Consider the following 115,343-nt stretch of genomic DNA (forward strand, 5'->3'; position numbering starts at 1 on the left):
GATCCTTGTTATTTAGGTAGAGCTAATGGCGAGTATGAAGCTCCTCGCGATCTTTTAAGAAAGCTTGAGGTAGAATTAATAGAGATGAAGTCTTGTAAATCTAAAGGTCTTTGTTGTGGTGCTGGAGGAGCACAGATGTTCAAAGATGCTGAAAAAGGAGATAAGGAAGTTAACATACTTAGAACAGAACAAGCAGTTGATACAAAACCTGAGATCATTGCTGCTGGATGTCCTTTTTGTAACACCATGATGTCAGACGGAGTTAAAAATAAAGAAAAGCAGGACGAAATTGAAGTTTTAGATGTTGTAGAAATGATTGCAAATGCAGATGATTTATAAAAAGGTATGGTAGTAGATTTTAAAGAGTTACCAAGTTCTTCAAGAGTTTGGGTTTTTCAAACAAATAGAGGCTTTGGTGAAGATGAATTAAACGAAATAAAGCCTAAAATTAATGACTTTCTTGAGCGATGGACTGTTCATGGCCAATCTCTACAGGCGGGTTATGAGATAAGGTATAATAGATTTATTGTTTTGGGTTTAGATGAGTCACAAGCTAGTGCTAGCGGTTGCTCTATAGATGCTTCTGTTCATTTTATACAAAGCCTTGAAAAAGAATACAACGTTGATTTACTCGATAAGATGAACGTAAGTTTTAAAAACGGTGAGTTTGTTGCTTACAAACAACTCATCGACTTTAAAAAAATGGTGAAACAAAAAGCAGTATCACCAACTACTATTGTTTTCAACAATTTAGTGAATACAAAATCAGAGTATGAAGAATTCTGGGAAGTGCCTATGACTGAAAGCTGGCATAGCCGTCTATTATAGATAACATATGAGTTTACAAATCAATTTTAAAGTCATCATTATGATGGCTTTTTTATCATGTTACAGTCTTTTTTCTCAAAGCAGTTTATTTGCAGAAGATCTTATTGCTCAAAGGCAATGGGTAGATTCCATATATTCTAATCTATCTCTTGAAGAGAAAATCGGTCAGCTATTTATGATTGACGTTTTTACAAGCAAGTCTGATACTGAACTTGAAAGTCTTGAAAGCTTAATAAAATCTAATCATATTGGAGGTGTCATATTTTCTAAAGGAAATCCTTATCGCCAAGCTCAACTCACCAATAAAATACAAACAGAAAATAAGATCCCCTTACTCATCGGTATGGATGCAGAATGGGGCTTGGCTATGAGGCTAGATTCTACTTATGCTTTCCCTTGGAATATGACCCTTGGAGCTATACAAGACACCTCTATAGTGAGAAAAGTAGGACAGCAAATAGGAAAGCATAGCAAAAGACTCGGTGTTCATATCAATTTTGCTCCGGTGGCAGATATAAACACAAATCCTAATAATCCAATTATTGGTAACCGCTCTTTTGGTGAAACCAAAGACATTGTCATTTCCCATTCGCTTGCCTTGATGCAGGGGATGCATGAGGCAGGAATATTGTCAAGTGCAAAACATTTTCCTGGTCATGGTGATACAGAGCAGGACTCACACAAAACACTGCCGAGTATTAATTTTTCAGAAAAGCGAATTAGAGATATTGAATTAAAGCCATTTCAAGCATTGATAGATGAAGGAGTGAGTAGTGTAATGGTAGCTCATCTCAATATACCAAGTCTTGAAAGCCAAAAGAATCTTCCTTCTTCGTTATCTCCTAAAATTGTTTCAGACTTATTGAAAGGAGAGCTTGGCTTCAATGGACTTATAATTACAGATGCTTTAAACATGAAAGGGGTAAGTAATAGTAGTTCTACTCTTGGGGAAGTAGATTTAGAAGCCTTTAAAGCAGGAAGTGATATTTTATTGATTCCTGAAGATGTTCCCAAGTCTATTAGTATTATAAAAGAAGCAATCTTAAAAGGAGAGATAACAAACAAAAGACTTGCCGCTTCGGTTAAGAAGATATTATATGCTAAATATAAAGTGGGTTTACATTCATTTAAACCGATAGAAACCGCTCAGTTAACAGCAGAATTAAATTCAGAAGAGAATGACGCTATTTATCAAGAGGCCATACAAAACGCAACGACGGTCATAAAAAACGATCTTGGCATTCTTCCAATTAATGATATAGAGCAACAAACCTTCGCTTATGTAGCTCTTGGAGATGCTTCTGGAGATGAGTTTTTTGAAACGATGAATCAATACGCTAGAGTGGATAAAATTGATGTTACCAAAAACAAGATAGACTTGAATCAATTTTCTGATTACGACCAAATAATTATTGGGTTTCATAAATCTGATGCTAATCCTTGGGCGGATTATAAATTTTCACCTTTTGAAATTGAGTTGATAAAATCTATTTCTCAAGACTATAAAACAATTTTAGTCAACTTTACAAGACCTTATAGCTTATTACAATTGAAGAATTATATCAATATTGATGCAATTGTTCAAGCTTATCAAAATAGTATAATCGCTCAACAGGTCGTAGGTCAGCAATTATTTGGTGGCATTGATTTCAAGGGCAAACTCCCTGTTAGTATAACTTCAGCATTTCCAGTAGGAACGGGTTATAAATTGAAGTCAAACGGCAGACTTGGCTATGACCATCCCCAAAACCAAGGCTTTAATTCTGAATTAGTTTCAAAAATCGATTCTTTAGCAGCCTATACGTTAGAACAAGAAATGACACCTGGTATGCAAATTTTAATCGCACGTAAAGGAAAGGTGGTCTACAATAAAAATTTTGGATATCACACTTATGACAAAGAAATAAAGGTTCAAGAAGATGATGTCTACGATTTAGCTTCTCTTACAAAGATATTAGCCACTTTGCCAATTTTGATGACTTTAGAAGAAAGCAACAAGATCGATTTGAAGTCTAAGTTATATGAACTTTTGCCAGAACTTGCTGCTTCCAATAAAGCTGACATGAGCGTTTTAGAAATGCTATCCCACTATGCAAAACTCCAAGCTTGGATTCCTTTTTACAAAAAGACCTTAGAGGATAAGTCAAAATACTATGCTACAGAATTTTCAAAAAAATTCAGTGTAAAAGTTGCCCAAAACATGTATTTAAGGACGGATTATCAAGATTCTATCTATGCAAGAATTGTTGAAAGTGATTTGAGAGATTCATTGGAATATAAGTATTCTGATCTTCCTTATTATTTTTTAAAGAAATATATTGAAAAACAGTCTGATTCCTCATTAGATAAAATAGCTGAAAATTATTTCTATAAGCCAATGCGGTTATCTCATTTGAAATTTTATCCACTAAATTATTTTGAAAAAAATAAAATTGTTCCTACTGAGTTTGACACAGAGTGGAGAAATGAATTAATCCATGGTAGAGTCCATGATCAAGGTGCCGCGATGCTTGGAGGAGTAGGAGGACATGCTGGTTTATTTGGTAACGCAACTGATGTTGCAAAGTTTATGCAACTTTATCTCAACGAAGGGAGTTATGGTGGTAAGCGTTTTTTTAATGCTGAAACCATGAATAAATTCAACACTTGTTATTATTGTGAGAAGGATGTGAGAAGAGGCGTAGGTTTTGATAAACCACAATTGGATGAGATTGGTCCAACTTGTGGATGCTTATCGATGTCTAGCTTCGGTCATTCTGGATTTACAGGTACTTATGCTTGGGCAGATCCTGAGGAAGAAATTATTTATGTTTTTTTATCTAACAGGATTCATCCCGTTTCGTCCAATACTAAACTTATAGATGAAGACATTCGAACCAAAATACAGGGCATTATTTATGAAAGCCTATCCAAATTAAATTGATATTAGTTTAAGAGTAAATTCAAATTGTAACTTCTACTTTTGAAGTCATAAAATATATAGATGAAAATAGCTATAGTATGTTATCCAACCTTCGGGGGTAGTGGAGTAGTTGCTACCGAATTAGGTATTTCTTTATCCAAACGAGGCCACGAAATTCATTTCGTAACTTATAAACAGCCAGTGAGACTTGAATATCTAAGTCACAATATCCGTTATCATGAGGTTCTAGTTCCCGAATATCCTTTGTTTCATTACCAGCCATACGAATTGGCATTATCCAGTAAACTCGTTACTGTAGTGAAAAATTATAAAATTGATGTTTTGCATGTTCATTATGCTATTCCTCATGCTTATGCTGGATTTATGGCACAGCAAATGCTGGCAGAAGATGGCATTAGCCTTCCTATGATGACCACCTTACACGGTACAGATATAACTTTAGTGGGAAGTCACTCTTTTTATAAACCTGCAGTTAACTTCAGTATCAATAGAAGTGATGTTGTCACTTCAGTGTCCGAAAGCTTGAAAAAAGACACACTTGCCATTTTTGATATTAAAAAAGATATTAAAGTAGTTCCAAACTTTATAGATATATCAAATCTCAGCCAAAGTTTTGATGACTGTCAAAGAGAGTTATTTGCCAATGAAGATGAGAAAGTGATTACCCACGTAAGTAATCTCAGGCAAGTGAAACGCATCGATCACGTTATTCAAATATTTCATAAAATCCAATCTAGTATTAAGTCAAAGCTTATTATTATAGGTGATGGTCCAGAGCGGGAAATGGCTTCAAATTTAGCTAGTGAGTTAAGCATTAGAGATAGAGTAATGTTTCTTGGAAAAAGTAATGAGGTTGAAAAAATACTATGCTATTCAGATTTATTTCTATTGCCTTCAGAAAAAGAAAGTTTTGGTCTTGCAGCACTTGAAGCTATGGCTCATGGAGTTCCCGTTATTTCTTCTAATGCAGGTGGACTTTCTGAGGTAAATATTGATGGAGTTTCTGGCTACATGAGCAATGTTGGTGATGTTGAAAATATGGCATTAAACGGTATTAAAATACTTTTCAATGAAAACACTTTAGAGCAATTTAAAAAAGGAGCTAGATCTACTGCTGAAAAGTTTGATGTGAAAGAGATTGTTAGCCAATATGAAGATTTGTACAAGCAAATGATTTAATCCCTTGGATCACGAATATCTAGTGCCTCAGATCTGAATTTGTTTTTCCCAAAGTCCATAGTCCGTATAGGGAACAGTATGTTGATATTTTGTTCGTTATAAGCCTCTTTAATTGCCAAAATAGCACTATGTTGAGTCTTATAAACATCTGATTGATTTGTAACATCGGTCCAGAATCTTATGACATAATTGATAGAACTGTTGCCAAATTCAGTGTAGAAAAATTGAATACTTTCTCCAGAACGTTGTTCAAATTTTGATTTAATAGCATTTTCTGTAATTTCCTGAACTCTTGGTAAATCACTTTCATAGCCTACTCAACTGCTTAAAATAATTCTACTTCGTGGAGTGTGCCTGAAGTTTTTAAAGGGAGAATCTATGATTTTTGAATTGGGTATTACTACCAAATTATAATCTACAGATTGAATAGTGACACTTCTAAGATTGATATCTACGACAAATCCGCTATACTCATTTGTTTCTATCCAATCACCAATTTGCAATTTGGGAATAAAATTAATAATTACACCTGCAAAGGTGTTCTGTAATTTGTCTTGAAGTACAAAACATACAGCATAACGACCCCTGCTGCCCCCAGTATTGTGGTAATAACAGAATTGAGGTTTTTAATATTCCAAGCGCTAAGAATAAGCCTAATACTATAATGGCAATCTTAAAAACCTTGACAAAAACAGTTCTTATAGAATCTTGTGCACTGCTTTTTTTGAATATTTTATACCAAATTAAATTTATAATGTCATACAAATAAATTGAATTATACTACGATGTAGCTCAGCACAGGTTTTTTGTTTGATTGAAATAAAAAAAAATAGCATAGCCTTAGCTAAGGAAAATTTTTTTAAAAAAATTACGCGAAAATAAACGATTTATTGCGACATTCTAGGTTTAATTTGGTGTTATATACTAGTTTACTAGAATATTTAGTGAAAATGACAAAAAGAATAAGAACAAGTGCGGCAAATACAAAATGGGGTAGATTCATTATCAATGAATCTACCCCATTTTAAACTTTAGTTGTCAATTCAGATCACACTTTCCGCGTATTTTTTACAACATCTGAATCTTGAATTAATGACCTGATTTAGGCGTGCTGCTTTTCTTCTATCTTCATAATCCAAGCATCTAGCATCCAACTTGTTTTTTCAAGTTGTCTTATATAAGCTCCTATCAAATCAATAGTTCCTTCATCATCATTTTTAGTCGCAGAATCTACCACATTTCTCATTTGGTTGATAATTGTACTATGGTCCTCAAGTAAAACACTTACCATTTCATGATCTTGAATATTTGAAGAAGTTTCCTTCAAATTCGATAAGTTCAGATAATCTGTAAAATTACTTTTAGGTTTAAATCTTAATGTCAATATACGTTCTGCAATTTCATCTATTTTCACTTTGGCTCCATTGTACATATCTTCAAATTGAACATGAAGATCAAAAAAATTCTGACCGATTACATTCCAGTGAAAATTTCTCAATTTTTGGTAATACATGTGATAGTCTGCCAACACTATATTGAGTTCCTTTATTGTGTCTTTAGTTTTAGATTCATCTAAAACTAAGTAACTCATAAATTAAATTTTAATTTTCAAATTAATATTTATTTACGCATTTCTTTTTTCGCCTAGTTTCATACTCCAAGCATCTAGCATCCAACTTGTTTTTTCTAATTCTCTAATGTAAGCACCAATTAGATCTATAGTCCCTTCATCTCCATTAGCATCTGCTACTTCTGTAGTTTTCCTCATTTGTTTAATGATGGTTCCATGATCATCAAGAAGATTGGTTACCATTTCCTTATCTGTTATATCGGAAGATGACTCTTTGATATTGGATAGCTTGAGATAAGTAGTCAAATTACTTTCCGGTTGAAATCTTAATGTTAGTATACGTTCAGCAATTTCATCTATCTTTAACTTAGCATCGTCGTACATTTCTTCAAACTGTTCGTGTAAATCAAAGAAATTTTGCCCAACTATATTCCAATGGTAGTTTCTTAATTTTTGGTAGTATAATTGATAATCAGATAAAAGAATGTTCAATTCTCCTACAGTTTCTTTAGTTTTAGATTTATCTAAATTTAAGTAATTCATAGTTTATTTAATTTTCAATTTATTCAACATTTTTTTGAAACCTTTTCACTTGTAAAGCCTTATCCATTTACTTGCATGTCCTCATGACCATCAGCTGTTGTTATGGCATAAAGTATAGAATTTTCGCAAGAACTACTAATGCTTTCAAATCTGAAATAGTTGTCAACTTCTTTAATTGGATAAGTTTTCTTTCCTTTTATATCCTCAAGCATAACTAGTATCTATTAAAACATTCATGATTTGTGTAAGTGTATTTCACTTTCAATACTAATCATGTTTTTTTGTTAAAAGTAAAGATAATTCAGAGTCATTTAAAAATAAAGCAATCGTTTTATCAAGACACAGCTATTAGTTTTTCTTATTGTTGTCTTTGATATAATAGAATAAACCCAAAGGAAAACTTAACAATAAAAATACAAATTGTCTAGTGATAATTCCATAAAGAGTTATGATAGCAGCTATAACATATATCCAAGTTGTCTTTGTAATTTTCATAGCGTCAACAATAATACTATCTAATATAGGTGATAAGAATAAAAAGAGCTTCTTTTATAAAGAAGCTCTTTTTATGTAGATCTAGGATTCCTTATCTGCTGTTTTTTGGACTTGGATAACTAACTCGTTTTTTTCTTTATCTAGATCCATATATAGGGTGTCACCTTCAGTTATAGAAGAATTGATAATCTTCTCTGCTAAGGCATCTTCAATATATTTTTGGATGGCTCTATTCAAAGGTCTTGCTCCATACTGTCTATCGAATCCTTTATCAGCTATATAATCTTTAGCCTCTTCACTTAATGAAAATTGATATCCAACATCATTAATTCGCTCAAAAAGTATTTTCAATTCAATATTGATAATTTTTTTGATATCGTCTTTTTCTAAAGCGTTAAAGATAACTACATCATCAACACGGTTTAAGAATTCTGGAGCAAAAGCTTTTTTTAGTGCTCCTTCAATTACCTTTTTAGTATTATCATCTTCTTGTTGTTGTTGTGATTTTGTTCCAAATCCAACTCCAGTTCCAAAGTCTTTAAGCTTTCTAGCCCCTACATTGGAAGTCATAATAATAATGGTATTTCTAAAATCTACTTTACGACCTAAACTGTCTGTTAAATGACCATCATCCAACACTTGTAGAAGTAGGTTAAAGACATCAGGATGTGCTTTTTCAACTTCATCCAATAGAATAACTGCATAGGGTTTTCTTCTTACCTTTTCTGTAAGTTGTCCGCCTTCTTCATAGCCCACGTATCCAGGAGGTGCTCCTATAAGTCTTGAAACTGCAAATTTTTCCATGTATTCACTCATGTCAAGTCTAATAAGTGCATCGTCGTTATCAAACAATTCCCTAGCAAGAACTTTAGCCAGTTGAGTTTTACCTACACCTGTTTGGCCTAGAAATATAAAGGAACCAATAGGTCTGTTGGGATCTTTCAATCCTGCGCGGTTACGCTGTATAGCTTTTACTATTTTTGTTACAGCCTCACTCTGTCCAACGACTTTATTTTTAATTGTTTCTGGTAATTCAGCTAATTTATTACCTTCAGTTCTAGCAATACGATTTACCGGAATACCAGTCATCATAGAAACCACGTCGGCGATATGATTTTCTGTCACTGTTTCTTTATTCTCTTTAGAATTTTTTTCCCAGTCTTCTTGAGCTATCTGCAATTCATTTTCAATCCTTTTCTCGTCGTCTCTTAGTTTAGCAGCTTCTTCGTATTTCTGTTTTTTGACTACAGAATTTTTTTCTTCGCGAATTTCTTCTAGCTCTTTTTCAAGCTTTAAAATCCGTTTCGGAACATTGATATTTGTAATATGGACACGACTTCCTGCTTCATCTAATGCATCTATAGCTTTATCTGGCAGGAATCTATCTGTCATATATCTATTGGTGAGAGTCACACAAGATTTTATAGCTTCGTCTGTATAAATGACATTGTGGTGATCTTCATATTTATCCTTGATATTATTAAGAATTTCTACCGTTTCATCCACAGATGTAGGCTCTACGATTATCTTCTGAAATCTTCTTTCTAAAGCACCATCTTTTTCAATATGCTGTCTGTACTCATCTAGAGTTGTAGCTCCTATACAATGAATTTCTCCCCTTGCTAAAGCAGGTTTAAACATATTACTTGCATCAAGACTTCCTGTAGCTCCACCAGCGCCGACTATAGTATGAATCTCATCTATGAAAAGAATGATGTCCTCGTTCTTTTCTAACTCATTCATTACAGCTTTCATTCTTTCTTCGAATTGACCTCTGTATTTAGTCCCTGCTACTAAACTTGCAAGGTCTAAGGTCACCACTCTCTTATCGTAGAGGATTCTAGAGACTTTCCTTTGTATAATTCTAAGGGCTAAACCTTCTGCAATGGCACTTTTACCAACACCTGGTTCACCTATAAGAAGTGGATTGTTTTTCTTTCTTCTGCTTAATATTTGAGAAACTCTCTCTATTTCCTTTTCACGTCCTACAACAGGGTCTAATTTTCCCTCTTGGGCCATTTCTGTTAGGTCACGCCCAAAATTATCTAATACTGGTGTTTTAGATTTTTTAGTAGATTTACCTTTGTTATTACCGTTTCCACCCAATGACTCTTTCCCTGAGTCTCCAGCAGCAGCATCATCTTGGAATGCATCTGAAGGTGTGTCTAAATAATCACCATCCTGAGTAATCATCGCTTTAAATTCTTCTTTAACGTTATCATAATCTACTTTTAATTTATTTAGAAGCTTAGTTGTTGGATCATTTTCATTTCTAAGAATGCACAATAGCAAATGCGCAGTATTGATAGAAGAACTTTGAAAAAGTTTAGCCTCAAGAAACGTAGTTTTAAGAGCTCTTTCTGCTTGCCTAGTTAAGTGTAAATTCTTTTTTTCCTGAGATATATCTGCATTGGTATGATCTGAAGGATTTAAAATTTCAACTTTTCTTCTCAGCAGTTCCAAATCAATATTCATAGCATCCAATATATTTATAGCTTTTCCGCTACCATCACGAAGTAAACCAAGCATTAAATGTTCGGTTCCTATAAAATCGTGTCCCAAACGTAAAGCTTCTTCCTTACTGTAGGCTATTACTTCTTTCACTTTTGGTGAGAAATTATCATCCATAGTCTTTATGTTTATTAGACGTTTATTCAAAAATAATACCTTATTACCGATATATGCCATCTCAATAGTGAAAATCTTATTAAATGTCCTTTTAAAAAAAAGATGTAATTCAACTTTTATAGTCTTTAAGGATATAATAGGTTTTGTATATTTGCTCATTATTATACAAGACTAAGTTTTGTATAAATAGAATATTATCATTAATTAAAACAGTTTTAAATGGCAAACGGTGAGCAGCTAATACCCATAAATATTGAGGATGAAATGAAAACAGCTTACATCGATTATTCGATGTCTGTTATTGTTTCTAGAGCACTTCCAGATGTGAGAGATGGGCTGAAACCCGTACATAGAAGAGTCTTATTTGGCATGCAAGAGCTAGGTATATTTTCTAATAAATCTCACAAAAAATCTGCGAGAATCGTTGGTGAAGTTTTAGGTAAGTATCACCCACATGGCGATACCTCAGTTTACGATGCCATGGTAAGGATGGCGCAAGAATGGAGCATGCGTTATCAACTTGTAGATGGTCAAGGTAACTTTGGTTCTGTAGATGGTGATAGCCCAGCTGCTATGCGTTATACAGAAGCTAGAATGAAGAAAATCAGCGAAGAGATGTTGGCTGATATCGATAAAGAGACCGTTGATTTTGTATTCAATTTTGATGATACCATAGAGGAGCCTACAGTTCTGCCAACCAGAGTGCCTAATCTCCTAGTAAACGGAGCAAGTGGTATTGCTGTAGGTATGGCTACTAACATGGCGCCACACAATTTATCTGAAGTAATTAACGGTGTTAATGCTTACATAAATAATAGAGATATTGAGATTGAAGAGCTCATGACTCATATTAAAGCCCCCGATTTTCCAACTGGTGGAATTATATATGGCTATGAAGGTGTTAGAGATGCCTTTATGACAGGGAGAGGAAGAGTTGTCATGCGAGCTAAGTCTTCAGTTGAAGAAGTTAATGGAAGAGAATGTATAATAATTACTGAAATTCCTTACCAAGTCAATAAAGCAGATATGATTAAAAAAACTGCTGATTTGGTTAACGATAAAAAAATAGAAGGAATATCCTTAATCAGAGACGAGTCGGACAGAAATGGAATGCGTATCGTTTATATCTTGAAAAAAGATTCACTTCCTAATGTTGTTCTAAATACACTTTTTAAACACACGGCATTACAATCTACTTTTAGTGTCAATAATATAGCATTAGTAAAAGGAAGGCCACAAATGCTTAATTTAAAAGACATCATCTATAATTTTGTTGAGCATAGACATGAAGTAGTCATCAGAAGAACCAAATATTTGCTTAGAAAAGCAGAGGAGCGGGCTCATATTCTGGAGGGTCTAATTATAGCTTCAGACAATATTGATGAAGTTATTTCTTTGATTCGAGGTTCTCAAAATGCTGAAGAAGCTAGAGAAAAATTAGTAGAGCGTTTCCAACTCAGTGAAATACAAGTGAAAGCCATCGTTGAGATGCGATTGAGACAACTTACTGGACTTGAGCAAGATAAGTTAAGATTTGAGTATGACGAATTAATGATAACCATTGAAGATTTAAAAGATATTTTATCCAGTGAGGATCGTAGAATGGAAATCATCCAAACTGAGCTTCTTGAAATAAAAGAAAAGTATGGTGATGATCGTCGATCGGAAATCAACATGGTTGGTGGAGATTTTAGTATGGAAGACATGATCCCTAATGAAAGTGTTGTTCTTACCATATCGCATGCTGGGTACATTAAAAGAACACCTTTAAAGGAATACAAAATACAAAATAGAGGTGGAGTAGGTCAAAAAGCATCTACAACACGTGATGAAGATTTCTTGGAATACATATTTTCTGGAACAAATCACCAATATATTCTTTTCTTCACCCAAAAAGGAAAATGTTTTTGGATGCGAGTTTTTGAAATTCCTGAAGGAAGTAAGACCAGTAAAGGTAGAGCTATTCAAAACCTTATGAATCTCGATCCAGATGATAGGATAAATGCTTTCATTTTGGTTGAGAATCTTTCAAATGAAGATTATATCAACAACCATTATGTATTGATGGTGACTAAGAAAGGTCAAGTTAAAAAAACTATCTTGGAGCAATATTCAAGACCTAGAATAAACGGGATAAATGCTATATCCGTTAGAGATGGAGATGAATTATTATCTGCAGTACTAACGGACGGTGAAAATCAGGTTATGTTAGGCTTAAGAAGTGGTAAAGCTCTTCGCTTTGAAGAAAAACACATTAGACCAATGGGTAGAGGAGCCGCAGGAGTTAAAGGCATAACCTTAGCTTCAGAAAAAGATGAAGTTATAGGTATGATCTGTGTTAAAAATCCACAAGAGGAAACTGTTTTAGTTGTTTCTGAAAAAGGATATGGTAAGCGAACCTTTATTGACGATGTAGATGGAGAGCCGGTTTACAGAATTACTAACAGAGGAGGTAAAGGTGTGAAAACTATTTCTATCTCTGAAAAAACAGGACAGTTAGTAGCTATGAAGACTGTACATGACGAAGATGATTTAATGATTATTAAGAAATCTGGAGTTGCCATACGTATGTCGGTTTCAGATATAAGAACAATGGGTAGATCTACTCAAGGTGTTAGACTTATTTCCTTAAAAGGAGATGATGAAATAGCCGCAGTTGCAAAAATCATAAATGAAGATGAAGATGAAACTGAAATCAATGATGATTTGGATGTTACAAACGGAGAAACTACTGAAGAATAATATTAAAACTTAACACTAAATAGATGAATACAATGAAAAAGTCAATTTTAGCATTAGCCTTAATAGGTGCAACAAGCTTGAGCTTTTCACAAAGAGGTGAAATAAGAGATGCTGAAAGCGCAGTAGAAGATAATAATTTTAAAGAAGCCCTTGCTCAGTTAGATATAGCAAAACCTTTATTAGCTGATGAGAAAGACAAATGGGTAATACGTTATCATTTAACAAAAGCTAAAACTCATGGTAACTTAGCTGAAAAAAAGTCTGGTGATGACTTGATTTCAGATATGGATATCGCTTTACAGTCTTTAGAGTCTGTATTATCTATGGAGAGTGAAAATGAAGAAGCTTTAGCTTATCAAAATAAATTGAGACAAACGATGGTTCAAACAGCTATTGATGGTCAAAACAATGGGGATTTTGATATCGCTGAAAAGCTGCTCTACAAAACTTATGAATTGGACAGAAATGATACGGTGATGCTCTACTACGCTGCGTCTGCTGCTGTAAATGGTAAAATTTATGACAAAGCTTTAGACCACTACCAAAAACTTTTGGATATAGGGTTTAATGGTGCAACAGAGCAGTTTGTTGCTACAAACATAGAATCAGGTGAAGAAGAAATTTTTGAATCTAAAAATATGAGAGATATCGCTATTAAAACTAGTGAATTTAAAAATCCTAGCAAAAAAATGACCCCTGCTTTAACTGGTGAAATTGCTAAAAACATCACTCTTATTTATATCCAAGAAGATCAACCTGATAAAGCTTTAAGCGCAATTAAGAAGGCTAAAGAAGAAAATCCAGAGGACATGAGTCTTTTACAGGCTGAAGCTGATCTTTATTATAGAATTGGTAAAATCGACAAGTATGACGAAGTGATGAAACAGGTTGTGAAAATGGATCCTGAAAACCCTTTACTTTATTATAACCTTGGTGTAGCATCAGAACAACTAGGAGATAAAAAATCTGCCAAGGAATATTATTTACAGACTATTGAACTAGATCCTGAAATGGTAAATGCCTATATTAATTTGGCTGCTCTTACTTTGAGTAAAGAAAAAGATATTGTTGAAGAAATGAATAGTTTAGGAAATTCTAGAGCTGACAATAAAAAATATCAAGAATTAAATAAACAGAAAAAACAATTTTATAAAGATGCTTTACCTTATTTAGAAAAAGCATCAGAATTGAATCCGAAAAACATGGATGCATTAAAAACAAAATTGAATATTTATTATCAGCTTGAAATGTCTGATAAGGCAAAGGTATTACAAGAAAAAATCAACTCTTTACAAGAATAATAGTTTACATATTTTTTTTAAATAATAAGCTGAGCGTTTCCAAACGCTCAGCTTATTTGTTTAACAATTTATCAAATAGAATTAATGTGAAGACATCTTTTCCTTCTTTTTCTGGAGCTGCCTTTTTACATCATCAATTGTGTTGGTAATGGCAACTTCAAATCCTTTTTCATTAGAGGATGCAAATAAATTTTGTCCAGGAGCACTTAATTTGATTTCGCAAATCATACCTGTTTTAGGACTAGATGTGTTTTCTGTTTTGAAAAAAACTTCAGATCTCACAATCCAGTCATACCTATCCTGAAGTTTTTCGAGTTTTTTAGTTACTAACTCTTCTAGCCGTTCACTTGCCGTAACGTGTACGTAATTAAAATTGATGTCCATAATTTTTAATTTTAATAATCTATTATTCACTTTTATTACAAAGAGTATAAGCTTTGTAAATGGAGTTATTCATTTAAATAATTTCCTTACATAAATTTAATAAATAAAATATGCAATGCTTATTTTTTTCAAAATTTTAATTCAAATATTTAATATTTAACTTTAAGTTCTTTACATGTGTTATTATTTGTTTAAAAGTTTGGATTTAATAACCAGTCTTGCGAATCCAAATCTTATCTTTTGTTTACGCAAAAGTCTATAGTATTCATAGTATTTTAGCATAATTAAATATCTGAAATTTTCAATTCATAATGCAAGCCTCCTACTTACAAGACTTATCAAAATCAATTGAAGGAGAACTTTATCTGGATGACCTTCATCAAATCATTTATGCAACTGATGCGTCTGTGTATAGGGAACTACCTCTTGCTGTCTGTTATCCTAAAAACGAAAATGATTTAAAAAAAATTATAAAGTTTTCCGCCCTCTACAATATATCATTAACTCCAAGAGCCGCAGGAACCTCCTTAGCGGGGCAGTGCGTTACAGATGGAATGGTGGTGGATTTAAGTAAGTATTTTACGTCTCAACTTAATTTTGATAAGATCACTAAAAGCATAAGGCTACAACCAGGGATTGTAAGAGATAGTTTGAATAAATTCCTATCTAGTCATGACTTATTCTTCGGTCCAAATACGTCAACTAGTAACCGTTGCAATGTTGGTGGTATGTTTGGTAATAATTCCTCTGGGACGACTTCAATAAGATACGGCGTGACCAGAGATAAAATGATATCTTCTAAGGGGTTTTTATCTGATGGTAGTTATATCGAAGTTAAAACTCTTAATAAAAATGAATTTCAGAACAAGTTAAAATTAGAGTCTTTAGAGGGCTCAATTTATAGGTATTTCAATGAGTTGTTTCAAAGGCCAGATATTGAAAATATTATTGAAAATGGATTTCCTAAATCTTCCATACATAGAAGAAATACCGGTTACGCGATAGACGAGTTATACAATTCATCCTTTTTTAACAAGGAGTCTATTGATGAATTTAACCTTAATAAACTTTTATGTGGAAGTGAGGGTACTTTGTTTATAGCTACAGAAATGGAGCTTCAATTAGACCATGTTGCTCCTAGACATTCAGCGATGATTGCCGCACATTTTAGTAGTATTTCAGAGTGCTTGGAGTCGGTAGAGCTTACGCTATCTCATCATTTGTTTACTTGTGAGATGATGGACAAAACGATCTTAGACTGTACCAAAGAAAGTATGAAATACAAGGATCATCGTTTTTTTATTGAACAAGATCCCGAGGCGATTTTAATGTTAGAGTTAAAATCGAATTCTCTTAGTGACCTAGAACTTCAAGTTCGAAATTTACTCGATGATATAAAATTGAAAACTAAAGCTTATGCTTCACCAGTCTTAAAAAATGGCGAAATAGAGTTAGCTACAGAGTTGAGAAAGGCGGGTCTTGGTCTTCTAGGTAATCTTATAGGAGATGGTAAAGCTATAGCTTGTATTGAAGACACGTCAGTGGCTATTCCAGACTTACCACATTACATAGCAGATTTTACAAAAATAATGAAATCATACAATCAGAAAGCTGTGTATTATGCCCATGCTGGTGCTGGGGAGCTTCACTTACGACCTATTCTAAATCTGAAAACATCCAAAGGAGTTAAAGAGTTTAAAAATATTTCTGAAGATGTCGCTAACCTTGTAAGGTCCTATAAAGGAGCCTTAAGTGGTGAACACGGAGACGGAAGAGTTAGGGCGCCTTTTACAAGACAAGTTGTCGGAGAGGAATGTTATGCAGTTTTCAATGAGATTAAACATCTATTTGATCCTCAAAATCTGTTTAATCCAGGAAAAATAGTCAACCCAAAACCTATTGATTCAGATTTACGGTATGAGGTGAATAGAGTAGAGCCTGAGATTTCTACAAAAATGGATTTCTCTAAAAGTATGGGAATCCTTCGAGCAGCAGAACAGTGCAACGGGAGTGGAGATTGTAGAAAATCTCATGAGTTTGAAGGAGGAATGTGCCCAAGTTACCAAGCTACTCGTAATGAGAAAGATACCACTAGAGCAAGAGCCAATATGCTCCGTGAGGTTTTGACAAATGGCCACGAAAGTAAAAATCCTTTTGACAATGAAAATCTTAAAGAAATTTTTGATTTGTGTATTAGTTGCAAAGCTTGTAAAAACGAATGTCCAAGTAATGTGGATGTTGGTGCTTTCAAAACTGAATTTCAGTATCAATATCAAAAAGCCAATGGTGTAAAACTTCGTACCATGGTCTTTGCAAAAAATAACACCATCAATACTTTAGCCTCTAAAATAGCCCCGCTTTATAATTGGTTAAACACTAATAAATTGATAGCCCCTGTCATTAAAGAAATTGCTGGTGTTGCTAAAGAAAGAAGTCTACCTACTTTATACTCTACATCCTTAAAGCGAAAAATAAAAAATGGAAAAATCTCACTTTCTCCTAAAGGAAAACCAAAACAATCTATTTATCTATTTATAGATGAATTTACAAACTATCTAGATGTCACTATTGGAGAGGATGCTGTTCAGCTTTTGGTGAAATTGGGCTATGAAGTCAAAATTATAGATCACCCTGAAAGTGGAAGGAGTTATTTCTCAAAAGGCTTATTGGATGAAGCTCAAAAATTCGTGGATGCTAATGTCGAGATTTTTAAAGATATAATTTCTGAAGATCTCCCGTTGTTAGGTATTGAACCTTCAACAATCTTAAGTTTTAGAGACGAGTATTTAAAGTTGGCTTCAGATAAATCTTCAGCACATGAGCTGTCCAAGAATGTTTTTCTTATTGAAGAATTTTTAAATGCTGAAATTCAAAAAGGGAATTTGACTTCCAAGCAATTTTCTAGTGAAAAACAAGATATAAAAATTCATAGCCATTGTTATCAAAAAGCCCTATCTAGCCAAATTCATACGTTCAATCTTCTAAATCTACCTGAAAATTTTAAAGTTACTTTAATACCTTCAGGGTGTTGCGGAATGGCAGGAAGTTTTGGTTACGAAAAGGAGCATTATCAAGTGAGCCAATCTATAGGAGAACTTGTTTTGTTTCCAGCAGTTAGAAAATCAAAAGAGGCTATTATTTGTGCAAATGGAACCAGTTGTAGACATCAAATAAAAGATGGTACTCAAAAAGAGGCTTTACATCCAGTGACTATTTTAAATAAATTTGTCTTAGAAGTTTAAATCTATCGAAGAGTCTATCAGATTTTGATTGGACTGTATAGACACATCTGGAATTTCAAAATTCAACTGTTCTGGGATGTCTTCAAAAGTAATATCTGTGCTGACATCACTTTTAATTAAACCGATATCTTTTGCGTAGTAATTAGTTATCGTGGAGGCGTTCTGCTCTTGAAGAATCGTAAAATCAGAAAAGACAATAAAAACACTCGCCGATAAATTAAGGTTAATTTTTGAGCTATATACGTCTGAATAAGTCTGACCGTTTACAGTCATATTATCCATAAAACCAGCATGAGTAAAATTGATTTCATACTCAAGGCTTACTGGAAAACCATTTATGTTTCTTTCAACTTCGCCTAAAGAAGAATAAAGAACGTCTCCTTGAATTAAGGCTGCGTCGTAAAGAATAACTCCTAATAAAGGTATTGTAAAGTTTGGAAGTTCATCATTGAGAAATACTGAATATTCTCCATCAAAAATGATGGTTTGCTCACCATTCTGTTTAAAGACTTCTCCTGAACTAAGAATAGTGGTAAAAACCCCAGAAAAATTAGTGACCGTTTTGGTGAAACTAAAGCGTTGTGGATTTTGAGCATTGACCCCAGAAATACTTAAGTTTTCACGACCTGTTATGGTATTCGAATTTTCTCTAGAGGTGTTCTCATAAGTCCAAGAATTATCTAAAGCTAGGGGGAAATAATTTGAGTCTGATAAGAGGATGTTTTCATCCTCGCTTGCACAAGAGTAACAAAACAAAAGGAAAATAAGTCCTAGATAAACGCTTGCTTTTTTCATAAAATGAACATTTTGTGCAATTTAGGTATTTTTCATGACTAAACTTCTTTGTCATTGATAACAATAGAGGGACTTGTGCGATTTTCATCACTAGTTTTTATTTCTTTTTTCCCTAAATCAGAATAGTGGAAGAGTTTCCAGCGGTTATCATGAAATTCTAGGGCAGTTAAGTTTTCAACCCAATCGCCAGAATTTAAATACAGGCAAGTTCCTTTTTTGTTAACTTTTCTGGATATTTGTGGCTGATGTATGTGTCCGCAAATCACATAGTGGTAACCGTTTTCTATAGCCAAATCTGTTACAGTTTTTTCAAAATCATCAATAAATTTCACTGCTTTTTTGACGGAGTTTTTAATTTTTTTGGATAGTGAATACTTTTCTTTACCAAACTTTAAAAGCCAAAAGTTTAAAAATCTATTGCCTAATATGAGTAAGTCGTACCCCCAGCCTCCAAGCTTTGCAATCCACTTTGCATTTTGAATAAAAATATCGAACACATCACCATGAAAAAATCAAGCCTCTTTACCGTTAAGAGTCAAGGTTAGTTTGTCAACAAGTTTAATATTTCCGATTTCAAGAGTGCTTAGTTTTCTCAGCATCTCATCATGATTACCTGTAATATATGTAATCTCTGTTCCTGTCATTGAGAATTCAATTAAAGTTTTGATGATTTCTAAATGAGATTTTGGAAAGCAATTTTTTCTGAATTGCCAAATATCGATGATATCACCGTTTAGAATGATTTTTTTGGGCTGGATTGAATTCAGATAGATTAATAATTCATCAGCATGGCATCCAAAGGTGCCTAAATGAATATCGGATAAAACCATTAAGTTGACTTTTCTTTTCAAAATGAGAAGTTTTACTCAAAGTAAGCGAGAACATATTACCAATAGGTAAATTGTATATTATGAAAGGTTGATGTAAAGATTATTAACTGATATAAACGGTTAACATAAAATTTACCTCCTTCAAGACAGAATACTGATTTTAATGGTAATCTGTTTAGATTGTTTTTTGATTATTGATGAAAACGATTACATTTGTTTAAAACCACATATGGCATCAAATAGCTTCGGAAATTTTCTTAAACTTACAACCTTTGGTGAATCTCACGGAGTCTCCATTGGTGGAATTCTAGATGGAGTTCCTCCAGGGATCCAATTGGATTTAGAGAAAATTCAGAAAGATTTGGATAGAAGAAAACCTGGCCAATCTGCAATAGTCACTCAACGTAAAGAGTCTGATATCGTCCACTTTAAGTCAGGGATTTTTGAAGGGTTAACCACGGGATTACCAATTGGATTCGAAATTCATAATACAGATAACAAATCAAAAGATTACGGTCATATAAAAGATGTGTATAGACCAAATCACTCCGATTATACTTACGATCAAAAATACGGCCAAAGAGATTATAGAGGCGGAGGAAGATCTAGCGCGAGGGAAACTGCTTCTTGGGTTGTTGCTGGTGCTATAGCTAAACAAATTCTGAATGATGTCCATTTCACGGCTTATACTCACGCTGTAGGAGATTTAGAATTGCAGAGTGAAGATAGTGTTGACTTTGATGTTATCGAAAAGAATCCTGTTAGATGTCCTAATGTAATGAGGGCTATTGAAATGGAAGATTATATTAAAAAAATAAGAAAAGAGGGAGATACTATTGGCGGTATAGTGAAATGTGTCATCTCCAATGTTCCTAAAAACCTAGGCGACCCTATCTTTGAAAAACTTCACGCCAATTTAGGAAAAGCTATGATGACTATTAATGCTGTAAAAGGATTTGATTATGGTTCTGGTTTTGAAGGCGTTTCGATGAAAGGGAGTGAACATAATGATTTGTTCAATGTAGATGGAACAACGAAAACCAATCATAGTGGTGGCATACAGGGTGGTATTTCCAATGGGATGAATATCAATTTTAGAGTAGCTTTTAAACCTGTGGCTACCCTTATGCAAAAGCAAAAAACAATAAACAAAAACGCTCAAGAAGTAGAAATGCAAGGCAAAGGTCGTCATGATCCATGCGTAGTTCCTAGAGCTATTCCTGTTGTTGAGGCTATGTCGGCTTTAGTTTTGGCAGACGCCTTTTTACAAAATAAATCTCTTAATTAATTTAAATGAAAAAATTAGAATTACACTGGCAAATCCTTATTGGTATGGGATTGGGAATTGCTTTCGCATACATTTTATCTTTTTTTAGCTGGGGAAGCGATTTTATCACCGATTGGATTAAGCCATTTGGTAGTATGTTCATCAATGCACTTAAACTTATTGCAGTTCCCTTGATTTTAGCGTCTCTTATCAAAGGAGTATCTGATTTAAAGGATATTTCAAGCCTTTCACAAATGGGCCTAAGAACTATTCTTACGTATTTAGCGACTACAGTTATTGCGGTTAGCATTGGTCTTGCTATCGTTAATATATTCGAGCCTGGTAAGAGCATAGAAAGTGAAACCCGAGAAGAACTCGTGCAGAGTTATGGGGGTGATGCAGAATTAACCAGACAAAATGCACAAAAGCAAAAGGATTCTGGACCTTTGCAAGCTTTAGAAGACTTGGTGCCAGATAATATATTTGGAGCAGCATCTAGCAATTCTAATATGCTACAAGTTATTTTCTTTGCTATCTTTTTTGGTATTGGCATGATTTTAATACCAGAAAAAAAATCTAGGCCCATCAAAGAATTTTTTGATTCCTTAAATGAGGTTATATTGAAAATGATAGATCTTATCATGTTAGCAGCACCTTACGGTGTTTTTGCATTATTAGCAGCGTTGGTCGTTGAAGCACCAAGCGCAGATCTCTTTATTGCTTTGGCATTCTACGGCTTGTGTGTCGTGTGTGGGCTAATTATTATGATTGGAGTTTATGCGTTAATTGTAGGCATCTTCACCAAAAAATCACCGCGTTTCTTTCTCAATGGTATCTCACCAGCTCAACTCTTGGCCTTTTCTACAAGTTCTAGTGCTGCAACTTTACCTGTAACAATGGAAAGAGTGGAGGAGCATCTCGGGGTACATCCTCAGGTTTCCAGTTTCGTATTACCCATAGGTGCAACTATTAACATGGATGGAACTAGTCTATATCAGGCAGTAGCAGCGGTATTTATCGCTCAAGCGTTTGGTATGGAACTGAGTTTTGTTGCTCAGCTTGGGATTATTGCTACTGCAACTTTAGCCTCAATAGGTTCTGCTGCAGTACCAGGAGCAGGAATGGTTATGCTTGTTATAGTTCTTGGTCAAGCGGGAATACCTGAAGCTGGTCTTGCTCTTATTTTTGCTGTAGACAGACCATTAGACATGTTAAGGACTTCTGTAAATGTAACCGGTGACGCTGCTGTAGCTATGTTAGTGGCAAAATCACAAAACAAATTAGGCGATCCAAAAGTGAAAAACTGGGATGATAAGTACACAAAAGAAATAGATTTAGAAAAATAGATTTTAGGAAATCATTATCAAACTAAAAAGGCAGCTATATAGCTGCCTTTTTAGTTTGATAATGATTTTGTTACTATTTGAAATAACTGAAATCTTCCCCACTTTTAATTTCAAGTAAAGAGTTATAAATTAATTTGATGACATTCTCAACGTCAGATTTATGTACCATCTCTACGGTGGTATGCATATATCTTAATGGTAAAGAGATAAGCGCAGAAGCTACACCGCCATTGCTATAAGCAAACGCATCAGTATCTGTACCTGTCATTCGGCTTGCAGCTAAACGTTGAAAGGGAATATTGTGTTTCTCTGCAGTATCGATAAGAAGCTCTCTCAGTTTGTTTTGTACTGCAGGAGCATAACTTATAACAGGACCTGCCCCAATCTTAGTGAAACCTTCTTTTTTCTTTTCTATCATTGGCGTAGTCGTGTCGTGACAAACGTCAGTAACGATAGCTACATTAGGCTTTATAGTTTGGGCTATCATTTCAGCTCCTCGTAAGCCAATTTCTTCTTGAACAGAGTTAGTAATATATAATCCAAATGGTAGCACTACATTGTTTTCCTTTAGCATTCTAGCTACTTCAGCAATCATAAAACCACCCATTCTATTATCTAAACCTCTACACACAAACTTATCTCCATTCAGAATGAAAAATTCGTCTGGATAGGTAATAACACAACCAACGTGGACTCCAAGCTTTTCAACCTCTTCTTTAGTATCACAACCAACATCTATACAAATGTTATCAGATTTTGGGGATTGCTCGTTCGATTTATCTCTGGTGTGTATGGCTGGCCATCCAAAAACCCCTTTTACAATGCCTTTTTTGGTATGGATGTTTACCCGCTTGGAAGTTGCTATTTGATGATCGCTGCCTCCATTTCTGATCACATAAATTAAACCTTCATCAGTGATATAATTGACGTACCAGGATATTTCATCGGCATGACCTTCTATAACCACCTTAAAATCAGCGTCAGGATTTATAATACCAACGGCTGTTCCGTAGGTATCTGTAATGAATTCATCTACGTAAGGTTTTAGATAGTCCATCCAAAGCTTTTGACCCTCCGATTCATAACCAGTTGGAGCGGCATTATTTAAATACTTTTCTAAAAATTTTAGTGAATTATCGTTCATATCTATTCTTTTTGTTGTGCGAATTTAATAAAGTATTGAGATATAGTTGAAAATGAATCCTTAATTTTGGAACAATTTTAGAGGTTAATACTATAAATTACTTTATTTTGAAATTAGCTATAGCTTTTTTTCTGTTAGCAAGTGTTTCAGTTAGTGCTCAGGAGGCAAAATATCAAGAGACATCAAATTGCTCCAATCAACGATACCTAATTATAGGTCATGACGCCTCTTGGGTAAGTGAAGTCGAGTTAGAAGAAGTAATGATATATCCTAAACTTAAATTTAAAAGTCGAGACGATTTTAGAGATTACCTCATATTAAAACGCAAAACTAAAAAGGTATGGCCTTATGTAAAGCTAGCTTCAGAACGTTTTGAAACTTTAAACAAACGCTTATCGAGCATTGACTCCAAACCTTCAAAAAGACGATATACCAGAGTTATTCAAAGGTATGTAGAAGAGGAGTTTACAGAAGAATTAAAAAAGCTAACAAAAACTGAAGGTCAAATCTTAGTTAAATTAATTCATCGCCAAACTGGTGTAACCACCTTCGATTTGGTAAAAGACCTCCGTTCTGGATGGCGAGCCTTTTGGTATAATACCACCGCTAGTTTGTTTAATATTTCTTTAAAGGAAGAATTTAATCCTTCAGAAATTAAAGAAGACTTTTATATTGAAGATATTTTACAAAGAGAATTTCAAACTGAGCATCTTGAAAGACAATCTCCTAAGTTTGAAATTAATCTTATGGACTTAATGGAAAAATGGCAAAAAGAATCTGGTTTGATCGCTCCTTCTGCCATAAGATCCAATCAGTATTAAATCAATGTTGATTTAAACCAAAATCTGCATAAGCATCCATACCATGTTCGTGTATATCTAAACCTTCAACTTCATGTTTAGAAGATACTCTTAAGCCCATAAATTTCTTAATCGGCCATAGGATGATACTAGCGCTAAAGCAACAAAACCCACCAATAGTTAATATAGATACCAACTGTATAAAAAACTGTTCTGTTCCTGCCATATTTCCAAATAGGCCTACCGCCAAAGTTCCCCAGATACCACAACACAAATGAACAGGAATTGCTCCTACAGGATCGTCTATTCTTATAATATCCATTAATTTAACGGCTAGAATAATGATTAGCCCAGCAATGAGTCCTATGGCAATAGATTCTAAGGGCGACATCAAATCTGCACCTGCGGTTATTCCTACAAGTCCTCCTAATATACCATTCATAAACATTGTTACATCAAAATTTTTGAAGACCAAAAAACTACTGATGCAGGCTCCTAAGCCTCCAGACGCAGCGGCTAAACTTGTGGTGACGAGTACGATAGAAGTACTGGCTGGATCTGCAGAAAGTACTGAGCCTCCATTAAATCCAAACCAACCAAACCAGAGTAAAAACACTCCAGATGCAGCTAAAGGAATATTATGGCCTGGAATGGCAAAAATCTTTTTACCCTTAAACTTTCCTATACGGGGGCCTAGGAAAACCACGGCCATGAGGGCCGCCCAACCCCCTACAGAATGCACCAATGTAGACCCTGCAAAATCATAAAACCCAAAATCACTTAAAAATCCACCTCCCCAAAGCCAAGATCCACTAATAGGGTATATAAAACCTACGTAAATAATTGAAAATACCATAAAGGCACCAATTTTAATACGTTCTGCGACAGCACCAGAAACTATAGTTGCTGCTGTCGCAGCAAACATTCCTTGAAATAAAAAATCTGTCCAATATGTATAGCCTGCATCCGCATAATCTGCGGTTAGACCATTGTCTGGCAGATGCAATCCAACTTCACTTAGACTAAACCATCCATTAAAGTCTCCTGGATACATGATGTTGAAGCCCACTATATAATAGAGAACTAGTCCAGAGCAAATGATAAAAAAGTTTTTGAATAAAATATTAATGGTGTTTTTTTGGCGAGTTAAGCCAATCTCTAAAAGAGAAAAACCTAGGTGCATTAAAAAAACCAAAGCGATGCAAAGCATCATCCATATATTATTTGCAGTAAATAGAGCGTTTTCCATAGTTTTTATTTAGTTGCTTGAGTTCCACGTTCGCCTGTTCTTATCCTTATGCACTCTTCAATATTGGAAATGAATATTTTTCCATCTCCAACATCTCCAGTTTTAGCCTTTTCAATTAAGGTTTCTACGGTTTTGTCAACAAAATCATCAGATACAATAACCACTAAGTATCGTCTTTGAATATCACTTGTGCTATAAGAAATCCCCCTATATAAGTGACCTTGTTTTTCGTTTCCTACACCCGTGACGTCCCAATAACTAAAGAAATTCACCTCTATTTGATGGAGTGCTTCTTTAACTTCATCAAAACGAGACTTTCTAATAATCGCCTCTATTTTTTTCATATCCCCTAAAATTTAGATGTAAATATAGTTACTCTAATACTTATTGAGTTAAAAAATTTAGTGACGAGTGTCTTGATAGAGATTTATCAATGGCCCTTAACTATTCAAGCTTGACATTATAGTTCTTTAAAATTTCATTGTATTCTTCCCTAATAAAATTAAAATTTTTGAAGGTCTCATCGTGTTGTTTCCTATTTTCCATTCTTTTGATATTTTTGATAAAACGCCTGTAATCATCTTCAGCGCTTAATCTAAGGCCTGGAACTTCAATAGATTTACCATGATCATCTTTAGCTACCATGGTAAAATAGGAGGAATTACAATGTTTTTTGGCCCCGTTTTGTATATTCTCAGATTCTACACGAATTCCAACAACCATCGACGTCCTCCCAACGTAATTTACCGAGGATTTTAGGGTAAGAAGCTCTCCAACCTCCACAGGGTTCAAAAAGTCTACACGGTCTACACTTGCCGTGACACAATAATTTTCGGAGTGCTTGGCTGCGCATGCAAAAGCAACTTGGTCTAGAAGTGATAGAATAAATCCACCATGAATCTTTCCTCCAAAATTTGAATGGGAGGGTAACATGAGTTGTGATAAGACTACCTCAGAATCTGAAGGATGTTTGAATTTTTTAGTCATAGCTTAGTTTTATTGAGTATCTGTCCATTTTGAGTTTAGGACTTTTTTGGAAGTAACGCCCATCTCTTTTAATGACGTTACATCTTTTATCAAATTTTGTTTTCCAGTCAATTTTTTCATGGCTTTATCGTAAGTAGATTTAGTAGAATCAATCCGATTTCCAACCTCATCTAAGCCTTCAATTAAATTAACAAATTTATCATATAAATCACCAGCATGTTTAGCGATTTGCACAGCATTTTGTTGTTGTTTTTCATTGCTCCAAACCATGTCTACAGTTCTTAATGTAGAGAGTAAAGTAGTAGGACTTACCATCAAAATATTATCTTGGAAAGCGGAGTAAAAGAAATTTGAATTTTCACTTTGCGCAAGGAATAAAGCAGGTTCAATGGGGACAAACATCAAAATGAAATCTGGTGTAGAATTTCCGCCAAGCAGCTCATAGTTTTTATCTTTTAGGCCTTTAAGGTGAGTTTCCATAGATTTCACGTGCGCTTTTAAATGTCCAGCTTTTTCTTGCTCATCGTCAGAATTGATGTACCGTTCGTAGGCTTTTAAACTCACCTTAGAATCTATGATCATTTTCTTTTCATTGGGTAAATACACCACAACATCAGGCAATTTGCTTAAGCCATTTTCATCCTTAAAGTGCTGTTGTACTTGGTATTCACGCCCTTTTGTCAGTCCAGATTTTTCCAAAACTTTTTCCAAAATCATTTCACCCCAGTTACCTTGTGTTTTACTACTTCCTTTTAGAGCATTAGTCAAATTATTAGCCTCTTCTGAAATTTTTAAATTCTGTTCGTTGAGATATTTCAGTTGTTGTTCAAGTTGAATATGACCTTTCAAAAAATCAGAATTCGTCTTTTCAATTTTGGTCTCAAAAGATGTCAACTTCTCTTTTAAGGGGTCTAAAATATGAGCTATATTTTTTTGATTTTGGAGGGTGAACTTTTCAGATTTTTGTTCTAAAATTCGCTGGGCGAGGTTTTCAAATTCTTCACTAAACTTTTTTTGAAGGGCTTGCATTTCAGATTTTTGCTCCCTCCATTTGCTAACCAAGCCTTCCAATTCAGTCTCCTTTCTAGTGAGTTTATTCTGAATTTGGAAACGTTCATTTTCTTCACTTTTCAATTCAGCTCTAAGTTTTTCGTTAGCGGTTATGAACTCGTCTTTTGATTTTTGCTCTCGTCGAACGGACTCTTCATATAGTGACTGAAAGTGGGATGATTTGGTTTGCCAAGTAGCAATCGTAGATTTATCCATCAGCTTTGCCAACAAAAAGCCTAAAGCCAGAGCAAACAAGCCAAGAAATATATAAGGTGCGTATTCCATAGAGATATTTTTTCAAAGATATAAAGAGAATCTTCACTATAAACCAATTTTTGGTTTGGGGTCTACTTAGATTTCTTAACCTTTGAAAGGTCAAGTAAATTAAAAGGGTTAATGCCCAGCCCACTTACAGATTTTGACCTAAAACGAATGACTTCATCATAATAGAGTGGAATCATTGGAGCTTTTTCTACTAAGATAGAATCCATCTGTGAGTAAAGTTTATATCTGATTGTGTCTTCTGTTACCTTCAAAGCTTCTTCGTAGAGTCTGTCGTAAGTGTCATTCTTAAAATGGGTATAATTGGGACCGTTGGGTGAAAAGTTATCACTGTAGAATAAGGATAAGTAATTGATAGCATCTGGATAATCTGCAATCCAGCTAGCTCTAAAATTATCCAATTGTCCTGCAGAGCGTTTTTGACGAATGGTGGAAGGTGGCATCACATCTATGTCTACTTGAACCCCAATTTTTTGAACCTCTTTTTGAATAAATTCCACCAAATCTATATAGGAGGGATTGGTGCTTATTATCAATTTTGGTGAGATGATTCCTGTTTCTTTCTTGAACTTCTCTATAAGAGCTTTTGCCTTTTTAGGTTGGTAAGAATAGCCCTTTACAGTGGTCTGTCCAGCCAATCCTTCTGGAATAAAACCTTTATGTGCGGGGATTCCAATATTGTTTCTTAGATACTTGATCATTTTATCTCGATCAAACGCATAATTGATTGCTTTTCTAAAGTCTTGAGATTGAATCTCTGTTGAAGGGGAATCTAAGTAAAACCCCAAATATTCTGTGTTTAGGTAGGGGCTTTTATCCATATTCACACGAGCTTCAAATTTCGAACTTAACTTTCCGCCGGTGGTGATAAGTTCATCTTTATAGGAAGGGTCTAAGCCGCTTAAAAAATCAAGCTTACCTTGTATAAAGGCTAAAAACTCACTTTGCTTATCTGGTAAAAAGGTGATAGAAATGGCCTCCAAATAGGGCAAAGTATTGCCTTTAACATCTGTTTTAAAATACAATTCATTTTTTCTCAACACCATCTTTTCTCCGATCTCCCAACGTTTAAATTTGAATGGACCTGTTCCAATAGGCGAAGTTTGAAAATCTAAGTTTTGCATTTCTCTTGGAATCACTGAGCAAAATTTTGAGGATAATAAGCCTAGAAATCCAGGGAATCGGTGTTCTAACTCAATTTCAATCAAATCATCAGTTTTCGCTTCAATGCGTTTTACATTAGACATAACCCAACTTCCAGGTGAAGCAACCTTTGGATCTGTGAGCCTTTTGAGACTGTACTCTACATCTTTTGCAGATACATGACGGGTGGAATCTTTTCCGAAGACAGTATGTTTATGAAACAAGACGTCTTGTCTTAGTTTAAAGTAATAGGTTAAGCCATCTTCAGAAACTGTCCAAGAACGGGCAAGATCTCCTTCTATCGAAAGAGTTGAATCTAGTCTTACTAAAGTATTATACATCTGGTGCGCAGGCCAAATGTTCCGTTGGTCTTTAGCAAAAGCTGGATCTAGAGATGTAATATTGGCATGCTCATTATATCTAAAGACTAAGTGATCTCGATTATCTACTTCTGGAGAAGAGCATGAAGCTAGAATTAATAAATTCAACAGAAAAATAAACGAAAGTGATGAAAGGTATTTCAATTTTATAAAATAAATTATAGTTATGATTTTAGCCGACTTTTGCGAAGATAGAAGATTCTACTTATCTCAATGCACTCGTACTTATCAAAACACGTAAAATGTGGACACAAAATTTAATTCATAAATTCTAGATTGGTCATTGAATTTTTCTGAAACCTAAACCATTGCCAAGAACTTTGTAGATGAAGGCTATAAAAGAGTTGAGTTTAAGGAACATCGTGACGCGTTAACTATGCTTAATTTAAACCAGAAGAGTTCGCCGATGTAAATAAAGTAGATTTGGTCTTATATCAAATTGGATCTATAATGTAGCCATACATCGTTTTACCGATACGAATTCGGCACAGGCTTTTTTCACCTTCTTTTTATCAAAAATAATTACCATAGCTAAGGCTATGCTGATTACTTTTTAATTTCAATCAATCAAAAAACATGTGCTGAGCTACGTCGTAGTATAATTCAATTTATTTATACGGCATTATAAATATAATCTGGTCTTAGAGGTGACATTAAAATCTAAAGTTAACGACTTTATAACAGATTTGATAAACAAAGATTTTGGCGAAGTACACCTGATGTGAGATTAACGAAGCAGGCTTAAATGTAAGCTCTTTTTCATATAAGATAGGACAGGAGCTTTTCTATAGGGATCAGATGGCTTATTAAATTTTTTTTCATCGAAAAGTCGATTGCTATTCTTGAATAAGGGAAATTCCATTTTTTGGGATGAGAAGTATTTATAAAGTCTAAATGAAAAGCTAAACTTAGGTTTAGGTCCTTCACCTTCCATTCCATTGCTTAATTTTATAATCAGTAAAATATCTACTCATTAACAAAATAGTATTAACACTAAAACCTCATATTATGGCACATTTACGATTAGGAGATATAGCTCCAGATTTTACTGCTGAAACAACCGAAGGAAACATTTCATTTCATGACTGGTTAGGAGACCAGTGGGGAATTATTTACTCTCACCCAGCAGACTTTACACCTGTATGTACAACCGAACTTGGTCGAACAGCTCAGCTTAAAGATGAGTTTGATAAAAGACATGTAAAAGTTATTGCCTTAAGTGTAGATCCTTTAAAAGATCATCATGAGTGGATCAAAGACATAAACGAGACTCAAAACACCACTGTTAATTTTCCAATTATAGCAGATAGCGATAGAAAAGTAGCAGAGTTATATGATATGATTCATCCAAATGCTTCTGAAAAGGCTACAGTACGTTCCGTATTTATAGTTGGTCCAGACAAAAAAATAAAATTAACATTGACCTATCCAGCCTCTACAGGTAGAAATTTTGATGAATTGTTAAGAGTCATTGATAGCCTTCAATTAACGGCTAATAAAAAGTTAGCAACCCCAGCAGATTGGAAGCCCGGACAGGATGCTATTATTTCTCCATCGGTAAGTGATGAAGAAGCAAAAGAACAATTCCCTAAATATAAAGCTATAAAATCCTATTTGAGAACAACTCCTACTGAAAAATAGGTTCCTTCTTAAAAAAGTAAAAAAGACCCTTGTTGGGAGACTCCAACAAGGGTTTTTATTTTTGATAGAATTTTATCAATAAGACATTATAAAAATGACTCTCTTTCTCTTAATTTGGCATTAAACATCAAGCCCCAAAGATTTAATTTTATTGTACAAAGTGGTTCTGTCTATATTTAATTCCTTAGCAGTTTTACTTTTATTGTACTTATTTTTCTTTAAACACTTAAGAATCATTTCCCTTTCATGATGTTCCTTAACTTCTTTTAAGTCATTTGAGTGAAGCGTCGGATCAACGGGTGTTTCTTTTTTTTCAAAAATAGATTGTGGTAAATGCTTATGTAAAATGCTGCCTTCTTGGCAAAGTAAAGCAGCTCGTTTAAGCAAATTCTTTAATTCTCTTAGATTTCCAGGCCAATCATATGTTTTCAAATCCTCTATAAGTTGAGGGTCTATACCTACTATATCCTTTTCAAGTTCGTCACAAGCTTCAATAATAAAAAATTGAATAAATTCTTCAAAATCCTCTAGTCGCTCTTTAAGAGAAGGAATGTTTAGGGGAAATTCATTTAACCTATGGTATAAATCATTTCTAAATTCATTATCAGAAATTGCAGCAGCTAAATTTTCATTGGTTGCTGCGATAATTCTAACATCAATCTCAATCTCTTTGTCTCCTCCAACAGGTCTTATTTTTCGTTCTTGTAAAACTCGTAGTAGCTTTACTTGAGATTCGTAAGATAGATTTCCAATTTCGTCTAGGAATAAAGTACCGCCATTAGCAAATTCGAATTGGCCTTTTTTATCGCGATCTGCTCCGGTAAAAGCACCTTTTACGTGGCCGAAAAGTTCACTAGAGGCTATGCTTTCTGGCAAAGCTCCACAGTCTATAGCCACAAAAACTTGGTCTTTTCTTTTACTGTGGTTATGGATGAATTTGGCGACGTATTCTTTGCCAGTCCCACTTTCTCCTGTTATCATCACCGACATTTGAGTAGGTGCTACCTGTTTTGCATAAGACCATAGTTCTTGGGCTTGCTCGCTACTTCCTTTAACTACAGAAGTCGAACTAGCTCCTTTAGATAAGCTCTTTTTTATCGATGATCTTCGCTCTTTAGTTGAATCGATTAAAGGAGAATTTAATGCATTTTCAATGACTAATTTAAACTCTTCGGGGATAACGGGTTTGGAAACAAATTCGAAAGCACCTAGTTTAATAGACTTCACAGCAGTTTTAATATCAGAATAATTTGTGATTAAAATTACAGGAATGTTCCAATGTGTTTTAATCTTTTCTATTAATTCTAAGCCATTCATTTTTGGTAATCTGTAATCTGTGATGACTAAGTCGAAAGTTTCTGTTTTTAAGATTTCTAAGGCTTCTTCAGAAGAACTAGAGGTTTCTATGCTATAATCGAATCTCCTTAAATAATTGGAAAGCGTTTTATTAAAAAACGGATCGTCGTCGATTATTAAAATTTTGCTCACAGTATTTTCTTGCTAAAATATTAAATCAAAGTCTATCGAATTGCTTAAATTAAAAAAATAACATTTGATTCTGTATTTCTTTAATTCAAGATTATTCATCGTGTTGAACTCTTCAACTGTATGTCGATATTGTTTGCCGTTTCCCTCAAACCATTAGATTACTGAAAATTAAAGCTTTTGCCATGAATGAGAGTGAGTAGACCACATAGAAATTAAAAATAGAGACTTTGCACAATTTTTGCAACTCATTTTTTGAGTTGATCTATTCAGTTTTAATTAGTTGTGTCCAGAAAAAATATATGAATGCTATGCCGTAAGACATAAAATGCCAAGCATTATGTTTGCGAAAGATTTCATAGATAAGTATACCTTTGATTTTATTGATTAAGGGTATAGATTACCTGACGTAAAAGGCTTAAGGTAAGTAGAATGTTGAATGAAAAACGATAAAAATTTTAAAGGTGTTTCAGTTGTCTTTTAGTTTTAGCTTGGGAAGGGGAAGCCAAAGAATATGGAGCTTAGGACTTTATTAAAAGGCTATTGATTCCTAAAAAGAATTTAAAATTATAAATCAATACGTGTAACAGTATGTTTAAGCTAAAAGGAAAAATGTTATGGCTGTTTGCTCTATTCGCTAGTGGACTCTTGGCGATAGGTTTTTATTTTTATGATAGTCTCAATGCCTTAGGAGATAAGGTAGAAAATACTCTTTCACCCAATAAAAGATCAGATAACCTGAAAAAAATCATGGTAGATCTAAACAAATTGAACAACTTGTATCTGGTAGATTCAGATCGTTTTAACTCTATTAAATCTGATAGTTTAATAGCAAATATTGAAAAGAACGTAGATTCAGTTAAAAACAATATTAAACAAGAGCGTATTCTCAAGGACAGAAATTTGGATACCATTCCGAAACTTTTAAGACAGATTAGAGATGATTACTTTGAGCTACAGAATAAAAAAGAACAAACTCAAGAAGTGTTTATAAATGAACTCAGAAGTCTTGTTAACGATGAGCTTTCTAAAATTGAAGCAAAACCTTCAGATTCTATCACTATCATAAAACAAATTAACTCTGAGATCTACGAAAAGACAGAGCTTAGTCAGCAAGGAGAAGATGAACGAGGTTTTTTTCAACGATTATTTGGTTCTTCAAGACCAGAAAATGATACAGCAATATCTAGAACTAGTTCTAGGGATACCTTGGTAAGACAGTCTATAGATACTGTATTTTCAAGAAATAAAGAAGAAAAAACAACGCTTGATATTCTCCCCGCTATAAAAGAATATCAGCGTCATCGCACTCAACTTTTAAATTCTCTAAAACGTCAAGAACAGGAGATTTTTAGAAAAAATATTGAAGTCAATAATTATGTTGAAAATACCCTAAATGAAATTTTATTTGAAGAATATGAACATTATCAGAACTCTATTAAAAATCTGAAGACAGACTCGATGACTTATTTCTATGAACTAGGATCCATCATTTTTATTTTGATTTTAATAACTATCATTACCATTTTCATCATCTTTAAAGATATCAACCAAAGTATTTTTTATCAAAATAAACTAAAGGCAGACGAAGAGAAAGCAAAACGAGATGCCATAGAAAAACAAAAGTTTTTATCGACTATGAGTCATGAGTTAAGAACTCCTCTAACTTCAATTATAGGGTATTCTGATATGCTAGATGATACGGATGAAAATGTAAAATCGATCAAAGTAGCCTCCAATTATCTTTACCAAATGACCAATGAGATTTTGGACATGGCTAAGATACAAGCCGGAATTATTGACATAGTAACTACTCCTAGTAATCTTTTTAAAGTTTTTGATGACATCAAACTCAGTTTTAATGAGTTAATTAAGAATCAGCAGCTAGATCCTATTTTTAATCTTCCAAAAGAAGATCTATCAGTAAAGGCAGATGCACATAGGCTTCAACAAATCCTTTATAATTTAATGCATAATGCTTTGAAATATACAGAGGATGGATTTATAAAGCTTGAGGTGAGATCTGAAGAAAAAAATGATAAACTTGCTGTATACATAGAGGTTGAGGACTCTGGTATTGGCATGACGGAACAGGAATTAAAAACTGTTTTCCAAGACTATCAGCAAGCGGGAACTCATAAAAACAAAATGAAAGGAACTGGATTGGGACTGGGCATCGTTCAAAAGCTAGTGAATGAGATGGGAGGGAAACTTGATGTGGAAAGCGAACTCTATAAAGGAACGAGTTTTAAGCTGAATTTTGAATTTGAAAAAGTAGAGGATAGTAGCATCGAGAAAAAAAGAAAGGAGTTTAATTTATCTGATAATTCTTTAAAGGGGAAACATATTTTTATTCTGGATGACGATAAATTGATCGCCAGACTTTATGAAAAACTGTTCCAGCCTTATCATCCTAAGTTAATCGTTTTTACTGATGCTAAACTCGGTTTTGAACATCTTTTGGAGCATCATGATTATGATTTATATTTAATAGATTTCAAGATGCCCTTTATGACTGGTTATGAAGTGCTTGAGAATCTCAAAAAAGAAGGTATTATTTTGAAGAATACCTTGGTTTCGACTGCCAATGTCATGTTAGATGAGACTGAAAAAGGGATGCTAGATAGTTTTGATGCTCAGGTTTTTAAACCAGTAAAACGAGGGATTATCTTGGAAAAGGTTGCAAAACTTCTTCATCTTGACGGCACCGAAGAGTTGTGTTCTACATTGGAAATAAATGAGGAGGGGCAGCCCTTCAATTTTAAAGATCTTATGGTGTATGCAAATGATGATGAAGACCTTTTGAAAGACTTGGTGAAGACTTTAGTTGAAGAAAATGATAAAGAACTTTCCAAATTTAGTTTAGCTTTAAGTGCAAAAGATGATAAGGCTTTAGCTGAAATCATCCATAAGTTGTCTTCTCGCTTTGCTCAAGTAAATGCTAAATCGGTTCAAAACCTTAAAACACTTGAGTTAAATTTAAGAGAGGATACTGGCAAGGCGGATCAAAAAACCTTGGTTGACCTTCATCAATATTGGAAGAACATCAATGAAAAGATGCGAGAATTTATTGACAAAAAAGTTTAAAACTATTTTTTTGCACCACCTTTTGAATTGATATTTAGGCTATTTTTAATTGATTTTATATCTCTTAAATGAATAAATTAATAGTGGTGAGCCAACCCGAAAAATGGCCTATTTCAACAGAACATACGTCCATTATTACTTCTCAAGATTATTTAACAAAGCCAGAGTATGCAAATTTAAAAAACGCGAGAGTTTTTAATCTTAGTGATCAATATAGCTATCAATCTAAAGGCTATTACGTCTCCTTACTAGCAGAAGCTCGCGGCCATCTGGCGGTACCTACTATTAATAATCTCGTAGATTTAGGAGAGAAAAAGCTCGTCAAAATTGTTTCAGAAGAATTTGAAGAAGAGATTCAGAAAAGTCTAAAAAACATCAAGTCACAAGAATTTACGCTCAGTATTTATTTTGGTCAAAATGTAGCTCAAAAGTATAAGGCTTTGAGTACTCTTATTTTTAGGCATTTTCAGATTCCGTTTTTAAGAGTAGTTTTCAAACATTCAACCAAATGGAATATAAAGTCTATCAAGGCAATTTCAATTTCAGAAATTCCAAAAGAGCACTTGGAAAGCATGTATTATTTTGCTTCTCAGTATTTTTCCAAAAAAAGATACGATACACCAAAAGCCAATAAGGCAGAATATGATTTAGCAATTTTGGTCCAGCCCAACGATCCTGCTCCACCAAGTAATGCAAAAGCTATTAAGAAATTCACAGACTTGGCAGAAAAAATGAACTTTTACGTGGAAGTCTTAACTCCAAAGGATTTCTACAGACTTTCTTCTTTTGATGCTCTTTTTATTAGACAAAGCACAGAGGTGAATAACGAAGCTTATGCTTTTGCTAGAAAAGCTTTACAAGATGGTTTAGCTATCATTGATTATCCGGATTCAATTTTAAAGTGCTGCAACAAAGTATTTATGGCGGAAGCGCTTCAAAAGAATGGAATTCCAACGCCTAAAACAGTCATCGTTCATAAAGACAATAAGCACGAAGTTCTTAAAATAACAGGCTTGCCTTGTGTTTTGAAATCACCGGACTCTACTTTTTCTTTTGGAGTAAAAAAGGCAAAAAATGAGGACGAGTTTGAAAGTTTGATGACAGAGATGCTGAAAACTTCAGACTTGGTTATTGCACAAGAATTTACCTTTTCAGAATATGACTGGAGAATTGGCATTTTAGATGATAAGCCTTTTTATGCTTGTCGCTATTTTATGGCGAAAGGACACTGGCAAATTTACAATTGGTCTGCCGATAAAAAGGATGATCAAGATGGAAATGCAGACTGTTTTGCCATTGAAGACGTTCCAGAAAAAGTAATGAAAGCTGCTCTAAAATCAGCTAAAATAATGGGCAAAGGTCTTTATGGAATAGATATAAAAGAAGTCGAAGGAAAGGCTTTAGTTATAGAAATAAACGACAATCCCAATATAGATTTTGGAGTGGAAGATGGCCTTTATGGAGATCTTGTTTACAATACAATTCTTACATCTCTAAAAGACCGTCTTAATTCAAAGCAGGAGTTATGAAATACCATCTTTTTGAAGTCTTCGGGATAGAACTAGAATACATGCTTGTAGATAGCTCTACTGGAAGAATTAAACCTGCAGTAGATGAATTGATGAAGCTTAAAACAGGTCAATTGGTGTCTGATGTGGATAATGGAGCTATAGAATGGAGTAACGAATTGGCGGCCCATGTCATTGAACTAAAGACCAATGGACCGACCAAAGATTTGAATCAACTAGATCTCGAGTTCCATAAAAACATCCTTGAGATCAATAAGTTATTGAAACTAAAAGAGATGGTGCTATGGCCAACGGCTTCTCATCCTTTGATGAATCCAGATTTGGAAATGAAGCTCTGGGAGCATTCTTACAGCGACGTATATGCGCTTTATAACAGAATTTTTGATTGCAAAGGTCATGGCTGGTCCAATGTGCAAAGTATGCACATCAACCTCCCTTTTTATGATGATTTGGAATTCGAAAAACTGCATGCCGCAGTAAGACTTATCCTTCCCATTCTTCCAGCTTTAAGCGCAAGTTCTCCGATTTTAGATAGAAAGAATACCGGTTTTAAAGATGCAAGGATGAATATGTATCTGACCAATCAACAACAAATCCCTGAAATGACAGGTAAAGTTATCCCTGAGCAAGTATTTACTCAGCACGATTATCAAATTAAGATTTTCGACCCTATCAATACTGCTATAGCACCTTACGATAAAGAAAATATCTTGGAGCATCATTTTTTAAATTCCAGGGGAGCCATTGCTAGATTTGATAGGAATGCCATCGAAATTCGGGTCTTAGATTTACAGGAATGTCCGTTGGCAGATATTTCTATCAGCTGTTTTATTGTAGAGGTTTTAAAGGAGTTAGTCGATGAAGTACATTCTAGTCTTATTGACCAAAAGTCGTGGCATGAAAATGACTTGTTTGACATTTTAGAAACCACCATATGTCAAGCTGAAGGAGCTACAGTAATCAATGAAAAATACTTAAAGGTACTTGGCATTAATTCGGAGTCTATGCGAGTTAGTTCTATTTGGACTCATTTGTTTGAAAGAGTGAGTCACCGAATGGACAAGCGACACCAAGACGCTATTGGTCTTATTCTTACAAACGGGAGTTTGTCAACGAGAATTTTAGAAGCTATACAAGATGATTATTCTGAGGCCAATATTCTGCGGGTCTATAAACATCTCGAAAATTGTTTATCTACCAATCAACTTTTTCAATCTTGAAACTGGTCTTGACTTGTGAGCATGCAAATAATGCTTTGCCAAAAAAATATAGATCTTATTTTTCCGAATTCAAGCAAAGATTAAAAACACATCAAGGATACGATCTTGGAGCATTCAGTATATTTAAAAACCTCAAACCTTTAGCTACATTTTCATCTTATTATAACTGGAGTCGGCTTTTGATAGAAGTCAATAGATCCCTTCAGCATTCTCAACTTTTTTCTAGTATTTCAAAATCATTTAGTGAAGAAGAAAAGCGAGAACTTATAGAAGACTATTATAGGCCATATCGAGATGGGATTCAGAAGAAAATACATACTTATATTAAAAAGGGAGAGTCTGTGTTGCATCTGTCGGTTCATAGTTTTACACCAGTTTTGGAGGGAGACACAAGAAATACAGAGGTGGGTTTGCTTTATGATCCCAGAAGATCTGAAGAAAAAAGATGGGCGAGGCATTTTAAAAAGGACTTAAATGCCCATTTATCAGATCAACGAATAAGGATGAACTATCCCTATTTAGGCAAAGCAGATGGCTTTACAACTAGTTTAAGGCAGGAGTTTCAAGAACAATATATCGGAATAGAATTAGAATTAAATCAGAAATTATTTGCAAAAGTAGGACATGGTAAGTATCTTGGTAGAGCACTTTATAAATCTCTACAGAAGAACTTAGATTGGTAAAAGGTGAAATTATTTGTGCTTATCTTAGAAATTATAAATATAGTTTAGGCTTGTGAAATAAGATTTAAAATCGTTTTTGTAAATTAGCCGATTATAAAAAGATAAGGTATGAATAAGAATACTGTTTTAGCTTGGGCTACTTTTATTATGATCATTGTAGGTTTAGGACTAATTGCTTTAGGAGCGTTTAGATATAATGAAATTGCAGGATGGGGTTTTGCTTCGGTAGGGATTGGTTTTTTTGCAATAGCTTGGGTATTTAATGCGCTAAAAGGAAGAGTTTAATAAAGAAAAAGATAAATAATGGCAGATGATAAAAAAGTGATATTCTCCATGTCGGGAGTATCCAAAACATATCCAGGTGAAGATAAGCCTGTTTTAAAGAATATATATCTAAGTTTTTTTTACGGTGCAAAAATTGGGATTTTAGGGCTTAATGGTTCTGGAAAATCTACTTTGATGAAAATAATTTCCGGAATCGAAAAAAACTACCGTGGTGATGTTGTCTTTTCCCAAGACTATTCCGTAGGATATCTTGAGCAAGAACCCGAACTGGATCCTGAAAAAACAGTGCTGGAGATTGTAAAAGAAGGAGTTTCTGATGTGGTAGCGATCTTAGATGAATACAACAAAATCAATGATGATTTTGGGTTACCAGAGGTATATGAAAATGCCGAAAAGATGGAAAAATTAATGGATCGTCAAGCAGCACTTCAAGATAAAATTGACGCTACCAATGCTTGGGAACTCGATAATAAGCTTGAAGTAGCTATGGATGCTTTAAGAACACCCGCTTCCGATCAAAAAATCGAAAATCTATCAGGTGGAGAAAAGCGGCGTGTAGCTTTATGTCGTTTACTTCTTCAAGAACCAGATGTTCTTCTTCTCGATGAGCCAACCAACCACTTAGATGCAGAATCTGTGCATTGGCTTGAGCATCATTTGCAACAATACAAGGGAACTGTTATTGCAGTAACTCACGATAGATATTTTCTGGATAATGTAGCAGGTTGGATTTTGGAACTAGATAGAGGAGAAGGGATTCCTTGGAAGGGAAACTATTCGTCTTGGTTAGATCAAAAATCTAAGCGAATGGCTAAAGAAAATAAGCAAGCTAGCAAACGTCAAAAAACATTGGAGCGTGAGCTAGAATGGGTTAAAATGGCTCCAAAAGGAAGACAATCTAAACAAAAAGCTAGATTGAATAATTATGATAAGTTGATGAGTCAAGACCAAGAAAAGCTAGATGAAAAACTTGAAATTTATATTCCTAATGGACCGCGTTTAGGTAACAACGTGATTGATGCCAGTGGAGTAAGCAAAGGGTTTGATGAGAAGTTATTGTACGACAACTTAAATTTCAAACTTCCTCAAGCTGGTATTGTTGGAGTAATTGGCCCTAATGGTGCTGGTAAAACGACTATTTTTAAAATGATAATGGATGAAATTCAACCTGATAAGGGTGAATTTGTAGTTGGTGAGACTGCTAAAATTGCTTACGTAGATCAAGCTCACTCTAATATTGATCCAGATAAATCCATCTGGGAAAACTTTAGTGAAGGACAAGATCTAGTCATGATGGGCGGTAAAAAAGTTAATTCTAGAGCTTATTTAAGTCGTTTTAATTTTAATGGTAGCGAACAAAATAAGAAAGTTAACAAATTGTCTGGTGGAGAACGCAACAGACTTCATTTAGCAATGACGTTGAAAGAAGAAGGTAATGTTTTGCTTTTGGATGAGCCAACCAATGATCTAGATGTTAACACACTTAGAGCCTTGGAAGAAGGTTTAGAAAGCTTTGCAGGGTGTGCTGTAGTTATTTCTCACGACAGATGGTTTCTAGATAGAATTTGTACTCATATTCTTGCTTTTGAAGGGAATTCTGAAGTTTATTTTTTCGAAGGTAGCTTTAGTGAATATGAGGAAAATAAGAAAAAACGTTTGGGCGGTGATTTAATGCCAAAACGAATTAAATATAAAAAATTGGTTAGATAATATTAAGCGATTTTTTTTAATACAAAAGCTCTCTACTATTTTGTAGAGAGCTTTTGTATTAATCATATAGTTATCTGAATTTCAGTTGATAAGGAGAAACTTAATTATCTTTGTAAAAACATGTGATGAACAAAATTACTTTTTTAGTATTCTGTTTATTAAGTCAGTTTATCTTTTCTCAAAAAGTTATAATAAACGAAGTAGATTCTGATACCCCTGGCGTAGATACTCAAGAATTTATAGAGTTGAGAACTCAAGTTGTAGAGTCACCATTGGATGGGTATGTTCTCGTTTTTTTTAATGGTTCCAGTTCTGGAGCAGACTCCAGTTACTTTGCTATGAGTCTTGACGGTTTTGTGACTGACTTTAACGGATTATTTGTAGTAGGTGGACCTGAACTTACTCCAAGTCCTAACTATCGATTGCTTAGAAATTTCATTCAAAATGGAGCAGATGCTGTTGCTGTCTACAAGGGCAGTGTGGAAGATTTTGAAGAAGGAACTCTCGCCACTATAGATAATCTTGTAGACGCCCTAGTTTATGGGACAAGTGATCCAGAAGATCAAAACTTATTAAATCTCCTTTTACAAACCGAACAAATAGACGAGGATGTGAATGGTAATTCGGACTCAGAATCCATGCAAAGAAACTTTGATGGATCTTGGTTTGTCAGCGCACCAACTCCTAGAATACCAAATGATGGAAGTGGAATAACTCCTGTTTTTATAGACGTCACAACAAGTTCCAATCTTGTCAACGAAGGTGATAGCTTTACCATTGATTTTGAAACTTCAGAACCGTTGATGGAGGAGATCATGATTACTTTCAGTTTGATCAACGGAGGGTTTACTGAAGAGGATTATACAGGACAGACCTCTGTCACTCTTTCCGCAGGTACAAACTCAGGTTCTGTAGCTATTAATCTAGTTGATGATGAGGTAGACGAAGGCGATGAGTTTATCTCCATAGCAGTTGATATTCTTGGTGAGCCCTATATTTTGAATAGTAATTTTATTCAAGTTATTGCCATTGATGATGATTTTACTATTGCCGATTGGGGCACTCCTATTCATCCAACTTTCGATAAAGTCGAGCCCACGGGACCATCTGATTATTTCGAAAGCTTGAATGGAGAATCTGGTCCTAATCTAAGTCAGGCTATACAAGATATCATTGCTGAAGAAGGAGTGGTTAAAATTCATACCTATTCAGATATTATTGATATTCTTAAATCTGCTGATCAAAGCCCGATGAATAGCAACGAAGTCTGGTTAGCCTACAGAGAGGAGTCTAGACCCAAATACCTCTATCAACTTAGTTCATCTGGAACTGGATTTTGGAACAGGGAGCATGTTTATCCTAGGTCCAGAGGTGGTTTTTTTAGTATAGAAGACGATGAGATTGCTACAGGAATTAATGAATGGTGGGTGACCAATGCAGATTCCTTAAGACATGCAAATTCTGATGCTCATGGCCTAAGAGCCACAGATGCTAATGAGAATAGTTCAAGAGGTAACCAACATTTTGGAGAATATATAGGACCCGAAGGAACTCTAGGTAGTTTTAGAGGGGACGTAGCACGAGCTGTATTTTATTTATCTATACGCTTTAATGATCTTTCGGTCGTAGATGGTTTTCCAGATAGCACTGGTCAGCTTGGCGATTTGCAAACCTTATTGCAATGGCATCTAGACGATCCAGTGGATGATTTTGAAATGAACAGGAATAATATAGCGTATACTTGGCAAAACAATAGAAATCCCTTTATAGATTATCCAGAGCTAGCAAGTTATCTCTGGGGAAATAATCAAGGAGAAGTTTGGAACCAGTCCCTTTCAGTAACTCAAAACATGACAGAAGAGATGTTGATTTATCCTAATCCTGCTTCAAATTATATTCAGCTTCAAGGAATTTTAAAAGACTCTCTTATTCAAATGTATTCAATGACAGGTAAAAAAGTTTTGGAGACTAAAGTAAACTCTGGAGATCGGATAGCATTGGAGTTGAGTGCTGGTGTTTACCTCGTAAGAGTTATGTGTAATTCCAAAGTGATGACCAAAAAACTTATCATCAATTAATTCATGTTTCTTAATTATTATAAAAAAGCCGTTATGAAGACGATGGCTTTTTTTTATTTTTATGCAAATTTTGAAAATGAAAGCAACTTACTTTAAACATACATTGAATTTCAAACAACCAAGTGGAACCTCAAGAGGAGTTTTGAAAACAAAAGACTCTTGGTTTATCAAATTTGAGGACGATGTTAAGTATGGAATAGGTGAGTGTGGACTTCTAAAAGGATTGAGTATTGATCCTATAGAAGAGTATGAAGCAACTCTTCATTGGGTGTGTGAAAATATCCATTTAGGCTTAGATGTCTTATATCTTAAATTAGCAGATTATCCTTCTATTCAATTTGGTTTAGAAATGGCGTTCAACTCTTTTTCTTCTTCAAACCCTTATGTTCTTTTTCCTTCAGAATTTACCGAAGGAAAAAAGGGAATGGTCATTAACGGATTGATTTGGATGGGCGAGAAGTCTTTTATGAAATCTCAAATTCAAGAGAAAATCAAACAAGGTTTCAGTTGTATTAAGCTTAAAATTGGGGCTATCGACTTTACATCAGAATTAGACTTGTTGAGGTACATCCGAAGTGAATTTTCAGCGTCAGAAGTCGAATTGAGAGTAGATGCTAATGGGGCATTTTCTAAAGATTCTGCTTTAGAAAAATTAAAGCAACTCAGTGAATTTAATTTACATAGTATCGAACAGCCTATTGCCGCAGGACAATGGGAATCTATGGCGGACTTTTGTAGACAAACACCTCTACCAATTGCTTTAGACGAAGAATTAATTGGCCTTAAAGATGTAACAAAAAAGGAAAAAGCTTTACTAACTATACAACCTCAGTTTATTATTTTAAAACCAAGTCTTATTGGTGGCTTTAAAGGCTCACAGGAATGGATAGATTTGGCAAATAAACACCATATAAAATGGTGGATGACTAGCGCCTTAGAAAGCAATATTGGACTAAATGCGATTTCGCAATTTACATTTATGCAACACAATGAAATGCCTCAAGGCTTAGGAACCGGAAGCCTTTATACAAATAATATGCAAAGTCCCTTAACGGTAGAGGGAGAAAAGATCAAGTACAAACCAGAATACCCTTGGGAAAATAAATTCAATTTATGAAAGATTACATCGCATTAGCATCAAAAGGATATCATGAATGGTGGAGATATCTAGTAGGTGCGTTTTTAATATTCATAATTTGGCAAGTGGGGTCAATCCCTTTTTTAGCTGCTGTTACATATAAATTGATGGCAGAAGGAAATGGTATTTCTGAAATTGGTAATTATGAAGTACAAATGGGTACGTTAGACTCCAACCTCACTTTTTTCTTGATGTTGTTTTCTTTTGCTGTTGGTTTTTTTGGAGTTTGGCTTATAGTAAGATTTTTACACAACCAGAAATTTAAAGACCTCTTAACCACCAGAGCTAAATTTGACTGGAAGCGCGTTGCATTCGGGTTTAGCATCGTTGGTTTTTTTATAGTAATTATGACTATTTTGGACTATGTGATTAATCCAGATGACTATTTATGGAACTTTAAATGGGATCAATTTATCATTCTAGCCATCATTGGTATTATAATGGTGCCTATTCAAGCCACTTTTGAAGAGCTTTATTTCAGAGGGTATTTTATGCAAGGTTTAGGCGTTATTTTTAAAAACCGATGGTTGCCTCTTATAGCAACCTCACTGGGGTTTGGACTTCTACATCTTGGAAATCCAGAAGTTGGAAAACTCGGGTATATCATTATGGTAAGTTATATTGGTACGGGTTTTCTTTTGGGAATTATGGCGCTAATGGATGAAGGTTTAGAACTATCAATTGGTTATCACGCCGGGAATAATTTAATTACAGCTTTGCTGGTTACCGCAGACTGGACTGCTTTTCAGACAGAGTCAATTTTGATTTATACGGAAGAACCCATGGTAGGTTTTGATGTCTTTTTTCCAGTTCTTATCGTTTATCCTATTTATTTATTGGTAATGGCTAAAGTTTATAAATGGAAAAACTGGAAATCTAAACTTTTTGGAAAGGTGATTTTGCCTGAATCAACACGATAATGTAAATTTAACATTTTAATATTGATTATTGTATTTATAATATCTAGTATTGGTATGACAAAATAAAACAATGATGGTCAGTACTCCTTTTGCAATACATCCTAATTTCAAAATTAATGGGATTCATTTTGATAGAAATGAATTGTATTCAGTTGCCTATAGTTATGTAAAAGAAGGTGAGGCTTATGAAGAAAAAATTGGAGATTTTTTAATCGATTGGCTTAATGATGATTATGATACAATTAAAGTAAGAACTTCTGGGTCTACTGGAGATCCTAAAGTCTACTTTATAGACAAACAAAAGATGGTTAATAGTGCCTTAGCTACAGGTAAATTCTTCAAAGTAAAAGAGGGCACCAAAGCTTTACTCTGCTTACCTGCAGATTATATTGGTGGCAGAATGATGCTGGTTCGAGCAATGATTTTAGGATGGGATTTGGACATTGTAGAGCCTAAATCCAACCCCCTAGATAATCTTTTTAAAACCTATGATGTCTGTGCTATGACTCCCTTTCAAATGGACTATTCTTTAGGGAGATTGCATTTAATTAAAAAATTAATTGTTGGCGGTGGCACCGTTTCTGAACATCTTATTGGTTTAATCCAAGGTATACCCGCCAAAGTTTTTGAAGTTTATGGGATGACAGAAACCATTTCTCATATTGCAGCCAGAAGGCTAAATCCTAAAAAGGATAATAAAGAAAAGCGTCCTTTTAAAGCTTTACCTAATGTAAGTATTTCAAAAAACGAGGATAATTGTCTTATTATAAAAGCACCAAAAATTTTAGAAGAAGAGCTTCAGACGAACGACATCGTTGAGGTTTTAACTTTTAAAAAATTCTATTGGAAAGGAAGGTTGGATAACATCATCAATTCTGGGGGCGTTAAAATATTTCCAGAATCTGTTGAAGAAAAACTTCAAAAACGTATTACTCAACGTTTTTTTATAGCTGGTTTAGCAGATGATTCTTTAGGTGAACAAGTGGTTTTGTTTGTAGAAGCTCCCCAAAACGAAAAGTTCTTAAGCGATTTAAAAGAGGTCGTCAAAAAACTAAAGACATTTGATAAATATGAAAGGCCTAAAAATGTTTATCTCATAGAAAAGTTTGAAGAAACTCCTTCTGGTAAAATTCATCGTCAAAAGACCTTAAAAAAATTGATGGGGTAAATGCCCATTTTATTTGACTTGGATAATAGTTATATAGTATCCATATTTATTGATGGCCAAATCTCCAAGATCTTCCAATTCTACTTCAATCTTTTTCCAATTGTTGTCTATAACTGCTCTTGATAATTGACCTTCTTCAACATTCTGAAAATCAATAGGCATTTTAAAATTTTCAACATCTGTTTTCCAACGTAGATATAGTGTTTTATTCTTATCAAATTTAAGTTGCAATTCAGGAATAGAACTGTATTTGAGGTATTGGTCGAAAATAGGTTTGAGATTAAGTTCGGTCCTGCTGTTGTAGAAATTGATAACATCGTTTGCTTGGATGGTTTGATACTTAAACGTTTTATGAAATTCTTTTAACAGACTCCACCATTTTTCATCGTTATCAATGACGCTTCTCAGTGTATTGAGCATATTAGCTCCTTTGTAGTACATATCTCCAGAACCTTCATGATTTACTCCATATTTACCTATTATAGGCCTATCGTTCGCTATAATATCTCTAAGGCCGTATAAATACCTTATCGCTTCTTTTTTACCAAACTCACATTCAACAAAAACAGATTCTGCATAGGCTGTAAAGCTTTCATGTATCCACATATCCGCTATATCTGCTGCAGAGACGCTATTTCCAAACCACTCGTGAGCAGATTCGTGGATGATAATAAAGTCCCATTTAAGACCAATTCCAGTTTTGGAGAGGTCAGTGCCCAAATACCCATTTTGGTAGCCATTTCCATAAGCTACAGCACTTTGATGTTCCATCCCTAAATAAGGAGTTTCCACTAGTTTGAAGCCGTCCTTTTGAAATGGATAGTCTCCAAATTTTTCATAAAAACAATCCATCATAGGGTGAACTTGTTGGAACTGTTGCTTTGCTTTGTCCAAATTTTCTTTTAGAACATAATAATCTAAAGACAACTCGTTATACTGGTCTTTAAAATGAACATAATCAGCAATATTCAACGTGATATTATAGTTGTTAATAGGGTGTTCTACTCTCCAGTGCCACTGTGTATAACCATCTTCTATGGCTGTTTCAGCAATTAATCTTCCGTTGGAAACATTCATAAGTCCATTGGGAACACTCACTTTTATATCAACAGACTCTGGTTCATCGCTTTGGTGGTCTTTATTAGGATACCATAAACTCGCCCCTGTTCCTTGAACAGCTACGCCTATAAAGGGCTTATCATTACTATCTTTAGAAAAAACAAAACCACCATCCCAAGGAGCATTTTTCGCAACCTTTGGATATCCTGAATAATAAAATTTGAGGTTTTGGACAGAATTCTTTTGAAGTGACTTATCGAAATTGATAAAAACCGCATTGAACTCTCTCTCATAATTTAGAGATTTACTTTCAAAAATAACAGAGTCAATCTTCATATTTTGAAATAAATCCAATTGTATGCGCTTGGTCGAAGCTCTGACTTCAAATTCAATTTCATTAAAACCCTGAATATATCTTTTCTCTGGATTTACTTTAATGTCCAAGGTATAAGAGAGTACATCAAAACTTGTGCGTTCTGCGCGTAAACCTCCTCTTAAAGTATCTGCTCTGCTAAATAGTTCTTGATCAGCATTCACTATTTGTGAGTGCATTGTTAAGGGGAAACAGAAGATGAAAAGGAAAATGTATATTCGTTTCATAAGAAATTTAATATCAGATTTATTACAATAATACTATGAAAAAAATTACTTTTATTCTGCTATCCTTTGCATTTTTATCCTGTGGAAGCGATAGTCAACTCGTCGATGGTAAAGTCACAACTCAAACTGACGAACCTTTGGAAAATGTCTTGGTACAGGTTATGGGTACCGATCTAAATTCCAAAACAAATTCTAATGGCTCTTTTAGAATAAATACCAAAAATAGGGGAGACGAGCTTATTTTTACGCATCCCACTTATGAGATGCTCAGATTAACAATAGACGAAAATCAAGAGGTTATTCAAGCTAAACTCATAAAAAAGAATAGCCCAGAGCTAGAGAAATAAATCTATTTTCCCCTGATGCACCATTGAAAGCAACGGCATCTGTAAATCCAAAATTATACCTAGCATCTACACGAAGTCCAGAACCCAAGCTCAAACCCAGTCCAACGGCTCCAGAAATGTCTACCTTTTCTGATCCTAAGATATCTTTCTCGTTTAAAAGATAGCTAAATTGTGGACCAAACTGTATATTAAAAATTCTTAAAAAGTGCAATTTGGCGAGAACAGGAACCAAAACGTAGTCCGTTTCAATATCATTTTGATTAAAACGACCCCCTTGTTGAGAAAAAAGAACTTCTGCCTGAAGTCCTAGGGTGTTGAACCGAGCTCCAACAAAAACACCTCCTGTAAAGCCTAATCTTCCGTCAGAATCTAGATTTGATATAGATGCATAATTAACACCTCCTTTTATTCCCAAATCTAAACTTTGAGCACTAAGCTGAAATGAACAAAAGAAAACAAATACTAGGACAACACTTTTTATAACATTTTTCATAATTAAAAGTTTTTATAACAACGGTTTTAAATTTAGTTTAGTTTAACAAAGCAGATAAAATTGTATCCAACTCATCTGTACTTAAATTAATTTCAATAATTCTACCTTTCTCATCGATTAGATAATATTGAGGGAGATGAATAATCCCCATATCAGAAGACATTTTACCTGTAAATCCTTTTTCAATCCTATAGGACTCCCAAGGCAAAGAGTCCTCCATAACCGAAGATGTCCAATCCTGTTGATTAGTATCTAAAGATATGCTTATAATTTCAAAGTTCTTAAAATTATATTTTTCATAGATTTCCTTCAATTTATTGTTCTGAAGTCTGCATTTTTCACACCAACTGTTCCAAAATTGAATTAGAGTATACTGAGCTAAATGGGATTTGAATTCAACTGCTTTAGAGTCTATAGATATTAATTCATAGTTAGGAATTTCATTTCCTATCTGAAAAACTTTTCGTTTGTTTTGGTAATTTTCTAAAATAGCGACATCATTTGGGTTCAGCTCATCAACATCCAAGTTAGAATATAAGCCTCTAATGTCATTAAATAATAAATTTTGCTCCATTGCTATTTGTGAAAGTACCTTTCCTAAATAGTCATGATTTGGATACTTTTTAATTAAACTGTCCATCTTTGAGTAGAGAGCATCTCTGCTTTTCTTGGATTTGGAAAAAGATTTGAAATAGGTTTCTATTTCTTTTTTTAGAGTTGGAGTTTTACCTCCGCTCACTTGCTTAGTTTCGTAGAGCTTAAAATTTTGTCCGTCTATGGTTTCTTCATCAATAAGAATGTCAAAAAGAAGTGTATCGTTTTCTAAATAAAAAACATCTGAGGTAGAGATCGAATCAAATTTGAATTGAAAGGCCTTAGGAGAAGATACTTCTCCTATAAGCTGAAAGCTATTATTAATCACTTTAGCACTGTCTAGAGCACCATCAAAACGGATATAAATGTAGTCTTCAAAATCCCCATTGATACTCCCTTGAACTAAAAAAGTTTGTTTATTGCTGGTTTTTTTTAGAGGTTGCATACAGCCAATTAAAGCTAACGCAAAACCGAGGTAAAGTATATTTTTATTCATAATAGCAAAAATACTATAAAAAAAAGGTTGCTGAGAACTCACCAACCTTTAAAATAAATGAATTATAAATCTATTTAGTCAAAATCGTTAATGTGTTCACTTAAGTCGTAAACTTTAGCTTTTGGCAAGATAGATTCTATAATACTACTTCCCGTAGCACTTCTATACCCCCCAGCACAATGGACCATAATAGGTTTATCTGTAGGAATATTTTTAGCCGAAGCTCTCAATTCGTTAAGAGGGTAATTCTTGGCAGAATCAAATTTTTGAGAGTCTTGAAACTCGTTTACATTCCGGATATCAATAATGGTATAGTGATCTGGATGTTGTTTAAAATCTGTGTAATCTAAATCAATAGAAGACCTGAAACTTGCCTGGCCAAGCGTTAAGACCGCTTTTACTTGGGATTCGTATCCTATTTTAGCAATTCTAGATAGAATTTCATCGTAATCTGAAATAGAGTCTAATACTAGGTAGAATTGTTCGTTAGGTTGAATTATTGCTCCAATCCAAGTTTCAATTTTATCATTTTCAGACCTGGCCATTATATTGAAACTTTTTGCCAAATGGTTGGCTTTATAAACTGCTTGGGGACGAGTATCTATGACTGGTGCGTCTGCATCAAAAGATTCCACGTTCAGGTGAACAGGAATATCAGAAATAGACTTCCTAAATACAGCAGCCCCTGTTTTATTGATATCTACATTATGCCCAAAGTAAGAAGGAATAAATGGTTGTCCATCTAAGATTTCACTTACAAACTCTTCTTCGGTTTGCTTTTGAAAAGCCCAGTTACCTATACGCTCATTACCTAATGTACTTGTGGTATCTGAACTCATGTTTTTACCACATAAACTTCCAGCTCCATGGGCAGGATAGACCCATACATTATCGGATAGGTGATTGTATTTGGTAGTCATTGTTTTATACATAGCCTGCGCCAGTTCTTTTCGCTTTGCAGTCATATTTCCTGCTTTTTCTCTTAAATCTGGTCGGCCTACATCCCCAATAAAGAGAGTGTCTCCTGTAAAAATAGCTTCTTTAGTAGTGGCTTTGTCCACAGCATGAACTGTTATTCCATCTGGAGAATGTCCTGGCGTGTGGATACATTTAAAAGTGATGCCATTCATTTTAAGTTCTTCACCTTCATCAAAACTTTGGTGAGGATAATCTGCCCCCACCAATTTACTCACATAAATCGCAGCACCAGTTTCTTGATGTATTTGCAGGTGACTACTCACAAAATCAGCATGAGGATGCGTCTCAAAGACAGCAACTATTTTTGCTTTTTGCTCTTCTGCATAGTCATAATAAGCTTGTGGATCTCGCGCGGGATCTACAAGTGCCATTTTTCCATCGCTTATAATAGCGTAAGATAAATGTGATAAGGGTTTGTCGTTATATTGTTTAATGGTCATAGCTGCTTTTTTAAATTATTGATTTAATTTTCCAGTAGCACAACTTATAAAAGACTTAGCTTTATTAAAATAAGTATTAGTCTCTCCCATTATAGGGTATCCTAAAACTTTCAGCTTTTCTTTGACTTGGCCTACTGTAGATCGATTGTTGAAATTATAAGAAATCCTGTCGTTTTCAACATCTATTTCTAGTTGAGAAACATCTTCTAAAGTTTGTAAATTTTTTGTAATTGTATGGGCACAGCCACCGCATTTCAAATTCTGGATTACCACTGTAGTTGTCATGATTTTATCTAATTTTTTAATTTTAATCTCTTCATAATAAATTCAATAGTAAACATTTCTATTTTAAATATATTGAATAGTATTTTAAAAGACTCACTAAATTTTAAACAAATAAACAGCATCTAAACAAAAAAGACAGTAACAAAAGTTACTCACTATCCAATGTTTAATAATTTAATAGAATTCCTGTTAAGTTTGATTTTGTTGATCTTTTCTAGTTGTTTTAAAAGTCTTGAAATAACAACACGACTTGTATGTAGGTCGTAGGCAATATCTTGGTGGGTTATTTTAATCTCTGAATCAACATAGTATTTGGATTTGTTTCTAAGATAGTCTAACAAACGCTCATCCATTCTTTTAAAGGCTATATTATCTATGGTTTCAAGAACCTCCATTAAACGTTCATGGTAGCTATTAAAAATAAAGTTTCTCCAAGATTTGTATTTTCCCAACCATTCTTCCATCTTTTCAATAGGAATCATCAATAAATCCGAATCGGTTTCTGCTACAGCTTTTATTTCACTAATGGCAGAACCAGTACAGCAAGAGAGAGTCATAGCACAGGTTTCTCCTTTTTCTAAAAAATATAGCATAAGTTCAAAACCATCTTTGTCTTCACGCATCACTTTTATAACACCGTCTAGTAATAATGGCATAGCCTTCATGTACTGTCCAGGGCGAATCAATTCTCCTCCAGCTTCGATAGATTTTATAATTCCAACCTCATTGATTTCTTGAATCAACTTCTCCTCAAATATATGTCCGTAGTTCCTTTTTACTTGATCTGTCATACTTCTTAATGTATTTTTGCTAAAATATAATTATTGAAACTTTTATTAATGGCTTATTATAAAATTTTTAAACCATACGGCATGTTAAGTCAATTTGTTTATAACCAAAAGCGACGCAAAAATAAGAGATTATTAGGTGAGCTTAGCGATTTTCCTGAAGGAATAATGTCGGTGGGTCGATTGGATCAAGACTCTGAAGGTTTATTGTTTTTGACAACAGATGGTAAATTTAGCCATCATATTACTTCCTCTGGAATGGAAAAGGAATATTGGGTGCAGGTGGATGGTATAGCAAAAAAAGAGCATGTTGAAAAATTGTCTAAAGGCTTAAAGATTAGTATCTATGGTAAACCTTACCAGACATTGGCTTGTCAAGTTAAACTGATGGAACCACCTCAAGATTTACCAAAACGCGCTAAAGATATTCGAAATGAAAACGATCATGGAGTAACCTCTTGGTTGTCTATCACGCTTACTGAAGGTAAATTTAGACAAGTAAGAAAAATGACTGCCAAAATTGGTCTTCCAACTCTTAGACTAGTTCGCTATCGAATAGGAGAGCAAACCATTGAACAAATGCAAGCAGAAGAAGTGATCGAAATGCACCCATAATTTACCACCAGACCACAAAACATTTAAACGTGTTTTCCTTTTCGTCTTTTCTAAGCAGCATGGGAGATTGGTTTTGCTCCACCAAGTAATGAAGCTGTATTAAAATTTTGGAATAAGAGCGCCAAAGGGTATGCTGACTTTCATCTGTAAACCAATTGATTTTTTTGGGTATATAAAATTTATGATCTTTCCAGGGCTTGTCTAAAAATTCATCCAAGGTATAATAATAGCCAGAAATGCAACTGAGATTCGTCTTATGGAACCTTACATGACTATTTTCGGGTAGAAACAATATGGCTTTAAAGCAAAGTTTTTGCTGAATTTTCCATGGGTCTAATTCAAGCTTATGCAAAGTGGCTTCAGCATCTGGATGGTATAATAATGGAAATTGTTTAGTTTTTAATTTCTCTGCCTTATCGATAAATCGGTCGCGTCTATTAGGACCTATCCAGCAAAAATCTGGATCTTCGTGAAGGCCATCATCAAATAAATAAATCTTATTCACTAATTCTATATGGACAACTTTACCAGTGTCATTATCAAAACAGATAAAATCGAACTCGCCAAGAGTTGTTTTGTCTTTTATGATTTGAAGACTATAAGCGATCTCTCTATAGCGTCTGGACTGTTTCAGATATAATTGAAAAAATACTTCAGCGCGCTTTCCTAAAAAGCTGAAGGCTCTAGCCTTTTCAAAAGGAAAATTTCCTAAGGGTGTAGCCTTTGGATTTAGAATGGGTTGCATTGCAAGGATCTTTGTCTCTGGAAGTTGATTTACCATCAATCCAGTTTTCAAAAATCCTTGGTATTGCTTTAGAATTTGTGAATCCGAATCTTTACTATCCAAGCTCTAGGGCTATTTTTATCATGTTATTAAATGTTGATTCTCGTTCTTGTGCTGTACTTTGTTCTCCAGTAATCAAAGAATCAGAGATGGTTAAAATAGCTAATGCATCGACGTTGTGTTTGGCGGCGATAGAATATAAGCCAGCGGCTTCCATCTCCACACAAAGTACGTTGTAGGCAGCCCATTTTTCATAATCCAAAGGATCGTCCGTATAGAAAAAGTCTGATGACAAAACATTTCCTGCTTTAAATGAGATTTTTTGATCTCTAGCAGTCTTTATCGCTTTATCAAATAAATTAAAACTTGCGGTTGGAGCAAAATCTCCACCATTAAACCGATTTCTATTTAAAGAAGACGAACTAGACGCCGCCATAGCAATAATAACATCTCCCATTTTCACGTCCTGTTTTATGGCTCCAGCACTTCCTACACGTATGAGGTTTTTTACTCCAAATTCCGAAATTAATTCATGGGCATAAATACTTATAGACGGAATACCCATACCAGTTCCTTGTACTGAAATTTTACGACCCTTATAAGTACCAGTATACCCAAGCATCCCCCTAACTTCGTTATAACAACTGATATTTTCTAGATAAGTTTCTGCAATCCATTTTGCCCTTAAAGGGTCACCAGGTAGGAGTATCGTTTCTGCGATCTCTCCTTTTTTGGCATTAATATGTACACTCATTTTTTTGATTTTTAGTAATTAGTGGATGAAGACGTTCCTTCTACTATAGCAATTCCTGAAGAAGCTCCAATTCGTGTTACACCTATATTTATGTAGTGTTGAGCGGTTTTAGAATCCCTAATGCCTCCAGACGCTTTAATCTGAACTCGACTTGAGATGTTTTCCTTCATGATTTGGACAGCCTTTAGCGTAGCCCCATGACTGCCAAATCCAGTAGAAGTCTTCACAAAGTCAGCGCCTGCTTGTTCAGCTATCAGGCAAGCTTCAGCAATTTCTTCATCTGTAAGATTGCAGATCTCTAAGATCACTTTTAAGATATGAGTTCCTATACAATTTTTGACAGCTTGTATATCGTTTTCAACATATTGAAATTCTTTACTCTTCAACTGCCCTTGATGGAGAACCATATCAATTTCTGAGGCACCATCCTTAATGGCTTGTTTGGCTTCTTCAACTTTAGATTTTGTAGAGGTCGCTCCTAGGGGGAATCCTACAACGGTGCACACTTTAACGTCGGACTTTTCTAAGATCTTTGCGGCGGCACTCACATAACTTGAGTTGATGCAGACCGTTGCAAACTTATAAGCAATGGCTTCTTCACATAACTTATGAATTTGTGCTAAAGTGGCTTCAGCATGCAATAAGGTATGGTCTATATAGGTGTTTATCATAAATGAAAAATTTGAGTAAAGGTAAGAGAATGAATTTATTTTAATAAACAGAAGTGCCTGATAATATAACTTTAAACCAAGTTTGCAGTATTCAAAATATAGTGTACTTTTGCACCCATTAAATTAAAATGTAAAATTATGAATCATTATGAAACTGTTTTCATCTTGAATCCCGTTTTATCTGAAGACCAGATAAAGGAAACAGTGAAGAAATACGAAGATTTTCTTGTTTCTGAAGGTGCCAAGATGGTGAACAAAGAAGATTGGGGGCTAAAAAAATTAGCGTACCCAATTCAACACAAAAAGAGTGGATTTTACCACATGTTTGAGTACGAGGTAGTAGGACCTACTATCGAGCCTTTAGAAGTCATGTTTAGACGAGACGAGCGTATGATGCGTTATCTAACTGTTAAGCTAGATAAACATGCTATCGATTGGGCTAAAGAACGAGTTAAACGAATTAAAACCGGCGCGTAATTATGGCAACAATTGAAGAACAATCAAAAGGAAAAAACGATGGTGAGATTAGGTATCTTACCCCGTTAGATATTGAAACAAAAAGTAAAACGCGTTTTTGTCGTTTTAAAAGAGCAGGTATTAAGTATGTAGATTACAAAAATGCCGACTTCTTGATGGAATTTGTAAACGAACAGGGTAAAATTTTACCAAGACGTTTAACAGGTACATCTTTAAAATACCAAAGAAAGGTTTCTCAAGCTATCAAACGTTCGCGTCATTTAGCTTTGATGCCATATGTAGGTGATTTATTAAAATAAAAAGGCAGAAAAATGGAAATTATACTAAAAAAAGACGTTGACAATGTTGGTTTTACCGACGATCTTGTATCTGTGAAAAACGGATACGGACGTAACTTTTTAATTCCTCAAGGTGTTGCTGTATTAGCGACTCCTTCTGCGAAAAAAGTGTTGGCAGAAAATATAAAGCAGCGCGCTTATAAAGAGAAAAAAGTTATTGATGAGGCTAAAACTCGTGCTAACAAAGCAAAAGAGCTTGACCTTAAAATCACTTCAAAAACTGGAGCTGGAGATAAACTGTTTGGTAGTATTACTACTTCAGACCTTAAAGATTACCTAGCGAAACACGAAGTAGATATCGATAAGAAATTCATTACTATTCTTGGTGGAAACATTAAGCGTTTAGGTCAATATGACGCTAAACTAAGATTCCACAGAGATGTTATATTAGATTTTTCATTCGAAGTAATCACTGAAAGCTAATGTTTTTAAAAAGATTCTAATAAAAAAAGCTGACTCCCAAACGAGTCAGCTTTTTTTATTTCCATAACTTAAATTTCAAACACAATTTACAATGAAGAAAAATTACTTTTTAATTATTTTATTTTTAATCGGTTTTGCAAGTACTGCTCAAGTGACGACCTCTACCATGTCAGGTTTAGTAAAAGACGATACTGGCCTTACGCTTCCCGGAGCAAACATCGTTGCTACTCATGTTCCCACAGGATCTGTATACGGAGCAATGACCAATCTCGATGGAAGATTTAGAATCAATAACATGAGAATAGGTGGGCCTTATACAGTGGCTATTTCTTATGTTGGTTTTGAAACTAGGATCTTAGAAAATATCAACCTTGATCTTGGCGAAACTTTCAATATTGAAGCGACCTTACTTATTTCTTCTAATGCCTTAGATGAAGTCACCATTACCGTATCTGAAAATCCTACGTTCTCAAGTCAAAGAACTGGAGCTGCAACTCAAGTCACTAGTAGAGATTTAAAAGGCCTGCCTACCATTTCCAGATCAGCTCAAGATTTCACAAGGCTAGAGCCTACAGCAAGTGGAAACTCTTTTGGAGGTAGAAATGATCAATTCAACAATTTCACGTTAGATGGAGCTGTTTTCAATAATCCTTTCGGATTGGATTCACCAACTCCTGGTGGTCAAACAGGCGCTCAGCCTGTCTCCTTAGATGCTATTGAGCAAATAAAGGTAACCACAGCACCTTATGATGTTACACTTTCTGGTTTTACAGGAGCTTCTGTGAACGCAGTGACAAAGAGTGGTGATAATACCTTTAAAGGAACGGTATATTCTTTTTTTAGAAATGAAAATTTAACCGGTGGTAAAATTGAAGGTCAGGACGTTCCCAAGGCAGATCTAGAGCAACTACAATATGGTGTGAGTATTGGAGGGCCAATTGTTGAAAATAAATTATTTTTCTTTGCCAATTTTGAAAAAGATGATCGTACTGATCTTGGATCTCCATTTTCTCCAAATAGAGGTACAGGAGCTATTAATGAGTCTAGAGTTTTAGCTTCAGATATGATTGCGGTTTCTCAAGCTTTGTCAGATTTAGGCTACGATACAGGACGTTTTGAGAACTTTAATTTCAATTCAGAATCTACCAAGGGAATTATTAAATTGGATTGGAATATCAATCAAAATCACAAAGCTGCTTTTATCTATAATTTCTTAAAAGCATCAAAAGATACTCCAGCCAATAGAACAGCTTTAGGCTTTAGAGGTCCTAGTCCTTCGGTTATTCAATTTGAGAATTCAGCCTATGAAATCAATAATAACCTCGATTCTTTTCAATTTGAATTGAATTCAACGTTTGGGAATGTTTCTAATAAATTTCAAGCCGGTTATACTTATTTTGATGACTTTAGAAGTCCATTTTCCACTCCAGCACCTCCTATTACCATACAAGATGGGAACGGATCCAACTACATCATTGCTGGACACGAACCTTTTTCTATCAATAATGAATTGCAACAAAAGGTTTTTCAAGTGACCAATAATGTCAATATTTTTGTGGGGGACCACTCCATAACTATTGGTGGATCTTTCGAAAGATTTGAATTTGATAACTCCTTTAATTTAGGGGGCTATGATAATTTCGGTAATCCTAATGGATATTATGGAACATTTCTAGGAGGAGAATATCCTTCGGTCAATGCATTTCTAACAGATGCGAGTGCAGGAGCTCAAAGTGCAATTGCTCAAAATCTAGCTTTTGCTCAATCCACTTTCGATTCTAGAAATGCCAATGGAGTTGGAAACGACGGAGGTTGGAGACTCTCTGAAACCAATGTAGGTCAGCTGTCTTTTTATGCTCAAGATGAATGGAGTATGACCGACAATTTCAAGCTCACTTTTGGTTTGCGTTTAGACAAACCCTTATATTTTGACACCGATGAGAAGATTCAAGAATATATAGATATCGATAATGGCGCTTCAGTGGATCCAACAACGGTCTATTTTGATCCTGAAACCAATGCAGAAACGACTTTAAATTCAACTCAATTACCTACAGATCAATTCTTAATATCTCCTAGAATGGGTTTCAACTGGGATGTTAGAAATGATAAAACCCTTCAAATCCGTGGTGGAACAGGAGTGTTCACTGGTAGATTACCTTTTGTTTGGATCGGTAATCAAGTAAGTGGAGCCGATCAGGGATTTTTCCAAATCGTAGATCCAGATTTTAAATTTCCACAAGTTTGGAGAACTAATATTGGATTAGATTATAAATTTGAAAATGGACTTATTGCAAGTACAGATATTTCTTATACGGAAGACATCAATGCTGCACATGTTCAAAACTGGGGACTCAAAGAGCCAACAGGAACTTTGGAAGGCGTAGACAGCAGAGCTATCTATAGAGCAGCAGATAAGGGCGAAAATGATGCGTATGTCTTTACAAATTCCAATAAAGGACGCATTTTTAATGCAGTAGGAACTTTGAAAAAGTATTTTGATAATGGTCTCTATGTTAGCACATCTTATAGCTATTTGAATGCTAAAGATGTAAACTCTATAGAAGCTGAAATTACAGGAGATGCTTTTACCTTTAACCCAACAGTAGGAAATGCTAATAATGATGCGTTAGGCTTTTCTAAATATGGAGATACGCATAGGTTTATAGCTGTTATTTCCAAAAATTGGCAATACGGGAAGAGTAATCAATGGGAAACAACAGTATCTAGTTTTATAGAGTATGCTCAAGGTGGACGTTATAATTTTACCTACGGAGGAGATATTAATAATGATGGGTCAGATAGAAATGATTTGCTTTATATCCCTACGGTTCAGGAGTTAGATCAAATGACTTTTTCTGGTCTTGGACAAGCTGAGGCTTTTAATACTCTTATTGAAAATAACGATTATATGAGTGATAATAGAGGAAGTTATTTTGGACGTTATGGTGCTAAAGCCCCATGGAGAAGTACAGTGGATATTAAAATACTTCAAGATTATAATTTTAAAGTTAACGATACAAAATTCAACACAATCCAGATAAGTCTTGACATTTTGAACTTTGGAAATTTATTGAATTCAGATTGGGGTGTCGTTCAAGAACCATTTAATCAACAGCCTATAGGGGTGGTTGTGGATCCTGCGACCAATGAACCTGTATATACTTACAATGAGAATAGAGTAGATACCTTTGCCGTTAACACAAGTTTACTCTCTAGATGGAGAATGCAAGTTGGGTTGCGTTACATTTTTTAAAATAAAACAATGAACAAAAGGAAGATCGGTAGACCAACTACCGATCTTTTTTTATTTTTGCAATTATGAAATACGAAAGACTTACACAGGAACAGCTTAAGGAAATGAACAAAGAATTTATTAATTTCTTGGCAAGCCAATCTATCACCAATGAAGAATGGGAGGATATCAAAACCAACAAACCGCAGGTGGCAGAAGATGAATTGGATGTATTTAGCGATTTGGTTTGGGAAGGGGTGTTGAACAACGTTAACTACCTAGAACATTTCTCTCCACAGCAGTTGTTTCTTTTTGAATTTACAGATCAGCATATAGATCTTATAGGCATTAAAATTCAAAACGAAACTGTCGATATCAATACTAAACAAGGTTTCCAATGGCTTAGGGATAACTTATTGAATGAGGATGTACATATCTACACGTCTAGAAAAGCTTTAAGTGAGGACAGAAATAAGGATATTTTTGCACTGATTAAACAAGGAGCACACATTACCAAAGGCAAACTTTATCACTATTTTAGTGGTATGGTTGAAAAGTAACTATATTTTAGCTTTTTTATAATTTTTAGAACAACACATGGCAAGCAAGGCTTCAATACCAAAAGGGACTCGTGATTTTTCTCCACTTGAAGTGAGCAGAAGACACTATATTATCTCTGCAATTGAAAAGCATTTTAAAACCTTTGGCTTTCAACCTATAGAAACTCCAACATTCGAGAATTCTGAAACCTTGATGGGAAAATATGGTGATGAAGGAGATCGTCTTATTTTTAAGATATTGAATTCTGGGGACTTTTTAAGAAAATTAAATTCAGATGTTTATAGTTCTCAAGATAGCCTGAAACTATCGACTCAAATCTCAGAAAAGGCCCTTAAGTACGACCTTACTGTTCCCTTTGCACGGTATGTGGTACAACACCAAAACGAAATCGACTTTCCGTTTAAACGCTATCAAATTCAATCTGTATTTAGAGCAGATCGACCTCAGAAAGGAAGATTTAGAGAGTTTTTACAATGCGATGCCGATGTAATTGGGAGTGATAGTCTATGGCAAGAAGTGGAATTTATTCAGCTTTATGATGCTGTATTTTCAAGTTTAGGCTTAGAAGGGGTGACTATTAAAATGAATAACAGAAAAATCCTTTCAGGACTAGCAGAAGTCATTGAAGAAAGTGACAAATTGGTAGATTTTACGGTAGCTCTTGACAAGTTGGATAAAATAGGGGAGGAGGGCGTGAAAAAGGAAATGCTTGACAAAGGAATTTCTGAAAACGCTCTTAAAAACATTCAGCCTATTTTTAGCCTTGAAGGTGATTTTTCAACAAGGATTAAGCTTTTAAAATCTTTACTTTCTAATTCTGAAGTAGGGCAAAAGGGAATTCAAGAACTTGAATTTATAGAAAAGGCCCTTCAGTCCCTGCCTCTCAAGATGGCTAAATTGGACTTGGATGTGACTTTAGCTCGCGGACTCAATTACTACACGGGAGCTATTTTTGAAATTTCTGCCCCAGAAAAGGTCAAAATGGGATCGATAGGTGGCGGTGGAAGATACGACGATCTCACCGGTATTTTTGGGCTGAAGAATAAGATGAGTGGAGTAGGAGTTTCATTTGGACTAGATAGGATTTATCTAGTCTTGGAGGAGTTGGATTTATTTCCAAAGGCTATAGAGGAATCAACAAAAGTCTTGTTTATAAACTTTGGTGAAGAAGAAGCTTTGTATGCTTTAAAGGCGGTTAACGCTCTAAGAACTTCTTCTGTAGCGGCTGAATTATATCCCGATGCTGCTAAAATGAAAAAACAAATGACTTATGCTGATAAACGAAATATTCCTTATGTGGTTTTAGCGGGAAGTACTGAAATGGAATCTGAAGTTTATAATTTTAAAGACATGAACTCTGGAGAACAAGAATCATTTAATCTAGAAGAATTAATAAATAAACTATCAAATTAGTAATGATCTTAACTTTTAACGCTTCATTAGATAATTTAAATGTGAATTTATATCTATATTTAATGAAAAATTATGGGATCAACTGATAAATATAACGGCATTAGACCTAAGAAAGATGGAGGAAAAGCTGAAAATGAATTGCATTTAGCTGATATGCATGGTGATGGTGTTCATTTTGATAGAGAACTTTTAGCAAAAGCAAAGCTTAAAGAACAATCTGATAAAGACATAGAAGCTCAAAATAAGAGTAAAAATTAGAACGGTCTCAAGGCCTGTTAACTACAAAGCTTTTTTAGACTCAAAGGTTTAAATTTATTTCTTTTATATCCTATAAAAAACGATGCAGTTTAATCTTTATAGACATGAATAACACTTAAATAGTAAGTTCGATTATATTTAAAACTCTGATTTTAAGTGATTTATTAACAATATGAAGAGTTTATTTAAATGCCTTAAAAGTCCTTTTTTCGAAAAGTTTATATATAAAAAAACCTCACTAATAGTGAGGTTTTTAAATGTAGCGTGGACGAGAATTGAACTCGTGACCTCCGAGTTATGAATCCGACGCTCTAACCAACTGAGCTACCACGCCATTTAAGTTTTGCAAAGATAATATTATCTTTTGCTTTAACAAATTTGATTGTACAATAATTTTAAATAAAGTTTTTATACTTCACGCAATTATCCATATATTGCTTTTCAAAATAAAATTTAGTGCAATGAGTGATAAAGTAAAATACGAGATGGAATTTCCTATACAGGTTTCCCCATCTTTGCTATACCAATATATTTCAACACCTTCTGGATTAAGCGAGTGGTTTGCGGATAATGTGAATTCTAGAGGCGAGTTATTCACATTTATGTGGGAAGGGAGCGAAGAGGAAGCAAAACTTCTCTCTAAAAAAGCAGACGATAGAATCAAATTAAGATGGACTGAAGATGAAGAAGAGAGCTTAAATTATTTCTTTGAAATGAAAATTCAAGTAGATGAGATCACTAAAGACGTCTCTTTGATGATCACAGATTTTGCTGAAGAAGGTGAAGAAGATGAGGGCAAGATGCTTTGGGATAACATGGTATCAGATTTAAAACAAATTCTAGGATCCTCTTAAAATCAAACACGTTATGAAAGTAAGTTTTAATGGTGATCTTTTACCATCTGATGAAGCAACACTAAATCTCAATAACAGAGGTTATAATTATGGCGATAGTCTCTTTGAGACCATGAGAGTGATTAATTCTAAAATTATGTTTTGGGAATCCCATTACTTTAGATTAATGTCGTCTATGAGAATCTTAAGAATGTCTATTCCGATGGACTTTTCCCCAGAATTTCTTGAAGAAAAAATCATAGAGCTTATTAAAGCTAATGATTTAGGGTCTTCACCTGTTCGCGTTAAAATTAATATCCATAGAGAAGCAGGGGGTTATTATACACCCGAAAGAAATTCTATTGGTTATTTTATAAGTGTAAAACCTTTAGATGGTGCTTTTTTTACAATTAGTGATGATCCTTATGAAGTGGAGTTATTCAAAGATCATTATGTGCTTTCTGGGATGCTTTCGACGATTAAGTCTAACAATAAGTTGGTAAATATTTTAGCAGGGATCTATGCTAAAGAAAATGGATTTGATAATTGTTTCTTAATCAATCAAAATAAATCAGTACTTGAAATGACCAATGGTAATGTATTCATTATTAAGGGGAAAGACATAAAAACACCGCCATTATCTGATGGATGTTTGAATGGAATTATCAGAAAACAGCTTATAGAAATACTCAATAAATCTGAAGACTTCACTTTAAAAGAGGAGTCTGTTTCTCCTTTTGAACTTCAAAAGGCAGATGAAATATTCTTTACCAATGCCATACAAGGTATTCAATCGATTACTAAATATAGAAAGAAGACGTATACCAATACAGTGGCTAGAAACCTAGTTGGAAAGCTAAATGCTAAAGCAAGATTGGTAGATATTTAATTGTAATTAGGGTTTTCAGGCGCATTGGACCAAATAAGATAATCTCCACCAAGTTTTTTCATTTTTTCTTGCCAGAATTGACCGTATTTCAATGAGTTGAGAATGTCATTCGCCTTAGTCTCATAGTCTATGACCCAAGTATTCATATCGATTTCAGTTTCTAATTGAGAAGGATCCCAGCCGGAATAGCCCAAGAAGAATTTAATGTTAGCCGAAGTAATTTGTCTAGTATTGATCAATTCTACAATAGTTTCAAATGAGCCTCCCCAGTAAATGCCCTCTTTAATTTCCACGCTTTCTAAAATGAGGTGAGGAACATTATGAATAAAGTATAAATTTTCCTGTTCAACAGGTCCTCCATTAAAAATTTTAAAATTTTCCTCTATTTCAGGAATCAATTCTTCAAGATTAATATCTAGGGGTTTGTTCAGGATAAAGCCTACTACACCTTCAGCATCCAGATGGGCTAAGAGTATAACAGAGCGATTGAAAGTTAAATCGCCAATCGTAGAAGGTTCTGATACTAAAATATCTCCTCGGTGGGGTTGAAGTTTTTCCATAGTGAACGTGTAAGATTTAACAATTTAATTAAAAGTATAAAAATTTATCAATAAAAAAAGACCTTTTGGAAGAAAGGTCTTTAATTTTTGAAGAAATGTAAGTTTTATAACTTTAGTTAACTGCTTTTTGCAAATCAGATCCAGCTTTAAATTTCACTACATTTTTAGCAGCAATTTTAATAGTCTTCCCAGTCTGTGGGTTTCTACCTTCACGAGCAGCTCTTTTAGATACCGACCAAGATCCAAATCCAACTAAAGATACACGATCTCCTTTTTTAAGAGCACCTTCTACATTTTCAAGAAAAGACTCCAATGCTTTTTTAGCTTCTGCTTTTGTAACACCAGCATCTTCTGCCATGGCATCAATTAAATTTGTTTTGTTCATAATTAAAATTTTAGATTTTGTTGATTAAACATCGTATTAACACGTTACAAATTTATATGGAAAATATTACTGTGCAAGAGATTGCGGGTAAAATCCTTGCTGAATAGCCGAAAAATGGGCTTTTTTCTCCTATATCTATAAAATAATCCAAGATTGAAATTGATTTTAACAAAATCGGTAATCACTTTTCCATTCCATTCCGTTGAGCAAGGCCTTCACTTCCATCTTCTTTTTCCCTGGAAATTGGAGTTCTTCAAGGTGTACGTATCCATTTTTTACAGCAACATCAATTGTTTTTATTTCAGTATTTAAGCCTGTTGATCCAATTTCCTTTTGATGGTCTGATATCTCAAAGCTAGCCTTATACACTTTAATCTTTTTTATTTCATCTTCTATAGTAAGTTCAGTCCAAGCCACAGGAAAGGGGGATAAGCCTCTTATAAAGTCAACAATAGCATTCCCGGATTGTTTCCAATCGATTTTGGTATTCTCTTTCGTTAGCTTGGGAGCTGCTTTTAATTCAGAAATATTGGCTTGAGCTTGAGGCTCAACTTTAGCTTGTTCAATGGCCTTGACGGTTTCTATAACGACATCTGCTCCTAGAGTCATCAATTTGTCGTGTAAGGTCTCTACATTGTCTTTTTCAGCTATAGAAATAGACTTAGAGTCAATAATCTTTCCAGTGTCGATTTCTTCATCGATAAAAAATGTAGTGACACCTGTCTTTTTTTCTCCATTAATAATAGCCCAGTTGATTGGTGCAGCACCACGGTACTGAGGAAGTAAAGAGGCATGAAGATTAAAAGTGCCATAATCGGGGAAATCCCAGACCGCTTTTGGGAGCATTCTAAAAGCCACCACTACAATCAAGTTGGGATCTAAGCGTTTTAAATCATCTTGGAAATCTTCAGATTTTAAATTTGTAGGCTGTAAGACTTCCAAATCGTGATGAAGCGCATAAGTCTTCACCGCAGAAGATTTCAATTGCTTACCACGTCCAGCAGGCTTATCTGGTGCAGTGACCACTCCAACAATATTAAAACTGGACGTTTGTAAACGATCTAAAATGCCAACAGCAAATTCTGGCGTTCCCATAAATAGTATTCGTAAGGTTCTCATAGGTTAAAACTATAGGTGTTATTAGATTCTAATGTTATTTTCCCGCTTTCCAGAAGTTGTTGTAACGACTCCAGTAGCGCTTCTTTGGGATATTTGATCTTCAGAGAAAGTTCTTTTGAACTTAAGTTGGACAGCTTTAATTCTTCCAAAATATAACCATTTAAGTCTTGATATTTGGAAGATAATTGTGGATTTCTTTTGGCTTGAACTGCTAAACAAACAGAACATTTTCCGCAAGGCTTGGACTCTTTTTCTCCAAAATACTTCAAAATAAAACCTTGTAAACACAGCGTCTTTTCCTCGATGTATAGCAAAACCATTTCTGCTTTTTGAAGCTTGTTATTTTGATAATCATTTACATACTTTCTTAAAGGATTCAAAGTGTATTTATCTTCACGAGGGAGAATGAAAGTAATGCTCAAATCTTGCTTGATAAATTCCGCTGACAGGATGCCATGTTTTTTTAAAGCTTCAAGTTGGTCATAAACCTCTTTGTCATTATAACCTGTTTTCTTTTTTATGAGTTGCATGTTTAAGGTCAACTCATTGTCAAACACTCCTCCATAGGTTCGTAAAATAGTTCTGATTAACAAGGCAAATCGCGTGTGACTATCTATAAAGTCTATCACGGCCTTACTGGTTACTAAAAATTTCAATTTTGCTTTTTTCTGAAAAGATTTGTCCAAACTGATGACACTTAGTCTGTCTAAAAGATTCAGTGTATTATAGGTTAATACCGTATGTAGCTTATAATGGGAGCAGAACTCGTAAAAATTGAAATCGAAAACTTCATTTTCTCCCTCTCCGTATGCTATTCTGAAGTTGCTCATTAAAGCTTTATAGACATTTTTTATGGCTTCGAAACTAGGGATGGTTTTGATAAACTGATTTTTGAGCCTCTGCTTGTCACTTTCGTTGAACAAGACGATAGCTTTAGCAGGCTTTCCATCCCGACCTGCTCTTCCTGCTTCCTGATAATAACTTTCTAAACTTTCAGGCAGATGGTAATGGATCACTTGTCTTACGTTGGCTTTGTCGATTCCCATTCCAAAAGCATTGGTCGCTATCATAATAGGATAGTCTTCTTTCAACCAGTTCGCTAATTTTTTTTGTTTGTCTGTTTGTGAAATACCACCATGAAAATAAGTCGAGCGGAGTCCCTTCTTATTTAAAAACTCAGATAACTCTACACAGGCAGATCGATTTCTAACATAGACAATGCTGTTTTCTGTGGCGATGTTAAGTTGTGAATACAAGGCATTCATTTTATCTGCCGTAAAATCAGTAAGAAGAGCAATATTAGGTCGCCGAAAACTTTCCAAAATAATCGCAGGGTCTTCAAGCTCAAGTTCTGTGATGATATCTTGTTTAACTTTCTCTGTGGCTGTGGCCGTAAGAGCGATGATGGAAATACTAGGCTGTAACTCCTTCAATAAATGAATTTTTCTGTAAGCAGGTCTAAAATCGTGACCCCATTGTGAAATACAATGTGCTTCATCGACAGCTATAAAATTAACATTCATTTTTCTGATGCGCTCCCTAACCAATTCCTGCTGAAGTCGCTCTGGAGAAAGGTATAGAAATTTATAGTTGCCATAAATGCAATTATCTAGTCTTTGGTCTACCTCGACATGGGACATGCCACTTTTAAGCAGTTGTGCTTTTATTCCTCTAGATTTTAAATTTTCAACTTGATCTTGCATTAAAGCGACCAATGGCGATATCACAATACAAATGCCCGGTTCTACTAGTGCAGGCACCTGAAAACAGATAGACTTTCCTCCACCAGTAGGTAAAAACACACAAGTATCTTTTTGTTCTAAAATAGAATCTACTGCAAGTTCCTGTGAAGGTTTGAACTGATCATATCCCCAATAGGTCTTTAGTATATCTAGAGGAATCGGTTTCATTTGGTTTTTATGCTGTTAAGAATAAAGTTCATGCGCACATGGATTCTGGTTTTGGGTACTTCTATCAAGGGATAGCCTAAGTCTCGATAAGTCTTCACTAGTGAATCTTGTAGACTCTCAGCAAGATCTAAATCTTCAAAACGCTCATTGTCTTGGGTGTAAATATCATTCCAGATGGGAAATAGAAAGACATTGTCATACACATGAGTTTTGTTTGCCTTTTGGAATTCCTTAGGATAATCCTCTTGAAAATGATCCATATAAGCGGTCACATCGGGGATGCCCCTATCCATAAAAACATGACGCGTATCTAGAGTTTCAGCTTCTTCAAATTGCTTTATGCGCCCTTTTAAGAGCATTTCACTAAAGCGCAAAGGGTCGTCCAAAAACAAATGCTCTATCCCTAACTGTCTTGCTTCCAAGGTGACTTCTCTTGATATTTCGGGGAAACAAAAATAACCTAAGTCGGACAGCGCTTCTATAACTGTAGATTTTCCAGTACTTGGGCCACCTATGAGTAAATTTTTGACGGACTTTATTTTCATTGGGGATTTATAAGGCTATGATTTATAAAAACGACGAATAACAGTATATTTGCCTAAAAAATAAAATGACATCCGATAATTCTTCAGATGAATTTTATACAAAGTTGCGAAAAAGACTCAAGAAAACCAGCGATTGGCCTTCTGAGTACTTGTATAAATTCATTGTCCCCTCATCAGATCAAGCTAATTTGGATAAATTGATTTCCATTTTTGATAATCTTGGCGCTGTAATTTCAACTAAACAATCTTCAAAGGGCAAATATACCAGCGTTTCTATAAATGTTACCCTAAAATCTCCAGATATTGTCATTGAAAAATACAAACAAGTCGGGGAGGAGATTGAAAATGTGATCTCCCTTTAAATAGAAATAAAATTAAATGCTTATTTTGCATTAATATTAAAACACACAGACCATTGATAAATTACTTAGAGTATAATTCCGAAAGAAACGAACTAAAGATACCAGAATATGGAAGACATATTCAGAAAATGGTAGAATACGCCAAAACTATCGAAGATGATGAGAAGCGGAACAGGACCGCAAGAGGCATAATAGATGTGATGGGAAATATGAACCCTCACTTAAGAGATGTTCCAGATTTTCAACATAAACTTTGGGATCAACTTTTTATCATCAGCAACTTTGAGTTGGATGTAGAGTCTCCGTTCCCCATGCCTTCTCGAGAAGAGCTATATGCTCGACCAGAACCATTGCCATATCCACAAAACTTTCCTAAATATAGATTTTACGGTAATAACATCAAACGTATGATTGATGAAGCTATTAAAATTGAGGATGGTGAAATGAAAGATGGTTTGATGTTCAACATCGCCAATCACATGAAAAAATGCTATTTGAACTGGAATAAAGATACCGTGTCTGATAAAATTATTTTCGATCATTTAAGGGATTTAAGTGAAGGTCAGCTCGATTTGAAAAGTGACGACGAAGAGCTTAGTGATGCCAATGCTTTGGTCCGCCAAGCCAACAAGCGCTCAAAGCCACAAAAGAAAAACTTCAAGAACAACAACCACAATAGAAAACGCAAATACTAAATGGCAACTTTCCAAATCGAAGGAGGACATCAACTTAAAGGTGAAATCCAACCTCAAGGGGCGAAAAATGAAGCTTTGCAGATTCTTTGTGCTGTCTTATTAACTCCAGATGAAATCAGAATCCATAACATTCCAGATATTAGAGATGTAAGTAAACTCATCGAAATACTTGGAAACTTGGGAGTGAAAATACAGAAATTAGGCAAAGGAAGTTATTCATTTAGGTCGGATGAGCTAAATTTGGATTACTTAGAAAGTAAGAAATTTAAGGACGAAGGTACTAGTTTAAGAGGGTCTATCATGATTGTTGGACCGCTTTTGGGCCGTTTTGGTAAAGGGTATATTCCCAGACCAGGAGGCGATAAAATTGGAAGACGACGTTTAGATACTCACTTTGGTGGGTTTGTAAAACTCGGTGCAAAATTTAGGTACAACAGAGAAGAACGTTTTTATGGGGTAGAGGCCACAAAAGGGTTAAAGGGAGCCGACATGCTTTTGGAGGAAGCTTCGGTCACTGGAACTGCCAATATTTTGATGGCAGCTATTCTTGCTGAAGGTAAAACAAGTATCTACAATGCTGCTTGCGAGCCCTACATCCAGCAATTGTGCAAAATGTTGGTGTCTATGGGCGCAAAAGTTAAAGGCATTGGTTCTAACTTATTAAAAATTGAAGGCGTTGAAAGTTTATCGGGATGTACGCATCGCGTTCTACCAGATATGATTGAAATTGGATCTTGGATCGGTCTGGCTGCGATGACCAAGAGTGAAATCACTATCAAAAATGTGAGCTGGGATAACTTAGGTATTATCCCTGTCACTTTTAAGAAACTAGGAATTCAATTAGAAAAAAGAGGAGACGATATTTATATTCCTGCGCATACAAATGGTTATGAAATCGCTTCATTTATAGATGGGTCCATCATGAACATTAGTGATGCGCCATGGCCAGGATTTACACCAGACTTGCTCAGTATCATTTTGGTAGTAGCCACTCAAGCTAGAGGAAGTGTTTTGATTCATCAAAAAATGTTTGAAAGTCGACTTTTTTTCGTGGATAAATTAATTGATATGGGTGCTAAGATCATACTTTGTGATCCACACCGGGCGACAGTTATAGGTCACGATTTTGAGTCAGAGCTAAAAGCGACAACGATGACTAGCCCAGATATAAGAGCTGGTATTTCCCTTTTAATTGCGGCCTTGTCTGCAAAAGGTACCTCTACTATCCACAATATAGAACAGATTGATCGAGGATATGAAGATATCGATGGGAGGCTAAAAGCTATTGGAGCAAAAATCAACCGATATGACTAGAACAGGCCTTTAACTTATCAAGGTGTTCTGGATGCTGCTTTTTACAAATCTGTCAATTTTCAAAAGGAAGTCCTTCCGCGATGATTCGGCTTATGGAAGCCATGATCACTATTCAATCTAATAGAACGGGTTTCCCAACTGCTTTCCTCGACTTTCTATTCGTAGCCACCCAGCCAAAAGTAAAATTGAATAAGGGTCCATAACCACTAGGGACCCCAAAACCGTCGTAATAGCCAAATCCAAATTCTAAGGTTGTATTAAATCCCTTTTCGTTGGTTCTTTGTAACCCGTACAATAAACCATAAAAAGCAAGCGAGAAATTTTTTTGCCCATCTAAGTTATTGCTAATTTGTAAAGGTTGCCAAAATACACTTCTTGCTGGGGCGATGTAATTAGCAGAATTACCTATTACTTTTTTATTCATATCATAACGTGTTTTAAAATTATGATAATACCTCACTCGAGTGTGCCAGACAAACCCAAAAGTATATCCTTCTTGGTAATAGGCGAGTCCGGGAGAAAAACTATTAGATATGCTAACATTCTTAAACAAGCCTAATTCATATCGTATTCCTGGAACAAAGAAATTAAAGGTGACTTGGTGTCTTTCTAAGTTGGGTGTACCGTCCCAATTTTCAATAAATTGCTGCGCTTTGGACGGTAAACTTAAAAGGAAAAATAATCCTAAAGTGATATGGTATTTTTTATACATGAGTTTTTTATAAAGAGTATTTAAAAGTAAGTGAAATTGAATATGTTTTTAATTTTTTCCATAAAATAGTTCACTCTAATACCAAATTATATTTATAATGCCGTATAAAATCAGTTTCTTTTTCACTTACTAATCGTCATAAAATAGAACCGTAACTATTGCTATGTTTATATTTTTTTTTCTCAACTAAGTAAAAAACCTGTGCTGAGCTACGTCGTAGTATAATTCAAATTTTTAATGCAACATTTAAAAACTAAATTGGTATTAGTCATAAGTCAACCAAATAGTCTGAAGGCCTTTGATGAAAATCATCATCTCCCTGAATGGATTGGATAGTTACAAAGTGCTTTGCTTATAACATGTTAAACTTATTTTGAACAAAACTTCAACTATCCACAAGCACAGCGAGGTAAACCATGTGCATGAGGCAAACAAAACACCAGAAAATTATGGATAGCATAAGTATGAAATAGTTTATCATCTGATTATCAATGTTTTATTCTGACTTAAAATCGCTTATAAGTCTTTATAAAATTGATAAACGTTAATTAATACGGATATATTCCAAATATTCGGAATATATCCTAAATTTGTAAGAAAAGCCTATGTTACATGTGGTCCACTACCACGGGCATCCTGCCCTTGAAATTTTTCCTCCAGATCTATCCAGACATCTGAATTTACCTTTTGTAAACCAAGGTATTAGTGCAGGATTTCCCAGTCCTGCAGATGATTTCTTAGACATCAAAATCGATCTGAATCGGGAGTTTATTAAAAACCCTAACTCCACTTTTTATGCTCGTGTCCGAGGACGAAGTATGGTAGGAGCTGGGCTTAACGATGGAGATCTGCTTATTATCGATAGAAGCCTAGAGCCTAAAGATGATAAAATAGCGGTGTGTTTTGTCGATGGAGAATTCACAGTAAAGCGTATCAAAAAAGAGAAAGACACCGTTTGGCTCATCCCAGAAAACAAAGAGTATCCGCCTATAAAAGTTACAGCCGATAACGAGTTTGTAATTTGGGGTATGGTGACAACTGTAATTAAAAACGTAGAGTAATGTTTGGACTAGTCGATTGCAATAATTTCTACGCGTCTTGTGAGCGTGTGTTCAATCCCAATCTGCGCGATAAGCCTGTGGTTATTTTATCTAACAACGATGGCTGTGTTATCGCGAGAAGCAATGAAGCAAAAGCTTTGGGCATCCCGATGGGCGCTCCCACCTATAAGTTTGAAAAAATATTTAAGCAGCATAATATTCAAGTCTTCTCCTCCAATTATGCGCTTTATGGGGATATGAGTTCACGAGTGATGAACATCTTAAGCAACTTTACCCCAGATGTGGAAATTTATAGTATCGATGAGTCTTTTTTAGAATTTAGCGGTTTTGGTAATTACAATATGCAGGCCTATTGTGAAAAGATAAAATATGTGGTGGAAAAAGGAACGGGAATTCCAATAAGCATAGGCCTTGCGCCAACCAAGGCCTTGAGTAAAGTCGCCAACAGAATTGCCAAAAAATTCCCGGAACAGACCAAAGGTGTGTTTATTATGAAAGATGATGCTGCCAGAATAAAAGCTTTAAAATGGTTGAAGATAGAAGATGTATGGGGTATAGGTCGGCAGCATGCGTTACGGCTAAAAAAACATAACATTCACACCGCTTATGCCTTTTCTGAATTACCAGATGAATGGGTGAGAAAGCAAATGAGTGTGGTAGGCTTGCGCCTTAAGAACGAACTCCAAGGTCGACGGACTCTGGAGCTGGAAACGCCTGCTCATAAAAAAGCTATTGCGACTACGCGGTCTTTCGATAAGCAGTATAAAGAGTTCGACTATATCCAGGAGCGTGTGAGTAGTTTTGCCATCAAATCGGCAGAGAAACTGCGTCGACAGGGGAGTTGCTGCCAGATGATCTATGTGTTTTTAAAAACCAATAAATTCCGGCAGGATCTACCGCAGTATCAAAACAGCATAGTGGTGCAGACAGGCTATCCTACAAATTCTAGTATAGATTTAATCAAGTTTGCCGTGGAAGGACTTAAAAAAATTTATCATCCCGATTATTACTACAAAAAGGCAGGTGTGATTGTTATGGGCTTGGTTCCTGAGGACCAACGTCAGTTGGCTTTTTTTACGGCAGAGAATCCTAAACACAAGCAATTGATGCAAAAAATAGATCGGCTGAATGGTGCTTATGGGACAGGAGCGGTACGTTTTGGAAGTCAAGATTTAGGAAAGGTATGGAAAATGCGCAGAGAGCACTTGTCTCAAGCCTATACGACCAATCTAGGAAGTATTATAGAAGTGAATGTTGGTGATGAGAACAAAAGCTAACGCAAAACCTTCAGTGGTTCCTTCATCTTTGGCAAAAGGCTAGAGGTGAACATAAAAGAATTAAACTAATTGGTGAAGATGTCCAAGTGGAGCAGGTACAAAATCAACCTAAAAAACACATAGATTTCTCTATAAATTTGATATCTCGCATAGGTAGGCAACGCGCAAAAAAACCTTATCTTTGCAAACTTGAAATTTGAAGACTTAATTTTATGAAAGCAGGAATTGTAGGCTTACCCAACGTAGGAAAATCCACTTTATTTAACTCGCTGTCCAATGCGAAAGCGCAAAGCGCTAATTTTCCGTTTTGTACGATAGAACCTAATATTGGCGTGGTGAATGTTCCCGATCCTCGTCTTGAGCAACTGGAATCACTAGTCGATCCAGAACGGGTCGTACCAGCAACGGTAGAGATTGTAGATATTGCAGGTTTGGTAAAAGGCGCGAGTAAAGGCGAAGGTCTAGGCAACCAATTTTTGGGAAACATAAGAGAAACCGATGCGATTTTGCATGTGTTGCGATGTTTTGATGATGATAATATTATACACGTTGATGGGAATATAGATCCTATTCGCGATAAGGAAACCATCGATATCGAATTGCAGCTTAAAGACTTAGAGGCTGTTGATAAAAAGCTAGAAAAAACCAAGCGCGCTGCCAAAACGGGAAACAAAGAGGCACAACGAGAAATGTCCGTTCTAGAGAAATTGAAGACTGGTTTGGAAACTGGCAAGTCGGTGAGGGCTCTAGAAATTTCTGAAGAAGACCGTGAGGATATTGTAAAGCCCATGCAGCTCATTACCGATAAACCTGTGATGTATGTCTGTAATGTTGATGAAGGCTCTGCCGTGAATGGCAATGCGCACGTAGATCGTGTGATGGCATCGGTAACTGACGAAGATGCGGAAGTTTTGGTTCTTGCTGTCGGTATTGAAGCCGATATTGCAGAATTGGAAGACTATGAGGAGCGTAAGCTTTTCCTTGAAGATATTGGTCTAGAAGAAGCAGGTGCTGGAAAATTGATCCGCTCGGCTTATAGATTATTAAATCAACAAACTTATTTTACCGTTGGTAAGAAAGAAGTGAGAGCATGGACAGTAAAAGTAGGAGCAACGGCACCACAAGCGGCTGGAGTGATACACTCAGACTTTGAGCACGGCTTTATTCGAGCAGAGGTTATCAAATTTGATGATTTTGTTCACTTTGGCAGTGAAGCAAAAATAAGAGATGCTGGTAAACTTAGCGTTGAAGGTAAGGAGTACATCGTCAAGGACGGTGATATAATGAATTTTAGATTTAATGTGTAGAACACCACACCCTATAGAGCTAAAGCCCCAGTTCAAATTTTGAACTGGGGCTTTTTTGGGCTTATAAAAGGTTACACTTTCTATTTTTTTTTAGGAAGATGAAAAGATTTTAGACGAAATAATAAGCGAAATCAAATCTTCGAAATCTGAAAAGGTGATTACGAAAAGATTTATAATGAAATATTTACTTTTGAATAGCTTTTAAAACCTTCAAGGTTTGATATACGTTGTGATTAACTTAGTGAGATGATTGTTATTGAAATTTTAAACATTTCATAGCCAACATAAACTTGTTGACGCATACTTCTGAGTTATCTAACTTGATTGAGTTAACGGAATTAAGAAGAAATTGTGTCTTGTTGTATTAAATTTGCTTTAATTGAGCTTTTTTGAGTTAATTCTAAGCTATTGCTTTGTAAGAATCACATCAAAGGTTACTGATAAATCGTAAATTATGGTTGTGTCTCCAGTACCTTTTGTAAACTCGAAGGTACTGGTTACGGTACCACTTAAAACAATTTCTAGTTTATAGTAGGTGTCTGTTATCGTTTCATTTGTTGTGATAACACTTAAGTCAACGCTTTCCTGCAAACTTTCTTTTAGATTATATAACACGTTACCATCTGCAGCTAGATCAATTAAATTGTTAGTTGTAAATTGAAAACCACCAATTTGAGCAGAAACAGGTTCTGATTCATCTAGCCAAGTTCCAATAATCCATTCTGGTGGATTGATAAAGTTACTTTCATTTTGAATGGCTACATCATCATCATCATCGCTACTACAGGAAATAATAGTTAAAAACAGGATTGAAAATGTTATGAGTTTTTTCATTTCTAGAATTATTTAAATATTTATTTTATTTAAGATTTAGTTTTTTAGTCTATTGCCGAGTTAATATTACCCAGATTATAGGTTTTTGTTTTTATGAGTGCTAAAACAAATAGCTTTTTCAATAAGGTCTTATCTTACCGATTACAAGAATAATTAGCTTATTCTAGGCAACTGCCATTTTTTTTGTGTTGGATATTTTCTGCTTCAATCCTCAATTGCAGATATTAGGTTTAAATAAAAATTTGTCGCTTCTTTCTCATCTTTAAAATGAATTTGGTATTTTAATAATCCATTGATATCTTATCAATACGCCAACTATCATCAAATTTTCTAAAAAGTGCAACGCCTTTTCCTTCCTTTACAATAAATCTTTTCACGATGCTATTTACGTTAGAAAACTTCCAAATAATTTGTGCTTCTTTATATCCACTATTATCATTATCTAAAAAATTCTTACTGTTGGCAATACCCTCGATTGAAATTACTATACTTCGAACTGATGTTTTTAATGATAAACTATAATAAGAAACCTGATTAAAGTAGTTAAACCCTTTTGATGTAAGATTTCTATTTTTAATCCAGTATCCTTGATTGATTCCATCACTTATAGGACTGCTATTTATTTTCGGGTTCTAAGCAGTTTCCTGAAATTTTGCATTTTCATTAATTAATTTCACTTTAAATTATCACTTTAAGATTGTTATCACTTTTAATTTGTTTTTGACACAATTAATGTTTCAGATTAATTCATAAAAAATAGCTACGTATTCTACTATCTATTTTAAATTCCACGATATATTTATTTAAAAATTCAAGATTAGTTTACATATTATGTAGCTTTAGTTTAAAAGCATGCCATATACCTAGTTTTTGCAGGTTGATATTTATGATAATTCAGGATTATTTTTATTTCCTGTTGCAGCAGCCATCATCGCCATATTTTGAGCTTGACTTTCTTCCTTTTCTTTTTTATCAATATCTTCAATTTGCAAAGAAATTTTTAAATTATGACTGCTAATTTTTGATGGAATATGAAATAAATCAATTATTGCCCAGATACCAAATCCTCCAAAAGTTACCCAATATAGTATCTGTAATCCCCATTTTCCTAAATAGGCGTAGTGACATCCTAGAAATATCCAACATAAATAAGCTGTTCCTGTCGATTTCATTTTTGACATTAAATAATGTTTGTTCATAATAATTGTTTTTGAGTTTAATTAAATTTCTTACAATGCTTTTACCTTTTCTAAATTCTATCTATATATTTTCATTTATCCATTAAAAAAAGCATAAAAAAACATAACGAGCATTGCAATAGTGGTAAGTAAATGTTTTCTAGTGAAAATCTACTAATTGGGATGTTAATCCTAATGTTAATAAAAACAACTTAACTCAAATTTGTGGTAACTAAATATTTTTTAAAATTTGAAACAAAATATAGCTTCTTAAAAAACATCAATCCAATGGGCAAAAAATAATTGATTTTTAAGGTTATTATTTTATAAGAGGAACTAAAATTTATTAGTAGAATGAAAGCCCAATAAGCTCTTCACTTGTATATAAATATGCAGCAATTGCTTTTTTGTTTTTACGGCCGTTTACGTCACATATTATTTCGTCACTAACAATATCTCCCTTGAAGATACATTCTCCTATTTTCCCTGTGATTTTGAACTTCCCATCTTCTACTAATAAGTTATCTGATGACATTAAAAGGAATTTCATTTTCTTCGCATTAATAAATTGCTCTGGTTTTTTAAATACAATTTTATCTAATTTGCCTTTTTTAGTTATTTCTAACCGCACAAAATTAATTTGTATAGGTTCGTATTTAAAAACAATTCTTACTACTGCTTTTCTAAAGTCTTTTAGTGCTTCATTAAAAGACTCAGCTTCACTCATGTTATTTTTGTAAGTATTGCTTTTTGAATTTAGATTTAAAGGATAATCAAAAGAATATGGACTTGGTTGGTTGTATGTATGTGCCTTTAACTTTACCGACTACTGATATTGAAAATTGATATCCAGTTTATTTAAAGACTAAATCTACATTAGATATTAAAAGCAAATAGTTTGCTTTCATTTTGACTGGCTTCATCATCATCGCTACTACGGGAAATAATAGTTAAAAACAGGATCGAAAGTGTTATGAGTCTTTTCATTTCTAAAACTATTAAAATATTCGTTTTATTTAAGATTTAGTTTTTTAGTCTATTCCTCAGCTAATATTACCCTGATTATAGGTTTTTGTTTTTATGAGTGCTAAAACAAATAGCTTTTTCAATAAGGTCTTATCTTACCGATTACAAGAATAATTAGCTTATTCTAGGCAACTACCATTTTTTTAGTGTTGGATATCTTATTTATTTCCCTGCACCAAATACCAATCCACCCAGGAGTCTAATTGTTGCACTGAATTTGGACGAAGTATGATCTCTCTTTTGTCATCCAATAAATAGATAGTTGGAGTGGCAAATACATGGTAATTTTTCACAATAGAACCTTTCCATTTTTTATAATCACAGATGCTGATAAATGGAAAAACTTTGGCAAAATTTTTAAATATTTTCTCGTCTTCGTCTAATGACACAAAGACCACTTCAACGCCTTGTGCTTTCCATTTTGCATACGATTTTGCTATTTTCGGAAGTTCTTCCACGCATTTGGGGCACCAACTGGCTCCAAATACCACCGCCACGTATTTACTTTTGAGATCTGACAATTTTTTGGGCAAAGCATCTTTATTGTAACCTGGAGCCACAAGGTCTCCGCTTAACTGAATATTAGGTGCCATATTTCCTATTTTCATGGCACGGTAGCTCTCTAGCTGCATGGCAAGGTTATCATCAATGGTGCAGTTTACTTCATTCAATACCTTTATTGCTAAGTATTCCGATGATGTAAACAGGCTGCGTTCCTCCAGCAGTTTAAATAAATACTCTGTAATTCCATTCAGCTTTTGATCATCTGATAAAAGGTTCTTTATCAAATGATCAATAGATTTATTCATTGCAATATAAACTGAATCTAAAGAACGACTGCTGCTTTCTATGAGCCAGAAATGGCTTTTGATGGTTTCTTTGAGCAATCCACTTTTATATAAACGGTCGTCTGTATAATCCAACTCTCGGAATGCTGTAATGGTTTGGGGTATTTCTTTTGTGCGATATTGGGCAATAGTAGACACCGAACTCACCAATTTGCGAAGGGGCAAATAATAACTTACGTAAGAACCTTCGGGTAAACCTGCCAAAAACAAACGGTCTTCACTTATAATGCGTTGTTTTTCATTTGTTATTGCCTGTTTGGTAACCTTATGAACGACAAAAAGCGAATCTTTTCTGTAAATTTTTGAGAGGTAATCCCATGCACTCAAAGTTTGTTCTCTTCGTGGATGTTCTAAGGCGTATTGCTCAAACAGTTTATTTTCGTCACTCTCAACTATTTCAATGCTCTCAGCAAAAGCAAAACTTTCTCCTTTTACCTTTAAACCTTTACCTTTCTCCTTTTTTCCTGATAAAATTACAACAAAGCTTTTATTGTCTTCTGACGAAAGATAAGCCATGCCAAAGTCGGTAGTGCCGAAAGACAACTGAAATTGTCCTTTTCCATTGGCTTGAATGCTGTCAATAAGATAAGTGTCAAAACCCTCAAAACCTACAAGTTTAATTTGTTGCCTGGCAAGGCCAGGAAATGTGCCTGTAATACTGTTTTGTGAATATGCATAAATACAAGTAAACAATAAAATAATAAAAGGTAGTATTTTCTTCATGAAAACCATTTTAAATTTTTCAAAAAAACCATCGCATCTTCATTGTAACATTTGTAGAACAAACCCTCCCTGTAAAGGGTTACAGTTTTCAGGCAGGCCTGTCGAAGTTTTTGTCTATCGGCAAGCCATATGTTAAGTTATTGGCAAAAGTTTATTCTGCTCAATTTTCAATGCAACGACATGATGATCCGCCATTTTTTGGAGAATTACTATTACCAAGTTGACCACTATCAGTTCTAACAAAGAACTTTTGAGAATTTTGTGTGTTTAATTCTCTACTAATATGAAAACTTGCGGATATTCCTAAATTAAAAAATGTACCATTACTTCCATTGCGCCCACCGCTTGGTAATGCATTAAACTCTGTTTCATTAGTCGCATTTTCGTTTGGTGGTTGCCATAATGTGGTTCCAACTTGTTTTAAACTTCCACCTGTAAAATTAACACCATAATTTGCATTCAAATAGTTACCAAGTTCCGCTTTTTCTGCTGAACTTGGTACGTGCCATCCGACTGGACAAATACCCTGTACATTATTGTCAGATACATCGCCTCTTATTACAGCACCAAATGTATATAATGCTCCATAGATGTTTTTATTTGATACATCATCGTTGTACCAACAAAATGAAGTATTAGTATTATCATTTAATTGATTTCCCCAATCTGTATCTGAAGTTACAAGTGTCAGAGGAGTACCATCAGAATATTGAGTTACTTTCAAATTTTCTGCCATCCAAACTTGATTTCCTATTTGAACAGTTTGATAAACATTTCCATCAATATCAGTAACTGTAATACTGCTGTCTGTTGTTGTAAATGACCAAATAGGACTTTCCGCCAAAATATCATTGCTACTGCTTATTGTTTGAACTTTCCAGTAATAGGGTGTTGCCTCTTGTAAGTTGGAGTAATTTAATGTATTTACGTTTGCATCAAGGTTAAATACGGTGTTTGGATTTGAATTTGTATCGAAATATACTTTAAATGTTGCATCAGTTGGCGTGTTGTTTCCTTCTGTAAAAGATAGATTGCCGTTTAGGCTTATATTGGTAGAATTGTCGTTTGGTATTGGATTATACGCAGGTTCTGTAGTGCTAGAACTATTTAATGTTGTAAAACTTATTTCATTACCATAAGCAGTTCCTTCACTATTTGTGGCATAAGCTTTTACGTAGTAAGTTGTGTTTGCCGTTAAACCAGTCATATTACTTGTAAATACACCTGTTCCAGTTCCATCATTTGATGTAATGTCTGCTGTTGTTGGATTTGGTGTTGTACTGTAACAGATACCTTTTACTGTTACGGCATTTCCACCGTCATCTGTAACATTTCCGCCACTTGTGGCAGAGTTTTGTGTTATGCCAGTTATTGAATTTGTTGTAAGTGTAAGTACTGATGGTGAATCGTTAAACTCAAAACTAAAAATAGAACTTTTTGAAATTATTACATCATCATTATTTTTAGCAAATACTTTCCAAAAATAAGTGCCGTTAGCAGGTGTATCTGTTAATGTATAGGTGAGACTACTTGAAGTGCCAACAACATCTAAATTTGTTTCCGAAGTACCCATAAATACCTCATAGGTTACAGGTTCAGAAATAGTAGATGACCATTCAAAAACAATAGGACTGGTATTGAGTACTTCATTATCTAAAGGACTTATATTTTCAAGACTTGATAAATAATAAGTTCCTTGACCAAGTTGTATGTAATCTGAATCCCATAAAGTAGAATCGTAATCTACATCCATAAAAGTGCCCATTACATTTACATTTGCTTCTGCATTTAACTCAAAAAAATACCCATAATCCCAATTGATCTGTGGTAATTCAGTATTTACATTAGCATTAAAACGAAGATTGGAATCTAGAAAAATACCAGCATTCGCTGTATCGTAGGAGGTAAATGCTAAGGTTAGTCCTACTCCTATGTATGGAGATACTGATAATTCGATAGAACCATTAAATGAGTTTTCGGTAGTTATACTTACTGGTGGTGAAGCCTGAATAAGTTGCCATTGGTCATTTGCATTATCATAATTAATGGTAGAGAATGCTGTAATATTTGTTTCGTTTGAAACAGAAACTGCAGCTGTAATATTACCATCTGCACCCATTCTTAGCACTAGGAAAGCATTAACAGCAATTGAGGTTGGCAAACCCAATGTTAAAGGTACTTTTGCTAATTCAAAAGGTTCACTAGAGATATCAAATTCTTGCGTATTGCTCAACGTATTAACTGCTTTGAGCTTTAAGTACATTGATAAATTGAATATTTTTGGAGTAAAAGGTACTGAACTAAAAATAAATATAGAATTATTTTCTTCTATTTCAAATGTGCCATCCCAAATAAGTTGGTCGTTGGTTGTTTCATAGTTACCATCATCGTCATATAATACCGTATTTATTTCAAACGCCTGCAAGTCATCACTGTAAGAAACACTTATTGGTCTTTGTGTAGATTTTAAAGATTTAGATTTATTTACGGGTATAAAATTATCATAATCAATTTCTGCTTTTACATCAATAGATACTTCTTCATAAATTTCATCAAACCTTGCTTGTTTTATTTGAAAAGTAATTACATCACCTTCTTTAGAAATATCTGTAATTTCTCTTGCAAATCCATTAGGTGCATTTTGTGATTTCCCACTAACAAAAAATTGACCAATTTGTAGGTTGTGTATTTTTTCTGTAGTGGTATTTATCACTATTTGGTTTGCAGTTACACTGTTAATATCTTCAGTAATATCTACAATGACTGTGCCTTCTGTTAATTTTGTGAAATTATTTTCATTAATAATTTCGACCTCTTTAATTGGTTCAAGTACTGTCACGTCATCATCCTTCTCACATCCGCTAATAAAAATTAATAACACAAGTAGGTAAAGTAATTTTTTCATAATGTTGAATTTATAGGTGAAGTATTCTAATGACAATATGCTGTTATTTAAAATTTTGAATAACAGCATATCGGTATTTGTAAATTAATTTTTCATTTCATTTTCATTTACCTACTTCAAAATTTAGTTGGCTTTTAGGCTTATTCCCAACGCATTTTATACAATTAAACACAGTTACTTAAAGGTTTAATGTTATTTTTTTGCGTAAATCCTGTTTAAGGATTTAAATGTTCCATTACTGTCAATTATTAGAGTTTCCTTTTCAAATCCATAGTCAATGGTTAGAAAGCCATCTTGACATTCGCAAATATGGGTAGAACTATTTTTATCTCTAGATAAAGTTTTTTTAATTAGTATTATTTTATCCCCTTTTTTTTTGAAATCTCTTACTAAATTTCCTTTTCCAAAATATCCACTTTCAGTATTTGCCCATTTTCCAATAAATTCATCACAGGATTTAGTATTGCTATTTTTACAACTTAGCGTAATTGAGAAGGTAATAAATAATAATATTTTTGTTTTCATTTGGTATTTATTTATTAGTTATTGTCAATAGGAATGAGATTTTAATTGAAACAGATTTTCCATCGTTTTTTACTGGCTCACCTATTATTTGCTTTAATATTATCTTTATGACAAGATTTGAAAATCAGACTTAATTAATATATCTTCAAATTGCTTATCTGAAGTGACATTAAGACTTATTATAATTCAATTACTCCCATTATAGTATATGGATTATTTTTATATTCTATGGTCGTAAAAAGTATAAGATAACTGTCAAATTGAAATAAGTGCTATTAAAGTCTTAGACTTTCTCATTGTAAATTATTTTCAGTTATTTGTATCTAATTACAATACCTGAAATACTTCCAATATCTTCCGTAACATTTATAATTGCATTACCTCCAATTGATGCTGCTTTTTCTTTTAATGCTTGTTGTATTTTATTTTCAGCCCTTTTTATAGCCATATTACTATATTTATCGGCACTTACTCTTCCTATTTCATCATATTCTTTATTGGGTTTTTTGCTTAAAAATATTTCAATAGAATTTGAGTCTGTCTGTTCATATTTCACATCAGAAGTACGCATAACAGAAGAAGTTTTACATGAATTTAGACTTATAATTCCTAGAAATGCAATTAAAAAAAGAATTTTTTTCATAATAATTAGATTTATTTATATTACAACACCTACTTCAAAATTCAGTTGGCTTTTCGGTTTATTCCCAACATTATGTATTTATCAAATAAAATAGTTCTATTTAAGTAACAACGTTCGTATTTATTATGTTATCGATAAAAAAAAAATGATATTCGGATAGATTTTGATGAAAGTTTGTCTTTAAGTCGTGGAAATGGTCTCGAATAATGACTAACGTTTTTAAATATTACGAAAATAAGTTACAGGGTGTTTTGGTTTTTAGCTCTCCTCTTAATTTTGCTTTCGATAACAAAACCTTATCTTAAATAAATTGTGAGATATTATTAACTAGATAATTACCAATAACCGTAGTATTTAATTACCAAAAGTTAAATAATAGCAAACAAACTACAATACCAATTAGGACAACTAGTACAAAAACCAATGAAAATAAAACATTTATGAATGATAAAGAGACACTAATCTTTTTTCAAAGGCCTTGGCGTAAGTTCTTTTTATTCTCAATTCTTGACCCATTATGGAAATTCTTGATCCATTAATTCTACCTTCTAGTATTTCTGGTGAAATATTGACAATATAGCTTTCGTTTATTCTTACAAAGTAAGGTGGAATGTGTTTTAAGAGTTCTTTTAAAGAAGATTTCAAAAAGTAATATTCTTTATCTAGGGTTTTAAACCAGAGGTAGTTCACCCTTAGGTCTTCTAGCTCTTCATCTTCATTTAGATAAGGGGTAACCGTAAAAAAAGCAATTTTCTTATAAGGTACTGGAACTTTGGTTACCGCACCTCTCCCGTACTCTTTTACTTCATCTAAATAACCTACTAAGCCAATAAGTGCATCTTTTTCTGTAGTAAATAAATTGTTTTGTTTTTTATGCAAAACGGTGTGGATTGCTCTTGTAACCTCCTCTATATTTAAGCGAGGTTTAGTTTTTACAATAAATTGTTCGTGATTAGTATGTAAGCCTTTCGCAAAAGTAAAATCATCTTCTAAATCGGTGACGTAAATAAAAGGTATCTTATATTGAGAATGAAGTACTTTTCCTAAATCTATTCCGTCTTTTATACCTTGCAAATCAATATCCAACAACACTATATCTGGAGTATTTTCTTTAATTCTTAGTATAGCTTCATCAAAGGTTTTTGTGTATTTATCAACGGTAAAATTTTGCTTTACAAGCGCTCTTCTCAATCGTTCGTACAATGCTGACTGGTCTTCTACAATAAGTATATGTGCTTTCATATTTATTTAGGAAATTTTATAGTTAAAGCAACCCCATTGTTATTTGTTAATGCAAAGTTGCCATTAAGTTGTTCAGCTAGGAGTTTGATAATGCGAAGACCAAATGATTCTGTAGTTTCAATATCAAAATTTTCAGGTAAACCTTTTCCGTTATCCGAAAGTGCCAATTCGTATGTATTGCCTTTATCGTTTATTTCAATTTTAACTATTCCTGCATTAGTATCAAAAGCGTATTTGTAGGAATTGGTTAAAAATTCGTTGATAATCAAGCCTACGGGAAAGGATTTATCTGCATGTAAATTAAGTTTGCCTTGTATCGACTTTTCGATGCTAATGTTTTCATTTGAAAAGGAGTTAGCAACATTGCTTGATAAAGTGTCAATGTATTTCTTTAGGTTGAGATTTGTTACATCCTCATTTTTGTATAATTGCTGATGCACCTCATTTATACTATTTATCCTGTTTTGTAATTCAGTTAGTTTTTTTGAAAATTTACCATCAGCAAATTCCTCTTTAGCCACTTCTATAAAGGTATCTATTATGGATAAATTGTTTTTTACACGGTGATGCAACTCTTTTTGTAAAGACTCAATTACCTCTTTTTGTTTTTTTGTTTTTTTAAGAGTAAAAAACAATATAATACAAATAATTAATATAATTATTATAGAAATAGATGTCAACAATAAGGTATTTTTTTTAGATTGTATCTCACTTTCATTGAGGTCTTGTTCTGTTTTTGAATTAAAAAATAATTCATCTGCTGCTCTTTTTTGATTTCTCACTTGTAAGCTATCTGTGAAATTTTTATAAAAATTAGTTTTTATGCTATCCTTAAATTTAACCCAGTTTAACAAACTTGTTTTAATAGCATTTTTGTCATTTGATTTAAAAGCAATTTCCTGCTTCAATTTTAAAATTCTTTCTCTAGTTTTACTATCATAATCTTTTATGTTTTCTATATCAATTTTTGCTTGCTCGTAATCTTTATCGCTAAAACTACTAAGAGCTCTCGTGAAATTTTCAACATTAATTGTATCAGATAGTTTTTTGAGAGTTGCTAATTTTTCAATATAAACATCTGTTTCTTGTTTGTTCTGTTGCAATGAATGAGTGTAAATTAAATCCTGAGCAGTAACTCTTTTTAGTAAAATATTATTAGTATATGTGGCGACAGTATGGCTAACAGTTAATAAAGCAATCGCAAAAGGTATTTCACCCTCATTTATAAGCGTTTGGGCAATACCATGTTTAAGTTCAATTTGAAGTTCAGGTATTGTAACTTTATGTATAATCATATGATTGATACCTTCTTTAAAATGGTTTACTGCTTCGTAAGTATCGTAGTGTACATTATATATATTTCCAAGTCCTATGCATGCTAATGCATAGCTCTCGGAAAACGAATTTGCACCACATTTTTTAGCTTTTATAAAATGTTCTATTGATAATGAAAATTTTTCTTGTTTAGCATATATTTTAGCGATTTTATTATGAGACTTACAGATTATTTCCTTATTTGCATAAGAGTATACTGATGCATTTCATTAAAAGAATCTATAGCTTCTTTATAATTTTGAGTAATCATGAATAGTGATCCTTTTAAAAAATTAGCACGTAGAACTAAATCAGAAATAATACTATCAGTTTGGTTTATTTTTTTTGTTTCGGTAAGTATAAAATCTAGAATCTCTTGCCCTTTTTCAGTTTGTTGTAATAAGCGCATGTCGTTAAACCCTACTTCTAAAATACTATCAAGTAGTTTGACTTTTGCATTTGTAGAGGTATTGGATTCAAGCTTGCTGTAAAGAGTTTCAATTTGATTTTGAGAAAATGCAAGTGAAATAAAAAGTATATTGCAACTTATGAAAAACGCATTTTTTTTTGTTATTTGCATAATTATATGGTTAATCTGTTTGACTTGTAATACTGCTACTACAAAAGAAAATGTTAAAACGTATCTAGATAATGAATATAACTATAAATATTTAAATAAAATTGTTCATTTTAAATATAATAAAGAAGATGTCATATATTGTGAAAACCGTATAAAATTAAATGAAAATGTTATTTTTCAGTTTTCTTCTTTTTCTGGAAGTCCTGATGAACGGATTAATCATCCTTATAAAGACCAAAGTAAATTAATAAAGGAGCGAAAAGAATTGTCTACAAATTACGTAGGTTTGATTCTTCGATTTAAAAGTGTAGACTCCCTAGCTTTTAGTTATGGTAGAGAATTTTTTTATGCCTTTTGTTCTTACAAAATAGATTTTCACACTTGTTTTTATGATAATAATTCATTAATCTTACATTTAGAAGACTCAGATTCTATAAAGAAAATACAATTTAAAATGAAAAAAAGTTATTTAAATACCATACGGGTTGAGTCTATTTTGAACCCTCTTATTACATCAAATGAAAATTGATTAATAGCTTTAGCTTCCTATTTAATTTAAAAAAAATTGAGTCCTGTTCCGCAAAGTTTGCAACTTTAAAGTTCTTAAGTAAACTTTCCAACAATTTCAAAATCTCAACCTAAAATTCCAACTTAAAACACCTATTATGTTATAAGCTCCATCCCAGCCAAAAGAGTAAATACTCCCTTGTAAAAATATTTTAAGTCAAAACGCAGCTTTACAGAGGCTTATCCTAAGGCCTACTATAAAGAAGGGTAACTTATAATTAAATTAAGATTATGGTAAATACCAAAGACGGAAGTAGCAGAGCAGCGAACATTATTAAAAATTGAATTAGAGCGAGGACTGCTCTTCAATTTTTAGGCACCTAGGAACAATTATACAATCCAGATCTTAAAGCTGTCAAGTTTGCCCACTTTAAAAAAGAAAGTGAAATTTTAGTCACACCAAATTCGGTATTTTTAAAAATTTAATATCGCAGCGAGTGAATAAAAAAATAACTGCGTTAGAAGTTAAATAATGTGATATATCTATTTTTAATAAAAAAGAGGAAGACTATATTTCTTTAACGGATAGTGCTCGTATTAAAAATAAAGACGATCCAAAGGATGTAGTGATAATTGGTTTGGAAACTGGCAAGTCGGTGAGGGCTTTAGAAATTTCTGAAGAAGATCGTGAGGATATTGTAAAGCCCATGCAGCTCATTACCGATAAGCCTGTGATGTATGTCTGTAATGTTGATGAAGGCTCTGCCGTGAATGGCAATGCGCACGTAGATCGTGTGATGGCATCGGTAACTGACGAAGATGCGGAAGTTTTGGTTCTTGCTGTCGGTATTGAAGCCGATATTGCAGAATTGGAGGACTATGAGGAACGTAAGCTTTTCCTTGAAGATATTGGTTTAGAAGAGGCAGGTGCTGGAAAATTGATTCGCTCGGCTTATAGATTGTTAAATCAACAGACTTATTTTACCGTTGGAAAGAAAGAAGTGATAGCATGGACAGTAAAAGTAGGAGCAACGGCACCACAAACAGCTGGAGTGATACACTCAGACTTTGAGCACGGCTTTATTCGAGCAGAGGTTATCAAATTTGATGATTTTGTGCACTTTGGCAGTGAAGCAAAAATAAGAGATGCTGGTAAACTTAGCGTTGAAGGTAAGGAGTACATCGTGAAAGATGGTGATATTATGAATTTTAGATTTAACGTGTAGAACATCACACCCTATAGAGCTAGAGCCCCAGTTCAAAATTTGAACTGGGGCTTTTTTGGGCTTATAAAAGGTTACCTTTGCAAAAATATTTTTTTATGTCAAAACAGTTTTTAGATTTAGGAATTAATGAGCACTTACAGCGGAGTTTAGTCGACTTGCAGATTTCTGTTCCTACTGAAGTCCAAGAAAAGACCATTCCTGTTGTCCTAAATCAAAACGAAGATCTAGTGGTTTTGTCAAAAACAGGATCAGGAAAAACCGCTGCTTTTGGCTTGCCTTTATTACAATTGATCGATACTGAAAACACCTCTATACAGACGCTTATCTTAGCGCCTACTAGAGAATTAGGTCAACAGATTTATAATAATCTCATCTCTTTTGCTAGTTGGAGTGACCAAATACATATCGCCTCCTTATGTGGTGGTACACCCATAAAACCTCAAATCGAGAACCTAAACAGCACAACCCATCTTGTGGTGGCTACACCTGGGCGATTGCTTGATCTCATAAAACGCGAGGCCATTGATTTAAAGCATTTAAAATATGTTGTATTGGACGAGGCTGATGAAATGTTAAGTGCCCTAAAATTTGAAGTGGATACCATTATAAAAGCCATACCAAAGACCAGAAGAACGCTCTTATTTACGGCGACTATGTCAGGGACGGTTAAACAATTGGTACAGAATTATATGTCGAAAGACCTTGTTACCATAGAAGTGGATACAACCACTCTAGGACATCAGGGGATCGACCATCATTATGTGGTTGTAGAGCCGATTGAAAAGCTAGACGTTTTGCTGCATTTTTTAAATTCTAAAGGGGGTGAGCGTGGTATTATATTTTGTAAAACCAAAGCAGCAGTGAATAAACTCGCTAAGAAATTGGCCATTAATAAATTCTCTTCAGGAGCTATACACGGTAGTTTAACCCAAGGTATTCGGGACCGTATTATGGGTCAATTTAGAGAAGGTCATATCGATATTCTAGTGGCAACCGATTTAGCTGCGCGTGGTATTGATGTTAAGGAAGTGTCCTATGTTGTCAATTATCATTTGCCCGATACTTATGAAGCTTATGTCCATAGAAGTGGGCGTACGGCTAGAGCAGGAGCAAAGGGACTTTCATTAACGATTTTGCAACACGAAGAAATTGCAGAGATTACTGATTTTGAAAATGAATTGGGCATTGTCTTTCATAAATTTAAAAAAGCGGATGCCCAAAGCATAGAAGAAAACAATGCGTTATTATGGGCCAAAAAAATATTTAAAACCAAACCAAATAGAGAGGTTTCCGAAGAGTTTAAAACGAAGATCAAAACGGTATTCCATCATTTAACCAAAGAAGAACTCGTCGATAAAGTACTAGCACATCACTTGGCTCAGTCCAGTACTGAGCACTCAACGTCTGACCGTTCTAAAAAGAAATAAGCATTATGGCAAATCATATAAAATCACAAGAGGATATTTTGCGAAAATTAAATATCCAAGTCTTGAATCCTATGCAGGAGGAAGCGATTCCTTTAATTGAAAACACCACTAATACCATTCTATTATCACCAACAGGAACCGGTAAAACCTTGGCGTTTTCATTGCCTTTATTAACTATTTTAGACCCTGAATCTCCAGATGTCCAAGTCTTAATATTGGTGCCATCAAGAGAATTGGCGATTCAAATTGAGCAAGTGATTCGCACGATGGGATCTGGTTATAAAGTCAATGCGGTGTACGGGGGCAGACCTGTCTCCAAAGACAAAATTGAAATCAAACATAACCCTGCTATTTTAATCGGAACCCCCGGTAGAATCTTAGATCATTTCAATAGTGAGCGTTTTTCTAAGACCAGCATCCAAACTCTAATTTTAGATGAGTTTGATAAATCTTTAGAAGTCGGTTTTGAGGAAGAAATGAAGGCTATTATCAGTCAGTTGCCAAACCTTAACAAACGGGTGTTAACCTCTGCAACACAGAGCCTTTCTATTCCTGGTTTTGTAAGATTGGATAAGCCTAGCATCGTTAACTATTTGAACAAAAAAACACCATCCAAGTTAACCATTAAAACAGTGATTTCTCCAAGTCAGAGTAAGTTAAAAACACTGGTAGATTTAGTACATCATCTTGGCAATGCGCCTGGAATTGTGTTTTGTAATTTAAGAGATAGCATAGATGAAGTAAGTTCTTATTTAAATCGACAAAACATCAGTCATGCCTGTTTTTCCGGGGTGATGGAACAAAAGGATAGAGAACGGGCTTTGATAAAATTCAGAAATGGGAGCTCACAGATCTTAGTGGCTACAGATTTAGCTGCTCGCGGTATCGATATCCCAGAACTGAAATTCATTATTCATTATGAACTCCCACGTCATGAAGAAGAGTTTATACATAGAAATGGGAGAACAGCCAGAGTGAACTCTAAAGGAACAGCTTATATATTAAAATGGGAACGGGAGTCTTTACCTGAATTTATTAAAGATGTGAAAGGTATTGATGTCTCTTCGAAATCGTCACAAAAAATACAGTCGAAGCCCCAATATTGGGAGACTTTGTTTATTTCTGGTGGGCGAAAAGATAAAATTTCCAAAGGGGATATTGCAGGATTGTTCTTCAAACAAGGCGGTCTAAACAAAGATCAATTGGGAAACATCGAGCTTAAGCCAGATTGTGCATTTGTTGCTATCCCGCTAAGTCTAGCTGATGAATTGGTAGAAAAGTTAAGCAATTCACGTCTAAAGAAAAAGAAGGTGAGGATCTCAGTGCTTGAAAGTTAATTCTAAATTAAGAATTAAGAATTTTAAATTGATTTTTAAGCCATAAATAATTTAAGGTGAATAATTTTTAATTATAAATTTTTAATTGATTTTATATAGTAGATAAGTTGAGGTGAATCATTTAAAATGAGTGTGCTATTTCACGAAAAGCAAACAAAGAAAAAAATGCAAAGAAGTGCAAAGGAGAAAATTAACTTTAATTGATTCTTTGTGGCCTTTGCGAAAAACTTAGCGGCCTTTGTGTGAAACTTTTTTAATACGCGACTTCAATTCATTATCAATAAAAAATGATTGGGAATAATGAATTCACTTTAAGCGACTAGTAAGTTAGGGTGGATCACTTAAATCAGTTTACTATTTCACGCAAAGCAAACAAAGAGAAAAACGCAAAGAAGAAATTGTCATTTACTAATATTTTGAGGCCTTTGCGATTAATCTAGCGCTTTTGCGTGGAGTGTTTTTAATATTCGACTTCAATTCATTATTTGTAAAAATAGAATTTAGATTTATACAGTTTAATTTTTGTCCTGTTAAGGTTTAAATATAGTTTTAAAACAAACCCAGAAAAACTTGAACTTCAAATTTGACATCCAGAATTTTGAAAATAGTAACTTTTAAGTTACTTTTGACGTAATGGAAAAAGTCAGGCAAGTAATACAATATAAAAATTATTTCGAGAAGTTTCTACTTGCTCAACCGAAAAAGGTTCAGGACAAAATATTTAAGGTTATTGAAATAATCGAAACCTATCAGCACGTGCCGAAAACATATTTGGCGCCAATGAAAACTGACAAAGGACTATTTGAAGCCCGAATAAAATTAGGCTCAAATATTTGGCGAGTTTTTTGTTTCTTCGACAAAGGTAAGTTAGTTATACTCTTAAACGGGTTTACCAAAAAGACGCAGAAAACACCGAAAAAAGAAATCGACAAAGCAGTCCGATTAATGAAAGAGTATTATGAAGAAAAAAACAAAGGGAATGGAAACTAAAAGTTGGAAAGAAATAAAGAACACAGTTTACGGAAAAAAAGGCACTGAACGTAGAGACGAACTCGATAGAGATTTTGAATCTTTTAAAATTGGTTTACTATTACGAAATGCACGCGAAGAAAAAAATCTTACTCAAGAGCAACTTGGTGAACTAATTGACAAAAAGCGAACTTATATTTCACGCGTGGAAAATAATGGTAGTAATCTGACTTTAAAAACCTTATTTGACATCGTTGAGAAAGGACTTGGTGGAAAAGTAAATATTTCAATCGAAGTCTGATATAAAGTAAGTTTTACAACAATGTAGATTATGAGTAGGGCGATTTAACTTAAATCAGTTTACTATTTCACGCAAAGCAAACAAAGAGAAAAAGCAAAGAAGCGCAAAGGAGAAACTACCATTTTCTTAATATTTTGCTGCCTTAGTGAAATTTATTTAAAAACTGAAATTTGGCTCATTATCAATAAAAAATGATTGGGAATAATGAATTCACTTTAAGTCACTAATGAGTTAGGGTGGATCACTTAAATCAGTTTACTATTTCACGCAAAGTAGACAAAGAGAAAAAGCAAAGGAGCGCAAAGGAGAAACTACCCTTTTCTTAATATTTTGCGGCCTTTGCGGAAAACTTAGCGCTCTTTGCGTGAAGCTTCTTTAATTCGCGACTTCAATTCATTATCAATAAAAATAGAATTTAAATTTATACTGTTTAATTTTGTCCTGTTAAGGACTAAATATAGGATAAACAAGCACTACTTATTTTAAAAGTGCCTTTAGGTACTTTATATGCAATACCTAAAGGCATTGTTGTTAACAGAAGATAGTTTTTACCAACGTTTAGTCCCTAAAGGGACAATTCAAAATAAAAAAAACTTTTCTCAAACGTGGATAGCTTTTTAGAAAACCAAAACTTTTACTGCCTTTGCGAAAAACTTAGCGCCCTTTGTGTGAAACTTTTTTAATTCGTGACTTCAATTCATTATCAATAAAAAAATATTGAGAATAAAGAATTTACTTTAATCCACTAATAAATTAGGGTAAATCATTTAAAATCTGTTTGTTATTTCACGCAAAGCAAACAAAGAGAAAAACGCAAAGAATCTCAAACGAGAAAATTAACTTTAGCTGATTCTTTCCTGCCTTTGAGATTAACTTAGTGCCCTTTGCGTGAAACGTTTTTAGAATTGAACTTCAATTCATCATCAACACTAACAAATTAAAAATTCCTAATTATTCCAACATCGGTTTTAAGACTTCCCAGACTGTATGGGCTACTATTTTATGACCATCAACTGTTGGGTGGATGCCATCACTTTGATTGAGTTCGGCGATACCGCCAACATCTTTTAAGATAAAAGGAATAAAGGCGAGATTATTGGCTTCGGCTAATTCAGAAAACAGCTCTCTGAATTCGGTAGTGTACTTTTGCCCCATGTTCGGTGGCAGTTGCATACCAGCAAGAATAACCTTTGTCTTCGGACTTTTTTCTTTTACAGTTCTTATAATCGCTTGAAGGTTAGACCGCGTTTCAGATAAAGGAACTCCCCGTAAGCCATCATTTGCTCCAAGCTCCAATAGAAAAATATCGATATCTTGATTCAAGACCCAGTCAATTCGGCTTTTACCACCCGCTGTTGTTTCTCCGCTTAAGCCTGAATTAACAACTATATATTTTAAATTCAAAGAATCAATTTTTTCTTGTAATACAGCAGGGAAAGCATCATTGCTATCCTCCAATCCATAGCCAGCTGTAATACTATCTCCAAAGCATAAGATGGTTTCAGTATTATTTTCTGAAGCTTCAGCAAGTTGGGATGGTTTGGTTTGTTGCGTTGCTGTTTCTTCTTGTGTCGTTTTTTTCTTTTTATCACTACCACAACCCAAGATTAAAATCAAGGGAATAATATAACAAAGCCTTATGAGTTTCTGCATAGCGGAAGTTGGTAAGATTAGATTCATTTGTCTATTTTGAGCCTCTGACATAATTGTCATTTTAATTAAAATTATATGCCAAAGATATTGAAGATTACTGGGCTAGAAAAGACTTATTCCAGCGGTCACAAAGAATTAACGGTCTTGCAAAACATCTCTTTTGAGGTTGAAAAAGGACAAACCTTTTCTATTGTGGGACCTTCTGGAAGTGGAAAAACAACCTTACTAGGCTTGTGTGCAGGATTAGATAATCCAAATGCAGGAAGTGTGGAGTTATGTGGTCAGGATTTAAGTCACTTAAACGAAGACCAAAGGGCCCAATTACGGAATAAGGAAGTGGGTTTTATTTTCCAGAACTTTCAACTGCTGCCAACGCTCACTGCTCTTGAGAATGTAAGTGTTCCTCTAGAATTACAAGGAGATAAAGCCGCAGCCAAAAAAAGTATGGTTTTATTGGAAAAAGTGGGTTTAGCTGACCGTTCAGATCATTATCCATCTCAGCTTTCAGGTGGTGAACAGCAACGTGTTGCTTTAGCCAGAGCCTTTGCCAATGCACCTTCTATTTTATTTGCTGATGAACCTACAGGAAACTTAGATGAGGAAACTGGAGAAAAAGTAATCAAACTATTATTCGATTTAAACAAAGAAGCAGGAACGACGCTGGTGATTATTTCGCATGATTTAGAGTTGGCCAACCGAACCCAGCAAATATTGCGTCTGAAAGGCGGACAAGTGTTAACCAATCAACGCACAGAAGTGCTGTAAATTCACACCCCTTTCCTATGAATCAAAATACAAAATGGCTCTTTAAGATGGCATGGCGTGATGCCAAGGCAAGTAGAGTGCGTCTGCTTTTATTTATGGCCTCTATTATCTTAGGTATTGCTGCAGTGGTCTCCATACAACTGTTCAGCATTAATCTTAAAGACAATATACAACTCCAGTCTAAAGCCTTGATGGGTGCCGATTATATTATCGATAGTAGGAAACAACCTACAGAACGTGCTCAAGCGATCATAGACTCCCTAAACCCTGATGCTTCTGAAGTCAACTTTGTGTCGATGATTGCCTTTCCCAAAAGTGGAGGTACCAAACTGGTAAAGGTTCGTGCTTTAAAAGGAGACTTTCCTTTTTACGGTACGATTGATACCGAACCTGCCTCAGCAGCAAGTACTTATCAAGATTCGGGTGGAGCATTGGTTGATGCGACTTTATTACTTCAGTTTGACATCCAACCGGGAGATTCTATAAAAGTAGGAGAACTCACCCTCCCCATTGCAGGCGCTTTAAAGGCTATTCCTGGGACTACGGCAATTTCAACCTCTGTAGCTCCATCAGTAATCATTCCAAATCGGTTTGTAGAAAGCACGGAACTCCTTCAATTTGGCAGTCGCAAGGAATATCAATTCTTTTACAAAGCATCAGATACTTTAAATTTAAGTCAGTTTGAGGAGAAAATAAACCCTATGCTGGAGGCAGAAAATTCAGATTTAGACACGCATACCAGCACTAGCGAACGTTTAGGAAACCGTTATGATAATGTAGGAAAATTTTTATATCTAGCAGCATTTATAGCTTTGCTTTTAGGCTGTGTGGGTATCGCTAGTTCTGTTCATATTTATATCAAAGAAAAACTGAGAGCCATTGCCGTTTTAAAATGTATGGGAGCGTCCAGAAAGCAAAGCTTTCTTATTTTCCTAATTCAAATTGCGGGTATTGGAGTTACTGGTGGCTTGGTGGGTTCGCTTATTGGGGTAGGACTTCAGGTTTTATTTCCCTATATCTTACAAGAGTTTCTTCCGTTTGCGGTTGAAATAAGTATCTCTTTCCAACCCATACTTATTGGTGTTTTTCTAGGGCTGTTTATGTCGGTTTTATTTGCGCTTTTACCATTGCTTAGAACCTGGTATGTATCGCCTTTAGAAGTGTTACGCATTAATGAAAAAGCTTCGCAGGGTCCAAAAAAGGCAAGATTTTTCGTATTCGCTGGGATCCTCATATTTCTGTTTTTATTTTCATTGTGGTTACTCGAGGATATACTTTATGCATTCGGTTTTGTTGGTGCTACGCTAATTACATTTGCTGTTTTAGCTGGGACTGCTTTGCTGAGTATGAAACTCATTAGAACCTATTTCCCAAAACGCTGGGGGTTTATTTCGCGCCAAAGTTTGCTAAATTTATTTAGGCCAAATAATCAGACTGTCGTGTTGGTGGTCGCCATCGGTTTAGGGACATTTTTGATCAGTACCTTATACTTTACCAAAGATATTTTATTGGCAAAAACCGATATTGAGCAATCGGCAGAAACTGCCAATATGATCATTTTAGATTTGCAAACCGATCAGCGTGATGCTGTAGAACAACAACTTATTGAGAATGATTTGCCCACTCTTGATAACATTTCGCTGGTGACTATGCGAATGCAAAAAATTAAAGATCAGCAAGTGAATGAGATACGACAGGATTCGACAAGCCAGATTCGCGGTTGGATTTTAAACCATGAGTTTAGAACTACCTATCGCGACACCTTGATTGATTCAGAAGAAATTATAGAAGGGGAGTGGATCCCAGAGTTAGAGTCTGGAGATCCGGTAAAGATTTCTATTTCAGATAATCTTGCCGAAGATGCAAAGTTAAGAGTTGGCGATGCCGTTGTTTTTAATGTGCAAGGTGTGCTTATGGAAACTACCGTGGGCAGTATTCGTAAAGTAGACTGGGGACAAATTCAGCTTAATTTTAGCATTGTATTTCCCAAGGGTGTCTTAGAGAAAGCTCCACAGTTCAATGTGATTACCACCGCTGTGCCAGATGAGGAAGCTTCAGCAAAATTACAGCGGAATTTGGTGGCCAAATTCCCTAATGTGTCGGTGATAGATTTGCGACAGGTGTACACCATTTTGGAAGATATTCTAGATAAGATTTCTTGGATCATCAATTTTATGGCTTTCTTTAGTATCCTTACGGGCATTATCGTTTTGATAGGTTCTGTACGAACCAGTAAATACCAACGCATTAAAGAAAGTGTCTTACTGCGAACTTTGGGCGCAAAAAACACACAGATCTTAAAAATAACTGCTTTGGAATATCTGTTTTTAGGATTGCTAGGGAGTTTAGTTGGAATTTTGTTGGCTTTAGTGAGTAGCTTCTGTTTAGCGCTACTTGTTTTCAAGGAACCCTTTGTGCCTTCCTTGATTCCCTTTTTAGTCTTTTTACCAGGCATTACCCTTTTGGTTTTAGTGATTGGCTTGAGCAATATTCAAACTGTCTTACGCAGTTCACCTTTGGAGGTTTTGCGAAAAGAAGGTTAGTAGTGGTTTCATTTAAGTACCGTAAACGTTTAACTTTATTGAGATAATATATATGTATGGTTAGTGTATCTGAGAATAAAAATGATTTTGCTTCCCTGCGGTTTATACCCCGTTTTTTAAGTAGAGTCTACCAAACTCACCCTGGTTTATTTATTGGGAATGTATTTTTAAGATTGCTTAAATCCCTTATTCCTATAACTTTACTTTGGGTAGGGAAGGAAATCATAGATGAGGTGATTCTCCGAGTCGATCTGGATACGTCCGATCTAAACAGATTATATTGGTTGATTGGGATAGAATTGCTCTTAGCTATACTAAGTGACGTATTTAATCGGCTTATTTCCCTAACCGATGGACTTTTGGGTGATCTATACTCCAATGCATCGTCGATAGAACTGATTCAAAAAACCGCTAAAGTTGAACTGGCAAGTCTCGAAGATTCGGAGTTCTACGATAAGTTGGAGCGTGCTAGACAGCAAACCTCTAGCCGAGTGTCTTTAATGTCTAACGTCTTGGCACAAATACAAGATATTATCACAATAATATCGTTGGTTTCTGGATTGATTTATTTTTATCCTATTTTGATTGTGTTATTGGTCATCTCTATTATTCCGTCGTTTATTAATGAGCTGAAATATAGCCAGTCTAGTTATTCACTTCAAAAGAGTTGGACTCCTGAACGTCGTGAGCTTGACTATATGCGTATGATTGGTGCGAGTGATGTCACCGCTAAAGAGATCAAGTTGTTTGGTTTGGCTGATTTTATAAGCTCTACGTTTAAACGCATTTCCGATAAATACTACAAAGCCAATAAAAAGCTCTCCATTAAAAAAAGTCTGTGGGGGGGTGTTTTTCATATTTTAGGTGATTTAGCCTACTATGGTGCTTATGTCTTTATTGTTTTAAAAGCAGTTGCTGGCTTGGTAACCATTGGAGACTTAACCTTTTTGGCAGGTTCCTTTAGTCAGCTGCGAAACCAGCTACAAACCGTGTTTTCTCGTTTTTCAAACATCACCCAAAGCGCCATGTATCTCCAGGATTATTTCGAATTTGTGGATATGGACTTTAGTGGTGATAATCCAGAGCAATATCGTGCAGCCCCTTCAGAATTTAACCACAGCATACATTTCGATAATGTGAGCTTTAGCTATCCACAGTCAGAGAAAATGGTATTGTCCTCACTGACGTTTGACTTGAAAAAAGGAGAGAAACTTGCTTTAGTTGGGGAAAATGGAGCAGGAAAGACGACACTAATAAAACTTCTATTGCGTCTTTACGAGCCTACTGGTGGTCAAATTTTAATGGATGGCGTACCGATTCGTGAATATAGAAAAGAAGACTATCAAAAAATGCTGGGAGCGATTTTTCAGGATTTTGTGAAGTATTACTTAACTGCTAAAATCAATATTGCGGTCGGGAACATTGACGAAGAGCATAATATTGATAAAATCAAAGACGCTGCAGTTCAAAGTCTCGCCAACGAGGTGATTGAAAGTTTACCTATGGGTTATGACCAAGGTTTAGGCAGACGTTTTAAGAAAGGAGCAGAGCTCTCTGGTGGTCAATGGCAGAAAATTGCTTTGGCGAGAGCTTATATGTCGGATGCACCCATTATTATTTTGGATGAACCTACTTCTGCCTTGGATGCCCGAGCAGAATCGGAAGTTTTTCAGCGGTTTATTGGCTTGACCAAAGACCGAACTAGCATTATCATTTCCCATCGCTTTTCAACTGTGAGAATGGCAAATCGCATTTTGGTACTTCAAAACGGAAGTATTTTAGAATTGGGAACTCACAAAGAATTATTGGCCAATCCTAAACTTTATGCAGAACTGTTTGAACTTCAAGCAGAGGGGTACAGGGAATAGAGGGATTTCGCTTATTGTAGTGAACTTCGTTGCACTGACCAATTCAACATGATTTTGTACATGCTGAATTTATTTCAGCATCTCACTCAGAGTTTCTCGTTTGCTATCTCACTTATCTGAAAAACTGCGATTTAGCATCAGCGACTCCCAGGTAGCTTAGAGCAACATAGGTTATCCATATGGAGACCCTGAAATAAATTCAGGGTGACAAGTTGTGGTGGCTTGTGGCTGTGAGGCCCTGAAATAAATTCAGAGTGACAATTCAATATGATTTTGTCCTGCTAAATTTATTTCAGCATCTCACTTAAAGTTTCTCGTTTACTAGCTAACCTGTCTGAAGAACTACGATTTAGTATCAGCGCCTCCTGGATAACATGGAGCAACATAGATTAACCCTTTGGAGACCCTGAAATGAATTCAGGGTGACAAATCAACGAGATTTTGTCATGCTGAACTACGTTTCAGCATCTCACGTAGAGTGACTCATATATTTTCCAACTCTCAATCAGGATTCGTTTCAGCATTTTCCGTAACTAACTTTAGATTACTATTTCAAATTTGACATTTACCTATCAACGATAAATTATTTTTCTTAATTTATAGCTCAATATTAATTTTGGAAATTAAAGAAATGCCTAAACGTGCGTATCATAACTATTGGGTTTATATCCTAACCAACAAGCCAAATGGAATTTTATATATTGGTGTAACTGGTGGCATAGACTATAGAATGGAGAGGCACACTACTGGAACAGGAAGTAAATTTACTTCAAAGTATAATCTAAAAATAATGGTATATCTAGAAGAGTTTCAATATATAGAGGATGCTATTGCTAGGGAGAAGCAATTGAAAAGTTGGCATCGGCAATGGAAATTAAATTTAATAGAGAAAGATAATCCTAATTGGAAAGACTTATGGGTTAAATTAGGATAGATTCTCTTACACTATTAAGGATCACAATTCAACCTGATTTTGTCCTGCTGAATTTATTTCAGCATCTTACTTAAAGTTTTTTGTTTGCAATCTAACTTATCTGAAGAACTGCGATTTAGTATCAGCGCCTGGCTAAAGTCGAGCAATTTAGGTTAACCATATTGAGACCCTGAAATGAATTCAGGGTGACAATTCAATATGGTTTTGTCCTGCTGAATTTATTTCAGCATCTCACGTAAAGTTTCTCGTTTACTATCTAACTTATTTGAATAACTAGTTTCAGTATTAGCGTCTGTTTAAATTTGATCAATTTAGGTTAACCATATGGAGACCCTGGAATGACTTCAGGGTAACAAGTTGTGGTGGCTTGTGGCTGTGAGACCCTAAAATGAATTCAGGGTGACAAGTTGTGGTGGCTTGTGGCTGTGAGACCCTGAAATAAATTCAGGGTGATAAGTTGTGGTGGCTTGTGGCTGTGAGACCCTGAAATGAATTCAGAGTGACAAGGTTTGAATTTTGGAGTTGTAAGACCCTGAAATGAATTCAGGGTGACAAGTTGTGGTGGCTTGTGGCTGTGAGACCCTGAAATGAATTCAGAGTGACAAGGTTTGAATTTTGGAGTTGTAAGACCCTGAAATGAATTCAGGGTAACAATTCAACTTGATTTTGTACATGCTGAATTTATTTCAGCATCTCACTTAAAGTTTCTCGTTTGCTATCTAACTTATCCGAAGAACTAGTTTCAGCATCTGCGCCTCATCGATAACATAGAGCAACATAGGTTATCCATATTGAGACCCTGAAATAAATTCAGGGTGACAAGTTGTGGTGGTTTGTGGTTGTGAGACCCTGAAATGAATTCAGGGTGACAATTCAATATGGTTTTGTCCTGCTGAATTTATTTCAGCATCTCATTCAAAGTTTCTCGTTTACTATCTAACTTATTTGAATAACTGGGGTTCAGTATCAGCGCCTTATTAAATTTCAGCAATTCAGTTTAACCATATGGAGACCCTGAAATGAATTCAGGGCGACAAGTTGCAGTGGTTTGTGGCTGTCAGACCCTGAAATAAATTCAGGGTGATAAGTTGTGGTGGCTTGTGGCTGTGAGGCCCTGAAATAAATTCAGGGTGATAAGTTGTGGTGGCTTGTGGCTGTGAGGCCCTGAAATAAATTCAGGGTGATAAGGTTTGGATTTTGGAATTGTGAGACCCTGAAATAAATTCAGGGTGACAATTCAATATGATTTTGTCCTGCTGAATTTATTTCAGCATCTCACTCAGAGTTTCTTGTTTGCAATCTAACTTATCTGAAGAACTCCGTTTCACCTTCTACAGTTTAATTAAAACGATCCTCCGTTCCTCTGTAATAATCCAACACCTTTACGCGCAATAAATAGTCGTACTTGGCATTTGCAAGGTTTACTTTTGCATTGTCTAAATTATTTTTACTGGTGATGTAGTTTAAGAAATTAGAGACCCCATTTTTAAACCTGATGTCGTTTATCCGATAGGATTCTTTATAGGCTTCAACTTGACTTAAAAAGCTATTGTATCTTTTGTAAACTGCTTCCATATCAAAATGAACTTGAGCGATGGCATTCTTAATATCTAAGTGTGTGCGTTCTAATTCTAACAAAGATTCTTCAACTCTAATTTTTTCTAAAGCCATATTATTCTTTGCTCTAAACCCATTGAAAAGCGGCACATTGACGGCAACACCAACTACTGTATTTAAATTATTATCGAGTTGATCCCTAAAATTGATGCTTTGAGCAGCAAAAGAGGTTTGCTCTGACATTACCATTAAATTCTGTCCATCTAAACTTATAAAATCACCTGTTTCAGCAATACTAGTCCCCGTAGAATTGAATAGCTGCGCTGCACTAGAATAATTGGTATTTATTCCTCCAAAAAGAGAAATTTCTGGTGTAAACTGAGATTTAGCGATACTTACTCCTTTTTCTGAAGCTTCAATGCGCAATTCACCTGCTTTAAAGATGGCTAAGTTTTGTATAGCTTGGGTGTATACTTCATCAGCAGATAAGCCATATTCTTCAAAATCTAGTATCAGGCCTTTTGTGTCAAAATGGATAGCTTCATCTACATTCAATAATCGAACTAAATTTAATTTTGCATTATTCAAACTAGACTCAGATACTAAAATGCTGGTTTCATCACTAGCTACTTGCCCTATTATATCTGCATAATCTGCGGGATTTCCAGATTCGTTTTCATAAAAGCCTTCTTGTATGTCAAGCTGTTGCTGAGTCGTTTCTAATCTTACTTTAGTTAATTGTAATACATCTCTGGTATTTAAAACTTGGAGATAGGCTAGGGTGACATTTAAGATTAGATCTTGTTTGGCAGCTTCAATTTCAAGTTCTGAAGCTTTTTTGTTGAGTCGATTTTGTTTAGCTGTATTCAATAATCGAAAGCCATTGAAAATGGTAACATCTAAACTCAATCTCACGTTCGAAAATGTTAATTCTTGAGTTATAAAATCATTGGTAAATGGATCTATACTTCTACCATCATTAACCCCTAAATTAAAATCGCCATTCAGACGAGGTAACAAATTTGCCTTTGATCGTTGATAGTTTACTTTCTCAGAATTGGCTACCAAATTAGTAGATTTCAAATCGAGGTTATTCTTTAAGGCTATAGAAATGCATTCATCTAACGAATAACTTGTATTTGTTTCATTTTGAGTATATCCTGCCAGTCCCATAATATATAGGATAGTGTACAATATGATTTTAGATTTCATAATTTTATGTTTTATTTATTTTGAATGATAAATAGCCTGTATTCAATTGCAGTCTTCGACTTTGACCGAGGTACTGATTATTCATTTTTTAATAGGCTAATGTTTGGTTACGATTGATGTGTTTTGTAAAATGCTGATTTTAACTTATTTTGTCACATCGAGTGTTCCGACTTTTTCGTCGGGATGTATCGAGATGTTTTCTTGTATCCATGAAAGTTCTCAATATACTTTCAATGATTTTTTACTAAAAATCAATTAAACACTTTCTCGTTGACGTAAGTCATAAAATGCTGATCTTAAATTGTTTTGTCCCATCGAGTGGTTTTTGCTTTTGCTCAATCAAAGAGTAGAATTGAAAATTGTATCGAGATGTTCTCTTGCACCCACGAAAGTTCTAGATACAATCTCAATGATTTTTTTACTGATAATTAATCAAACCCTTTCCCATTGACGTATGTCTTAAAATGCTGATCTTAATTTGTTTTGTCTCATCGAGTGTTCCGACTATTTCGTCGGGATGTATCGAGATGTTTTGTTGTTTTAAAAAGAGTTCTCGAATTCATCTAATTCCATTTATTTTTAAGAGACGATTTTTCCATCGAGAAGATTAATTATTCGTGAGCCATAAGCCGCATTGCTTTCGGAATGTGTGGCTTGTATTATGGTGACCCCTTCTTTATTTAATTCTGAAAATAATTTCATAATTTCCTCACTTTGCTTGGAGTTTAAATTTCCTGTTGGCTCATCCGCTAAAATGAGTTTGGGTTCTCCAATTAAAGCTCTTGCAATTCCTACCAATTGTTGCTGGCCACCACTTAATTGACTAGGAAATAAATCTTTCTTCCCAACAATATTGAAGCGGTCTAGCATATCCGCAACCATAGCTTTCCGTTGAGATGACTTTACGCTTTTATAGAGCAAAGGTGTTTCGATATTTTCATATACGGTGAGTTCGTCGATAAGGTGATACGCCTGAAATACAAAACCTATATACTCTTTGTATAGTTTAGATCGGTTTCTCTCTTTCAAACTGTGGACAGGCTCGTCTAAAAAGGTGTAGCTTCCTTCTGTAAAATCATCTAACATTCCAATGCAGTTCAGTAAAGTAGATTTCCCTGAACCTGATGGTCCCATGAGTGAAATGAATTCTCCTTCTTTGACGGTTAGATTAATGTTGTCTAGTAAGGTGACCGTTTTTCTTCCAGAATTTACGGTTCTAAATGCTTCTTCTGTAGTTAATAGTGTATTTTCCATAATATTATTTTTGGTTATTTGTACTCTCCAAAAACGAGGAGACTACAAGTGATTGACTTTAATTAATCGATGCGTTGTACTTTTGAATCTCCAATTCTTATCCCTGTAACTATATCTGCTGTTCCTTTGTAACTCAATTCTGCTTCACCATAGGCGGTGAATTTAATGCGCTCTGAGGCATTGATCAAAAACTTGGCTTCTCCATAAGCTGTGAGTTTTGAAGTGGTATTATTGACTTCAATTAAATCGAAATAAGATTCACCATAAGCGGTTAACTTTTGTTCATAAATACTCCCTTTATGAATAGTTAATTTATTCTCTCCATAGCTATTCACATCTAATTCTTGGATATTGACTTCATTAAAAGTCACTTCAGAATCCCCATATATACTGAGTTTAAATTTTTCAACATCAATTAAACTTTCACAAAGTATTGGTTGCTCACCTCTTATTGAGAGCTCTTCGATGTATTTATAAGTAATGAGAATACTTAGTACTTTACCTTTATAAATAGGGACATTCATTTTTGCTCCATTCTTGTTGGTTTTTTTAGTCTTAGTGGTTTCCTTAGCCCCTTCAAGATAAACTCTCAAATTATCTCCTTTCACTTCGATATTTATTTTATCTTCTGGCTCAGTACTCTTTAGTATTGTTACAGATTCTTCGTCACCTTGCACAAAAGTGGTTTCGATATGTGGACTAATCGTCACTTTACTAAAGGATTCAACCGTCTTTTTTGTCTGAGCCAATACCATTTGACTCGTGCAAATCAAGCTTAGCATTGCAACACGCATTAAATTTTTCATGGTTTTCTTATTTATTATGATTGTTATTTCTGTTTTTGACCCCCCCTTTGGAGCTGTGGGCTTTACTCTGTTTTTAAACTTTTTATCGGGTTGGCAATGGCGGCTTTTATCGCTTGAAAACTTACTGTTAACATGGCAATGCCTAAAGCCAGAATGCCTGCTGTTAAAAATACTGTCCAACTAATTTCAATGCGGTAGGCAAAGTCTCGCAACCAACTCTTCATAAGATATAATGCCAATGGAAAACTGATGACCAATGCTACCAAAACGAGTTTGATAAAGTCTAGCGATAATAACTGAACAATTCCAGCTACACTTGCTCCAAACACTTTTCGGATTCCAATTTCTTTGTTGCGTTGTTCAGACATATATGCAGCTAAACCAAATAATCCTAAACAAGCGACAAGTATTGCCAATATGGAAAAAAGTAAACCTACGTTTGCTGTGCGCTGTTCCTTTTCATAAAGTAATTCTAGATTCTTATCTAAGAAAGTATATTTGAATGCTGTATTTGGTGCAAGCGTTTTAAACGTATTTTCAAATCTTGAAATGGTCTCCGTTAAAATTTCATTTTCAAACCGAACTAATAAATACGATTTTGGCTCACGTTGTGCATTATGAAACGCATACGCTCCAATAGGACTGTGCAATGATGCAAAATTAAAATCGTCTACAACCCCACATATATATGCATTATTACCAAGTTGCATAGCCACCTTTTCACCTATGGCCTCCTCGGGTGATAGACCTAAGAAATCCACGGTGGTTTTATTGACAAGCACTTCAACTAAAGTATCTCCTTGCTGTTTAATTTTAGGCAATAACTGACCCGATACTAAGTTGAGTTGCAAAACATCTGCAATATTTTGTTCAGCTCTGTTGGTTTGTATACCCATGCTTTGTTCTGTACTACGCTTATATATACTTCTTCCACTAACCCCAAGTCCTGGATAGCCTTGAGATCTTGTAACAGCCGAAACGTTTGGTAATTGTTCATAGGCGTTTACTAAAGCTCTACCTGACCCTTCGTTGCGAATTCCAGATGTTGAAATAGCAATGATATTTTCTGGATTATAGCCCAAGCTTATATTCTGAATAAATTCTAATTGTTGATGTATCACGATCACACCAATAATTAAAACCACAGAAGCAGAAAACTGAACAACAACCAAGCCTTTTCTAATCACACTTGCTATGCCGCCCTTATTTGAAGTTGGTTTTATAACTTCTTTTGGTGAAAAACGCGATAAGTATAAGGCAGGATAGGAGCCAGAAAATAAAGTAGTGACTAGCCAAATCAATACCAAAAACCCCAATATTTTAATTGTAAACAAAGAGGAGATCGCTAAATGTTTCCCTGCTAATTCGTTAAAAATAGGTAAGGTTATCACAGCGAAAAGTCCACCTAAGACCATTGCAATGGCTGTAATTAAACCTGTTTCTATATAAAACCGAATAATTATATCTTTTACAGACGCCCCCAGTGTTTTGTTAATTCCAACATCTGTCGCTCTTTTTTGAGAACGTGCTGTTATTAAATTCATGTAATTGATGCAGGCAATGAGTAGGATTAGAAGCGCTAAAGCAGTAAGATTACGAATTTGATTAATGTCTCCATAATTAGTTATATAACTATCTGAATAATTCGAAGAATACAAATGAATACGCTCTAAGGGTTGGAGTGAAAAAGTGTACCAAAGGGCTTCTTTTTCTACATTTTTATTTAAAATATCCTGAATTTTAAGTTCAACATCTCTAATTACAGGAGTTGCTGAATCGAACATCACAAAGGTTTCAAAACTCGCATTATTCCAAGACGGATTCTTTGCAAAGTTTTGCATCATAAAAGGGGCGATCGCATTAAAATTTAATGAACTGTTATCAGAGAAATCTTTAAAGATACCCTTAACCTCAAACGAAGTTGTATTGTCAATAGTTAGTGTTTTTCCTAATGGATTTTCATCACCAAAATACCGTTTAGCCGTGCTTTTTGAAAGCAAAATAGTATTGGGATTGTTCAGGTTTTCTGATCCCGTTCCCTTAAGAATTTCCACATTAAATATATCTAGAATAGAGGCATCAGACCAGAATAACTTATCTTCTATAAACACATCATTATCCGTTTTAATGGAGGCTGATTCTCCAAAGCCGTGATGAAAAAATCGTCCAGATTCAACAATAGTCGGAATAGTTGCTTTAAGCTCTGGAGCTAAGGCTGACGGTACATTTGCCCAAGTCTCCAAATCATCTTCTGTGGTATTAAGAAGCACACGATAAATATGGTCTTTGTTAGCATACATATTATCAAAACTACGCTCCTGTAAAATGAATAAAAACAGCACCAAAGTTGAAGCTAAACCAATAGATAAACCCACTATATTCACTATTGAAAACAACCGATTGGTTTTCAAATTCCGCCAAGCAATTTTTATATAACTGCGTATCATAATAAATGTTTTTTATGCTGAATTTATTTTAATATCTTTTCATTAGTATTTCTATTTAATTTTTTCGCTCCCCTTTTAGAGTTATGGGATTCATTCTGTTTTTAAACTATCTACTGGATTAGCCAAGGCTGCTTTTATAGCTTGAAAACTCACAGTTAATAAAGCGATCAAAATAGCTATGACTCCAGCCACAACAAAAATCCACCAGTCGATTTCTATGCGATACGCATAATCTTGTAACCAATTATCCATTCCATACCAAGCCATAGGAATAGCTATTAAAATTGAAATACCTACAAGCTTTAAAAAGTCTTTGGACAATAATTTCACTAAGCCTGAAACACTTGCACCCAAAACTTTTCGAATTCCAATTTCTTTACTGCGCTGTTCGGCTGTGTAAGCTGCCAAACCAAAAAGACCTAAGCAAGAGATGAGTATGGCTAATAAAGCAAAGAGCTGCGAGAGTTTACCAATAAGCTGTTCACTTTTAAATTTAGCATTGAATGTGTCGTCTACAAAGGTGTATTCAAATGGATAGGCTGGATTATGCTTTTTCAGCACAGCTTCAACTTTAGATAGCAAGGCATTAGTGGTTATTTCAGGGTTCATTTTTAAATACATAAAACTGGCTTCCCCATGATAATTAAAAAATAACACAGGGTCACTTTGCCCGTACATGTCCTCATATAAATAATCTTTCACAACACCAATAACGGTATACGTATCCTCCCATCTTATTACTTTCTTTCCGATCGCACTACCATCGCCCATTAGTTTAGCGAAGGATTCAGTAATTAAAACGCTGGTGCTATCTTTTGCTCTATTTTCACTAAAACCATGACCTTCGGCCAATTCAATTCCTGCGGTTTCTAAAAAATCTGAACTGATATATCTAAAGGAAATCAAAACATCTTCTGTATTTGTGCCTCCCATCCACTCTAATCCTGAACCGTTATTGCCTCCATCTAAAACTCCTGAGTTATTTAAACCGATACTTGTAACAGCCCCAGTATTAATTAAATCTTGTTTTATGACTGAAAATTCCTCAATCATAGTCCCATTGACTTTTAATGAAATTAATTGGTCTTTATCAAAACCCAAATCCCTATTCTTTACATGCTGAATCTGTTGATACACTAAAATAGTACAGATGATAAAAACAATGGAAATCGTAAACTGCCCAACCACAAGGCCCTTTCTAATAAATGTGGCAGAACCATGAGTGGCTTTTAAACCTTTTAGAACCTCAACAGGTTTAAATGCCGATAAATAGAATGCAGGATATAATCCAGCAAAGATTCCACAAAATAGGGTAACACCCAATAGAAATATAATATGTGAAGGTTTTGCAAGCCCTAACAACAAATTTTTCTCAACAAGTAAATTAAACTGAGGTAATAAAACAAACAACACTAGTATACTGACAAGTGTTGCTATAAAAGCAAGCACCAAAGCTTCAGAAATAAATTGGATGATCAATCGAGAACGACCAGAGCCCATCGCTTTTCTCACACCAACTTCATTAGCACGTTTCTCACTCCGCGCCGTAGATAAATTCATAAAATTTATACAGGCGATAAGTAATATTATTAAAGCGATAAAGGAAAATAAACGCACATAAGTAATGCGTCCATCAACCTGTTTACCATTTTCAAAATTATCGCGTAGGTGCCAGTCTTTTATGGAATGTAAAAATGCTTTTGAATTACTATCATCTGTTTTTTTCTCAATTAAACTTCGGACTTGTGCATCTACAGCTGCAAAATCTGCCTCTGGAGATAACTCCAAAAAAGTATCTGCAAAGAAACTACCATATTCTGTCATCCAGTCTTGACCATTACTATAACGTTGAAAAGGGGCAATCCAATTAAAAGGAAAAGTGACATTTTTAGGAAGATTCTCAATAACACCAGTGATCAAATAATTATCAGTATTATTAACTTTTAAAACTTCCCCAAGTGCTTTCACATTTTTACCAAAAAGCTGTTCTGCTGTTTTCTTAGTAATTACTATAGCTTCTGGATTTTTAAATGCCGTTTTCGCATTTCCTTCAATAAATGACAGACTAAATATGTTTATAAAATCTTCATCCACATAACGTCCAGAACTATTGATTGCATTGTCGTCAACAGCAAACAGAAAGTCTCTGTGCTTGGTTCTTGCCGCTCTGATCACTCCAGGAATTTCCGTTTTCATCGCTTCTGCTAATGGTCCTGGAGTCGAATTAAACGTCCTCCATTCACCATCATATTCCTGATGTGTTGGCACATAATAAACTTGATCTTGCTTTGCGAAATCTGAATTAAAACTCACCTCATCTTCCACCCAAAGAAAGATGAAACTCGCACAAGTCATACCAATGGCTAATCCAAAAATATTTAGAAAGCTGTAGCCTTTATTTTTCAATAAAGTTCGGAAGGCTATTTTGATATAATTTAAGATCATAATTGTTCTCTTTAGATGGAATAAGCGTATTCGTTTATATTTTATTCCATGCTTATACTATTTATATGGTGAAGATGATGCCAAAGGACTAAGAATCTATAAATCAATACTTTAAAACTATATTTAATAAATAAAGTGTTCGGTTTTGATACACTTTTTGTACGTAATCGGACACTTTTCAAATCCGTAACTCATCAGTATAAATTTAAAATCTATTTCAGTTGATAATTAACTGAATTTCAATTTTTAAAACGTTTCACTTAAAGAACGCTAAGCCCTTAGCAAGGGCCGCAAAAGGCTAGTGGAAGTTGATTTGTATTTTACAGTTTTTTACTCCCCTTTGGGGCTGGGGGATTCACTCTGTTCTTAAACTGTCTACTGGATTTGCCAAGGCTGCTTTAATGGCTTGAAAACTCACGGTAAGCATGGCGATTAAAAGGGCAACACCACCCGAAATAATAAAAATCCACAAATTGATTTCTATGCGATAGGCATAATCTTGAAGCCAATTTTCCATGGCATACCAAGCTATTGGCACGGCAATTAAAATGGAAATACCAACAAGCCTTAAAAAGTCTTTGGACAATAATTTCACTAAGCCTGAAACACTTGCACCCAAAACTTTTCGAATTCCAATTTCTTTACTGCGCCTTTCCACTGTGTAAGCTGCTAAACCAAAAAGGCCTAAACATGAAATGAGAATGGCTAATAAGGCGAAGAGTTGCGAAAGCTTACTGATAAGCTGTTCGTTTTTAAACCTAGCGTCAAATATGTTATCTACAAAATTATAATCAAAAGGAAATACTGGATTGTGCTTTTTCATAACTGCTTTTATTTTAGAAATAGCTAGAGCCGCAGAAATTTCATCTTCAATTTTAACATATAAAAAATTCCCATAATTGGCATTATTAAAAAATAGTACTGGGTCACTCGTTCCATACATGTCTCCATATAGATAATTCTTAACGACTCCTTTAACTTGATATGCCTTTTCATCGATAGTCACTTTTTTTCCTAATGCGCTACCTTTTCCCATTAAGTCAGCAAATGATTGTGTGATTAAAACATTAGTACTGTCCTGTATCATGATAGTACTAAAATTTCTTCCTTCAACAATCTCCATTCCTATTGTTTGTATGAATTCAGAACTCACATGCCTCAAACTAATCAAAACATCCTCTGTAGGTTCAGCACTATCCCATTTCAGCCCAGTACGGTTGCTACCTCCAGAAAGCACTACAGAATTACATAAAGCTGTATTTTTCACAACTCCAGTATTTATTAAATCTTTCTTGATGACTGAAAATTTTTGAATAACCTTATCATTCGCTCTCATAACGAGTAATTGGTTTTTATCATAGCCTAGATCTCTATTTTTAACATGCTGAATTTGCTGATATACCAAAATAGTAGCTATAATAAATACAATAGACATGGTAAACTGACCAACGACAAGACCTTTTCTAATAAATGTTGCTGAACCTTGAGTGACTTTTAGACCTTTTAAGACTTCTACAGGTTTAAATGCCGATAAATAAAATGCAGGGTAAAGTCCTGCAAAAATGCCACAAACCAAGGTGATTCCGAGTAGGAATAGAATATGCATAGGTTTTGCAAGTCCTAGTGCCAAATCTTTTTCAATAAGTAAGTTAAACTCTGGCAACAAAATAAATAGAAACACAATGCTAATTGAGGTTGCTATAAAGGCAAGAAGTAAAGCTTCTGATATAAATTGAATGATTAATCTAGATCGACCAGAACCCATCGCTTTTCTAACTCCAATTTCATTAGCGCGTTTTTCGCTACGTGCTGTGGATAGATTCATAAAGTTAATGCACGCGATGAGTAATATTATAATAGCTATTATTGAAAATAAACGGACATAAGCAATACGGCCACCAACTACTTTTCCATCTTCAAATTTTGATCTTAGGTGCCAATCTTTCATGGTGTGCAAAAAAGCATAAGTGCCTGTAGGACTATCACCATTCTTTTTTAAAAGAATTTGTCGGACTTTACTATCTGCGATTTCAAAATTTGCCTCGGGAGACAATTCTACAAACGTATCAGCAAAATTATTGTCATATCCCAATATATCATTTTGTCTTTTCGCATATCTTTCAAAAGGGGCTAACCAATTAAATCCAAAAGTGACATTAGCAGGAAGGTTCTCTATTACACCTGTCACCATATAGTCATCTCCATTACTCATCCTTATGGTCTTTCCAAGAACTTTTGTATTTTCCCCATAAAGTAGCACCACCATATCTTCCGTAAGCACTATGGCTTCTTGAGATTTAAATGCATCTTTTGCATTGCCTTCAATAAAAGCTAAACTAAAAATTTCAAAAATATCTTCATCAGCATACTTACCTATACTACCTATATGATCATCTTGTATAGGAAATACCAAATTAGCTCCAATTGTTACTATTGATCTAATTACCTCAGGAATCTCATCTTTAAGTGCCTTAGCCAAGGGCCCTGGTGTTGAATAAAAGGTACGCCATTCACCACTGAAATTATGATTTGTTGGCACATAATATACCTGGTCTTGTTTTTTAAAAGACGTATTAAAACTCACCTCATCTTCCACCCAAAGAAAGATTAAACTTGCACAGGTAATACCAATGGCTAATCCAAAAATATTCAGAAAGCTGTAGGCTTTATTTTTCAATAAAGTTCTAGATGCTATTTTGATATAATTTAAGATCATAATTGTTCTCTTTAGATGGAATAAGCGTATTCGTTTATATTTTATTCCATACTCATACTATTTATATAGTGAAGATGATGCCAAAGGTTTAAATAATTATATATCAATACTTTAAAACTATATTTAACAAATAAAGTGTTCGATTTTGATACACTTTTTGTACATAATCGGACACTTTTAAAATTCGTAGCTCATCGGTATAAATTTAAAATCTATTTCAGTTGATAATTAACTGATTTTCAATTTTAAAAAAGTTTCACTTAAAGAACGCTAAGCCCTTAGCAAAGACCACAAAAGGCTAGTAGAAGTTGATTTGTATATTACAGTTTTTTTACTCCCCTTTGGGGCTGGGGGATTTATTCTGTTTTTAAACTAACTACTGGATTAGCCATAGCGGCTCTAATAGCCTGGAAACTCAATGTTATTAAAGCTATTACTAAGGCTACTAATCCAGTAACTACAAAAACCCCCCAGTGAAGATCTATTCTAAAAGCAAATTCCTGTAGCCACTTATTCATAAACCACCATGCTATAGGTGTTGCTATGACAAAGGCAAGCATCACTAGTTTTACAAAATCCGTAGATAACATTTTAACAATATTAGTTACTGAAGCTCCTAGTACTTTGCGTATGCCAATTTCTTTTGTGCGCTGTTCAGCAATGTAAGTTGCCAATCCAAACAAGCCAAGACAAGCAATAATTATTGCCAACAATGCAAAAACAAGAGCAACGGTCCCAACACGCCTCTCTTGGCGATACATATTTTCAAAAGCTTCATCTAAGAATTCATATTTAAATGGCATTCCTGGAGCAGCAGCCTTGTATTTATTCTCAATGGTAGACAGCAAACCATTAACATCAGCTGTATTAAATCTATAGGCAGTTTCCCAACTATTATTTCCTAATTTTAAACTTAATCCTCCAACATTTTCACGTAGAGATGCAAAATTAAAATTTTCAACCACACCAATAATCGTATAGACTTGAAGGTCACTATTCTTCTTTTCTCTATATATTTTTTTTCCAATAGGGTTTTGAAAACCAGCTAATTTAACAGCCGTCTCATTTAATATTATAGCTGTTGAATCTGAACCAAAATCTCGAGAGAAATTCCGACCTTCACTCATTTTCATCCCTATTGTTTCCACATAAGCATAATCTACGTCCCAATACTGCATGTTAAATCCGTTAGATTCTGTCATGACAGTTTCTGTAGAAAAAATTGTGCTTGAACGCGAAGAACTAGATACTGGTAAAAATCCTGCAAACGAAGCTGATTTCACTGCCGTCAGTTGTTCAATCTCATTTTTCAGAGATTGTCTGGTTTCACGTGATAATCCCGAATTGTTGACCACTAACACTTGTTCTTTATTGAACCCTAAATTTGCAGATTGAATGTGGTTTATTTGTTTATAAATGACTGTTGTACCAACAATTAAAATGATGGATGTTGCAAATTGAAACACCACTAAAAAATTACGTAGGGTATTTCTTTTATGCCCTGTTGATAATGTCCCTTTTAATACTTTAATGGGCTTAAATGAAGACAAGAAGAATGCTGGATATGCACCTGCTAATCCACCAACTATAAATGGAAGCAAAAAGATGAATATTATAAATTTTGGGCTTAATAAAGAAGACATCAACATTTCTTTTCCTGAAATGCCATTAAACCATCCTAAAGAAAGCCATACAAACAACAAACCCACAAAAAGCGCTAAAAAGGCAATTAAGGTTGACTCGGTTAAGAACTGTCCAATTAGAGCTTTCTTTTTAGAACCTAAAACTTTACGAATACCTACTTCTTTTGCTCTACCTGAAGATTTTGCAGTCGTAAGATTCATGAAATTGATGCAAGCAATTAATAATATAAATAATGCAGCAGCAGAAAAAATATAAACATATTGGATATTACCATTTGCACTTAATTCGACTCCTCTTGAAGAATGTAAATGTATATCTGTGAGTGGCATTAAAGCATATTCTATTTTATTTCCATTTGCCTCAAACTCCTCCATACTTTTAATTTGCATGAATTCCGCTGCTTGTGGCAGCAAGTACTTCTCAATAACTTCTTTAAAGTTTTTATTGAATATTTTATAATCTGTTCCTTCTTTTAAGAGCACATACGTATGAAAGTTAGCACTTAAATAATTACCAAAATTATAATCGACATTGGCCATGGAGAAGAAAAAATCAAAATTGAAATGTGAATTTTTTGGTAGGTCTTCTATAACAGCGGTTACTTTATATAATGTTTTGTTATCATCACCGGTCTCTAGCATTTCACCCATAGCAAGTTCTGCGCTCCCAAAATAACGTTTCGCTGCAATTTCTGTTATAACTACGGTGTTGGGTGCCTTAAGTGCCGTTCTCGTATCGCCTATTATTGGCGGTAATGTAAAGACATTAAACAAAGTAGAATCGGCATGTACTACTTTTGATTCGTTAATATATTCATTTCCATTTTTAATTAACTTAGATCCTTGAGAAGCATAAAGTCTCACATAGTCTTCAACTTCTGGATAATCGCTCTTTAGCGTTTCTCCCATAGGATCTGAACTCACAGCCATACTCATTTCTGCACCTGCAAAAATGAAATCCGAATTTACTCGGTAAATGCGATCTGCCTTCTCATGATAGCGATCATAACTTAATTCATCTATCACGAACATGGAAATCATAATAAAGCAACCAATCCCTAAGGATAAGCCAATAATATTAATGGCTGTAAAACCTTTATTCTTTAAAAGGTTTCTCCATGCTATTTTAAAATAATTCTTAATCATGATTTCTATTTTTTAAAAGTTGAATTAAAACTCACCTCATCTTCAAACTAAAGAAAAATTAAGCTAGCGCAAGTAATGTCTTTGGCTAAGCCAAATATGTTTAAGAAGTTATAGCCTTTATGCTTTAATAAAGTCCTGA

The 115,343-nt window shown here is 34.5% G+C and carries 96 protein-coding genes, 1 tRNA gene and 2 pseudogenes (1 of these 99 only partly in view); 48 read left to right on the forward strand and 51 right to left on the reverse strand.

The annotated features are described in order from the left end of the window. The 4 genes in view from P700755_RS16585 to bshA are tightly spaced (at most 60 nt apart) and all read left to right on the forward strand, a layout consistent with a single transcriptional unit that may run on beyond the window. Window positions 1-339, forward strand: the final stretch of a protein-coding gene (locus tag P700755_RS16585) for a (Fe-S)-binding protein (RefSeq protein ID WP_015025782.1). The gene continues 453 nt to the left of window position 1, outside the view; 339 of the gene's 792 nt are visible here — the last part of the coding sequence; its start codon lies beyond the left edge, outside the window; it ends in the stop codon at window positions 337-339. A 6-nt stretch (window positions 340-345) separates the two neighbouring features. Beyond that, complete coding sequence (locus tag P700755_RS16590) at window positions 346-828, forward strand: hypothetical protein (RefSeq protein ID WP_015025783.1); 483 nt, start codon at window positions 346-348, stop codon at window positions 826-828. Window positions 829-835: 7 nt separating this feature from the next. Then, on the forward strand, window positions 836-3,751 hold the full coding sequence (locus P700755_RS16595; RefSeq protein ID WP_015025784.1) for a serine hydrolase domain-containing protein: 2,916 nt from the start codon (window positions 836-838) through the stop codon (window positions 3,749-3,751). 60 nt (window positions 3,752-3,811) lie between these two features. After that, a complete protein-coding gene (gene bshA / locus P700755_RS16600) occupies window positions 3,812-4,930 on the forward strand; it encodes an N-acetyl-alpha-D-glucosaminyl L-malate synthase BshA (protein ID WP_015025785.1) in 1,119 nt (372 codons plus the stop codon). On the opposite strand, the gene P700755_RS21140 is transcribed toward bshA, so the two are convergent. The 6 genes from P700755_RS21140 to P700755_RS16625 all read right to left on the reverse strand — a co-directional run bounded on the left by P700755_RS21140 (window position 4,927) and on the right by P700755_RS16625 (window position 10,166). After that, window positions 4,927-5,211, reverse strand: coding sequence for a mechanosensitive ion channel family protein (locus P700755_RS21140; protein ID WP_342626362.1), 285 nt, complete (start codon window positions 5,209-5,211; stop codon window positions 4,927-4,929). The genes bshA and P700755_RS21140 overlap by 4 nt on opposite strands. A gap of 36 nt (window positions 5,212-5,247) precedes the next feature. Continuing rightward, window positions 5,248-5,433: a mechanosensitive ion channel domain-containing protein gene (locus P700755_RS21145; protein ID WP_342626331.1), complete on the reverse strand. Its 186-nt coding sequence runs from the start codon at window positions 5,431-5,433 to the stop codon at window positions 5,248-5,250. A gap of 599 nt (window positions 5,434-6,032) precedes the next feature. Then, entirely contained in the window at window positions 6,033-6,521 is a 489-nt protein-coding gene (locus tag P700755_RS16610; protein ID WP_015025786.1) for a Dps family protein, read from the reverse strand. A gap of 33 nt (window positions 6,522-6,554) precedes the next feature. Further along, window positions 6,555-7,043 carry a Dps family protein gene (locus tag P700755_RS16615; RefSeq protein WP_015025787.1) on the reverse strand — a complete coding sequence of 163 codons (489 nt, stop codon included), beginning with the start codon at window positions 7,041-7,043 and terminating at the stop codon, window positions 6,555-6,557. Window positions 7,044-7,102: 59 nt separating this feature from the next. Beyond that, a complete protein-coding gene (locus P700755_RS20165; protein WP_157609328.1) occupies window positions 7,103-7,255 on the reverse strand; it encodes a hypothetical protein in 153 nt (50 codons plus the stop codon). Between the two features lie 364 nt (window positions 7,256-7,619). After that, complete coding sequence (locus P700755_RS16625; RefSeq protein WP_041758931.1) at window positions 7,620-10,166, reverse strand: ATP-dependent Clp protease ATP-binding subunit; 2,547 nt, start codon at window positions 10,164-10,166, stop codon at window positions 7,620-7,622. Between the two features lie 219 nt (window positions 10,167-10,385). Between P700755_RS16625 and gyrA the strand changes: the two genes are divergently transcribed. Continuing rightward, on the forward strand, window positions 10,386-12,908 hold the full coding sequence (gene gyrA, locus P700755_RS16630) for a DNA gyrase subunit A (RefSeq protein WP_015025790.1): 2,523 nt from the start codon (window positions 10,386-10,388) through the stop codon (window positions 12,906-12,908). A 32-nt stretch (window positions 12,909-12,940) separates the two neighbouring features. Then, window positions 12,941-14,209 carry a tetratricopeptide repeat protein gene (locus P700755_RS16635; protein WP_041758933.1) on the forward strand — a complete coding sequence of 423 codons (1,269 nt, stop codon included), beginning with the start codon at window positions 12,941-12,943 and terminating at the stop codon, window positions 14,207-14,209. An 81-nt stretch (window positions 14,210-14,290) separates the two neighbouring features. On the opposite strand, the gene hpf is transcribed toward P700755_RS16635, so the two are convergent. Next, on the reverse strand, window positions 14,291-14,593 hold the full coding sequence (gene hpf / locus P700755_RS16640) for a ribosome hibernation-promoting factor, HPF/YfiA family (RefSeq protein ID WP_015025792.1): 303 nt from the start codon (window positions 14,591-14,593) through the stop codon (window positions 14,291-14,293). Between the two features lie 311 nt (window positions 14,594-14,904). Between hpf and P700755_RS16645 the strand changes: the two genes are divergently transcribed. After that, on the forward strand, window positions 14,905-17,835 hold the full coding sequence (locus P700755_RS16645; RefSeq protein ID WP_015025793.1) for an FAD-binding and (Fe-S)-binding domain-containing protein: 2,931 nt from the start codon (window positions 14,905-14,907) through the stop codon (window positions 17,833-17,835). On the opposite strand, the gene P700755_RS16650 is transcribed toward P700755_RS16645, so the two are convergent. Further along, window positions 17,824-18,630: a hypothetical protein gene (locus P700755_RS16650; RefSeq protein WP_015025794.1), complete on the reverse strand. Its 807-nt coding sequence runs from the start codon at window positions 18,628-18,630 to the stop codon at window positions 17,824-17,826. The two genes, P700755_RS16645 and P700755_RS16650, sit on opposite strands and share 12 nt — an antisense overlap. Before the next feature lie 38 nt (window positions 18,631-18,668). Further along, a pseudogene (locus P700755_RS16655) lies at window positions 18,669-19,484 on the reverse strand (UDP-2,3-diacylglucosamine diphosphatase). A 205-nt stretch (window positions 19,485-19,689) separates the two neighbouring features. Here P700755_RS16655 and aroC point away from each other — a divergent pair. Beyond that, window positions 19,690-20,748 (forward strand): chorismate synthase, encoded by a 1,059-nt coding sequence (aroC, locus tag P700755_RS16660; RefSeq protein ID WP_015025795.1) that lies wholly within the window; start codon window positions 19,690-19,692, stop codon window positions 20,746-20,748. Window positions 20,749-20,753: 5 nt separating this feature from the next. Beyond that, window positions 20,754-22,073: a dicarboxylate/amino acid:cation symporter gene (locus tag P700755_RS16665; RefSeq protein ID WP_015025796.1), complete on the forward strand. Its 1,320-nt coding sequence runs from the start codon at window positions 20,754-20,756 to the stop codon at window positions 22,071-22,073. Window positions 22,074-22,146: 73 nt separating this feature from the next. On the opposite strand, the gene P700755_RS16670 is transcribed toward P700755_RS16665, so the two are convergent. Then, the gene (locus P700755_RS16670; protein ID WP_015025797.1) at window positions 22,147-23,217 is read right to left on the reverse strand and encodes a M42 family metallopeptidase; all 1,071 of its coding nucleotides are present in this window, start codon (window positions 23,215-23,217) and stop codon (window positions 22,147-22,149) included. A 107-nt stretch (window positions 23,218-23,324) separates the two neighbouring features. On the opposite strand from P700755_RS16670, the gene P700755_RS16675 reads away from it, so the two are divergent. Further along, complete coding sequence (locus P700755_RS16675) at window positions 23,325-24,038, forward strand: DUF4294 domain-containing protein (RefSeq protein WP_015025798.1); 714 nt, start codon at window positions 23,325-23,327, stop codon at window positions 24,036-24,038. 1 nt (window position 24,039) lies between these two features. Here P700755_RS16675 and P700755_RS16680 read toward each other — a convergent pair whose 3' ends face one another. The 5 genes from P700755_RS16680 to P700755_RS16700 form a co-directional block, all read right to left on the reverse strand. Next, window positions 24,040-25,266, reverse strand: a complete 1,227-nt coding sequence (locus P700755_RS16680; RefSeq protein WP_015025799.1) for an ammonium transporter — start codon at window positions 25,264-25,266, stop codon at window positions 24,040-24,042. Window positions 25,267-25,271: 5 nt separating this feature from the next. Further along, entirely contained in the window at window positions 25,272-25,610 is a 339-nt protein-coding gene (locus P700755_RS16685) for a P-II family nitrogen regulator (protein ID WP_015025800.1), read from the reverse strand. Between the two features lie 100 nt (window positions 25,611-25,710). Further along, the gene (locus P700755_RS16690; RefSeq protein ID WP_015025801.1) at window positions 25,711-26,253 is read right to left on the reverse strand and encodes an acyl-CoA thioesterase; all 543 of its coding nucleotides are present in this window, start codon (window positions 26,251-26,253) and stop codon (window positions 25,711-25,713) included. A gap of 9 nt (window positions 26,254-26,262) precedes the next feature. Further along, on the reverse strand, window positions 26,263-27,588 hold the full coding sequence (locus P700755_RS16695) for a DNA recombination protein RmuC (protein WP_015025802.1): 1,326 nt from the start codon (window positions 27,586-27,588) through the stop codon (window positions 26,263-26,265). Between the two features lie 62 nt (window positions 27,589-27,650). Further along, the gene (locus tag P700755_RS16700) at window positions 27,651-29,252 is read right to left on the reverse strand and encodes an ABC transporter substrate-binding protein (protein WP_015025803.1); all 1,602 of its coding nucleotides are present in this window, start codon (window positions 29,250-29,252) and stop codon (window positions 27,651-27,653) included. Between the two features lie 864 nt (window positions 29,253-30,116). Here P700755_RS16700 and P700755_RS16710 point away from each other — a divergent pair. Then, window positions 30,117-30,749 (forward strand): peroxiredoxin, encoded by a 633-nt coding sequence (locus tag P700755_RS16710; protein WP_015025805.1) that lies wholly within the window; start codon window positions 30,117-30,119, stop codon window positions 30,747-30,749. Window positions 30,750-30,869: 120 nt separating this feature from the next. On the opposite strand, the gene P700755_RS16715 is transcribed toward P700755_RS16710, so the two are convergent. Then, window positions 30,870-32,237 carry a sigma-54-dependent transcriptional regulator gene (locus P700755_RS16715; RefSeq protein WP_015025806.1) on the reverse strand — a complete coding sequence of 456 codons (1,368 nt, stop codon included), beginning with the start codon at window positions 32,235-32,237 and terminating at the stop codon, window positions 30,870-30,872. A 588-nt stretch (window positions 32,238-32,825) separates the two neighbouring features. Here P700755_RS16715 and P700755_RS16720 point away from each other — a divergent pair. From P700755_RS16720 to P700755_RS16760, 10 genes are all read left to right on the forward strand, one after another. Further along, window positions 32,826-35,321 (forward strand): ATP-binding response regulator, encoded by a 2,496-nt coding sequence (locus P700755_RS16720; protein ID WP_015025807.1) that lies wholly within the window; start codon window positions 32,826-32,828, stop codon window positions 35,319-35,321. 68 nt (window positions 35,322-35,389) lie between these two features. Then, on the forward strand, window positions 35,390-36,850 hold the full coding sequence (locus tag P700755_RS16725; RefSeq protein ID WP_015025808.1) for a RimK family alpha-L-glutamate ligase: 1,461 nt from the start codon (window positions 35,390-35,392) through the stop codon (window positions 36,848-36,850). Then, window positions 36,847-38,070 (forward strand): glutamate-cysteine ligase family protein, encoded by a 1,224-nt coding sequence (locus P700755_RS16730; protein ID WP_015025809.1) that lies wholly within the window; start codon window positions 36,847-36,849, stop codon window positions 38,068-38,070. The genes P700755_RS16725 and P700755_RS16730 overlap by 4 nt, the downstream gene beginning before the upstream one ends. A gap of 8 nt (window positions 38,071-38,078) precedes the next feature. Then, window positions 38,079-38,753, forward strand: a complete 675-nt coding sequence (locus P700755_RS16735) for an N-formylglutamate amidohydrolase (RefSeq protein ID WP_281015282.1) — start codon at window positions 38,079-38,081, stop codon at window positions 38,751-38,753. A gap of 108 nt (window positions 38,754-38,861) precedes the next feature. Continuing rightward, window positions 38,862-39,038 carry a CAL67264 family membrane protein gene (locus P700755_RS20325; RefSeq protein WP_003438524.1) on the forward strand — a complete coding sequence of 59 codons (177 nt, stop codon included), beginning with the start codon at window positions 38,862-38,864 and terminating at the stop codon, window positions 39,036-39,038. Between the two features lie 18 nt (window positions 39,039-39,056). Next, window positions 39,057-40,748, forward strand: coding sequence for an energy-dependent translational throttle protein EttA (gene ettA / locus P700755_RS16740; protein ID WP_015025811.1), 1,692 nt, complete (start codon window positions 39,057-39,059; stop codon window positions 40,746-40,748). A gap of 125 nt (window positions 40,749-40,873) precedes the next feature. Beyond that, window positions 40,874-42,826 carry an endonuclease gene (locus P700755_RS16745; RefSeq protein ID WP_015025812.1) on the forward strand — a complete coding sequence of 651 codons (1,953 nt, stop codon included), beginning with the start codon at window positions 40,874-40,876 and terminating at the stop codon, window positions 42,824-42,826. 76 nt (window positions 42,827-42,902) lie between these two features. Next, a complete protein-coding gene (locus P700755_RS16750) occupies window positions 42,903-43,943 on the forward strand; it encodes an o-succinylbenzoate synthase (protein WP_041758478.1) in 1,041 nt (346 codons plus the stop codon). After that, window positions 43,940-44,884 carry a CPBP family intramembrane glutamic endopeptidase gene (locus P700755_RS16755; RefSeq protein WP_015025814.1) on the forward strand — a complete coding sequence of 315 codons (945 nt, stop codon included), beginning with the start codon at window positions 43,940-43,942 and terminating at the stop codon, window positions 44,882-44,884. Before P700755_RS16750 ends, P700755_RS16755 begins: the two co-directional genes overlap by 4 nt. 70 nt (window positions 44,885-44,954) lie before the next feature. Then, window positions 44,955-46,052: an AMP-binding protein gene (locus P700755_RS16760; RefSeq protein ID WP_015025815.1), complete on the forward strand. Its 1,098-nt coding sequence runs from the start codon at window positions 44,955-44,957 to the stop codon at window positions 46,050-46,052. Between the two features lie 9 nt (window positions 46,053-46,061). On the opposite strand, the gene P700755_RS16765 is transcribed toward P700755_RS16760, so the two are convergent. Beyond that, a complete protein-coding gene (locus P700755_RS16765) occupies window positions 46,062-47,711 on the reverse strand; it encodes a M1 family metallopeptidase (RefSeq protein ID WP_015025816.1) in 1,650 nt (549 codons plus the stop codon). A 35-nt stretch (window positions 47,712-47,746) separates the two neighbouring features. Here P700755_RS16765 and P700755_RS16770 point away from each other — a divergent pair, with 35 nt between their 5' ends. Continuing rightward, window positions 47,747-48,058, forward strand: a complete 312-nt coding sequence (locus P700755_RS16770) for a carboxypeptidase-like regulatory domain-containing protein (protein WP_041758480.1) — start codon at window positions 47,747-47,749, stop codon at window positions 48,056-48,058. Here the strand turns inward: P700755_RS16770 and P700755_RS16775 are convergent. The 5 genes from P700755_RS16775 to P700755_RS16795 all read right to left on the reverse strand — a co-directional run bounded on the left by P700755_RS16775 (window position 48,024) and on the right by P700755_RS16795 (window position 52,135). Continuing rightward, on the reverse strand, window positions 48,024-48,551 hold the full coding sequence (locus P700755_RS16775; protein ID WP_015025817.1) for a porin family protein: 528 nt from the start codon (window positions 48,549-48,551) through the stop codon (window positions 48,024-48,026). The two genes, P700755_RS16770 and P700755_RS16775, sit on opposite strands and share 35 nt — an antisense overlap. Before the next feature lie 37 nt (window positions 48,552-48,588). Continuing rightward, window positions 48,589-49,590 (reverse strand): thioredoxin-like domain-containing protein, encoded by a 1,002-nt coding sequence (locus tag P700755_RS16780; protein WP_245535961.1) that lies wholly within the window; start codon window positions 49,588-49,590, stop codon window positions 48,589-48,591. A 125-nt stretch (window positions 49,591-49,715) separates the two neighbouring features. Further along, window positions 49,716-51,059 (reverse strand): MBL fold metallo-hydrolase, encoded by a 1,344-nt coding sequence (locus tag P700755_RS16785; RefSeq protein WP_015025819.1) that lies wholly within the window; start codon window positions 51,057-51,059, stop codon window positions 49,716-49,718. Between the two features lie 15 nt (window positions 51,060-51,074). Further along, window positions 51,075-51,344: a heavy-metal-associated domain-containing protein gene (locus P700755_RS16790; RefSeq protein WP_015025820.1), complete on the reverse strand. Its 270-nt coding sequence runs from the start codon at window positions 51,342-51,344 to the stop codon at window positions 51,075-51,077. Between the two features lie 155 nt (window positions 51,345-51,499). Next, the gene (locus P700755_RS16795; protein ID WP_015025821.1) at window positions 51,500-52,135 is read right to left on the reverse strand and encodes a Crp/Fnr family transcriptional regulator; all 636 of its coding nucleotides are present in this window, start codon (window positions 52,133-52,135) and stop codon (window positions 51,500-51,502) included. Between the two features lie 48 nt (window positions 52,136-52,183). Between P700755_RS16795 and P700755_RS16800 the strand changes: the two genes are divergently transcribed. Continuing rightward, entirely contained in the window at window positions 52,184-52,747 is a 564-nt protein-coding gene (locus P700755_RS16800; RefSeq protein WP_015025822.1) for a pseudouridine synthase, read from the forward strand. 1 nt (window position 52,748) lies between these two features. Here the strand turns inward: P700755_RS16800 and P700755_RS16805 are convergent, their stop codons facing one another. The 3 genes from P700755_RS16805 to deoC are packed head-to-tail and all read right to left on the reverse strand — an operon-like array spanning window position 52,749 to window position 54,956. Continuing rightward, a complete protein-coding gene (locus P700755_RS16805; RefSeq protein WP_015025823.1) occupies window positions 52,749-53,594 on the reverse strand; it encodes a DUF1853 family protein in 846 nt (281 codons plus the stop codon). Then, window positions 53,587-54,285 carry a purine-nucleoside phosphorylase gene (deoD, locus tag P700755_RS16810; protein ID WP_015025824.1) on the reverse strand — a complete coding sequence of 233 codons (699 nt, stop codon included), beginning with the start codon at window positions 54,283-54,285 and terminating at the stop codon, window positions 53,587-53,589. The genes P700755_RS16805 and deoD overlap by 8 nt, the downstream gene beginning before the upstream one ends. Window positions 54,286-54,296: 11 nt before the next feature. Next, entirely contained in the window at window positions 54,297-54,956 is a 660-nt protein-coding gene (gene deoC, locus P700755_RS16815; RefSeq protein WP_015025825.1) for a deoxyribose-phosphate aldolase, read from the reverse strand. Between the two features lie 138 nt (window positions 54,957-55,094). Between deoC and rpsF the strand changes: the two genes are divergently transcribed. The 7 genes from rpsF (at window position 55,095) to P700755_RS16850 (ending at window position 61,661) form a co-directional block, all read left to right on the forward strand. Beyond that, window positions 55,095-55,433, forward strand: a complete 339-nt coding sequence (gene rpsF / locus P700755_RS16820) for a 30S ribosomal protein S6 (protein ID WP_015025826.1) — start codon at window positions 55,095-55,097, stop codon at window positions 55,431-55,433. Between the two features lie 2 nt (window positions 55,434-55,435). Then, on the forward strand, window positions 55,436-55,732 hold the full coding sequence (gene rpsR / locus P700755_RS16825; protein WP_003438584.1) for a 30S ribosomal protein S18: 297 nt from the start codon (window positions 55,436-55,438) through the stop codon (window positions 55,730-55,732). Between the two features lie 12 nt (window positions 55,733-55,744). After that, window positions 55,745-56,194, forward strand: coding sequence for a 50S ribosomal protein L9 (gene rplI, locus P700755_RS16830; RefSeq protein ID WP_015025827.1), 450 nt, complete (start codon window positions 55,745-55,747; stop codon window positions 56,192-56,194). A 91-nt stretch (window positions 56,195-56,285) separates the two neighbouring features. Next, window positions 56,286-59,450 (forward strand): TonB-dependent receptor, encoded by a 3,165-nt coding sequence (locus tag P700755_RS16835; protein ID WP_015025828.1) that lies wholly within the window; start codon window positions 56,286-56,288, stop codon window positions 59,448-59,450. Between the two features lie 65 nt (window positions 59,451-59,515). Next, window positions 59,516-59,989: a DUF6495 family protein gene (locus P700755_RS16840; RefSeq protein WP_015025829.1), complete on the forward strand. Its 474-nt coding sequence runs from the start codon at window positions 59,516-59,518 to the stop codon at window positions 59,987-59,989. 37 nt (window positions 59,990-60,026) lie between these two features. Beyond that, the gene (hisS, locus tag P700755_RS16845; RefSeq protein ID WP_015025830.1) at window positions 60,027-61,403 is read left to right on the forward strand and encodes a histidine--tRNA ligase; all 1,377 of its coding nucleotides are present in this window, start codon (window positions 60,027-60,029) and stop codon (window positions 61,401-61,403) included. Window positions 61,404-61,475: 72 nt separating this feature from the next. Then, window positions 61,476-61,661, forward strand: coding sequence for a hypothetical protein (locus P700755_RS16850; protein ID WP_015025831.1), 186 nt, complete (start codon window positions 61,476-61,478; stop codon window positions 61,659-61,661). 260 nt (window positions 61,662-61,921) lie between these two features. Here the strand turns inward: P700755_RS16850 and P700755_RS16855 are convergent. Next, window positions 61,922-61,995: transfer RNA gene (locus tag P700755_RS16855), tRNA-Met, on the reverse strand. Between the two features lie 127 nt (window positions 61,996-62,122). Between P700755_RS16855 and P700755_RS16860 the strand changes: the two genes are divergently transcribed. Further along, a complete protein-coding gene (locus P700755_RS16860; RefSeq protein WP_015025832.1) occupies window positions 62,123-62,515 on the forward strand; it encodes an START-like domain-containing protein in 393 nt (130 codons plus the stop codon). A 13-nt stretch (window positions 62,516-62,528) separates the two neighbouring features. Further along, the gene (locus P700755_RS16865; RefSeq protein ID WP_015025833.1) at window positions 62,529-63,383 is read left to right on the forward strand and encodes an aminotransferase class IV; all 855 of its coding nucleotides are present in this window, start codon (window positions 62,529-62,531) and stop codon (window positions 63,381-63,383) included. Here P700755_RS16865 and P700755_RS16870 read toward each other — a convergent pair. The 5 genes from P700755_RS16870 to P700755_RS16890 form a co-directional block, all read right to left on the reverse strand. Continuing rightward, window positions 63,380-63,943, reverse strand: coding sequence for a YqgE/AlgH family protein (locus P700755_RS16870; protein ID WP_015025834.1), 564 nt, complete (start codon window positions 63,941-63,943; stop codon window positions 63,380-63,382). The genes P700755_RS16865 and P700755_RS16870 overlap by 4 nt on opposite strands. Window positions 63,944-64,055: 112 nt before the next feature. Beyond that, window positions 64,056-64,328 (reverse strand): HU family DNA-binding protein, encoded by a 273-nt coding sequence (locus tag P700755_RS16875; RefSeq protein ID WP_003438613.1) that lies wholly within the window; start codon window positions 64,326-64,328, stop codon window positions 64,056-64,058. A gap of 165 nt (window positions 64,329-64,493) precedes the next feature. Beyond that, window positions 64,494-65,447: a methionyl-tRNA formyltransferase gene (fmt, locus tag P700755_RS16880; protein WP_281014082.1), complete on the reverse strand. Its 954-nt coding sequence runs from the start codon at window positions 65,445-65,447 to the stop codon at window positions 64,494-64,496. Further along, window positions 65,444-67,357, reverse strand: coding sequence for a RecQ family ATP-dependent DNA helicase (locus P700755_RS16885; RefSeq protein WP_015025836.1), 1,914 nt, complete (start codon window positions 67,355-67,357; stop codon window positions 65,444-65,446). Before P700755_RS16885 ends, fmt begins: the two co-directional genes overlap by 4 nt. After that, a complete protein-coding gene (locus tag P700755_RS16890; RefSeq protein ID WP_015025837.1) occupies window positions 67,354-67,902 on the reverse strand; it encodes an AAA family ATPase in 549 nt (182 codons plus the stop codon). Before P700755_RS16890 ends, P700755_RS16885 begins: the two co-directional genes overlap by 4 nt. Window positions 67,903-67,967: 65 nt before the next feature. Between P700755_RS16890 and P700755_RS16895 the strand changes: the two genes are divergently transcribed. The 3 genes from P700755_RS16895 to murA are packed head-to-tail and all read left to right on the forward strand — an operon-like array spanning window position 67,968 to window position 70,273. Next, the gene (locus P700755_RS16895) at window positions 67,968-68,264 is read left to right on the forward strand and encodes a DUF493 family protein (protein ID WP_015025838.1); all 297 of its coding nucleotides are present in this window, start codon (window positions 67,968-67,970) and stop codon (window positions 68,262-68,264) included. 53 nt (window positions 68,265-68,317) lie between these two features. After that, on the forward strand, window positions 68,318-68,959 hold the full coding sequence (locus P700755_RS16900) for a DUF4290 domain-containing protein (RefSeq protein WP_015025839.1): 642 nt from the start codon (window positions 68,318-68,320) through the stop codon (window positions 68,957-68,959). Then, on the forward strand, window positions 68,960-70,273 hold the full coding sequence (gene murA / locus P700755_RS16905) for a UDP-N-acetylglucosamine 1-carboxyvinyltransferase (RefSeq protein ID WP_015025840.1): 1,314 nt from the start codon (window positions 68,960-68,962) through the stop codon (window positions 70,271-70,273). Window positions 70,274-70,385: 112 nt separating this feature from the next. Here murA and P700755_RS16910 read toward each other — a convergent pair whose 3' ends face one another. After that, entirely contained in the window at window positions 70,386-70,985 is a 600-nt protein-coding gene (locus tag P700755_RS16910; RefSeq protein WP_015025841.1) for a hypothetical protein, read from the reverse strand. A 605-nt stretch (window positions 70,986-71,590) separates the two neighbouring features. On the opposite strand from P700755_RS16910, the gene P700755_RS16915 reads away from it, so the two are divergent. From P700755_RS16915 to ychF, 3 genes are all read left to right on the forward strand, one after another. Continuing rightward, window positions 71,591-72,046 (forward strand): LexA family protein, encoded by a 456-nt coding sequence (locus P700755_RS16915; RefSeq protein ID WP_015025842.1) that lies wholly within the window; start codon window positions 71,591-71,593, stop codon window positions 72,044-72,046. After that, window positions 72,046-73,323 carry a Y-family DNA polymerase gene (locus tag P700755_RS16920; RefSeq protein WP_015025843.1) on the forward strand — a complete coding sequence of 426 codons (1,278 nt, stop codon included), beginning with the start codon at window positions 72,046-72,048 and terminating at the stop codon, window positions 73,321-73,323. The genes P700755_RS16915 and P700755_RS16920 overlap by 1 nt, the downstream gene beginning before the upstream one ends. Before the next feature lie 212 nt (window positions 73,324-73,535). Then, window positions 73,536-74,630, forward strand: a complete 1,095-nt coding sequence (gene ychF, locus P700755_RS16925; RefSeq protein ID WP_015025844.1) for a redox-regulated ATPase YchF — start codon at window positions 73,536-73,538, stop codon at window positions 74,628-74,630. Window positions 74,631-75,035: 405 nt separating this feature from the next. On the opposite strand, the gene P700755_RS16930 is transcribed toward ychF, so the two are convergent. The 11 genes from P700755_RS16930 to P700755_RS16975 all read right to left on the reverse strand — a co-directional run bounded on the left by P700755_RS16930 (window position 75,036) and on the right by P700755_RS16975 (window position 86,448). Next, a complete protein-coding gene (locus tag P700755_RS16930; RefSeq protein WP_015025845.1) occupies window positions 75,036-75,464 on the reverse strand; it encodes a hypothetical protein in 429 nt (142 codons plus the stop codon). An 884-nt stretch (window positions 75,465-76,348) separates the two neighbouring features. After that, entirely contained in the window at window positions 76,349-76,663 is a 315-nt protein-coding gene (locus tag P700755_RS16935) for a TM2 domain-containing protein (RefSeq protein ID WP_015025846.1), read from the reverse strand. A 325-nt stretch (window positions 76,664-76,988) separates the two neighbouring features. After that, complete coding sequence (locus tag P700755_RS16940) at window positions 76,989-77,369, reverse strand: hypothetical protein (RefSeq protein WP_015025847.1); 381 nt, start codon at window positions 77,367-77,369, stop codon at window positions 76,989-76,991. Window positions 77,370-77,826: 457 nt separating this feature from the next. Continuing rightward, window positions 77,827-79,239, reverse strand: a complete 1,413-nt coding sequence (locus P700755_RS16945; RefSeq protein WP_041758483.1) for a peroxiredoxin family protein — start codon at window positions 79,237-79,239, stop codon at window positions 77,827-77,829. After that, entirely contained in the window at window positions 79,236-79,370 is a 135-nt protein-coding gene (locus P700755_RS21405; protein WP_157609433.1) for a MutS N-terminal domain-containing protein, read from the reverse strand. The genes P700755_RS16945 and P700755_RS21405 overlap by 4 nt, the downstream gene beginning before the upstream one ends. 29 nt (window positions 79,371-79,399) lie before the next feature. Beyond that, a complete protein-coding gene (locus tag P700755_RS18865) occupies window positions 79,400-82,144 on the reverse strand; it encodes an FISUMP domain-containing protein (protein WP_157609329.1) in 2,745 nt (914 codons plus the stop codon). A gap of 192 nt (window positions 82,145-82,336) precedes the next feature. Continuing rightward, a complete protein-coding gene (locus tag P700755_RS16955) occupies window positions 82,337-82,669 on the reverse strand; it encodes a hypothetical protein (RefSeq protein WP_015025850.1) in 333 nt (110 codons plus the stop codon). Window positions 82,670-82,982: 313 nt separating this feature from the next. Then, complete coding sequence (locus tag P700755_RS16960; protein ID WP_015025851.1) at window positions 82,983-83,312, reverse strand: hypothetical protein; 330 nt, start codon at window positions 83,310-83,312, stop codon at window positions 82,983-82,985. A gap of 438 nt (window positions 83,313-83,750) precedes the next feature. After that, complete coding sequence (locus tag P700755_RS16965; RefSeq protein WP_015025852.1) at window positions 83,751-84,554, reverse strand: response regulator transcription factor; 804 nt, start codon at window positions 84,552-84,554, stop codon at window positions 83,751-83,753. A 2-nt stretch (window positions 84,555-84,556) separates the two neighbouring features. Continuing rightward, the gene (locus P700755_RS16970; protein ID WP_015025853.1) at window positions 84,557-85,849 is read right to left on the reverse strand and encodes a sensor histidine kinase; all 1,293 of its coding nucleotides are present in this window, start codon (window positions 85,847-85,849) and stop codon (window positions 84,557-84,559) included. Window positions 85,850-86,058: 209 nt separating this feature from the next. After that, window positions 86,059-86,448, reverse strand: a complete 390-nt coding sequence (locus P700755_RS16975; protein ID WP_015025854.1) for a hypothetical protein — start codon at window positions 86,446-86,448, stop codon at window positions 86,059-86,061. Window positions 86,449-86,467: 19 nt separating this feature from the next. Between P700755_RS16975 and P700755_RS16980 the strand changes: the two genes are divergently transcribed. The 6 genes and pseudogenes from P700755_RS16980 to P700755_RS17005 all read left to right on the forward strand — a co-directional run bounded on the left by P700755_RS16980 (window position 86,468) and on the right by P700755_RS17005 (window position 92,215). Continuing rightward, on the forward strand, window positions 86,468-86,977 hold the full coding sequence (locus P700755_RS16980; RefSeq protein WP_041758485.1) for a hypothetical protein: 510 nt from the start codon (window positions 86,468-86,470) through the stop codon (window positions 86,975-86,977). A gap of 613 nt (window positions 86,978-87,590) precedes the next feature. Further along, a pseudogene (locus P700755_RS16985) lies at window positions 87,591-88,181 on the forward strand (DUF933 domain-containing protein); the annotation flags it as partial. A 95-nt stretch (window positions 88,182-88,276) separates the two neighbouring features. Further along, window positions 88,277-89,608, forward strand: a complete 1,332-nt coding sequence (locus tag P700755_RS16990) for a DEAD/DEAH box helicase (protein WP_015025856.1) — start codon at window positions 88,277-88,279, stop codon at window positions 89,606-89,608. Between the two features lie 5 nt (window positions 89,609-89,613). Further along, on the forward strand, window positions 89,614-90,945 hold the full coding sequence (locus P700755_RS16995) for a DEAD/DEAH box helicase (protein ID WP_015025857.1): 1,332 nt from the start codon (window positions 89,614-89,616) through the stop codon (window positions 90,943-90,945). A 633-nt stretch (window positions 90,946-91,578) separates the two neighbouring features. Then, on the forward strand, window positions 91,579-91,935 hold the full coding sequence (locus P700755_RS17000; RefSeq protein ID WP_015025858.1) for a type II toxin-antitoxin system RelE/ParE family toxin: 357 nt from the start codon (window positions 91,579-91,581) through the stop codon (window positions 91,933-91,935). Continuing rightward, the gene (locus tag P700755_RS17005) at window positions 91,925-92,215 is read left to right on the forward strand and encodes a helix-turn-helix domain-containing protein (RefSeq protein WP_015025859.1); all 291 of its coding nucleotides are present in this window, start codon (window positions 91,925-91,927) and stop codon (window positions 92,213-92,215) included. The genes P700755_RS17000 and P700755_RS17005 overlap by 11 nt, the downstream gene beginning before the upstream one ends. A gap of 951 nt (window positions 92,216-93,166) precedes the next feature. Here the strand turns inward: P700755_RS17005 and P700755_RS17010 are convergent. Beyond that, window positions 93,167-93,919, reverse strand: coding sequence for an arylesterase (locus P700755_RS17010; RefSeq protein ID WP_015025861.1), 753 nt, complete (start codon window positions 93,917-93,919; stop codon window positions 93,167-93,169). Window positions 93,920-93,943: 24 nt separating this feature from the next. Between P700755_RS17010 and P700755_RS17015 the strand changes: the two genes are divergently transcribed. The 4 genes from P700755_RS17015 to P700755_RS17030 all read left to right on the forward strand — a co-directional run bounded on the left by P700755_RS17015 (window position 93,944) and on the right by P700755_RS17030 (window position 99,978). Further along, complete coding sequence (locus tag P700755_RS17015) at window positions 93,944-94,633, forward strand: ABC transporter ATP-binding protein (RefSeq protein ID WP_015025862.1); 690 nt, start codon at window positions 93,944-93,946, stop codon at window positions 94,631-94,633. A 47-nt stretch (window positions 94,634-94,680) separates the two neighbouring features. Next, entirely contained in the window at window positions 94,681-97,176 is a 2,496-nt protein-coding gene (locus P700755_RS17020) for an ABC transporter permease (protein ID WP_015025863.1), read from the forward strand. 56 nt (window positions 97,177-97,232) lie between these two features. Continuing rightward, a complete protein-coding gene (locus P700755_RS17025) occupies window positions 97,233-99,044 on the forward strand; it encodes an ABC transporter ATP-binding protein (protein WP_015025864.1) in 1,812 nt (603 codons plus the stop codon). Between the two features lie 616 nt (window positions 99,045-99,660). Then, the gene (locus tag P700755_RS17030; RefSeq protein WP_342626334.1) at window positions 99,661-99,978 is read left to right on the forward strand and encodes a GIY-YIG nuclease family protein; all 318 of its coding nucleotides are present in this window, start codon (window positions 99,661-99,663) and stop codon (window positions 99,976-99,978) included. Between the two features lie 1,338 nt (window positions 99,979-101,316). Here the strand turns inward: P700755_RS17030 and P700755_RS17035 are convergent. The 7 genes from P700755_RS17035 to P700755_RS17065 all read right to left on the reverse strand — a co-directional run bounded on the left by P700755_RS17035 (window position 101,317) and on the right by P700755_RS17065 (window position 115,204). Beyond that, on the reverse strand, window positions 101,317-102,747 hold the full coding sequence (locus P700755_RS17035; RefSeq protein WP_015025866.1) for a TolC family protein: 1,431 nt from the start codon (window positions 102,745-102,747) through the stop codon (window positions 101,317-101,319). Window positions 102,748-103,326: 579 nt separating this feature from the next. After that, a complete protein-coding gene (locus tag P700755_RS17040; protein ID WP_015025867.1) occupies window positions 103,327-104,001 on the reverse strand; it encodes an ABC transporter ATP-binding protein in 675 nt (224 codons plus the stop codon). Between the two features lie 62 nt (window positions 104,002-104,063). Next, complete coding sequence (locus P700755_RS17045) at window positions 104,064-104,807, reverse strand: GIN domain-containing protein (RefSeq protein WP_015025868.1); 744 nt, start codon at window positions 104,805-104,807, stop codon at window positions 104,064-104,066. A 62-nt stretch (window positions 104,808-104,869) separates the two neighbouring features. After that, the gene (locus tag P700755_RS17050) at window positions 104,870-107,254 is read right to left on the reverse strand and encodes an ABC transporter permease (protein WP_015025869.1); all 2,385 of its coding nucleotides are present in this window, start codon (window positions 107,252-107,254) and stop codon (window positions 104,870-104,872) included. Between the two features lie 90 nt (window positions 107,255-107,344). After that, window positions 107,345-109,699 carry an ABC transporter permease gene (locus P700755_RS17055; protein ID WP_015025870.1) on the reverse strand — a complete coding sequence of 785 codons (2,355 nt, stop codon included), beginning with the start codon at window positions 109,697-109,699 and terminating at the stop codon, window positions 107,345-107,347. Window positions 109,700-110,054: 355 nt separating this feature from the next. Continuing rightward, a complete protein-coding gene (locus tag P700755_RS17060; protein ID WP_015025871.1) occupies window positions 110,055-112,415 on the reverse strand; it encodes an ABC transporter permease in 2,361 nt (786 codons plus the stop codon). 356 nt (window positions 112,416-112,771) lie between these two features. Then, window positions 112,772-115,204, reverse strand: coding sequence for an ABC transporter permease (locus P700755_RS17065; protein ID WP_015025872.1), 2,433 nt, complete (start codon window positions 115,202-115,204; stop codon window positions 112,772-112,774). Window positions 115,205-115,343: the final 139 nt, after the last annotated feature.

Source organism: Psychroflexus torquis ATCC 700755 (assembly GCF_000153485.2).
GTDB lineage: Bacteria > Bacteroidota > Bacteroidia > Flavobacteriales > Flavobacteriaceae > Psychroflexus > Psychroflexus torquis.

Bases quoted from the DNA above. Each gene is read 5' to 3' on its own strand.
- P700755_RS16960 (WP_015025851.1), bottom strand. From the start codon at position 83,312: ATGAAAAAAATTCTTTTTTTAATTGCATTTCTAGGAATTATAAGTCTA.
- rpsR (WP_003438584.1), top strand. From the start codon at position 55,436: ATGGCAACAATTGAAGAACAATCAAAAGGAAAAAACGATGGTGAGATT.
- P700755_RS16910 (WP_015025841.1), bottom strand. From the start codon at position 70,985: ATGTATAAAAAATACCATATCACTTTAGGATTATTTTTCCTTTTAAGT.
- P700755_RS16790 (WP_015025820.1), bottom strand. From the start codon at position 51,344: ATGACAACTACAGTGGTAATCCAGAATTTGAAATGCGGTGGCTGTGCC.
- P700755_RS16835 (WP_015025828.1), top strand. From the start codon at position 56,286: ATGAAGAAAAATTACTTTTTAATTATTTTATTTTTAATCGGTTTTGCA.
- P700755_RS16795 (WP_015025821.1), bottom strand. From the start codon at position 52,135: ATGACAGATCAAGTAAAAAGGAACTACGGACATATATTTGAGGAGAAG.
- P700755_RS16970 (WP_015025853.1), bottom strand. From the start codon at position 85,849: ATGATTATACATAAAGTTACAATACCTGAACTTCAAATTGAACTTAAA.
- P700755_RS16920 (WP_015025843.1), top strand. From the start codon at position 72,046: ATGTTTGGACTAGTCGATTGCAATAATTTCTACGCGTCTTGTGAGCGT.
- P700755_RS17040 (WP_015025867.1), bottom strand. From the start codon at position 104,001: ATGGAAAATACACTATTAACTACAGAAGAAGCATTTAGAACCGTAAAT.
- bshA (WP_015025785.1), top strand. From the start codon at position 3,812: ATGAAAATAGCTATAGTATGTTATCCAACCTTCGGGGGTAGTGGAGTA.
- P700755_RS16745 (WP_015025812.1), top strand. From the start codon at position 40,874: ATGAACAAAATTACTTTTTTAGTATTCTGTTTATTAAGTCAGTTTATC.
- P700755_RS16680 (WP_015025799.1), bottom strand. From the start codon at position 25,266: ATGGAAAACGCTCTATTTACTGCAAATAATATATGGATGATGCTTTGC.
- P700755_RS16665 (WP_015025796.1), top strand. From the start codon at position 20,754: ATGAAAAAATTAGAATTACACTGGCAAATCCTTATTGGTATGGGATTG.
- P700755_RS16800 (WP_015025822.1), top strand. From the start codon at position 52,184: ATGGCTTATTATAAAATTTTTAAACCATACGGCATGTTAAGTCAATTT.
- P700755_RS16775 (WP_015025817.1), bottom strand. From the start codon at position 48,551: ATGAAAAATGTTATAAAAAGTGTTGTCCTAGTATTTGTTTTCTTTTGT.
- P700755_RS16935 (WP_015025846.1), bottom strand. From the start codon at position 76,663: ATGAACAAACATTATTTAATGTCAAAAATGAAATCGACAGGAACAGCT.
- P700755_RS16625 (WP_041758931.1), bottom strand. From the start codon at position 10,166: ATGGATGATAATTTCTCACCAAAAGTGAAAGAAGTAATAGCCTACAGT.
- P700755_RS16860 (WP_015025832.1), top strand. From the start codon at position 62,123: ATGAGTGATAAAGTAAAATACGAGATGGAATTTCCTATACAGGTTTCC.
- deoD (WP_015025824.1), bottom strand. From the start codon at position 54,285: ATGAGTGTACATATTAATGCCAAAAAAGGAGAGATCGCAGAAACGATA.
- P700755_RS16670 (WP_015025797.1), bottom strand. From the start codon at position 23,217: ATGAACGATAATTCACTAAAATTTTTAGAAAAGTATTTAAATAATGCC.
- P700755_RS16610 (WP_015025786.1), bottom strand. From the start codon at position 6,521: ATGAGTTACTTAGTTTTAGATGAATCTAAAACTAAAGACACAATAAAG.
- P700755_RS16870 (WP_015025834.1), bottom strand. From the start codon at position 63,943: ATGGAAAAACTTCAACCCCACCGAGGAGATATTTTAGTATCAGAACCT.
- P700755_RS17025 (WP_015025864.1), top strand. From the start codon at position 97,233: ATGGTTAGTGTATCTGAGAATAAAAATGATTTTGCTTCCCTGCGGTTT.
- P700755_RS17010 (WP_015025861.1), bottom strand. From the start codon at position 93,919: ATGTCAGAGGCTCAAAATAGACAAATGAATCTAATCTTACCAACTTCC.
- P700755_RS17000 (WP_015025858.1), top strand. From the start codon at position 91,579: ATGGAAAAAGTCAGGCAAGTAATACAATATAAAAATTATTTCGAGAAG.
- gyrA (WP_015025790.1), top strand. From the start codon at position 10,386: ATGGCAAACGGTGAGCAGCTAATACCCATAAATATTGAGGATGAAATG.
- P700755_RS16780 (WP_245535961.1), bottom strand. From the start codon at position 49,590: ATGCAACCTCTAAAAAAAACCAGCAATAAACAAACTTTTTTAGTTCAA.
- P700755_RS16720 (WP_015025807.1), top strand. From the start codon at position 32,826: ATGTTTAAGCTAAAAGGAAAAATGTTATGGCTGTTTGCTCTATTCGCT.
- P700755_RS16955 (WP_015025850.1), bottom strand. From the start codon at position 82,669: ATGAAAACAAAAATATTATTATTTATTACCTTCTCAATTACGCTAAGT.
- P700755_RS17055 (WP_015025870.1), bottom strand. From the start codon at position 109,699: ATGATCTTAAATTATATCAAAATAGCCTTCCGAACTTTATTGAAAAAT.
- P700755_RS16685 (WP_015025800.1), bottom strand. From the start codon at position 25,610: ATGAAAAAAATAGAGGCGATTATTAGAAAGTCTCGTTTTGATGAAGTT.
- P700755_RS16750 (WP_041758478.1), top strand. From the start codon at position 42,903: ATGAAAGCAACTTACTTTAAACATACATTGAATTTCAAACAACCAAGT.
- P700755_RS16945 (WP_041758483.1), bottom strand. From the start codon at position 79,239: ATGAAGAAAATACTACCTTTTATTATTTTATTGTTTACTTGTATTTAT.
- ychF (WP_015025844.1), top strand. From the start codon at position 73,536: ATGAAAGCAGGAATTGTAGGCTTACCCAACGTAGGAAAATCCACTTTA.
- P700755_RS17035 (WP_015025866.1), bottom strand. From the start codon at position 102,747: ATGAAATCTAAAATCATATTGTACACTATCCTATATATTATGGGACTG.
- P700755_RS16645 (WP_015025793.1), top strand. From the start codon at position 14,905: ATGCAAGCCTCCTACTTACAAGACTTATCAAAATCAATTGAAGGAGAA.
- P700755_RS20325 (WP_003438524.1), top strand. From the start codon at position 38,862: ATGAATAAGAATACTGTTTTAGCTTGGGCTACTTTTATTATGATCATT.
- fmt (WP_281014082.1), bottom strand. From the start codon at position 65,447: ATGAGAACCTTACGAATACTATTTATGGGAACGCCAGAATTTGCTGTT.
- P700755_RS16965 (WP_015025852.1), bottom strand. From the start codon at position 84,554: ATGAAAGCACATATACTTATTGTAGAAGACCAGTCAGCATTGTACGAA.
- aroC (WP_015025795.1), top strand. From the start codon at position 19,690: ATGGCATCAAATAGCTTCGGAAATTTTCTTAAACTTACAACCTTTGGT.
- P700755_RS16590 (WP_015025783.1), top strand. From the start codon at position 346: ATGGTAGTAGATTTTAAAGAGTTACCAAGTTCTTCAAGAGTTTGGGTT.
- deoC (WP_015025825.1), bottom strand. From the start codon at position 54,956: ATGATAAACACCTATATAGACCATACCTTATTGCATGCTGAAGCCACT.
- P700755_RS16710 (WP_015025805.1), top strand. From the start codon at position 30,117: ATGGCACATTTACGATTAGGAGATATAGCTCCAGATTTTACTGCTGAA.
- rplI (WP_015025827.1), top strand. From the start codon at position 55,745: ATGGAAATTATACTAAAAAAAGACGTTGACAATGTTGGTTTTACCGAC.
- P700755_RS17050 (WP_015025869.1), bottom strand. From the start codon at position 107,254: ATGATACGCAGTTATATAAAAATTGCTTGGCGGAATTTGAAAACCAAT.
- P700755_RS16615 (WP_015025787.1), bottom strand. From the start codon at position 7,043: ATGAATTACTTAAATTTAGATAAATCTAAAACTAAAGAAACTGTAGGA.
- P700755_RS16915 (WP_015025842.1), top strand. From the start codon at position 71,591: ATGTTACATGTGGTCCACTACCACGGGCATCCTGCCCTTGAAATTTTT.
- hisS (WP_015025830.1), top strand. From the start codon at position 60,027: ATGGCAAGCAAGGCTTCAATACCAAAAGGGACTCGTGATTTTTCTCCA.
- P700755_RS17045 (WP_015025868.1), bottom strand. From the start codon at position 104,807: ATGAAAAATTTAATGCGTGTTGCAATGCTAAGCTTGATTTGCACGAGT.
- P700755_RS16785 (WP_015025819.1), bottom strand. From the start codon at position 51,059: ATGACCATTAAACAATATAACGACAAACCCTTATCACATTTATCTTAC.
- P700755_RS16850 (WP_015025831.1), top strand. From the start codon at position 61,476: ATGGGATCAACTGATAAATATAACGGCATTAGACCTAAGAAAGATGGA.
- P700755_RS17065 (WP_015025872.1), bottom strand. From the start codon at position 115,204: ATGATTAAGAATTATTTTAAAATAGCATGGAGAAACCTTTTAAAGAAT.
- P700755_RS16995 (WP_015025857.1), top strand. From the start codon at position 89,614: ATGGCAAATCATATAAAATCACAAGAGGATATTTTGCGAAAATTAAAT.
- rpsF (WP_015025826.1), top strand. From the start codon at position 55,095: ATGAATCATTATGAAACTGTTTTCATCTTGAATCCCGTTTTATCTGAA.
- P700755_RS16730 (WP_015025809.1), top strand. From the start codon at position 36,847: ATGAAATACCATCTTTTTGAAGTCTTCGGGATAGAACTAGAATACATG.
- P700755_RS16890 (WP_015025837.1), bottom strand. From the start codon at position 67,902: ATGAAAATAAAGTCCGTCAAAAATTTACTCATAGGTGGCCCAAGTACT.
- P700755_RS16765 (WP_015025816.1), bottom strand. From the start codon at position 47,711: ATGAAACGAATATACATTTTCCTTTTCATCTTCTGTTTCCCCTTAACA.
- P700755_RS17020 (WP_015025863.1), top strand. From the start codon at position 94,681: ATGGCATGGCGTGATGCCAAGGCAAGTAGAGTGCGTCTGCTTTTATTT.
- P700755_RS16930 (WP_015025845.1), bottom strand. From the start codon at position 75,464: ATGAAAAAACTCATAACATTTTCAATCCTGTTTTTAACTATTATTTCC.
- P700755_RS16975 (WP_015025854.1), bottom strand. From the start codon at position 86,448: ATGCAAATAACAAAAAAAAATGCGTTTTTCATAAGTTGCAATATACTT.
- P700755_RS16650 (WP_015025794.1), bottom strand. From the start codon at position 18,630: ATGAAAAAAGCAAGCGTTTATCTAGGACTTATTTTCCTTTTGTTTTGT.
- P700755_RS17005 (WP_015025859.1), top strand. From the start codon at position 91,925: ATGGAAACTAAAAGTTGGAAAGAAATAAAGAACACAGTTTACGGAAAA.
- P700755_RS16760 (WP_015025815.1), top strand. From the start codon at position 44,955: ATGATGGTCAGTACTCCTTTTGCAATACATCCTAATTTCAAAATTAAT.
- ettA (WP_015025811.1), top strand. From the start codon at position 39,057: ATGGCAGATGATAAAAAAGTGATATTCTCCATGTCGGGAGTATCCAAA.
- P700755_RS16940 (WP_015025847.1), bottom strand. From the start codon at position 77,369: ATGAGTGAAGCTGAGTCTTTTAATGAAGCACTAAAAGACTTTAGAAAA.
- P700755_RS16695 (WP_015025802.1), bottom strand. From the start codon at position 27,588: ATGGAATACGCACCTTATATATTTCTTGGCTTGTTTGCTCTGGCTTTA.
- P700755_RS16755 (WP_015025814.1), top strand. From the start codon at position 43,940: ATGAAAGATTACATCGCATTAGCATCAAAAGGATATCATGAATGGTGG.
- hpf (WP_015025792.1), bottom strand. From the start codon at position 14,593: ATGGACATCAATTTTAATTACGTACACGTTACGGCAAGTGAACGGCTA.
- P700755_RS17060 (WP_015025871.1), bottom strand. From the start codon at position 112,415: ATGATCTTAAATTATATCAAAATAGCATCTAGAACTTTATTGAAAAAT.
- P700755_RS16895 (WP_015025838.1), top strand. From the start codon at position 67,968: ATGACATCCGATAATTCTTCAGATGAATTTTATACAAAGTTGCGAAAA.
- P700755_RS16875 (WP_003438613.1), bottom strand. From the start codon at position 64,328: ATGAACAAAACAAATTTAATTGATGCCATGGCAGAAGATGCTGGTGTT.
- murA (WP_015025840.1), top strand. From the start codon at position 68,960: ATGGCAACTTTCCAAATCGAAGGAGGACATCAACTTAAAGGTGAAATC.
- P700755_RS16690 (WP_015025801.1), bottom strand. From the start codon at position 26,253: ATGACTAAAAAATTCAAACATCCTTCAGATTCTGAGGTAGTCTTATCA.
- P700755_RS16865 (WP_015025833.1), top strand. From the start codon at position 62,529: ATGAAAGTAAGTTTTAATGGTGATCTTTTACCATCTGATGAAGCAACA.
- P700755_RS16635 (WP_041758933.1), top strand. From the start codon at position 12,941: ATGAAAAAGTCAATTTTAGCATTAGCCTTAATAGGTGCAACAAGCTTG.
- P700755_RS16990 (WP_015025856.1), top strand. From the start codon at position 88,277: ATGTCAAAACAGTTTTTAGATTTAGGAATTAATGAGCACTTACAGCGG.
- P700755_RS20165 (WP_157609328.1), bottom strand. From the start codon at position 7,255: ATGCTTGAGGATATAAAAGGAAAGAAAACTTATCCAATTAAAGAAGTT.
- P700755_RS18865 (WP_157609329.1), bottom strand. From the start codon at position 82,144: ATGAAAAAATTACTTTACCTACTTGTGTTATTAATTTTTATTAGCGGA.
- P700755_RS16770 (WP_041758480.1), top strand. From the start codon at position 47,747: ATGAAAAAAATTACTTTTATTCTGCTATCCTTTGCATTTTTATCCTGT.
- P700755_RS16725 (WP_015025808.1), top strand. From the start codon at position 35,390: ATGAATAAATTAATAGTGGTGAGCCAACCCGAAAAATGGCCTATTTCA.
- P700755_RS16885 (WP_015025836.1), bottom strand. From the start codon at position 67,357: ATGAAACCGATTCCTCTAGATATACTAAAGACCTATTGGGGATATGAT.
- P700755_RS16840 (WP_015025829.1), top strand. From the start codon at position 59,516: ATGAAATACGAAAGACTTACACAGGAACAGCTTAAGGAAATGAACAAA.
- P700755_RS16595 (WP_015025784.1), top strand. From the start codon at position 836: ATGAGTTTACAAATCAATTTTAAAGTCATCATTATGATGGCTTTTTTA.
- P700755_RS17015 (WP_015025862.1), top strand. From the start codon at position 93,944: ATGCCAAAGATATTGAAGATTACTGGGCTAGAAAAGACTTATTCCAGC.